The following is a 115,343-nucleotide window of genomic DNA, read 5'->3' as shown; positions in this document are numbered from 1 at the left end:
GTCGTCGCCCGCGCCAATGCGACAGAATACGGCCTGGTTGCCTATGTCGTGACTGAGAATGGCGGTAGGCAATTGCGCATCGGCCGCGCACTCGACTATGGCATGGTCGCCATCAACCGCGTCAAGATCACCGGCGCGCCGGTCCCGTTCGGCGGCGTCAAGCAGTCCGGCATCGGCCGGGAGGGCTCGCGTCACGGGCTCGAAGCCTTTACCGATCTCAAATATCTCTGCCTCGACGTAGCGTGAGCCGCGCCGACACATTTTCCTCAGGAGTAGAAAAATGCTCGACCAGTCAAACGAACTCGCCGCCTGGGATCGCGATCACTTCTTCCATCCCTCGACCCATATGGGCACCCACGCGCGTGGCGAGAGCCCGACGCGTGTGATCGCCGGTGGCGAAGGCGTCACCATCTGGGACAACAACGGGCGCAAGAGCATCGATGCCTTCGCCGGGCTCTATTGCGTCAATGTCGGCTATGGACGCCAGAAGATCGCCGACGCGATCGCCGCACAGGCCAAGAACCTCGCCTATTATCATGCCTATGTCGGGCACGGCACCGAGGCGTCGATCACGCTTTCCAAGATGATCATCGACCGCGCGCCGCAAGGCATGTCGAGGGTCTATTTCGGCCTCTCCGGTTCCGACGCCAACGAAACCAACATCAAGCTGATCTGGTACTACAACAACGTGCTCGGCCGGCCGGAGAAGAAGAAGATCATCTCGCGCTGGCGCGGCTATCACGGCTCCGGCATCATGACCGGATCGCTGACCGGCCTCGACCTGTTCCACAACGCCTTCGACCTGCCGCGTGCGCCGGTCCTGCACACCGAGGCGCCCTACTATTTCCGCCGCGCCGACCGCTCGCTGAGCGAGGAGCAGTTTTCGCAATACTGCGCCGACAAGCTCGAGGAGATGATCCTCGCCGAAGGGCCGGAAACGGTCGCCGCTTTCATCGGCGAGCCGATCCTCGGCACCGGCGGCATCGTGCCGCCGCCGGCCGGCTACTGGGAGAAGATCCAGGCGGTGCTGAAGAAGTACGACGTGCTTTTGATCGCCGATGAAGTGGTCACCGGCTTCGGCCGATTGGGTACCATGTTCGGCTCCGACCACTACGGCATCAAGCCCGACCTGATCACCATCGCCAAGGGCTTGACCTCGGCCTATGCGCCGCTCTCCGGCGTCATCGTCTCAGACAAGGTCTGGCAGGTGCTGGTGCAGGGTTCCGACAAGCTCGGCTCGCTCGGCCATGGCTGGACCTATTCGGCGCATCCGATCTGCGTGGCCGCCGGCGTCGCCAACCTGGAACTGATCGACGAGATGGACCTGGTGCGGAACGCTGGCGAGACCGGCGCCTATTTCCGCGCCGAGCTGACGAAAGCCGTCGGTGGCCACAAAAACGTCGGCGAGGTACGCGGCGACGGCATGCTGGCGGCAATCGAGTTCGTCGCCGACCGGGACGACCGCGTCTTCTTCGACGCGTCGCAAAAGATCGGACCGCAGATCGCGACCGCGCTTGCGGCAAGCGGCGTCATCGGCCGCGCCATGCCGCAGGGCGACATTCTCGGTTTCGCGCCGCCGCTCTGCCTGACGCGGGAAGAGGCCGACATCGTCGTCTCCAAGACGGCCGATGCGGTGAAGAGCGTGTTTGCCAACATCTGAAGAACCGACATGAATGCCATGACCAAGACCATCCCCGCCACCATGGCCGCCGTGCAGTTGATCGGTCACGGCGGACCGGAAAAGCTCGTCTACCGCACCGACGTCAAAGTACCTTCGCCCGCTCTGGGCGAGGTGCTGGTCAAGGTCACCGCTTGCGGCATGAACAACACCGATGTCTGGGTGCGCCAGGGCGCCTATGGCACTGAGGAGGATGCCGCGGCCGTGTCGACCTGGCGCCGCCAAGGCAACACGCTGACCTTCCCGCGCATCCAGGGCACCGACACGGTCGGCAACATCGTTGCCGTCGGCGACGGCGTGTCGCCGGCCCGCATCGGCGAGCGGGTGATGGTCGATTTCTCCATCTATAATCGTGACGACGATTCATTGGCCGACATCGACTATATGGGCCATGGCCGCGACGGCGGCTATGCCGAATACCAGACAGTGCCTGCCGAGAACGCCCGTATCGTCGACACCGACCTGACCGACGTCGAACTTGCCACATTCTGCTGCGCCTATCTCACCGGCGAGCAGATGTTGGAACGCGCCGCATTGAAGGCCGGCGAGCGCGTGCTGGTCACCGGCGCGTCGGGCGGCGTCGGCTCCGGCATCGTGCAGTTGGCGCGGGCGCGCGGAGCCATCCCCTATGCCGTCGTCGGCAAGGGCAAGGAACAGGCGGTGCTCGACGTCGGCGCCGAAGCGGTTATCACCCGTGGCGTGGCTGACCTGCCGGCTGCGGTAAACGAGGCGACTGGCGGCCAGCCGATCGACGTGGTTGCCGACCTCGTCGGCGGCGCGATCTTCAATGACCTCTTGCGCATCCTCAGGCCCGAAGGCCGCTACACCACCGCCGGCGCGATTGCCGGGCCGGTCGTGCAGCTCGATCTGCGCACCATGTATCTGAAGCAGCTGCAATTGCATGGCTCCAGCCAGGGCACGCGACACGATTTCCGCCGCATCGTCCGCTACATCGAGGAGAAGAAGATCCGGCCGCTGGTCGGCGGCGTCTACAAGCTATCCGATTTCCACCGCGCCCAGGCGGATTTCATCGCCAAGGATTTCGTCGGCAAGCTGGTGGTCGTGCCGGATGCGGTCGGCGTCGCTAAATAGCGCGATCAGCTCTGCGATCGGACCTGCTTGGCGGCAGCCTCGAGCGACCGTTCAAACGCGTCGATCACCTGGTCGACCTGCGGCTCGGTGATGATCAGCGGCGGGCAGAAAGCCAGCGCATCGCCCATATTGCGCGAGATGACGCCGTTCTGTTGCATGAAGCCGTTGACGAGCCCGCCCAAGGCACCAACCGTGCCCCACGGCGCCCTGTTCGCCTTGTCGCCGACCAGCTCGACCGCTGCGATCAGGCCGATGCCGCGCACCTCGCCGACAAGCGGATGCGAAGCGAGCGTGCGCAGCCGCTTCTGCATATGCGCGCCGACCGCACGCGCATTGCCGACAAGGTCGCGCTCCTCGATCAGCTTCAGGTTCTCGATCGCGACCGCAGCTGCAACGGGATGGCCGCCGCCGGTGAAGCCGTGGCCGAACGTGCCGATACGATTGCTTTCGTCGGCGATCGGCGCGAATACCTTGTCGTTGATCAGCAAGGCCGAGATCGGCAAATAGGACGAAGAGATCTGTTTCGACAGCACCATGATGTCGGGCCTGATGCCGAAGATCTGCGAGCCGAACATCTCGCCTGTTCTGCCGAAGCCGCAGATCACCTCGTCGGCGACGAGCAGGATGTCGTATCTCGACAGCACCGCCTGTATCTTCTCCCAGTAGCCGGCCGGCGGAACGATGACGCCGCCGGCACCCATGATCGGTTCGCCGAAGAAGGCGGCGATCGTTTCCGGTCCTTCGGCGAGGATCAGCTTTTCCAGCTCGTCGGCGAGCCGTGTCGAAAACTGCTCTTCGTGTTCACCCGGCAGCGCCTCGCGCCAATGGTGTGGCGTCGAGGTGTGCAGTACATTGGCGATCGGCAGATCGAACGAAATGTGGTTGTTGGGCAGTCCGGTCAGGCTCGCCGAGGCGATGGTGACGCCGTGATAACCCTTCTTGCGGCTGATGATCTTCTTGCGTGCCGGCTGGCCGAGCGCATTCGATCGGTACCAGATCATCTTCATGGCCGTATCGTTGGCCTCGGAGCCGGAATTGGTGAAATACGCCTTGCTCATCGGCACCGGCGCCATCTGCACCAGTCTCTCGGCGAGATCGATCAGCGGCGAATGCGATTTGGAGCCGAAATCGTGATAGTAAGGCAGCTTCGACATTTGCCGTACCGCCGCATCGACCAGCCGCTTCTCCGAAAAACCGACCGCGACGCTCCAAAGCCCGGCCATCGCCTCGATATAGCGGTTGCCGGCAAGGTCCTCGACATAGATGCCGTCGCCCTTCTCGATGACGAGCGGCCCCGACTCCTGATGCTTGCGCGCATTCGTATAGCCATGCATGTGAAAGCTTATGTCGCGGGCTTCGGGAGAATTCGGTCGTGCGTCCATGATGGCTCCTGTGCTGCACGCGGAAACAGTCCTGCCGCCGGTCCGGCTCGGCAGGTCCCCGCGCATTATGCCGTTTGATGCATCTTTCTCGAACGGTATAGTGTCAAGCGCTTTCGACAGGGCCAGCGGATGGATGGACGCATGCAGAACTTCGGCTTGACCTGACCGTGGACCATGTCGACTGCATTGTCGCCGGCGCCGGCGTTGTTGGCCTGGCGATCGCGCGAGAGATGGCGCAGCGCGGCATCGATACGCTGGTCCTGGAAGCCGAGAGCGCTATCGGCACCGGGACAAGTTCGCGCAATTCCGAGGTCATCCATGCCGGCCTCCACTATCCGGTTGGATCGGTGAAGGCCCGGCTCTGCGTGGCGGGCCGGGAAAGACTCTATCGCTATTGCGAGGAGCGGGCGATCCCACACGCGCGCTGCGGCAAGCTCATCGTCGCCACGAATGCCGAACAGGAGCCGGTGCTCGCCTCAATCCGGGCCAATGCACGCGCTTGCGGCGCCGGCGACCTGGTGCCCTTGAGCGAAGCCGAGGCGCATGCGCTGGAGCCCGGCCTTAAGTGTACGGCGGCGTTGCTGTCGCCCGCCACCGGTATCATCGACAGCCATGCCCTGATGCTTGCCTTGCTGGCTGATGCCGAGGCGCACGGGGCGGCACTCAGCCTCAACACCCGCGTCGCTTCCGGCCGCATCGAAGCGGGCCGCGTCGTGCTCGAGACGGTGGACGCTACCGGCGGCGAGCGCTTCGAGATCGCCACTCCGCGCTTCGTCAATGCCGCCGGGCTTGGCGCCGCAGCGCTTGCCGGTTCGCTTGAAGGGCTCGATCAGCAATTCGTGCCAAAGCTCCATTATGCCAAGGGCAACTATTTTTCGGTGGCCGGCCGGGCGCCCTTCTCGCGATTGGTCTATCCAGTGCCCGAACCCGGCGGGCTCGGTGTTCATCTGACGCTCGATCTCGACGGCGTCACCCGCTTCGGGCCGGACGTCGAATGGACCGATCAACTCGACTATCGCGTCGACCCAGCTCGTGGCGAGCGCTTCTACAGCGAGATCCGCAAATACTGGCCGGACCTGGCCGATGGCAGCCTGCAACCCGCTTACAGCGGCATCCGGCCAAAACTGTCCGGTCCCGGTGAGGCCAATGCCGACTTCGTCATCCAGGACGTGGCGGTGCACTGCGTGGATAGCCTGGTCAACCTGTTCGGCATCGAAAGCCCCGGCCTGACCTCCTGCCTGGCGATTGCCGACCATGTCGCGCAGCGCCTCGCTCAGAAGTTGTAGTGTGCGGCGCCCCGCGCTCGATGTGCACTGTATCAGGGCGCATTGCGAGAACTTTCAGACGCAAGTCGCTCATGAGGCACATCGCGCACTTGCAGCCCGCTTCGCGCTCTGATTCCCTGCGTGGTGGGCTGTCCTGATTCGCACTGCCCGGTTCAAAGTTTTCGCAGTGCGCCCGGGACAAGCTTCCAGCGACCACTCGGCGTATCCAGGGAGAACGGCAATGAACACCGCGACGAGGCCGGTAATCTCGGAGATGAGGCCCAAGATCACCGTCGTCGGGGTCGGCGGCGGCGGCGGCAACGCCGTCAACAACATGATCGCCGAAGGCCTGCAGGGCGCGGAATTCATCGTCGCCAACACCGACGCCCAGGCCCTTGCCATGTCGAAGGCAACGAGGCTGATCCAGTTGGGCGCTCATATCACCGAAGGTCTCGGCGCCGGGTCCCTGCCCGAGGTCGGCCGTGCCGCGGCCGTGGAATCCATCGACGAGATCATGGATCACCTTGCCGGAACGCATATGTGCTTCGTGACCGCCGGTATGGGAGGCGGAACCGGCACCGGTGCCGCGCCTGTTATAGCGCAGGCAGCGCGGGCAGCCGGAATACTGACCGTCGCCGTCGTTACCAAGCCATTTGTCTTCGAAGGCAGGCGCCGCATGTACGCTGCCGATGAGGGCATCGAGCGCCTGCGCGAAAGCGCCGATACCGTCATCGTCATCCCCAACCAGAACCTGTTCAGGATCGCCGACGCCAGAACCACGTTCGCCGACGCGTTCGCCATGGCCGACCGGGTTCTCTATGCGGGCGTCGGCTGCATCACCGATCTGATCGTCAAGGAAGGCCTGATCAATCTCGACTTCGCCGATGTAAAGTCGGTGATGCGCGACATGGGCCGCGCCATGATGGGTACAGGCGAGGCTGCCGGAGAAGGCCGCGCCAAGAAGGCGGCGGAAGCGGCAATCGCCAACCCGCTGCTCGACGAAGCTTCGATGATGGGCGCCAAGGGCGTCCTTGTCTCGATATCGGGCGGCATGGACATGACGCTGTTCGAGGTCGATGAAGCGGCTACCCGCATCCGCGAGGAGGTCGACAACGATGCCGACATCATCGTCGGCGCCATCTTCGACAAGGCACTCGCCGGAAAATTCAGGGTATCGGTCGTGGCGACCGGCCTGCGGCGTGGCCTGGACATTCCACTGCTGGCCGAACCGGAAGTTCGCATGAACTGAACGCGTATCGCGTGCGGCTCGCTCAACTGATTGCCAGCCTCGCGTCACCAGGGCCGCGCGCCGTCGATGACTTCCATGGCGCGTGCAGCAAAACGGCCGGCCAGCGGTGCCACATCCGCCGCATCGGCCGCAACCGCGCTGCCGGCCAGCACGCGGTCGGCGATGCCGACGAAGATCACTGCAAAGCGGAACATGGCAAACACCAGATGGAACCGCCGCAGCGGCGCCGTCGGCATGGCGTGGGCGAAGTAATGGTCGAGGAATTCGCGTTGTGTCGGAATCCCGAGGGCTGCCTGATCGAAGCCGAGGATGCCGCCATATTCGTCTGATGAGGAATGCCAGGGCATCGAGCAAAAGCCGAGATCGGCAAGCGGATGGCCGAGCGTCGATAACTCCCAGTCGAGTATGCCGATCACCTCGGGCCGCTCAGGATGGAAGATGAGATTGCCGAGACGGAAGTCGCCATGCGCGATCGAGACGCGGCCGTCGTCTGGCGGAAGATGTCGCGGCAGCCATTCGGCTACGGCTTCGAGCGCGGCGATGCGGTCGCTCGGCGATTCCCGCAACTGTCTGGTCCAGCGCGCAATCTGTCGTTCGAAGTAATTTCCTGGCCGGCCGTAGTCGCCGAGCCCGATCTCTTCCGGCCGGACGGCGTGCAGCTTCGCCAGCGCCTCGGCCATGCCGAAATAGACGCCGCGCCGCTCGTCCCGCGCCAGTCCCGGCAACGCGCCATCGTGGAACACCCGGCCGTCGAGCCGCTGCATCAGATAGAACGGCGTGCCGAGCGGCTCGTCGCCGTCGTGAAAGAGCAGCGGCCGCGGCACCGGCACGTTTGTCGACGCTAGCGCCGCGATCACCCGGTACTCGCGATCGACGGCATGAGCGCCGCGCAGGATCGGTCCCGGGGGTTTCTTGCGCAGCACCATGCGGCGGCCGCCATAGTCGACGAAATAGGTCGGATTGGATTGGCCGCCGACGATCCGCTCAAGCGACATTTGGCCATCGCCAAAACGCGCTCTCAGAAAATCCTCCAGGCGTGCTGGATCGAAATCCATCCTCATTGCCGGCTCAGCGGTTCCCGCCGCGACGTGTTTCGTCTTGCATGCCGGTTTCGACATGCCAGTGCCAGAAGCCTGTACCTTCCTCGTTGAGGAAGCGATTGAGCACCATCTTGTGGACCTCGTCGGCGCCGTCGACCAGGCGAGCCTGGCGGGCATAGCGGTAGATCCATTCGAGCACAGTGTCTTTCGAATAGCCGCGGGCGCCGTTGATCTGGATCGCCACGTCGGCGGCGTCATGCAGCACATTGGCGACCTGGATCTTGGCCATGGAAACCTCCTTGCGGGCAAAGCCACCGCGATCGAGCTCCCAGGCCGCCTTCATCACCAGCAGCCGCCCGATCTCGATGCGCATGGCAAGGTCGCCGAGCATCAGCTGGATACTCTCGCGGTCGGCCAAAAGCTGCCCGAAACCGCTACGCTCGGCGGCATAGGCGCGTGCGATTTCAATGCAGCGCTTGGCAAGGCCAAGCCAGCGCATGCAATGGGTGAGCCGCGCCGGACCGAGCCGGACCTGGGTAACCATGAGGCCGCGGCCTTCGCCGGCAAGCACATCCTCGACCGGGACTTCAAGTCCGTCGAATTCCAGCTCGCAATGGCCCCCATGCTCTTCCGGTCCCATGATCTCGATGCGCCGCAGGATCCGCCAGCCCGGCTGGTCCTTGTGGAACAGCAAGGCCGAAAGGCCGTGACGCGGATCGTTCGACGTGCGCGCTATGAGAATGAAGTGGCTCGCCTCTTGCGCCCCGGTGATGAACCATTTGCGGCCTTTGACGACATATCTGTCGCCACGCCGTTCGGCTCTGGTCATGATCATCGACGGGTCGGAGCCGCCGCCCGGATGCGGTTCCGTCATTGCGAAAGCCGAACGCACCTTGCCCTCGACGATCGGTTTCAGCCATCTTTGCTTCTGCTCCGGCGTCCCCAGCCGTTCCAGCACCATCATGTTGCCGTCGTCGGGGGCCGCGGAATTGAACACGACTGGACCGAAGATCGAGCGGTTCATCTCTTCATAGCAGACGGCCATATCCACCTTCGAGAGGCCGGCCCCGCCGGTCTCGGGTTTCAGCTGCAGGCACCACAGGCCGGCTGCTTTCGCCTTGCCCCGCAGCGTTTCGAGCAGCGGCAGTGCGATATTGCCATGGCCGTCATAGGAAGCCTTGTCTGCCTCGAGCGACAGGATTTCGCGCTCGACGAAGTCGGCGATCCGGCTGCGGAAGGCCTCGGTGTGGACGGAAATGTCGAAATTCATGGCGCTCACAAGGATGAAACGAGATGCCGCCATCGGCTCCGATGGTCGCGCCGGTAGTGTAACTGCCGTCGTTGACTGGGAGCAACAGCAGTGCGCCGGCCGTTCCTTGCGCACGTCAAAGCGCCGGTTCGATATGGATCGATGCCGGCGTGCTGCCGATGCCGGTCGAATTCCAGGATCAAAGAGTACTCAGGTTTCGTATGGCTAACGTCCGCGACAATGCTCAGATCAATTCGATGACAGCGCAGCCATAGCCGTCCAGCGTCAATACTCCGGAGACAGGCACTTCGCTATCGAGCAGGTTGCTGCCGGAGGGAATGCCGGTTACCGCAACGGGCGTGTCTTTGATGTTTTGCACGAACAACAGCCGGCGTTCGTCATTCTCGCGCATCGTGACCTCGACGCCGTCCGGCAGATCCGGAACCAGAGGCTCCACATTCGCATCCACGAAAGTGCGCGTAGCGAGTTGAGCTGTCAGCTCCGGGGTTAGATAAGTGCCGACATAGAGCACACGGCCCTTGCCGACGGCGCGGGAGGTAATTGCAGGCGTTCCTGCCGCGTAGCGGTTCGACCAAACCCCTACAATTTCGACTTCCGGTTCGACTGCGAGGCTCTCATAGAAATAACCGGCATCGAACTCGTGGTTTCCGACGGTGAAACGACGGATACGGCGGCTGGATTCGGCCGGTCTGTCGGGAGGAATGACGAGCCCGCCGGAGCGCGACATGGTATTGAACAGGCCATTGGCCCCAGGTGCCGCCAGCCGCCCGAAATCCTCGACGCGAACGCCGGTCAACTTCGACAGCGACCGGCCCGGCGCTGTCTCGCGGATGACGTGGTTGTTTTCGTCGCGGGTTCCCGTGCGCGCGCCGATGATGACGGTACCGCCATTTTCGGCAAAGACTTGCAGCCGCTCGGTCCAGCTGTCCTTCCAGATCACCCAATGCGGCACGTAGAACACCTTGAGCTTCGACAGATCGTCTTCCGGATGGATGAAGCCGCAGGCGATGCCGCGGTCATAGCAATACTGATGCAGCAAGGTTGCGTCGTCCTGCGGACTTGGCAGGCCGATGGGGAAGGTCTTGTGGGCTTCCTGATTGTCGAAGTCCGAGCCGGCGATGCCGACATCCATCCGCACATAGGTGCCGAGGATCTTGTCTTTCAGTGCCGTCATCTCGGTGGCGAACTGCCTGGCTTCGTCATAGCGGCGGCGAGCGACATCATCGTGGTCGATGATGCCCATCCAGTATATCTCCGCACCGAAATGCGCGGGGCGCCAGCGGAAGAACATGATACCATCGGCGCCACGTGCAACCGACGACATCGCCATGCGTCGCATTTCGCCCGGCTCCGGCGTCAGCGTGCAGAAGCCCGGCTGGGCGCCAAAGCCCGACTGTTGTTCCGGCACTATGTAGTTGCCGGAAAATCCCCTGCAGATGTCGAGATGCAGCGCCTGGATCTTGGCGTGGTTGCCTAGGCGAAAGAACTCGTCATAGAGGAACGGATAGATGTCGTAGCCGACGAAGTCGAGATCGGTGGAGAATTGGCCGCGAAAGTCGATGTCACGCAATCCGCCGAGATTGTGGAAGATGAACCAACTGGCGTTCGCTTCTCTCAGGATCTCGACCTGGTCGTGCTGGAACCGTGCTGTCGAAAAGGCGAGAAAGCGGTGGTAGTCCTGGAGGTGACCGGGACCGGGAAAGGACGGGGAAAAATCCAGCGGGAAGACAATTTCGCTGAAATCGCTGTAAGCCGTCGCCCAGAAGTCGCCACCCCAGGCGAAATTCAGCCTATCTATCGTCTGGTAGGTTTCCTGGAGATAAGCCTGGAATTCCTTCAATGCCGACGGCGAATAGGATTCCGGCATGCTGGTGTTGAGCTCGTTGTCGGTCTGCCAGCCAATGACATTTGCGTTGTCGCGGTAGTGGTCCGCCATCGCCTTGGTGATCTTGCGGCTATAGTCGCGAAACACCGGGCTGCTTGTGTCGGCATACTGGCGTGAGCCGTGGCTCATCGACCGGCCATTTCCATCACGCCGCAGGATTTCCGGATGTTTTGCCGTCAGCCAGCGCGGCGGGGTGGCGGTCGGCGTGCACAAGATCGTGTTGACGCCGTGACGCGCGAGGCCCTCGATTGCCCGGTCGAACAGATCGAAATCGAAGGTGCCTTCACGCGGTTCGAAAATGTGCCAGGCGAATTCGCCGAGGCGGGCGACGTTGAAGCCGGCCTCAGCCATGCGCCGGGCGTCGTTGTCCCAGTAACTCTCGTCCACATGTTCGGGGTAGTGCGGCGCGCCGACCAGAAAGCGGTCGGTCTGGATCGTGCGCCAGACCGACAGGGCGCGGCCTTTTGAAGTCTTGTTCACGAAGGATACTCCTGCAGATCAGTCGGTGATGGTGGATTTGCGGGCACTGATCGTCCGCTCATCGACAGAGGAAAAGAGATAGACGTCACGCGGCTCGACCTTGAAGCCGACGGTCGCATCCGCAGCGACGGCACTTGCATGGCCGATCTGGACGGTGACGTTGCCGCTGCCGCTTTCGGAACTGACGCATTGCAGCGGGCCGGCGTCGGCATAGAGGATGGTCTCGCGGCCGAGATGCTCGACCAGCCGTGCCCGTCCGGCAAAACTCGCCGTCTCTTCCGCGGCCAAGCTGATGCTCTCCGGCCGGATCCCCATCGTCACCCTATCCCCGACCTGCACGGATGCAGCTTCCGTCAATTCGACAGTCAAGGGAGAAAGACCGGCGGTCGACAGCGTGGCGGCGCCGCCGGAGACAGCGGCGACCGTCACTTCTAAAAATTTCATCCGGGGTGCGCCGAGGAAGCCGGCGACGAAGAGATTGGCCGGATTACGATAGAGTTCGAGCGGAGCGCCCACCTGCTCGACCGAGCCGCGATTGAGCACGACGATACGGGTTGCCATTGTCATCGCCTCGGTCTGGTCGTGCGTGACATAGACCATGGTGGCGCCGAGCCTGGCATGCAGATCGGAAAGCTCGACGCGCATCTGCGTGCGCAAAGCTGCGTCGAGGTTGGACAATGGTTCGTCGAACAGGAACACGTCGGGCGAGCGGGTTATCGCACGGCCGATGGCCACACGCTGACGCTGGCCGCCGGAAAGCTGTTTCGGCCGCTTGTCGAGCTGGTCGGCAATGCGAAGGATCTTGGCGGCTCGCAGCACGGCGGCGTCGATCTCGGCCTTGGGGCGATGCGCCATGCGCAGGCCGAAACCCATGTTCTCGGCGACCGTCATATGCGGGTAAAGCGCATAGGACTGGAAGACCATGGCAATGCCGCGCTCACCCGGCTCGGTGGTGGTGACATCACGGCCGTTGATGAGAATCTTACCGGTCGAGACGGTTTCAAGCCCGGCGATGATCTTCAACAGCGTTGACTTGCCACAGCCGGACGGCCCGACGGTGACAATGAACTCGCCCTGTTCGACGCTGAGATCGATGCCGCGCAGCGCATGGTAGCTGCCATAATTCTTTTGTATCTGCCGGAGTTCAAGACTGGTCATGGAGCCCTGCTTGCGAAATCAGTTTCGGATCGGGTGGGCGACGCCTTGAAGCCATGGTCGCTCATCCCTTGACCGCTCCCATGGTGAGGCCGGTGATGAAGTGCTTCTGCATTAGGAAGAACATGGCAACCGGCGGCAAAGCCACGACGATGGTGCCAGCCGAGATCAGGTTCCAGGCCGAGACCCATTCGCCGCGCAGATTGGCGAGGCCGGCGGTGACCGGTTTGACAGTATCGCTGATGGTGAGCACGACCGCCCAGAAATAATCGTTCCAGATAAAGGTGAAGAGCAGGATGGCCAGCGCCGCGAGAGCCGGCCGCACCAATGGGACCACGACATGTACCAATGTCTGAAACGGCGTCGCGCCCTCGGCCCTGGCGGCCTGAAACAGTTCTCCCGGCAAGGCGGCGATGAAGTTGCGCATGAACAGTGTCGCAAACCCGGTCTGGAAGGCGACGTGGAAGATGATCAGGGCCGCCATCGTGTCGTAGAGGTTGAGCCGCACCATGAGATCGCGCACCGGGATCATCATGATCTGGTGCGGCAGGAAGTTTCCGCCGACGAACAGGGCGAAGACGAGCATGTTGCCGCGAAACCGATAACGGGCGAGCACGAACCCGGCGAGCGTGCTCAAGATGAGAACGCCCATCACCGAGGGGATGGTGATGGTCAGGCTGTTGAGGAAGTAGCGGGCCATTGGCGTCTGGGTGAAGACCGCCGTGTAGTTGTCGACCAGGCCGAATTGCGTCGGCCAGCCCCACAGATTGCCGCCCATGACATCCTGCGTAGAGCGGAACGAGGTGAGAATGATGGCAAAGAGCGGTGCCAGCCAGACAATCAGGATGCCGGTCACCAGCACGACATAGAGGCGACGCCGCCAAATAGCCGTTTCGGGAAACGGGCGAGGAAACATCAGCCGCCCCTTTCATCGGCGCGGATCATCCGCGTCAGGTACCAGGCGATGAAGACCGCCATGATCACGAACAGCACCGAAGCAATGGCCGCGCCATAGCCGAAGCGGTAGGAAAAGATGGACTGCTCGAACATCTGATAGGCAAGCACCTCGGACGAACCGAAGGGGCCGCCGCTGGTCATCACCGAGACCATGTCGAAGGAACGCAGTGCGCCGACGACGGTGACGGCGATGGCGATAAAGGTGACCTGTGTCAGCTGCGGCAATACGATGTGGCGCAGCATGTTCCAGCCGCTGGCGCCGTCGACCCGCCCGGCGCCGATCAGGTCCTCGCTGAGATTGTTGAGGCCGGCGAGATAGAGCACCATGCAGAAGGCGATCTGCGGCCACAAAGCTGCGATCACGACGGCGAAAGTGACGAAGTTTTCATCCGACAGCACTGCCGGGGCGGTCGCGCCGAAGGTGCGGAAGACCAGGGCGAGAAGCCCGAATTCCGGCGTATAGACCCAGGTGAAGACAACGCCGACGGCAACCGAAGCCAGCACCAGCGGAATGAAGAACAGCGATTTGAGCAGGCGCATGCCGCGGATTTTCTGGTTGACGAGCAGCGCGATGACGAGGCCGAGCGGCGGCGCCAGCATGAACATCACCAGCCAGATCAGATTGTTCTTCAGCGAAACATAGAACTGCGGATCGGCAAACAATTCGCGGTAGTTGCCAAGGCCGATCCAGACCATCGGGCTGAAGCCGTCCCATTCGTGCAGGCTGATCCATAGGCTCTCGACCGCAGAGGCCAGAATGACGTCGGAAAACAGCAAAGCGGCGGGCAGGATCAGAAGTGTCGGTGTCAGCCACCAGCGATGGCGGCGCCAAAGCTTCGTCATTTTGGGAGACCTCATTCACCGGAACGCATCGGGGAGCGGGCAAGACCCCGCTCCCCTCCGCTGGGAGGCGCTAGACCTTGAAGATCCGGCGACGGGTTCCCTCGAGACGCTGAAGAATGGCATCCCGGCGCTCCGGCTTGGCCATGAATTCCTGGAAGCCGACCAGACCCGCCTGGGCCATGTCGGGATCGGTGTCACGGTCGTAATATTGCGACGTGCCGGCCACCGTCTTGAGGCTTTCCACAGCTGCGTTGACCAGCGGGTCCTTGCTGGCCGGAAGGTCGTTGCGCGGCGGAACGTTGCCGCCAGGTTCCAGATAAGGGCCGAAATTTTCCGGCTGATAGAAGAAGGCGAGGAACTCGCGGGCACCCGCCTTGTTCTTGGCGTTGGCCGGGATGTGGACCGAATTGACCGAGAATTCTTCGTAGCGGTCGAGGGCGCCGTCAATCTTCGGGAAAGGCGCGAATGTCAGCTGCTCGAGATCCTGCTCAGGGAAAGTAGCCTTCACGAAGGCGCCGAGGTTCATCATGCCGGCCTTCTTCTGGGCGAGGAAGGCGCCGGCCTCCTGCCAGCCGAACGACGTCTGATCCGGCGTGAAGAAACCCTGCTTGATCAGGTCTTCCCAGTGGTCGAAAACAGCCTTCAGCGCCGGGTCGGTATAAGCCATCTTGCCGTTCATCAAGGCAAAGTGCTTGTCGAGACCGTTGATCCGCAGGTTCATCTGGTCGAACCATCCGGCCGCCGGCCAGAGTTCCTTGGTGCCGATGCTGACCGGAATAACGCCGGCAGCCTTGGATTTCTGGCCGTAAGCCAGGAATTCGTCCCAGGTCGCCGGTACCGTCAGTCCGTGCTCGGCAAAGAGGTCCTTGCGATAGAACATGCCCCACATCGTGCCGCCGGTCGGCAGGCCATACTGCTTGCCGTCGACCGTGACCGCACCGGTCGTGGCACCCAGCACGTCCTTATATTTCTGCTTCTCGAACAGATCCGAAATGTCGTCGAACAGGCCGCGGGTGACGAAAGCGCGCATGCGGTTTCCGGAGAACCAGAAGCAGATATCCGGCGCGCCGGCCACAAGGTAGTTGCGGATCGCGGTCTTGTGGGCCTCGTGATCCATGTTGTTGATTACAACTTTGGTGCCTGACTGCTTCTCGAAATCGGCCGCGATGCGCCGCAAAATCTGCAGGGCATCTGCATTGTTTTCGTCTGAAATGATGGTGACTTCGCTCGACTGGCTGAGTGCCGGCATCGGGAAGCCCGCGAGCGCTGCGGCGGAAATGCCGCCCGCTCCCTTCAGGAAATTGCGCCGCGTAGACGGCTTTCCAATCCACTTGAACGTCATTGTTACTCCTCCCGTGTTGTCAATTCTCTACTGGCACTCCGGCCGGCGCGGTTGTTCTTCTTCAACGGCGCGGATCGGCAGCTCACCTCCCGGGCAAGAGAATATGCTTGCCCGCCCCTTCAGAGCGCGGTGACATTGCTAACCGGATTAATTTCGCTGACCCCGGTTCGGGTGTTGAACAGTCGGACAAACTTATGCATATGTTTTCTCCAGAGGCAATAATTAATTTACAAAATTAAGAAAGCGGATCCGTGAAACTCAAGGGTGACCCGAGTACGACTCGGGCGATGAACCGCAGACTGATCCTCAATCTCTTGCGGCAGGAAGGAGCGCGCAGCCGGGCCGACATAGCGTCAGTTACCGGCCTCAGTCCGGCAGCGGTCACCTTCGTCGTGGCCGGCCTCATCGAGGAGGGCCTGCTGATCGAAGGCAAGACAGTCGTGGGCTCGGCTGGGCGCCGCCCTATCCCGGTGGATATCAACTATGCCAACGGCCTTGCCATAGGTTTCAAGCTGATGGTCGGATCGGTCGAATGCGTGGTCACCGATCTTGCGACCAATCCGCTGGGCTCTCTGCGCGTCAAGCTCTCGGACAGCGATCCCGACCATATCATAGCGACCTTGGCCAAGGCGGTACCGGAGCTGATTTCGATTGTCGATCGGCCCGCTGCCAAGCTTGCCGGGATCGGCGTTTCAATGCCTGGCGTCATAGACAACCAGAAGGCTGTGTGTATCCGCAGCAATCGCTATAACTGGGACAACGTTCCCCTTGGCCCGATGCTGGCCGAACTGGTAGACGTCCCCGTGTGGCTTGAGGACGACACCAATGCCTATGCCATTGCCCAGCAACTCTTCGGCCTGGGACGCCAGCACCGCAATATGGCTGTGCTGGCGATCGGCGTCGGAATCGGCTGCGCGCTCGTCTTCGATGGCAAACTCTATCGCGGCGCGAACGGTGCCGCCGGCAAGTTCGGCCACAGCTCTTATGAGGAGAACGGCCGCCTTTGCGAGTGCGGAAAACGCGGCTGCTTGATGGCCTATTATGCCGAGCCGGCGATCCTGCGCACCTGGCGCGAAGCCACCGGGCACGACGAAGCGGATAGCAAAGTCAGCCTTATGGCAGCCTTGGCAGACCGCGAACCGCGAGCCGTCGCCATTCTCGAAGAAGCCGGACATGGCATCGGCCGGCATCTCGCCAATCTTGTCAACATCACCGACCCGGAGGTCATTGTCGTCGGCGGTGAAGCCGTGTCGTTTGGCGATGCGCTGTTTGGCCCAATGCGGCTGACCCTTGGGAAAAATACCTTTCGCGCGGCACCACCAATGCTGCTGGACTGGGAGGACAATTCCTGGGCAAGGGGAGCGGCTGCTCTCGTAACGCAGAAGCTCTTTGATTTCGAAACATCTGCCGGCAACGCCGCTCCGCTTTCAAAGCCGGCCCTATGGTCGGCATAGGCGAGTGAAATAGACAGCCCTGCGCCTCAGGCCGCCCGAACGCTGCGCGCTCCGCGCGCCCAGGCCGGCAGCCAATCGCCATGCGCAACCAGCAAATCATCGACCAGCGACCATATCTGGTCGAGGTCGAGCTCGGCCGCCGTATGCGGGTCCATCATCGCTGCGTGATAGATGTGCTCGCGGTTCTCGGTCATCAGCGCCTGGACCGTCAGTTCCTGCACGTTGATATTGGTGCGGATCAACGCGGTAAGCTGCACAGGCAGCTCACCGATGAAGGTGGGTTGAATGCCCGAGGCGTCGACGAGGCATGGCACCTCGGCGGCGCAATTATATGGCAATGACGTGATGCAGCCATTGTTGCGGACGTTGCCGTAGATCACCGACGGCTCGCCGGTCCAGACCGAGTTCATGATCGAGGACGCATATTCCTTCGACTGCTCCACTTCGATCTTGTCAGCCGAGCGATAGGCTTCCGCTTGCCCCTTCCAGCGTTCGATCTGCTCGATGCAGCGCTTCGGGTATTCGTCGAGCGGGATACCGAATTTCTCGATCAGATCTTCGCGCCCGTCCTTGATGAAATAGGGCGTGTATTCCGCGAAATGTTCGGAGCTCTCGGTGACGAAGTAACCGAGGCGCTTCAGCATCTCGTAGCGCACTCTGTTCGGGCAGCGCGGGTTCCACCCCGGCTTCGGCGCCCGCCCTTCGCTGTAGGCGCGCAGCAGATCCGGATAGAGGTTGCGGTAGGAGCCGTCCGGCTGGCGATGCTCGAACTTCAGGTAGAAGGCCATGTGATTGATGCCGGCCGAGCGGTAGCGAATTTCCTCGTAGGGAATGTCGAGGTCATGCGCCAGCTCCATCGCCGTGCCTTGCACCGAATGGCAAAGGCCGACCTGCTTGATGTCCGGGTATTTTTCCGCGATCGCCCAGGTGTTGATCGCCATCGGGTTGACATATTGCAGCATGATCGCCTGCGGGCAGATGGCGCGCATGTCCTCGCAGATCTTCCAGAGATGCGGCACGGTTCTCAAGCCTCGCATGATGCCGCCGACACCGAGCGTATCGGCGATGGTCTGGCGCAGCCCGTATTTCTTCGGAACTTCGAAATCAGTTACCGTGCAGGGCTCGTAGCCGCCGATCTGGAAGGCGACGACGACGAAATCGGCGCCCGCCAGCGCCTTGCGCTGGTCCGAGTAGGTTTCGGCTTTGGCCTTTACGCCAAGCGTCGAGATCAGCTTGCCGACGACGATTGCGCTTTCCTCGAGCCGTTGCGGATTGATGTCCATCAGCGCGATCGTCGCGCCGGATAAAGCCGGACGCTGCAATATGTCGCCGACGATGTTCCTCATGAACACCGTCGAGCCAGCTCCGATGAAAGCGACCTTGGGATTTCTTGCCACAACGACCTCCGGCATAAGCAATCAGGCTACCTCGAAAGCGGCTTTGACCAGCCGTTCGGTGTAAGCGGTTTTGGGATGGGACAGGACTTCGTCGACCGGCCCCTCTTCGACGATCCGGCCGTGCTGCATGACGATGACGCGATGGCACAGCGCCCGCACGACCTTGAGGTCGTGCGAGATGAAGATGTAGCTCAGGCCCCGTTCGCGCTGCAGCTTGCGCAGCAGTTCGATGATCTGCGCCTGGACCGAGAGATCCAGCGCCGATGTCGGCTCGTCGAGCACGATGAATTCGGGTTCGAGCGCGACGGCGCGGGCAATCGCAATACGCTGGCGCTGGCCGCCGGAAAACTCGTGCGGGAAGCGCGACAGGATATCGCCGGGCATGCCGGCGCTGATCAGCGCCTCGCGCACCCGCTCGATCCGATCGTTCCTGGTGGTGCCGATGCGGTTGACGACCAGCCCTTCCTCGATGATCTGGCCGATCGTCATGCGCGGGTTGAGCGACGAGAACGGATCCTGGAAGACGACCTGCATGCGCGACCGCAACGGCCGCATCTGCCCCCGCGAACAGCCATGGATCGGCTGGCCATCGAAATAGATCTCGCCGCTGTCCGTGGTGTTGAGCCTGAGCAACGCCTCGCCGAAGGTGGTTTTGCCCGATCCGGATTCGCCGACGAGACCCAGCGTCTCGTGCCGCCGAAGTGTCAGGCTGAGGCTGTCGACGGCGACGAGTTCGCGCAGGTCCGGCCTCATGAACGTGCCATGCCGCAGCATGAAGGAGACGCGCACATCCTTGGCTTCAAGAATGACGTCGGCGCCTTCCGGCAACGGATTTGCCTGGCCGCGCGGCTCGGAGGCAAGCAGGTGACAGGTGTAGGGATGCTGCGGATTGGCAAACAGCTTCTCCGTCACATTGTGCTCGCGCATCTCCCCATGCTGCATGACGTAGACATAGTCGGAGAACTGCCGCACCACCGTCAGGTCGTGCGTGATCAGGATCACCGCCATGCGCAGTTTCTTCTGCAGGTTTCGGATGAGATTGAGGATCTGCGCCTGAACCGTGACGTCGAGCGCCGTCGTCGGCTCATCGGCGATCAGCACATCCGGATCGTTGGCCAGTGCCATGGCGATCATCACACGCTGGCGTTGGCCGCCGGAAAGCTGGTGCGGGTATTGCTTCAGCCGCGCCTGGGGTTCAGGAATCTGCACCTGCTGCAGCAGCTCGAGCGCTCTTGCTTCGGCCTGCCTGCGGCTCATCTTGCGATGCACCCGTATCGCCTCGACGATCTGGCTGCCGATCGTGTAGATCGGGTTGAGCGAACTCATCGGCTCCTGGAAGATCATCGAGATGCGGTCGCCGCGCAGTTTGCGCCGGGCACGCTCGGAAAATTTCAGGATGTTCGCGCCGTTGTATTCGACGGTCGATTTCGGCGACACCACCGCGCGCTTCGACAACAGCCCCATGACGGTGCGCGCCGTCACCGACTTGCCCGATCCGGACTCGCCGACAATGGCGATCGTCTCGCCGCGATAGAGCTGGAACGAGATGTCCTTGACGGCTTCGACCATGCCGTGTTCGACCTTGAAATCGACGGCGATGTTGCGGGCATCGATGACCGGGTTTTCCGAACGGCCGTCATGGTCGAGCCGGACAGGCGGTGCGAAGGATTTGACGAGCGCGTGTTGCATCATGTCACGTCAATACGGATCGACCGCATCGCGCAGTCCATCGCCAAGCGCGTTGAACGCGAAGACGGTGACAAGCACGAAGCCGACCGGCGAGAGGATCCAGGGATAAGTGCCGATGACCGAATAGGTCGCGGTGTCTTGCAGCATCAGGCCCCAGGAGATCAGCGGCGGCTTCACCGCGAAGCCGAGAAAACCAAGGAAGGATTCGAGCAGGACCACGCTGGGGATTGCCAACGTGACCGCAACGATGACGTGGCTCATCACGTTTGGAAAAATATGTTGCATGATGATGCGGCCGTCCGTGGCGCCGACCGCCATCGCCGCACGAACGTAGTCGATCCGCGCCAGTGCCAGGGTCTTGCCGCGCACCTCGCGCGACATCTGCGCCCAGCCGAGTGCCGACATGACAACGATCACGAAGGCCAGAAAGACATTCGTCGGCGCCGTCACCGGAACGAGTGACGTCAGCGCCAGATAAAGCGGCAATTGCGGAAATGCGAGCACCAGTTCGACGAAGCGCTGGACCCAGACATCGAATGTGCCGCCGAAATAGCCCGACACCATGCCGACCGTCGTGCCGATCACGGTGACGATGAAGACCACGGTCAATGCGATCATCAACGAGATGCGCGAACCATAGATCGCACGAGCCAGCACATCGCGGCCGAATTTGTCGGTGCCAAGGAAATGCACCGGCTGGCCGTCGGTCGAGCCGAAGAAGTGCCGGTTCGCGGGAAGCAGGCCGAGCAGTCTGTACTCCGCTCCCTTGACGAAGAAGCCGAGCAGCCGCGGATGGTCGTAGTCCGGCCCGACGACGGGTTGGAAGGTAACCGGGTCGAGGTCTTCCGAATCCGCCAGGGCATAGACGCGTGGCTGGAAGACGAAGTTGCCGTCTCTGTCATGGAAGCTCATCATCTGCGGCGGGGCAAAGCCGACATCGGTCACCTTGGGATCCATCGGTGCGAAGAAGTCGGCAAACACCGCCAGCAGCACCAGAAACGCGACCAGGATGAGCCCGGCCATGCCGGTCCAGGACCGTTTCAGGCGGCGCCAGACGAGCGCGATGTAGCTCTCATTGCCGCGCGGCTTGACCTTGGCCGGTTGCTCGGCAAGTGGCGGCAGCGAGGGCTCGAAAGCAAGCATCTCAGGACCCTGCATATTGGCGCACACGCGGGTCGAGCATAACGAGCAGCATGTCGGCGATGATGTTGCCGACGATCAGCGTCGCCGACAGCACCATCATGAAGGTCGCCGTGACATAGACGTCACCGACCGCCATCGAACCAACGATCGCCGGGCCGACGGTCGGCAGGGCAAAGATGATCGCCGTCTCGATCTCGCCGGTCAGCATATAGGGCAGCACCACGCCCTGATACATGACCAGCGGATGCAGCGCATTGGGCACCGCATGGCGCATGACGACCGCACCGCCGCTAAGGCCCTTGGCGCGAGCGGTTTCGACATATTGCGCATTCAGCGTGTCGAGCAGATTGCCGCGCATCACCCGCATGTTGTAGGCGAGCCCGCCGAAGGTGGCGATGGCGACAACCGGCCAGACATGCCGGACCAGATCGACGAACTTCGCCCAGGACCACGGCGCCCCGCCAAATTGCGGCGAAAAGAAGCTGCCGATCTCGGAGACGTTGAACTGGAAGACCAGCAGATAGACGATGATCAGCGCCATCAGGAAGCGCGGTACCGTCATTCCGAGGAAGGAAATCGCTGACAGCGTACTGTCGATCCAGCTGTACTGCCTGGTCGCCGCCCAGATACCAAAGCCGATGCCCAGCACCGAAGCCAAGAGGTGGCAGACAAGCGCAAGCAGCAGCGTGCGCGGCAGCCGCTCGCCTACCACGTCGGCGACGGGCTTGTTGTAATACAGGCTGTGGCCGAAATCGCCCCGGGTGACGATGCCGGCGATCCAGTTCAGGTATTGGAGCGGAACCGGCTTATCGAGGCCATGCTCCACGCTGTAAGCCTTCGCCTGGGCATCGGCCTCGGCAAAGGAGGCTCCACCCTGGTTGATGAGCTGCAAGCGAATGTAATCGGCATAGTTACCCGGCGGTGCCTGGATGATCGCGAAGGTAACCACGCTCAAAATGGCGAGAACCGGTATTGCGGATGCTATGCGCATAAGCAGAAATCGCAGCATCGACCGTTTTTCTCCTCGCTCAGGTTCTCAGTTATCCCTCACCGCTGGCTTTGTCCCGGCCGCGCCAGCAGCGCGGCCGGGAATTTTCAAGTCAGGGGAGGAAACTCAGTTCGTCGGACCCTTGTCCCCGGGCTTTCCGGGAAGCTGCTCGGGAAACAGTTCATATTTCTGCTGCTTGTCGGCGGCCACCCAGACCCGCTCGCGGACGATCGAATCCTCGGCCCAGTTGAACATGAAGATCGGCGTTCCCTGCGGGATATTGGAGAAACGTTTGTTGATGATCAGCGCGCCGGGATATTCGGTGAGCCCGACGGTATAGACGTGTTCCGTCGAGATCTTCTGGAACTGCTTCATCAGGCTGGCGCGCTGGTCATTGTCCTGCGCCGAGACGAACTTGTTGACGATGTCGACAAGGTCCTTCTCGAACGGCATCAGATCAACCTGGCCGTTTTCCGGAGCGCGGTGGTTCCAGCTGGTGCGTGGACCGACCGGCGCCAGTTGCTCGGTGTTCTGCACTACCGAGGTGAGCTCCGTTTCGTTGCGCCTTACCAGCCAGTCGAAGCGACCGGAGTAATTAGCCTGATCGCGCTGGGTACCGTTCAACCCGTTCAGGACAACGCGAAGACCTAGCTTCTCCATCTGGCCGACGATGCCCTCCGCGAGGCTCTTGTCGGTGGTGTAATCGTTGTTGACGAGCATCACGATCTCGACATTCTTGCCGCCGGCGGTGCCGGCAGGAAAATTGACGAACCCGTCGCCGTCGGTGTCCTTCAGGCCTGCCTTGGCGAGTTCCGCCTTGGCGCCTTCGAGATCGAAGGGGTAGTAGACCGTCGACTTCCGGTCGTAGAAGCTCGTACCCGAGGAGAAGCCGCCCGGATAGATGGCAGTGAACGGACCCTTGACCAGCGAGTCGCCGAGCGCCTTGCGGTCGAGCGCCATGGTGACGCCCTTGCGGAAATCCTCGTTGCGGTTCAGCTCGCGTACCGCCTGTCCGCGCTCGTCGGGGTTGCCCCAGCCATTGGCTGAGAAATTCATGCGCAGATTATAGCCGATCAGCCGCGGGCCGAAGGCAAGCCGTGCCGGCGCGTCCTTTTGCGCCGCTCGCTTCAGCGAGGCGACGAAGTTCTCCGGCTGCTCCAGATTGGAGAAGTCGCCCGCCCCCGACACCGCCTGAACGTCGCGGTCGGCCCAGGTCGACAGCTTGTAATGCAGCTCGTTGAGATACGGCAGCTGGTTGCCCTTCTCGTCGACCTTCCAATAGTACGGATTGCGGCGCATGACGATGATGTCGTCGGGGCGGTATGCCACCGGCACCCAGGCACCCATCACCGGCATGTTCATATATTCCGGCGGGAAGGCGTTCTTGAACTGCTCGTAGGTGTTCTTCGAATATTTCGGATGCTGCGGCTTGAGGATATGCGACGGGCCCGGACAGAAGGTGCCGTAAGCCATGGCGTAGAGATATTGCTTCGGAAAGGCGTCCTTGAAGGTCCACTCGACGGTATAGTCGTCGATTTTCTTCAACGTCGTGCCGACGCCGAAGGTCTCCTGCGTCGCGCCGTTCAGCGGCGACACATTAGGGTCGATCACCTCGTCGTCCCAGTAGAACATCACATCGTCGGCGTTGAACGGAACGCCGTCCGACCATTTCGCGCCCGCGACCAGATGCATCGTCAGCGTGTGGCCGTCCTTCGACCAGTCCCAACTCCTGGCGAGGTTAGGCAGCGGCTCCGTGTCCTTGGCCTCGACCTGGAAAAGCGGTGCGGTGCGCGTCAGGCATTCGGAAAGGCCGATGTCGATGCCGCCCCAGCCCTGCGTCTGGCCGGCGCCATAGTTCCAGCCCTCCGGCCGGCCGCCGATGACATGGCGCATGGTGTCACCGTAGACACCGACGCCGTCCGGCATATTGCCGGTCTTGAAGACCAGCGGCTCCTTAGGCAGCCGGTCCTTGACCGGCGGCAGCTTGCCTGCCTTGACGTATTTGTCGGTGACCCAATCGGGTTCGTGGTATTCTGGAAGTGCCTTGAACTCCAGGATCGAGTCGCGCGCGACGTGTTTGATCTTTCCCTCGGCGGGAAATTGCGCGGGCACCGGCGGCACCGTCGGCTCGGATGCATATGCGCTCAGCGCCGAGGCCGAGACGCTAAGCGCCAGCCCGGCGAGAATGCCAATGTTTCGAAAGTTCCTCATCGTCTCTCCTCCCTGTTGTTCAGGAGCGCGTTGACGCCGCTCCATTTCTCCTCGAACGATATGCAGACGGTGCGGCGCCGAAAATCCCTCCGAAACTTTACCGCAATCCGTCCTGATGAAATTCAGACGGCCTGCTTGAGAGCCGATTTTTCCGCACGCAATTCCTCGATCGAACGGACGTCGCGTCGCGCCGCACCGGCCCATTCGCGGGTCTTGACCCTGGATTTCGAAAGCCGCTCCTTCGCGGCCGGCACCGCATCGGCATATTGCGGCAGCCAGCGGGACTGGGCGACGACCATCTCGTCCACCATTTGCCAAACCTCTTCCGGCGTCGAAACCGCGCCGACCAGCGGGTCGTGCAGGACCGCGAGCTTCAGCAGGTCGATATCGCCGGAGATTGCCGCATGAACCGACATGCGCTGGACGTTGATCGAGGAAATGCAAGTGGCAGCGCAGGCCTCCGGCAGCGTGATGCCTGCCGCCATGTTGATACCGAAGCGGTCGACGAAGCCGGGCGACTCGACAATCGCGTCCTGCGGCAGGGTGGTGATGATGCCGTTGTTCTTGACGTTGAAGTGGCCGCGATAAACGCGGTTCGTCTCCAGCGCTTCGAGAATGTGGCTGGCATGCTCGTTGGAGCGTTTGGCGGGGTCTATCGGCCTGGCGGCGGATTCGAGAAATTGTGGGAATTCGGTTTCGAACCAGTTGCGCGTTTCGGTCGAATAACGAAGGTAGCCGCCGGTCTCGCCGTGGATCCAGTCGGACATGTCGATCCAGCGGGTGATTTCGTCCGGCCGCTTGCGATACCATGGCAGGTATTCGGAAAGATGGCCGTTGCTTTCGGTCGAATAGACGCCGAAGCGCTTCAGGACGTCGATGCGCAGCTTTTCCTGCTGCGAATAGACCGGATGCGCCTCGAAGGCGGCAACCAGCTCGTCCTTGCCGATCTTGCGGCCGTTGAGACGCAGGTCGATGAACCAGGTCTGGTGATTGATGCCGGAGCAGATGTAGTCGAGCTCGGTGCGCGACTTGGCGCCGAGCACTTCGGCGATCTGGTCGGCGCCATGCTGGACGCCGTGGCAGAGGCCGACAGTATCGACCTTGCCATATTCGATCGCCGCCCAGGTGTTCATGGCCATTGGGTTGGCGTAGTTCAGGAATTTCGCCCCAGGCTCGGCGACTTCGAGGATGTCCTTGCAGAAATCGAGGATTACCGGAATGTTGCGCTGGCCGTAGAGGATGCCGCCGGCGCAGATCGTGTCGCCGACGCATTGGTCGATGCCATACTTCAGCGGAATGCGGATGTCGTCGGCATAGGCTTCGAGACCGCCGACGCGAACGCAGCTGATGACGTAGCGGGCACCCTCGAGGGCAGCACGGCGGTCGGTCGTTGCCGTAACCTTGGTCGGCAGCCTGTTGAATTCGACGACCCTGTCGAGGATCGACTTGATCATCTGAAGGTTGCGCTCGCTGAGATCGGTCAGCGCGAATTCGACATCCCTGAATTCAGGAACGCACAAAATGTCGGTAAAGAGCTTCTTGGTGAAGCCGACGCTTCCGGCACCGATGATAGCGATCTTGAAACTCATCAGTCTCACCTCGACCTGATCGAATGCTAGGGCAAAGGCGGCGAAAAGAGGCCCGGCCCGCCTGCCGTGGCATGCAGGCTGGAATCCGGCACTTCCTCCCGTCCGCTCTTTGACCGCGGTTTCTTTTGCTTTTCTCGAGGGATTATGCGCCTAATTCAGCACGCGACCAGAGAAGGATTATGCTTTTAGGGGTAATTTTGTGCTGCGGAACTTGATCGACGCCGGGCCGGCGGGCAGGACGGTATCGCTGCCGCGCGGCCGCCAGCGCCTGCACACCATGCCGACAAGCACCGGCTATGAAGTTCGCGAGAACGAGGTCTACGACTGGGATGGGCGCAGGCGCGGCCAGACGCCGTTTACCGTGCTCCAGCACACGATCAGCGGCACCGGCCGATTGCGCTACGAGAACCGGAACTACCGCCTGCAAAAGGGCGATACGTTGCTGGTTCTCGTGCCGCACAACCACCGTTACTGGCTGGCCAGGGGCGAACGCTGGGAATTCTTCTGGATATCGATGAACGGCGAGGAGGCACTGCGCATCCACAAGTCGATCCTTGCCGCCGTCGGTCCCGTGCTACGGCTGAAGCCCTCGACGATCGATCATCTGGCCGATTGCAGCGTGCGCCTGATCACGGGCGCGGTCTCGCCCGGAGCCGCCTCGGCCGTCGCCTATGAAGCAGCCATGGCGCTCTACGACGATGTCTTCGGCTCGCATGCCGTCACCGACGACAAGAGCGCCATGCAGCCGGTCATCGATCACATCAAGGCCAACCTCGACAGGCCGCTCCGCGTTGCCGATCTCGCCGAGATCAGCGGCCTGAGCCGTGCGCATTTCTCGCGCTGCTTCGCCGAGAGCGAGGGACTTCCACCCGCCGAATTCGTACTGCAGCAGCGACTGCAGCGCGCGGCGAAGTTGCTGACGAAGGCCGATTTCCTGCCGGTCAAGGAGGTCGCCATCATGTGCGGCTTCGAGGATGCCAATTATTTTTCGAAGGTCTTCCGCCGCCTCTACGGCGTCAACCCGACGCAATTCCGCACCAACGGAATGTATGCCAGCCTGGGAACCGCCCGATAGGTTGGCATCGCTTGGCATCGGATGTGGGAACGCTTTTGCTTCCCCTTGGTTTAGGACAGGAGAGCCTGCTCGCCGCTGCCGCAACCCGCTCTTGGCGGAGATCAGGCCACAGATGTCACGGGAGTGATCGATGAACAATCCCGATCCGAACAACCCGAATCCACTGCCGGACAATCCCAATCCGGAGCCGGCCCGGCCGCCTGCCCCGCCGGAGACTCCGCCGGCAGAACCTCCAGGCGTACCCCCGCCCTCGCCGGATCCAATTCCAACGCCGGACCAGGAGCCAATCGGAATTCCTCCTGGCACGCCTTCCGAAATTCCTTCGGAACCGACCTTTCCCGGGCCGACCGCCTGAAGGGCGGTCGGTATGGAGGATGGCAAGGGTGATTTTGGCGAAGCGCTCGAAACGGGTCTTGCCATGGAACGTTTTGCGCTGGCGCTCATTCACCCTTCCATCATGGAAACCGGCGGCGGGCCCTGCAACCAATGGAGGTTAAAATGAAAGTCGGCAACTGCATGACAAAGGACGTCGAGATCGCCAGTCCGCAGCAAACCCTGCGCGATGCGGCAGAAATGATGGGTCGCCTCGATGCCGGCGCAATGCCGGTGGGCGAGAACGACCGGCTTTTCGGCATGGTAACCGATCGCGACATCGCAATCCGCGGCGTCGCCCAAGGCAAGACACCTGACGCCAAGGTACGGGAAGTGATGAGCACCGAGGTCAGGTATTGCTTCGAAGACGAAGACGCGGAGGATGTTCTGCGCAACATGGCTGACCTGAAAGTGCGCCGGTTGCCGGTGCTAAACCGCGACAAGCGCCTGGTCGGCATCGTTTCGCTGGGCGACCTCGCCACCAACAGCGAGACGGCGACAGCAGGTGAAGCGCTAAGCGGCATCTCGCAACCCGGCGGCGAGCATTCGCAAACGATACACTGACCCCGCACGACCGGCCGGCCTTTGCTACGACCGAACCGCCGGGTGGATAGACGCCGGCCTGCCGGCGAAACTGTTCAGAGGCGAACTGGACTGCAACCCGATGAGGAGCAAGCCATGATTACTATGAAGGCCGTCCGTATCCACGATTTTGGTGGACCGGAGGTTCTTTCGCTGGACGACGTTCCCTTGCCTCAACCGCGCGACGATGAGGTCACGCTCAAGGTCTGCGCGGCAAGCGTCAATCCAGTCGACTACAAGGTTCGCGAAGGCTCGTCAGGCGCAGATCTGCCCGTCACGCTCGGCCGCGACGTATCCGGCGTGGTGGAACTGTGCGGCACGCGGGCCCATACGCTGAAGAAGGGCGATCCGCTATATGCCATGCTCGGCAACGACCGCGGCGGCAACGCCGAATATGTCGTCGTCAAGGCAACGGAGGCGGCGGCGAAGCCGCAACGCTTAAGCCACGCCGAAGCCGCCGCCGTGCCACTTGCGGGCCTTACCGCGTGGCAAGGCCTTTTCGATCACGGCGGTCTCAAATCCGGGCAGCGGGTCCTCATCCATGGTGGCGCCGGCGGCGTCGGTCATCTGGCGGTGCAGTTTGCAAAGGCTGCGGGCGCCTTCGTCGCGACGACCGTTTCCGCGCAGGATTTCAATTTCGTCCGCGCGCTTGGCGCCGACCAGGCGGTCGATTACAAGAACCAGCGCTTCGAGGAGGTTGTCGAGGACGTCGACCTCGTCTTCGACCTGGTAGCGGGTGAAACACAGGACCGCTCGTGGGACGTGCTCAAGCCCGGCGGGACGCTCGTCTCAACGCTTTCCGAACCGTCGGCGGAAAAGGCCCGCCAGCATCGGGCTCGCGGCGTTTCCTATTTGACCAAGCCGAACGCGGCACAGCTTGCCGAGATCAGCCGCCTCATCGACGCCGGGAAGGTCAGGCCATTCGTGCAGGCAATCTATCCTCTTGAGGAAGTCGCCAAGGCAGAGGAACAGCTCGAGAAGCAGCACACGCGCGGCAAGATTGTGCTTCAGGTAGCCGCCTGAGCACTCGCCGAACAACAGGCCGCAGGCCCGTTTGCGGAGTGCTCGGACACAGGCCGTTTTCTGCTGTCCAGAAGCCCGGCGGCCGAGAGTTTGACACAGGACGGCGCGCCGGGCCTGGCCGGCTTAGACAGGTGCCGGCTGAAGCAGCATGCGCCGGGTTTGCCGGGATGCGCAAATCAAACAAATCAAGGAGATGCAACGGATTGTGAGGCACGTCGCGACGACACCGTCGCACGGGCCGCCGTCAGTTAACTGCGAAGCGAAGGGCACAGCGTTTACCGACAGGCGGGCTAGGTTCCTACCGGCCGCAAGCCGCAAAAAACCGCTTCAAACTGTCGAACACCGGCGATAGGTTCGAAGCATGTATCAATCCGTCAATCCGACCTCCATTGCCCGTCGCGATCAGATGTTTCCAGCGCTGACTGAGGCGGACCTGGACCGCATGGGCCGTTTCGGCGAAGCCGTGTCCTATGCCACAGGCGAACAGATCGTCAAAGCCGGCGAGCTGGCGCCCGGTCTGATCGTGGTCCTGTCCGGCAAGGTGGATATCATCCAGGGCGGCAGCTTCGGCCGGCGCGAAACAATCGTCACGCACGGTGCAGGCAATTTCGTCGGCGAGTTGGCGCAGCTTTCAGCCCGACCCTCACTGGTGGATGTGGAGGCGGTCGAGCCGGTCGAGGCGCTCGTCATCCCCTCGCAAAGGCTGCGGGACCTGATGGTGCAGGAAGCAAACCTCGGCGAGCGCATCATGCGGGCGCTGATCCTGCGTCGTGTCGGCCTGCTCGAGAGCGGCACAGCCGGACCGATCATTGTCGGACCGGTCGACAGCGGCGACGTGTTGCGGCTGCAAGGTTTTCTGGCCCGCAGCGGTCAGCCGCATCGGGTTCTCGATTCGGCTACCGATTCTTGCGCCAAGACGCTGATCGAACGCTTCCATGTCGATATCCACCATTTGCCGATCGTGCTCTGTCCGAACGGCAAGCTGCTGCTCAATCCCGGAGAGAACGAGCTTGCCCGCTGCATCGGCCTGGTGAGGCCGATCGACGCCGGCAAGCTGTACGACGTGGCCATTGTCGGCGCCGGACCGGCCGGCCTCGCGGCGGCCGTCTACGCGGCTTCCGAAGGGTTGTCGACGATCGTGCTCGATTGCCGTGCCTTTGGTGGACAGGCGGGCGCCTCCTCGCGCATCGAGAACTATCTCGGTTTCCCGACCGGCATTTCGGGGATGGCTCTGATGGCGCGCGCCTACAATCAGGCGCAGAAATTCGGCGTCGAGATGGTGATACCGGACGAGGCGAAGCGGCTGGGCAGTGCAAGCGACACGTCCGGCGCCCACTACACGCTCGCTGTCGGCAGCGGGGAGACCGTGCGGGCACGGTCGGTGGTGATCGCCAGCGGAGCGCGCTATAGCCGCCTCGACATGGCAAACCTGGCGCAATTCGAGGGAACCTCCGTGCATTACTGGGCTTCGCCAATCGAAGCGCGGCTTTGTGCCGGGCAAGAGGTAGCCCTGGTCGGCGCCGGCAATTCGGCTGGTCAGGCTGCTGTCTATCTGGCGGCGCATGTGAAGAAGGTATGGCTGCTGGCGCGCGGCAGCAGCCTCGATGCGAGCATGTCGCGCTATCTGGTGGAGCGGGTCAGGGCACAGCCGAACATCAAAGTGCTGGCTGAGACGCAGATTGCGGCCCTGGAAGGCGACGACGGCAATCTTGGCAAAGTGCGCTGGCGCAACCGCGACACCGAGACAGCACGTCCGATCCGCCACCTCTTCCTGTTCATCGGCGCCGATCCGAACACCGACTGGCTGGCGCAATGCGGCGTGGCGTTGGACGCGAAGGGCTTCGTTCGCACCGGGCCTGACATTGGCCAGGAACGTGGTGCACTGGAGACGAACCGCGGCGGGGTGTTCGCCATCGGCGACGTGCGCTCCGGCTCGATCAAGCGCGTCGCCGCTGCCGTCGGCGAAGGCGCCCAGGTGGTTGCAGCGCTGCATGCATATCTCGCGCGAAACGGCAGTCTCGCCGTGGCGCCACAACTGGTCAGGAGCGTATGATGGCAGACGAATGCAGGCACGCCGGGGATATTCGCGACGTGACGCCGAGCGCGCTCGGTTGCGAGGAATGCCTGAAGAGCGGTTCGCAGTGGGTGCATCTGCGGCTCTGCCGCACATGCGGCCATGTCGGCTGCTGCGACGACTCGCCCAACCGTCATGCGACCAAGCATTTTCGGGCAACCGGCCATCCTGTCATCGAAGGCTACGATCCGCCGGAAGGTTGGGGATGGTGCTACATCGACGAAATCTTCCTCGACCTCGGCGACCGCACCACGCCGCAAAACGGTCCGATACCGCGCTTCATTTGAGCTTTTTGCGAGCGGCCCGCTACAGCAACTCCAGGAAAAGTGTGAACGGTTTTCGTCCGGAATTGCGTCAAAACAGAAGATAGAGCTGTTCGGCGTTTCCGTGAAACGAAGCGTTCTAATGCACGTCGCGCAAAAGTGTGCAGCGGTTTAGCGATAACGACATGGATAAAAACAAGAATCTAAAGCGCGTCGCATGAGGCCGATCGAACGCGACGCGCTTTAGTCCAGGGCTGCTTCGGCTTGAGCGGGCGTATCGCGTCCCTCTGGTGGTGCCGATGAACGCTCGCGCATATGCCTGACGGTCTGAAGGACACGATCGGCAAGAGATGCAAGCGCACCCTGTGCCGTGCGCGTCCCGATGACGGATTCCAGCGTAACCGCCTGCGTTGAGAATTTGTGTTTGAACGACTCTGCGCCACAGAGGAAATCGACCGTGCTCAAGCCGTGATCGATCGACCACTGTACATAGTCCATCAACAGGATCACACCTGGCGACGCCCGGCCGAAATCCGGATCGAACGTCGTCACGAAGGCCATCATCACGTCGTGCTGGACGAAGTTGATCGACACCGCGACCATCACGCCATTGCATTCGAGGACGAAGATATGCAGCACGCCGGCGCGCGCCAGCGCATCGACGAGCGCGGCGAGTACCGGCACGCCCTCTTCGAAGAGGTCTGACTCACGCATGCGCTCGGTCAGCCATTTCCGCTTCAAGGCCGCGAGGCGCTCCAGTACCGGTTGCAGCGGCTCGTCGGGCGCAAGCAGGCGAAATCTCACCTCTCCGGCTTCTTCCAGCGCTTTGATGCCGCGCCGATAGTTCTGGCGCGTCTTTTTCGACTGGTCCGCAAACCATGCCGCTCCGCTTTCCCATTGTCCGGCAACGCGATAGCTGACTTCCGTTCGGTGAAAGTGACGAAGCCTGATGCCGCCGGAAGCTCCCGGCGTGAAAATTTTGCGGGCCGCCGCATCCGGCGAGAGACGACTGATCAAGGCAAGATCGAAGCCACCTGCATCGCAGAGTTGGGTCCATAGCTCCTGCAGCGCCGACAACGAGCATTCCGGAGCGACGAGAATATCCCCATAGTCGGTATAGCTGCCGGCCGCCCATTCGAGAAACCGCAGCCTCCTGCGCCTGCCGATCGCCAGCGGAACGACAGCAACGAGTCTCTCGCCCTTCCACACCAGGCCGATCCGCAACGCGCACTGGTCGCGGCGTTGTACGGTACTCCACCATGCCGAAATCCAGGCATGGCTTTGAAAGATCAGCCCGTCGGTGCGATGCCAAAGCTCCATCCAAGCGGCTTCGACCGCAGCCAGGCGATCCGCCGAACGGACGATTTCCAGGCGCTCCGCGCCTAGGACGTCGATGGAAACGGCGGTGTTCATGAAGGAGAACTGTCCTGTGGCTGCGCGACCACATTGGGCCGTCTGTGAAACAGTCGCATGACATGCCTTGCCATCTTCTTGAGCGGCAGGATGTAGAGCCCAAAGAGCGACTGGTAATCGCGCACATCGCGATCGACCAGGCCAAATTTCAGGTCTTCATCCGGCTCCGGGACAAATTGCGTTCCGAACAGACGATCCCAGAACGAAAAAAGCAGGCCGAAATTCTTATCATAGTGACGCGGGTCGATGCTGTGATGCACCTGGTGCCAGTGCGGACACAGGATGATGTTGTTCAACGGGCCGAACGATATCTTGAGATGCGTATGGCGAACAAAGTCCATCATCAGGATGTTGCGGATGACGTAGACGTTGATGCCGAAGATAGCGACCTCTACCGGATCGAGTGCGATCAGGCTCCAGATACCGAAGCAGATGCCCGGGATGACGCCATCCCACATACGGTTCATCAGATCGTCCAGCGGATGAACCCGGTCCTTGGTGATCCCCACCATCACCTCGGCCGAATGATGCACCTTGTGCAATTCCCACAGGAACGGGAAGCGGTGCTGGGCGACGTGGTACAGGTAGTATGAAATGTCATAGGCGACCAGCATGGTTGCGGTGAAGATGACGATCGTCACCGGTCCCGCCGGGCCGGCGAGAAGCGGCGCGTGGATGTTAAAGAGCCAGCCGATTGCCTCGCGTGTGCCATAGCCCACCGCGACGACGAAGGTGACGCCGGCAGGAATGAGCAGGAAAGGCATCATCGCCCGTTTCGTAATCCAGAACAGGGCGTCGGCTCGCGCCGACGGGTGCAGGATGACTTCCGGCGGGAAGGCGAAGTCGAAAAAGTCCCTGAGGGATTTATGTTCGACAGTTCGCCAGTAGGCGATCACCGCGCTGCCCAGTGCGGTGAGGAGAAGCAGGCCGAGCGTGGTCAGATTGACGTTCGAAAGCTTTTCCACAATCGCTCTGGCAAATTCGGAAAACATCGTTGCAGCGGCTCCTGGTCGTAAGAAGGCAGTCTGGGGTCGTAAGAAGGCGATCTGGCGAATAGCAAAGCACAAAATTCCCGCCAAACTCGCTACGCCGCCTGCAACCAGTGGCTGTTGCGGGCACGGCGGGCAAAGCAGGCTGGATGGTGCGAGACTAGCAGATCAACGGTAACGAAACCGCTAAATGTCCAAACGTAATTAATGTCGAATACGGCTGGAACTCGCCCGGCAACTCTACGTTGGCGCCGGTTTTTTCCGTTGCGGCGGGTGAATTGGGGCAAGATGGATATCGATCCCGGTTTCGCCCACTTCGCCGTGCCAAGCGAGCCGTTCGGCTTGCTGCCTGGTGCCAAAACGCAGTGAAACCCAACCGCCTCGGCCCGGCATGTCACCGCCGGCGCCGATATCGAGCGCAGCATCAGGAAAGCGGATGGCCAACAGCGCCTCGTCGCCGCGCAACACCGTGACCGTGTTTTCGTGCCGGTCGGCATGGAGACCGGCCGCCAGCTGGAAGACGATCTCGGACTGGCGCCTGCCGCCGAGCAGTTGGTCGGTGATGAGGATGCCATCGGCCTGGCGCGCCAAAGTGCGCTGATGCACGACGCCGAAGCGGCTTCTATAGCCGTCATGCCGGGCGCTCAGCCTCCAGTGCGTTCCCGGCTCGCTCTCCACCAGCGCTGCGACTGCCTTGTGCGACCAGTTGAAATTTCCAGCGATGGTGCTTTGGCTTTTACCCTCGATGTTCAGCGTGTTGTGCGCCGGTGTGGAGCGGAACCAGTCGCGCCATGCGCCTCCCGAACCGTAGAGCCAGGTGCCGGGATCGACCAGCACCGGCTCACCGTCGATGCACAGGGTAAGCGACAGCGCGTCGGCATGGCCGTGCGCCGCTATCGAGAGATAGCCAAGCGGTCCATGATCGAACGTCAGTTCGACATTGCGGCCATTCATTGCTCCGCGCCAGACTGAGAGCCCGCCTTGCGCGAATGTCTGCAAGCCATGCACCGCGGGCGCCGGGCCCGACGGCGCACCAAAGAAAAGCGAACGAAAATCGTCAGGCTCCGGCGTGTTGCCCGGCGTCCCCAGTAAGCCGTGGATGGCGGCCGCGACGGATCGGATATAGTTCGGCTCGTCGCCCAGCTTCAGCACATGGCCCTCATCGTCGTCGCCGAAGCGGGCGGCTTTCTGTGGCAGCCAGCCGACGAAATTGGCGAAGGCGCCCAGACGCGCTTCGACAGCCGAGGGAAACGGCGTTCCCGCCTGGCGTGCCGCGGCGGCGCACAGCAAGATGAGTTCGGCGCTGAAGGCTGCATAGGTCGGCGTTTGCTCGGCACCGGCGCCGTCGGCAAGAATCTGCTTGTGCGTCTCATTCAGGAGGGCGCTGCGGGCAATTTCGGTTTCGGCTCCGAGCGCCAGGCCGACCAGATATTCGCCAGCCAATTCCGCGACGAGATGGTTGTTGGCGGAGGAATATCGCGATGGAAACCGCGGCAGCCAATAGGCGCTTGCCGCGAGTATTTCACCGGCTTTCCGCAGTGTCGCCGGGTCAAGCCGGTCGCGGACGAGGTCCAGGGTGACGATCAGGCTGATGGCTCGCAGCGCTACTTCGATGCCGGAAGCCCAGCCAATGCCTCGGAACGGCGGATTGGCGGAATACCAACTGCCGATCGCCAACTCAATGGCACTCCGGGACCGATTATCCTCGCTGAGGAGCAGGTGTGCAGCCAGTGGCGGCAATTGCTGCAGCCGGTTGATCTCCCAGACATATTTTATATCGCCAAGGTCGCCGCCATGGCGAAAATCGATGTCGAAAGTATGAGCCTCGGGGCCAGGCCAAAGCCTGCCGGTCACCGGATCAAGACGCCAAAGCTCAGCAGGAAACAAAAGATCGGGCTCACGCTTTGGCCATGTCCGCCCGAGTGCCGAAAAACGGCCCTGAAGCATCTCTTGCGCGGCCGCCGCTAGGGCTTGCCGTTGAGCGTCGGTCGCTGCCAGCGCAGCATGACGAAATCCGGGCAGCACCGGGTGCAACTGCGGCGATGGATAGCGCTCCCACCCATCATCGCGGCGGCGCGACGCGATCCTTCGACGTTGCTCCACCAGCCGGTGCAACACCTCGGCCGGTCCCATGCTGCGCAATCGGTTGATGTACCAGCCGATTCTCATGCACGCCCCGTCAACGTTTCGGTCCTTGTATACCATGCCGTCGAAAAGCTGCGGGCCGGCAATCTTCTTTCCCGTTCGTTGCGGTTAATATCTCCCGCGAGCATGCGGAGGTAGCGATGGGAAAAGCCGTGTATGTTGTTGCCTGGGTGCTCGCCTTGCTTGTGGCGGCCGACGCAGCGCCCATCCCTCTCAAGCGCGGCGTTGGCGTGCATCAGTGGCTCAACTGGTCGCCGGTGGAGAAAGACGGAACCTACGTTTGGCCGCCCTATCGCAGCGAAAAGGAGTGGCTTGCGGAAAGCAGGCCGCCCACCGACTGGCCGTCCGGGGAGGTGTTTGCCCACATCCGATCGATGGGCTTCGACTTCGTCCGGCTGAGCGTCGATCCCGGCCCGCTGCTTGCCAGCGAGGGCGCCAAGCGGCAGCAGGCGCTGGACATACTTGCCGCCGCCGTCGAGCGGATCACGTCGACCGGCCTCAAGGTGGTTTTCGACCTGCATGGCGTCACTCAGGTTCCCGACTACAGCATGGAGATGATCTATGGCGGCGCCGACAGCGAGGGCGTTGCCCGCTATCGTCAAATGGTTGTGGCGGTCGCCGCCATGCTGGTCAAGATAGGCACCGACAGAGTCGCCCTCGAACCTTACAACGAACCCGCATACTACCCATGCGATGCGAGCGGCAGCGATGACTGGCAGCGGATCATGGCAGGGACCGTCCACGACATTCGAGCGGTCAGCAGCGAACTTACCATCGTTGCAACCGGCGCCTGCGGCGGCAGCATTGCCGGATTGGTCAACCTCAGCCCCGGCTTTGATGACCCAAACCTCTATTACAGCTTCCATATGTATGAGCCGCACAGCTTCACCCACCAGCGGCCCGATGACACAATCAGCTTTGCTTCGGGACTTCCCTGGCCGGCCGACAGCAGTACACCCGAAGTGGTGACCGAAACCCTTAGAGCGCGGATGGAAGCTGCCGGCTTGAGCAGGGTCGAGCAGATGATGAACATGGCCACCGCGCGCCAAGCAATCGCGAAATATTTCGAGCAGAACTGGGGCCAGAGCCAACTGGAGGCGAGCTTTCGCCAGGCTGTCGACTGGGCTGAAGGCCATGGCATTCCCAGCCGGCGGCTCTTCATGGGCGAATTCGGCGCTATCCTCATGTCAGCGGACGGCCGCATGGGCGCCTTTGAGGCCGACCGTTCGCGCTATCTCAAGGTAGTGCGCCGAGAGGCCGAACGCTTTGCGATCCCATGGTCTGTCTGGGAGTTCTCCAATCCCTATGGGATGAGCCTCATCCGGCCCGATGGCCCCCCGGTACCCGACCCGGAGATGCTGCAGGCATTGGGCCTGCCATAGGTGCCGTCACTCCCCCTCACCAGCGAACAACCGGTGGCAACCCCTGACCGCCAGGCTTGATCGAGGAACGGCCCGTAGCAGCTTTTCTCCCGGTTGGGTTGTATTGGCACGAAGTGTTTAACACATTTGTTGTACTGAAGTGAGGAATGCGCGCGCCTAGGGGGGACAATGTGTGGAATTGCCGGATGGATCGGTCGAAGGGCCGAAAATCCACAAGAGCGGGCCGCCAGAATGTCAAATGCATTGCGGCATCGCGGTCCCGATGCCGAAGGCACCGAGATATTGGACCTGAACACCGGCGAGGAACAATTGGCATTGGTCCATCGCCGCCTGGCGATCATTGACTTGGCGCCCGAGTCGAATCAGCCGATGCAGATTGAGAACGGCCGTCTCAAAATAATTTTCAACGGTGAGATATATAACTACATCGAGCTGCGCCAGGAACTGATCGGCCTTGGCCATCATTTTCGAACGCGCTCCGACACCGAGGTGCTGCTCCGAGCCTACGATCAGTGGCACTTGTCCATGTTCGACCGGCTGAGCGGCATGTTCGCCTTTGCCCTCTGGGATGCTCAGAGGCAGGAATTGATCCTCGGCCGGGATCCCTTCGGGGAAAAGCCGCTTTACCTCATGCAAAGCGAAAAATTGCTGCTGTTTGCCTCGGAGATCAACGCATTATTGTCGTCGCAGCAAGATGCGCAGCAACTCGATCTGGATGCCGTGCACGAGTATCTGAACTGGCGTTATGTGCCGGGACCACGCACGCTTTTTAAACAGATCCGCAAGCTCAATCCCGGCAGCTATGCTGTCTGGTCGCAAGGGGTAGTCAAGGAAACGCGCTACTATACGCCTCCGGACCAGGCGACCCTGACCGAGCGGATCGACGGAAAAGCCGCCAAGCGGCGATTTCTGGAACTGCTCGACCATTCCGTCGAGATCAGGATGCGCAGCGATGCACCTTTTGGGGCCTTTCTCTCCGGAGGACTCGACTCCTCGGCTATCGTCGCGCTGATGGCCAGGCATAGCGCCACGCCCATTCGCACGTTTTCTGTCGGGTTCGACGACGCAGCCTATAGCGAACTTGCATTCGCCCGGCGCGTTGCCGATCATTTCAGGACCGATCATTGCGAACTTGTCATCCAGCCAGGCGATCTGATGGATCACCTGCCAGCGATGGTTCGCCAACGCGGGGCACCTGTTTCGCAAAGCAGCGATATTCCAATTTACCTGATGTCGGAGCGAGCCTCCCAGGACGTCAAGATGGTGCTCACCGGAGAAGGAGCCGACGAGATTCTCGGCGGCTACCCCAAGCATCGCGCGGAATCACTGGCCGGTATCTACCAGTCGCTTGTTCCAGCCTCGCTGCACGATAACGTCCTTTCCCCTTTGGTACGCGCCATGCCGGGCGCGTCGGCCAAGGTCGATACGTTTGCCCGCACCGCGGGCGAAAGGGACTTTGCCGCTCGGATGGTCTCCTGGTTTGGAGCCGTTTCGGCGCGGCAGCGCGCTTGCCTGATCGGTGAGTCCGTAAATCGCCGTTATGAGCGCAACGACTTTCCGTTCTCGTCAAGCGCTGCGGCCTCCCATCTTCGCCGCGTGCTGTTTTTCGATCAGACATCGTGGCTGCCCGACAATCTCCTGGAACGAGGCGACCACATGATGATGGCCGGTTCAATCGAAGGAAGAATGCCGTTCCTCGATCGCGATCTGGTTTCGTTCGTCAGCAAATTGCCCGATCGCTACAGGCTGGGTTGGTTGCACAGCAAGCAGATCCTGCGCGACATCATGGCCAATATCCTTCCCGAGGAAATTCTCAGCCGCCGCAAGGTCGGGTTCAAGGTACCGGTCGCCGAATGGTTTCGCGGATCGATGAGGAACTACGTGCATGACCATCTTTGCTCGCCTCACTCCGTTATTCGCAGCTATCTGAGTCCGAAACAGCTCGATCAAATCGTCTCGGAACACACCACGCGTGCCGCCGACCACGAAAAACTGATATGGGCGCTGTTGAATTTGGAGATATTCCACCGCGAATTCAGGCTCGAAGCGCCGCCGCGATCGTCGGCCTCAGCGCTTGACCGGTTGACGGCTTGACGCGGCCGACCGCCAGACATCGCAGATTGCGCCGACAAATGGGGCGAGCTCAAGCCGTTCCCGATGCACGGCCATGGCACCGGCACCAAGCCTTGCCCTTAGTGCTGGGTTCTCCACGAGGCGGCTCAACGCGTCGGTCAACGCTGTAATATCGCCTGGCGGCACCAGCAGCCCGGATTGCCCGTCGGTGATTATGTCTTCGACCGCGCCAACCGGGGTCGCCACCACCGCCAAACCGGCTGCCATGCCTTCGATAACCGACATCGGCAGATTTTCGGCGAACGAGGGAAGAACCAGAATATCGGCCGAAGAGATCAGCGATGCGACATCGTCAGGTCCCACCCAGCCCGGAAAGGCGATCCGGTCTGCAATCCCCAGCGCGGCTGACTTTGTCCGTGCCGCCTCGACTTCGCCATCGCCGGCAATCGTCGCGCGCCAATTCTTGACAGGGCTCATGCGGTGCAGCGCCTCCAGCAATTGCGGTACGCCCTTGCGGTCGCCGATGCGACCGAGGAACAGGATATGCACATGGTCGCCGCCGCCGACATGCGCCAGCAACGGGACTTCGGTCGCATTGGGCACGATCACGATATTGCCGGCAGCGCCCGGCGCCCGGTCGGCGACGAAATCGCGCCAAAGCCTGCCCAAAACGATCACCCGATCGGCATGCTCGAACAGAGCTTTGATACGGCGGCTTATGAAACCACGGTCGGCTTTCCAGAATGTCTGATACTGCGCCCCGTGCAAATGCAGGACATAGGGTATCGACAGCAGCCGTGCGCAGGCGGCGATCACCATCTTGCGGTAGGTGCTACCGGAAACTGAGATGTTGATATGAATGACATCGGCGCGTCCAGCCAGACGCGCTTTAAGCATCCGTAAGCAAAAGCCGAGCATATAGAAGACCGAAAGTCCGACATGGCCCGGGCCACGGCTGGCAAGGAAGCACACATCGATGTCCGCAATTTCTTGCCGTTCGAACTCTTGTTTCAGCGCCCCCATGATGCGGTCGATGCCGCCCTGCCCCGAAACGCCCGACGGCGTCGCGACCAGGACATGTATTTTTCGATCGGATATGAGGCGCTGCAACATGATGGTACTCTAAATAACACAGACCGGGTAACTGCAAAGCAAACGTTCCCGATAAGGTTTACGGCAAATCTTTTAGTTCAAACTGAATCTGTTCACCCTTCGCCGTCATCGCGCTGGATTTTCCGCCAGTCGGCGGCTAGTCGGAGGTGAGTTTTCCAGGGACACGCCCTTGCTGCTCCGTTCCACCCTCATTTATGCTCCGGCGATCCTGCTGACGCGAATTTCGGCGCTGCTCCTGCTGGTCGTAGTGACGCGTTTGATCGACCAGACCGAGTATGGCCTGCTCACCCTAGTGGTGACCGTCGGTGAAATGACCGACATTGCCGTGACCAACTGGCTGCGCATCGCCTTGCTCAGGCTGGGCGGCAAGGGCGAGGTCAGCCGCGGCAGCCTGATGCTGGCAGGGCAGGTGTTGCTTGCGACCACGACCCTGGCGCTGGTCATATCGGTAGGCGCGTCGGCAGTGGTCGTGCCGGAACGCTGGGTCGAGTTCGCGATCGCGGTCTGCGGCTATCTGGTCGCCGGATCCATCAGCCGCTTCGCGTTGACGGTGCTGCAGATGCAGCAGCGCCATTCGGTCTATTCGATCCTAGAAGCCCTGCGTGCCCTGCTGCAACTCGCGCTGCCGATCGGCGCCATTCTTGTCTTCCAGGATAGCTTTCTGACGGTTTCGCTCGGCTCGAGCCTCGGCGCCTTGATTGCCGGCATCGTGGCGGGGATCATGGCATACCGACGGGTCGTTGCCGGTCCGCCGCGCTTCACCCACAGGGACTTCTTTGCGCTCGGTGTGCCGCTGGTCATCATGGCGCTGGTGGGCTTCGGGCTCAACAGCGCGGAGCGTCTGTTCCTCAAGATCTATTACGATGCCAGCGCTGTAGCGATCTTCGCCGCAGCCTATGCCCTGGCCCGCCAGCCGATCGACATGGTCGCCAACGCCATCAACATGGGCGCCTTTCCCGAGGTGGTCAGCCGGTTCGACGAGGATGGGCCCGCGGCGTCGGGCCGGCTGCTGTCGCAACTGATGGCGCTGATGATGCGGCTTTGCCTGCCGATTGCAGCGATGCTGGTCGCGCTCAGCAGCGATATCACCGAGCTCATGCTGCCCTCGCAATATCACGGCCGCTTCGGCCTGCTGTTTCCGATCATTGCCTTTAGCGTGCTGTGTGCCAACCTCACCAGCTTCGTTTATGGCGTCGTGGTGCACGCGCACAAGCGGCCGTGGCTGCTGATCATCGCCAATCTCTTCGGCTCGGTGGCAACAATCACATTGTCCCTGCTGTTGATCCCCCCGATGGCCGAGATCGGCGCCGCTTTGGCGCTAGCGGGCGGCTCGGTGGTGGGCTCCATAACCTGCATTATCATCAGCGAGCGGCTCACGCCGGTGCCGGTGCCGTGGCGCGACATCGGTGTTTCGGTGATCATCTCGCTCAGCACGGGGGTGGCCGCCAAGCTTGCCAGCATGGTGGCCGGCGACGTGCCTGCGATCTTCTCGCTTGTCGCTGGCGGCACCGCCGGCGCTGCGGTTTTCTTCGGGCTGACCTCGTTGTTCCACCCTGTGGAAGCGACGCAATTCGTCGCCCAGCTGCGGGCGCGGCTACGGATCGCGTAAAGCGAAGTCCAGGCCAACGCCTCTATTGTTGGGAAAACGCGAACCTATAAACCGGCGTTTCGGCGCCAGCGACGCTCCCAGAACTCCCGGCACAGCAGCCCGGCGTAGGCAGTGTTGGTGTCGTAGTAGCGGCGCCACAAGCGTTGCGGCTCCTGGACCACGCGGAACAGCCACTCCAGGCCCGCCGCTTGTATCAGCTTCGGCGCACGGGCAACCTTGCCGCCATAGACGTCGAAACTGCCGCCCACGCCCATCACGAAGCTTGAGGCGAGTTCATCGCGGTAGCGTTTGAGAAAGCGTTCCTTGCGCGGTGTCGGCATGGCCACCAGCAGGCAGTCGGCGTCCGAGGCGTTGATCGCCGCGACGATCCCGGCCTCGTCCTCCGGCTTGAAATAACCGTTGCGCATTCCCGCTATGCTGAGGCTCGGATGGTCTTTGGCAAGTCTCGCTGCAACCGCGTCGAGAACGTGCTGTTCGGCCCCCAGCAGATACGGCCTGAACCCACGCTTCGCGCAGAGGCTCAGCAGATTGATCATGATGTCGACGCCCGCCACCCGCTCGGGCAGCGCGACGCCGCACAGACGTGCGCCCCAAAGCACGCCGATGCCGTCGACGTTGACCACGTCCGCCCCTGCCACGTCCTCGCGCAGTTCGGCATTCTGGCGCATGGTCACCAGCTTGGCGACGTTCACGACCACATGATGCAGCGGCCGCCGCAGGGTCATCGCCTCGTCGGCGATGGCCAGCGTCTCTGCCATGGTCAGCGCATGGATAGGTGCGCCAAGGAACTCCCGGCGCCGTGACGCCAACAGGGAATGCTGCGCCCATGCCGGGGCGTGCGCGTTCATGCGGCCTGCTCCCTTGCAAGCGTCACTTGTGCGACCTCTGGTTTCTTGCCTTCGATGCGGGCGTCCGGCTTGCGTGCCTTGCGCCAGGTCCACAGCCCCCTCGTATCGACGAGCTTCTTGTCCTTGAGCGCTTCGGGGTCGACCAGATTGAATTGTCGATGGTCGACCAGGAGGACGACGATGTCGGATTTGTCGATGGCCGAAAGCGCGTCGGTGAACACGATGCCCCTGCCCTCGAGCTCATGCGGCAGCGAATTTGTGTTGGGTTCAGCCGCAATGATCTTCACATTGGGGATATCGGACAGGAGTTTCACCACCTCGACGGCCGGGCTCTCACGCAAATCGTCGATGTTGGCTTTGAAGCTGAGGCCAAGACAGGCGATCGTCTGTTTGCGGGAGGGGTCGAGCAAGGCCTCGATATCCCTGACCACCGACATGGGCCGCTCGGAATTGATCCGGCGTGCCGAAGCCATCAGCCGCGTGCTGTTGGGTGCGGCGTCGATGATAAAATATGGATCGACCGCAATGCAGTGACCGCCAACGCCCGGGCTCGGCTGGAGGATGTTCACGCGAGGGTGTCGATTGGCGAGATCGATCACTTCCCATACATTGAGCGACAGGTCCTGACACACTGCGGCAAGCTCGTTGGCAAAGGCGATGTTGACGTCGCGGAACGCGTTCTCGGTCAGTTTCACCAACTCAGCACTTTCGGCCGTTGTCATGAACAGGTCGCCGGTGACGAAGGTCGAATAGAGTGCCGCGGTCCGCTCCGACGATTTGCGGGACAATCCGCCGATCGAGCGATCGTTGTTGATCAGCTCGGTCAGCACCTTTCCCGGCAGCACGCGCTCGGGCGAATAGGCAACCAGCACATCGGCGTCTTCGCCATGCTGGACCGGAAATTTGAGATCGGGCCGCAGCTCGGCAAGCAGCCCGGTCATGATACGCGTGGTTCCGACCGGCGATGTCGATTCCAACACCACAAGGTCTCCCCGCTTCAGCACTGGGGCGATGCTTCGTGCCGCCGCGAGCACGTAGGTCACGTCCGGCTTATGGTCGTGGGTCATCGGGGTCGGCACGGCGATGATATAGGCGTCCGCCGGCTGCGGCGTGCTGTAGGCCATGAGCTTGCCGTTAGCCACGACCTTCTGGATCAGGCCGTCAAGGTCCGGCTCGACGATGTGGATTTCGCCGCGGTTGACCTTCTCGACCACCGCTCCGTTGACATCGACGCCAATGACGTTGAGCCCGCGGCTGGCGAAAATGGCGCAGGTCGGCAGGCCGATATAGCCCATACCGATTACAGAAACGGTTTTGATTTCAGCCATGATGCAGCAGTTCCTCAACAATCCGGTTACTGGCCCGGCCATCGCCATATGGGTTGTGTCGTTCCGCCATGCCGCGATAGGCAGCCTGATCGTCGAGCAGGCGATTGGCGTTGAACAGGATTTTCTCGACATCGGTCCCGACAAGACGGGCGGTGCCGGCCACGATCCCCTCGGGTCGCTCGGTATTTTCGCGCATCACCAGCACCGGCTTGCCGAGCGAAGGCGCTTCTTCCTGCACGCCGCCGCTATCGGTAAGCACCAGATAGCTCTGCTTCTGCAGGTACAGAAACGGCAGATAATCCTGCGGCTCGACCAGATGGATGTTCGGCACGCCTTCCAGCTCTGCGTTGACCACCGAGCTCACATTGGGGTTTGGATGGACAGGGTAGACGATCTGCACGTCTCCGCGCGCCGCCAATCCCGTCAACGCCGTACAGATGCGCTGGATGCCGCCATCGAAATTCTCGCGGCGATGGCCGGTGACGAGGATCATTTTCTTGGAAGGGTCGAGGAAGGGGAAGCGGGCAGCGAGCTTCGCGTTCATCAGCCTGTCGGCATCGATCGCGCTTGAAAAATGCAACAGCGTGTCGATCACCGTGTTGCCGGTCACGAAGATGGTGCTTTCGGCCTTTCCTTCGGCGATGAGATTGTCGCGCGCCTGAACGGTCGGCGCAAAATGCCAGGTGGCGATGTTGCCGGCAATCTTGCGGTTCAGTTCTTCAGGAAACGGCGAGTTGATGTTGTGGCTGCGCAATCCTGCTTCGACATGAGCGACCGGGATACGCTTGTAGAAGGCAGCCAGAGCCGCGGCCATCGCCGTGGTGGTGTCGCCCTGTACCATGACGATATCGGGCTTCGCCTTGTCCAGCACCTCGGCCATGCCCAGGAGCACGCGCGAGGTCACGTCGAACAGCGACTGGCCGGGTTGCATGATGTTGAGATCGTGATGCACAGGCAGGCCGGTCAGCTCGACAACCTGGTCGACCATTTCACGATGCTGGGCGGTAATGCATATTTCGGTGATGAAGCCTGGATGAGCAAGGGCGGCACGCGCCACTGGAAAGCATTTGAGTGCCTCCGGCCTCGTGCCGAACACGATCAGCAGTTTCTGCCTGGACGGCAGTTTTGGACGTGAAAGGACGTTCATCGCTGATCCTGGTCGCCTGCAGCCCTCGGGACATGCCGACTATTGCCCGCAAGAGCCATAATAGCGCCGGACAGCGCCTTCGTGATCTCAATTCTTAATATATGATTAACAACCAAGGCTGCGTTCTCCCGGATTAACTCTTATGAAAGGTTGGGCTGACAAGTAGTCTATGGTAATAGTCTTGAAAAAGAATATATTGGATTGACTAATATTTTAATCATCGGCCACGCCAACGCATCCCGGCGCTGGGAAAATGAGCTTCTGGCGCGGTTGAGTGCGGCTGGACATGCGGTTTCGAGTAGGCGCGCGCCGACGCCTGAACCCAATTCGCGCGGGATGGATAATGTGCTGGCGCTCGAGGGCCGGCGCTTCGGCCCCTCACTGGCAAGCCGTTCCGGGCCGTTGCCGTCCGGCGATACCAGCCCAGTCGATCTTATAGTCGATCTCACCGCTACCGCCGCACGACGGGGTACGCCTGTCCTGACGCTCGAATTTTGCGGCCACAGCAGCTTTGCCGCGGGCATGACCGAGATGCTGGCGAGCAGGCGGTTGCCTGAACTCACCGCGCGCCTCGACGGCGTTGCCGTCGCCAGGGCACGGCCGATGATCAGCGACCGGTTGTGGCTGTCCCGCGGCAGCAACGACCTGCTCGCCGGCGCCATCTCCCTGATTGCCCAATGTGTCGCCCGCTTCTCCACGGGCAAACTTGCGCCGATTGCCGAGAGCCCGGCGCCGCCCCTGCAGAAAGGCGGATTTATCAGGCATTATCTGCCCTTTTTCGGCAGGGGATTGCTCGACCGCGCCGCGCAAAAACTGCGACGTGGTCGGCGTCCCTTCTATTGGCAGGTTGCTTACCGGCTGATCGACGGTCCAGGCGTCGCCGAAACCGGACAGCTGGATGGCAAGCCGTTCACCGTGCTTGCCGATGACGGGCAGCGATTCTACGCCGATCCGTTCGTTCTCGAGCGCGACGGCCGCCACTTTCTTTTTGTCGAGGAGTTCCCCTACGCCATCGGCCGCGGCGTGATTTCTGTCGCCGAACTTGGCACCGACGGCACTTTCGGCGTGCCGAAAATGGTGCTGGAGGAAGCGCATCACCTGTCATATCCGCAGGTGTTCGCTCACTCCGGCGAGATTTTCATGATCCCTGAAAGCGCTACGGCGCGAGAACTGGTGCTCTACCGTGCCGTGCAGTTTCCGGATCGCTGGGTACGCGATACGGTGCTGATGACGGACAGGGATTTCAACGACGCCACGCTGCTCGAATCCGACGGCCGCTTCTGGCTGTTGGGGACTGAGCGGTTCGGTCACGGCAGCGCATCCGACACGATGGCCGTCTATTCCGCTCCGGCGCTGCGTGGGCCCTGGGCTGCGCACGCGCTCAATCCGGTCGCCGTCGATCACTCGGCCACTCGGCCCGGCGGCGCCTTTATCCGCCAGGACGGCTCGCTGCTGCTGCCGGTGCAAAACGGCTCGAGAGCCTATGGCGGCGGCCTGGGCTTGATGCGACTGGATCGGCTTGATGATTTCGACGTCCGTTTCGAACTGCCCCACCCAATCGATCCCGGGACGGCATGGGCTCGGGCGGGCATTCACACGCTCAACCGCGCGGGACGTGTCGAGGTCGTGGACAGCGCCAGCTGACCGGATTTGAGGCCCGTGCTTAACGGATCTCAGCCGGCTTCAGGTTGGAATGCAGCGAGCGAAGACATGCTCTCCGGCTGGTTTCTGTAGGGCTGGTTCCTGTAGGCAAGCAGCAACACCACGATGATCGTCATATCCGGCGTTTTTGACGAAAGCGCGTTATTTGACAGCGCGGCAAGCAAGAACGTTAAAGTGCCGATCCATGCCGGCAGCGGCGCCCCGCGCAGCAGCCGGAAGACGAACCAGAAGATCAGCGCTGTAAACAGCAGGGCTATGGGCAGGCCGAAGAGCAAGATAATTACCACCGGCGCGCTTTCGATGTAGGGCAGATGCAGCTTCTGCCGGACGATCGCCAGCAGGTCGTCAACGTTCATGCCGAACAGGATGTCGTTCCAGCTGACCAGTCCGAATACCTGGTAAATCGTCACCCGGGCCATGAAGTTTTCGTCGAAGATGGTGTTGCTGAACCGATTCAGCAGACCACCCGCAAACAGTACTGCCACGAGCACCGCGCCACCCGTGACGGTGAACATCAGTACGACAGATTTGGCCTGCCGCTCGTATTTGAGCGATAGGCCCGGCCAGGGCACGAACAGCAGCAGAATGACGATTTCCGCCGTGGCGAGCATCAGCGCAGCGCGAGCGCCTGACGCAGCGCAACCGATGAACAACAGGAAGATCGCCATGACCCGCACCCAGATGCGCCAGTGCGTCAGCGGCACGAATCCGATGGTTGTGGCGCAGAGCGCGCCCAGTGCCAGCGGATGGGCCGACAGGCCAGTTGGCCTGAATTGCAGTTCGTTCAAGCCATAGGGCAACAACCGATGTTGAGTCACCGCCTCGATGGTGCCGATGACAGCGCTCAGGATCGCCATTCCAAGCACGACGTCTCCCAACGCCCGCCGCACCTCTGCATTCAATGCCAGCATCAACAGGCCTGTGGCGCCGGCTACCAGATAGGTATCGATGATGAAGCCGGAGGAGCCCGCACGGCCGGTAACGAACAGATAGGGCACCAGCACGAACATCAGCACCGAATAGCGGATCAACGCCTTGAATATTCCAATTTCGTCGCCGTGCAGCAGAAACGGCCGGCTGAAAAGAACGATAGGAAGCAGCAGGATGATCGCATAGGTGCCGAAATGCAGCTTTTCGTAGAACGAGCCTCCCTGGGCCGTATAGTCGACGACCATGTTCATCACCTGCGGCGACACCGTAAAGCGAAGCAGGAGCGCGAACGCCGCGCATAGGAAAAACAGCAGCGAAAGCGCGTTCTGACGGCGCGCTCGGCTGGACGATAATCGTTCCGAAGCGGCAGCGGGATAGCTCATGGCCCATCCAAATGGCGATATTCGAACGGCATTCTGGGCAACGAAATCCCTTCAACGTCCGCCGGACGGACCGGGTGTATGAACAGTAAAATGGGCCAACTTGGAAAATAAGATGTTAACGATGTTTCTGTAGAGCAGGCCAAGCGTAATGATTTAACAAGGGTTGTCACCATGTCTGCCGGTTCCGGCACACCCCCTATCTCCGCGACGGCCTCCAACAACAGTGCATTCGAGCGTATCGCCAGTGCACGGCGCAGGGCATTGCTGCAACAGCATGGCCCAGTCGCGGCGCTAAGCTCCGCGCCGGTGGCGCCGCAACCTCCAGAGCCTGTCGCAACGGTGACCCTGGACAAGATCGGCGATTTCCTCGAGCTCGATTTTCGACGCCTGTTCGTCTGGCTACGGGCCGGCCTCGCCCTGGCGTTCATGCTGGCGGTAATCGGCGGCATTGTCGGCGGCGCCTATGCATTGCTGAGCAAGCAGCGTTACACCGTCACGACGGAGGTCCTCATCAACCCATCCAATTTGCAGGTTGTAGAGAACGACCTCTACTCACAACCGGGCCAGGTCGATAGCCAGCTGCTCAGCACGCGCAGCAAGCAGCGCATCCTGACCTCGGGCAACGTGCTTTCCCGTGTGGTGGACGAACTGAATCTGACTCACGATCCGGAATTTTTCGATCCGGACCGGGGCACATCCTCGTCGGGCGCTGTGGCGAAGCCCGACCCGAGGCTTATCGCCTTGAAGAACCTGGCGGACCGGGTAGACGCCATCGCGGACCCGACCTCGTTTGTCACAACCCTCTCGGTATCTGCGGAAACCACCGCTAAGGCGATCCTGATCTCGCAGGCCATAGTCAAAGACTTCCAGGAAGAACTGGCCAAGGCCGAAGCTGCCGGCGCCAGCCGTGCCGCGGCTGCCCTTGACAGCCGGCTTGGCCAACTCAAGAGCGACGTGCAGACTGCCGAAGAGAAGGTCGAGAGCTACAAGCGCAGCCACGATCTGTCGTCCAGTAATGGCCAGCTCGTCAGTTCGCAGACGCTGACACAGCTCAATGGCGAAATCGTCGATGCGCAATCGCGCGTGATCGCCGCACAGGCAAGCTACGACGCCCTGGTTGCCTCCGGCATCAATGGAGCCAATCCCGACCCCACGGTTTCGGAAGCGCTCGCGGCGCTGCGCGACAGATCCAACAGCCTGCGGCAGCAGATCGATTCACAGTCGATGACCTTCGGCCCGCGTCATCCGACGATTGTCAGGCTCAGGACGGAGCTCGAGACCGTCAACTCGCAACTCCGGGCCGAGTTCTCTCGCACCGTCGGCACGGCAAAGGCCAGCCTGGACAAGGCCAGGGCCTCGCTGGCCTCTCTCAACGCCAGGATGAACGATCTGAAGAGCAACGTTTTCACCGACAGCGAGTCCGAAGTCGCCCTGCGTGAACTTGAACGCGATGCCGCCTCGAAGAGAGCCGTCTATGAGAGCTTCCTGTCACGTGCGCGCCAAATCAGCGAGCGCGAGCAGATCGACACCACAAACGTACAGGTGATTTCGACCGCGGTGCCGCCGCCAGGGCGCTCATGGCCACCGCGCCCTGCCCTGGTGGCAGGCGCCGGAGCGTTCGGAGGCTTTGCCCTGGGCATGCTACTGGCCATCGGCATGGGCATCATCCGCGACATGCGCCGGCCGCCGAACCGATCAGGCCTTGCCGCCAGCCGAGCCTGAAGCAAGGCATGGTGAAGCGCATCGTTTTTCACATTGCCAGCCTGAGGGGCGGCGGCGCCGAGCGTGTCTTCGTCCTGATGGCAAATGAACTGGCGTCGCGTGGCCACGAGGTCACGCTTTTTACCTGGAACGCGGAAGGCCCTAACGCCGCGCTGCGCTCCGCTGCCGTCCATCTGGTCGACTTCGGCCTTCTCTTGCGCGGCGAGGGTTACGCCAAGTCAGCGACGCTGAAAGGCATCGTGCGAAGCGCAAATTTGTTCCGCCGCCTTGATCCTGATGCGGTCTATAGCGCCCCGGAATTCGCCAATCTGGTGATCGCGCTGTCACTCATGTTGGCCAGAAGCCGGGCAAAATTCTTTCCAAGCTTCCACGCCGCCGCCTCGCTGCCTGCCAGCGGCCTCGGCGCGAGGCTGGCGATCTGGCTTTACGCGCTGGTTGCAGCGCGTGCAACCAAAGCCATCGCCGTTTCGGCGGGTGTCGGCCGTGACATCATCGCGCGCGGCTTCCCCGAATCCAAGGTCGTCGTCATCAACAACCCGCTGCCGCCGGCTGAAGCACCGCAGGGGACTTCCTATGCCTGGCAGGCAGCGTTGGCGGCGATGGGCGATGGCCCGGTCATTGCCACCGCCGGGCGCCTGGTGCCGGTCAAGGACCACCGGACTTTGCTGCGGGCCTTCGCTGCCCTGCGCGCCGGCCGCCCTGCCCGGCTTGTCATCTTCGGCGAAGGTCCGCTGGCTGCCGAATTGCACGCCTATGCCGAGCAGATCGGCATTGGCCAGGACGTACTCTTTGCCGGCTACGTCAACGATCCCGCAGCCTGTTATGCCGCAGCCGATCTGTTCGTCCTTACATCCACCAGCGAAGGCTTTGGCAACGTCTTGGTCGAGGCCATGGCTGCTAGTGTCCCCGTAATCTCCACCGATGCTCCGCATGGCCCGCGCGAGATACTCGGTGACGGCCGTTTCGGCACCTTGGTGCCGGTCGGTGACGCCGCAGCCCTGACGGAGGCGATGGCCGAGATGCTGGACCACCCCACCCCTGCTGCCGTGCTGAAAAGCAGGGCGGCGGATTTCACAGTCGACAAGATTGGCGATCAGTACGAAACCTTGCTCTAGTTGTCGCGCGCGGCAGCAGGGTCGCGGTTGGATGCGATCGACGTGGTCGGGCTTTGATTGCCGTAATCTCTTCACGGGCTGGGGCGCAACGATTCATCGTGAGGCGTTCCGTCGTTCCTTGAGTTGTTGGGCGAGGAAATCCTTGACCGAATCGAGAACCGCGTCCCGTTCATGAGATACGCCTGGCAGCAAATCGAAGCGCACGCGCGCACCCGCTGCCTCGAACGATCGACACAATGCCATGAGGCGTTCCGGCCGTGTTCGCCCCGCATCGTTAGCACCCGGCATCCAATGGGCGCTGCCTTGGACATGAGTGATTTCCCAAGTCTCCAGGTCGGCGTCGCCGACGATCATCTGGAAAGGCACTTTTGCCAGCGCTGTGGCATCGAAGGTGATGCCGAACTTCTCCGGCAGATCACGAATGCCCACCCACCAGTCACGCGTCGGATCGAGCAAGGTCACCGAGCCTGGCGCGCCGATTGAGGCCGCCCAGAGCCTGTCGGGATGCAGGATAGCAAAACGATGCGTGAAATGCCCGCCGCCGGAAAATCCGAACATGGCAAAGCGGCTCCAATCCTGACTGTATTTGGCGCTGACCTCCTCAACCATGGCGAGCAGCACCTGATCGTAGCGTATGTTGCCCTCGAGCATATATTTGTACCCGCTGCGGGCATCATCCCCGAGAACGCCGATTGGAAACAGCGGACACAAAACGGCGCAGCCGTTCCAGCGTCCGAACTCGGAAAACGCGTCGCGGAATCCAAGAAAAGAGGTGCGGCCGGTGCCATGGATGGCGACCATCAGATCGACTTTGGCCCCTTCCCCAACCGCGGGAGGCACATACAGGCAGTAGTGAAAGCGCGGGTCTAATTTGGAAGCAAAGATGGCCGTCCCGCCAAGATCATAGGTAGCACGACCGCGATCCGCGACCGACTTCTTGGCAATGGTAGTCAATTCGACGACTCCTTAGTAGGCTCGGCGTTCATGGCAATCGTATACCGGTCGGCCGACCTAGTGAACTGGAGACGCCTCCAGGCAGCCACGAGGAGAACCTCGTCGTGCATCGGAAGCAAGGCGCCGGCGGGGCGATCGGAGGCAAAAAGAATGCCTCCCCCAACGCCTCGGGAAGCCGCCATTAACTTTTCGTTAACCATGCCGGGCTAGCCTTAACCAATCAGTAAGGACTCGCCTCTGTGACCTGCGTCGCTCCCATCCAAAACAAGTCCATACGCTTTCGAGCGCGCTCGTTTGTAGCCTTCACCCTCACCCCTGAGGCCCCTTTAGGGGAATGGCTGCAAAGCCTCGATCACTGGACCGAAAACTCTCCCGGCTTCTTTGCCGGCCGTCCGGTCGTGCTCGATCTGACTATGCTCAAGCCCGAGGTGGGCGAGATGCGGGATCTGGTCTCCCAGCTCGCAGAGCGCGGGATTCGCATCTACGCGATCGAGGCCGATGGCAACGTTGCTCTCGACGCCGATCTGCCGCCGCTCCTCGTTGGCGCCAAGGAGGCCATCGCTGACGCGCTTTACGTGCAGCCGGACCCGAAGGCCGCCACTGAGGCCAAGACGGAAGAGCCGCAGGCGCCGAACTCATTGATGATCAAGGCACCGATCCGCTCCGGCCAGTCGATCTTTCATCCCGATGGCGATGTGGTCATTGTCGGCTCCGTCAGTTCCGGATCCGAGATCATCGCCGGAGGATCGATTCACGTCTACGGCACGCTGCGTGGACGTGCGTTCGCCGGCGCCACGGGAAATTCCGCGGCTCGCATCTTTTGCCGGAAAAACGAAGCCGAACTTCTGGCGGTGGACGGCTGGTACCGCACCGCCGAGGAGATGGACGCCTCCTCGCGAGGAAGGCCGGTACAGGCCTTTCTCGAGGACGGCGCACTTTGCGTCGCACCGCTCAACTAACAACATTGGAGGCACAAATATGGGCAAGGTAGTGGTTGTCACATCCGGCAAAGGGGGTGTCGGCAAGACGACCTCGACGGCCGCTCTCGGCGCCGCGGTCGCGAAAACCGGCAAGCGGGTGGCCCTCGTCGATTTCGACGTCGGCCTGCGCAACCTCGATCTGATCATGGGCGCCGAGCGGCGCGTTGTTTTCGATATCGTCAACGTCATTCAGGGAACCGCCAAGCTCTCGCAGGCGCTGATCCGTGACAAGCGACTCGAAACGCTGTTCTTGCTGCCGGCCTCGCAAACGCGCGACAAGGACGCTCTCACCGAGGAAGGCGTCGCCGATGTCATCGACAAGCTGCGCTCGGTTTTCGACTACGTCTTCTGCGACAGCCCCGCCGGCATAGAGCGGGGCGCGCAACTTGCCATGCGCTTTGCCGACGAGGCGGTAATCGTCACCAATCCGGAAGTGAGCTCGGTCCGCGATTCCGATCGCATCATCGGCCTGCTCGACTCCAGGACGATGAAAGCCGAGCAAGGTGAATCGATTGCCAAACACGTGCTCGTCACGCGCTACGATGCTGCGCGCGCCGCCCGCGGCGAGATGCTCAGCATCGATGACGTGCTCGAGATCCTGTCGACGCCCTTGCTGGGAATAATTCCCGAGAGCCAGGACGTGCTGCGCGCATCCAATGTGGGCGCGCCGGTTACGCTCAGCGAAAACACCAACCCCGCCGCACGCGCCTATATCGACGCGGCAAGAAGACTCGAGGGCGAGGACCTGCCGGTCATTCTGCCTTTCGAGCGGAGGGGCCTCCTCGACCGGCTGTTGGGAAGGAGGGCAGCATGAACCTGCTCGATATCTTCAAGCGCCGCGGCAGCGCGCCCGTGGCGCGCGAGCGCTTGCAACTGCTGTTGGCTTACGAGCGTCGAAGCCGCAACCAGCCCGATCTCGTCTCCGTGCTGCGCGAGGAGATCATGGCGGTGATCGCCCGGCATGTTCAGGTCGATCAGGATTTCCTGCAGGTGAGCATGGATCACGGCGAAACGACTTCGAGATTGGAGATCGACATCCAGATCCCCAACAAGGTCGCAATGCCCATGGCCGCGGCGTTCTAGCGGAATCCTTCAGTCAGGGCTTGCGTCGGCTGCTGCCGAGGTTGCGGCATGGTGGTTGGCGTGTTTGACCGGTCGCCACCGCCAAGTCGCGCAACTCGAGGATAATAACCACTGCCTCACCAAAACCCCGCGGCCGTTTCCAGCCGCGGGGCGCCTTGGGAGGGCCTTTCGAAACCCGTGGTCAGATGTTGGCGAGCAATTCGTTGACGCGACTTTCCATGTCGGCAAGGGCGGTGTCGACGTCCTTCTGGCCGCTGATTGCTGCACTCATCTCTTCGCCGATGATGTCCTGGATCGCAAACTGACGCTGTACGGCGGACGGCAGCGGCTTGCCGAGGTCGGCGACCGCAGAGATCGTGTTGCGATGCGGCAGGGCCTTGAAGGCGTCCGAGGTGATGACGGCCTTATAGGCCGGCAGGTGACCGGTGCGCGACCACTCAAAGTCGTTGTCGGCGAAGAACTTCAGGAATTTGCCGATCGCCGCGATCTGTTCAGGCGTGCGGTCTTTCTGCGAAACGGCCCAGGTGTGGCCGTCGGCATATTGCGCGTGGGCGCCGCCAAACAGCTGCGGATACGGATAGACCGCATAGCCGCCCTTATTGAGCGCCGTACCCTTGGTCTCGGACTGGGCGTTGTAATCGCCGACCACCCAGGTGCCGTTAAGGTGGACACCACCCTCGCCGGCAAGGAAGGCGTTGATCGAGCCGCCATAATCGAGATCCTTGGTGGTGTAGCCCTTCTCGAAGATCGCCTTGTACATCTCGACGACCTTCTTGGCTTCCGGCGTATTCAACTTCACATGCTTCGGATCCGCAAAGAAATCGGAATCCTGCTGGAAAAGATAAGTGTAGAGGTTGCGTGTGTAGAGTGCGGTCTCATTGGCCAGGTTCTGGACGAAATAAGGCTTGCCCGTCTTCTGCTTGAACTGTTCGGCCTGGGCGAGCAGTTCCTCGGGCGACTTTGGAAAAATCGGCGTGCCATCGGCATTGACGAGGCCGGCTTGTTTGAAAAGATCCATGTTGACGTGATAGAGCATCGTCCAGCTGTCGATCGGCAGGCCATAGATCTTGCTGTCTTTGGTGGCGCCATTGCGCGCCGCGTCGGTGAAGGCGTCGGGTGTCAGGCCGACTGACTTCAAGAGATCGTCGAGCGGCATCAACAGGCCCTTCGACTGATAATCCGACAGTACGGATTCATGGATCGTGACGATGTCCGGAGCGTCGCCTGAAGCGAACTGCGCGGTCAGCTGATCATAGCCGGGCCATTCCACGGTGGTGACGTTGACATGGACATCGGGATTGTCGGCGTTGAACTTGTTGATCAGCGAGGTGATGATGCCGCATTCGCCAACGGCCTTGGTGGGATCGGTGTTGGTGCCGAAATCGGCATCGCAGGCGCCGAAAAAGCGCTGCACGCTCAGTTCCGTGGCCGCGAAGCTTGGAGCTGCGAGCATCATTGCGCCCGCAGAGACTGCGGCAAACAGGATTTTCTTCAGTTTCATATCAGTTCCTCCTACTGAGTTTCCGCCGCTCCACCCTGGATTGGCTTTCGTGCTTCAATTGCTGCGCATTCCCCCCGGCCGTCAGGCAATCTTCGTTATCTCACCGCAGCGCCGGAGACCGCCGTGACGATGTATTTCTGGAAGAACAGGTAGACGATCAGGATCGGTGCACCGGCAAACACCGCCTGCGCCATCAGGAAGCCGATGCCTTCGGACTGGGCGAAGTTGGTCTGGGTCGAGGCCATGCCGACCGTCAGCGTGAACATGTCCTTCCTCGTCGCCGAAATCAGGGGCCAGAAATAATCGTTCCATGCGCCGAGAAAGGTAAAGATGCCGAGCGTTGCCTGCGCAGGCAGCGTGAGCGGCAGAAGCACCTTCCAGAAAATCCTGAGCCGGCTGGCGTTATCGAGCATGGCGGCTTCGTCCAGCTCCTTCGGGATGGCTTTGAAATACTGGGTCATCAGGAAGACGCCGAACGGAGCCGAAAGGCCCGGCAGAATGAGCCCTTGATAGGTGTTGTGGAACTTCAGCATGCTGAAGATCTGATGACGGGCGACGAGCACGGCCTGTTCCGGGACCGCCAGGCCGAAGAGCACAATCACGAACAGCACGTCTCGGCCGGGGAAATTCAGCCGTGCAAAGCCGTAGCCGGCGAGCGACGACAGGATCAACGTGCCGAGCGTCAATCCGCCCGAGACGATGATGCTGTTGCGCACCCAGATGAACACCGACGAGGTGCCGACGGTGTTGATGTAGTTCTTCAGCGTATAGGGCGCGTGAAACACCGAATTCGGATCGGCCATCAGCTCCGTATTGTCCTTGAGCGACAGGCCGATCACCCACAGAACCGGCGCGATCATGACGATCGAAAGCAGGATGACGAGGGCTAATAGCACATGGTCGCCAAATGCCCGTCCCTTGATGGAAGTGGCTGGAGCGCTCATGCTTGGTCTCCCCTGCTGCGTGTCACCAGGTACTGGGCCATGGCCGCGATCAGGATGAGGATGAACAGGATTTCCGATGCCGCGGCACCCAGGCCGAGATCCCAGCGACGGAATGCGGTATCGTAGATGTAGAGCACGATCGGCTTGGTCAGGTTGTTCGGACCGCCGCGCGTCATCAGCCAGGCTTGGCCGAACAGCTGGAATTGCAGCACGATCTGGATGATGATCACCAGGATGAAGGTCCGCTTGATCGACGGCAGCGTGATCGAGCGTAGCGTCTGCCAGCGATTGGCATTGTCCAGGGCTGCCGCCTCGTAAATATCCTGCGGAATCTGCTGGAGCGCCGAGAGAAAGAGCATCATCGGCAGGCCGATGCACCACCAGATGGTGGCAATGGCGATGCCGATCATGGCCAGGCTGGGATCGGAAATGAAGGCCGGGGCCGTTGCGCCGAACCATCCGTAGATCGTCGACAACAGGCCGACATTCGGAATGAAGACGATGCGCCAGATCAGCGTGACGATGGTGACCGACAGCACCGAGGAGGAAAAGAACAGCGTCCGCAAAACCGCGGCAGTGCGCGTGCGGCGGTTGAGGCAAAGCGCCAGGAAAAGGCCGATCAGCGCCAGCGTCGGCACCGTCAGAAGCACGAAGTAGAAGGTGTTCCAGATCGATTGCAGGAAGACCTTGTCGTGATACAGCCTGGCGTAATTGCCGAGACCGACAAAATTTCCGGACGAGAACGTGTCGGCCTTGTGGAAACTCAGCCACATCCCCCAGAGCAGCGGGAAGAGCAGCAGCGTGGTGAAGAAGAACAAGAATGGCGCAACGAAAATGAAATTTCGCCATTGCGGCGCATAGATGTCGGCGGTAGGGGCTCTGACGCCGACAGCAAGCGTCGCGGTCGGGGACATCGCCAGCCGGTCAGCCATCTCAGGCCTCCCTCGCATGCCAGGCGCGGCCGGTCTCGTTGAACAGATGCGATTTCTGGCCGTCGAAGGCGAGCCCGATTCTGTCGCCGACGGCGACGCGGCTGTTGCCGGAATCCGAGCCGACGATCTGCTGGCCATCGCCCAGCCGCGCGTAGATCAGGGTGCGTTCGCCGAGCCGCTCGAGCACATCGACGACGCCGTCGGCATTGCCCTGTCCGGCCGCAACGATGCGCACGTCTTCTGAACGGATGCCGAAAGTGTAGTTGCCGTCGGTCAGTTGGCTGGAGGCGATCTCGGTCTGCACCGAGACGCCGTCCGCAAACCTGGCCGTGGCGTTCTCGCCGGATTTGTCGAGCGTCGCATCGACGAAGTTCATCGCCGGCGCGCCGACGAAACCCGCGACGAATTTGGTCGCCGGGCGCTCGTAGATCTCCATCGGGGTACCGATCTGGTCGATCTTGCGATTGTTCATGACGACGATGCGGTCGGCCAGCGTCATTGCCTCGACCTGGTCGTGGGTGACGAAGATCATCGTCGATTGCAGCCGCTGGTGAAGCTGGGCAAGCTCGATGCGGGTACGGGTGCGCAACGCCGCATCGAGATTGGAGAGCGGCTCGTCGAACAGAAAGGCCTTCGGCTCCTTGACGATCGCACGGCCGATGGCGACGCGCTGGCGCTGACCGCCGGAGAGCTGGCCCGGCTTGCGATCGAGCAGATGCGGCATTTCCAGGATGCGGGCGGCTTCGTTGATGCGCGCCTCGATGACCTTGCCTGGTACGCCGATATTCGCAAGCCCGAAGGCCATGTTGTCGCGCACCGTCATATGCGGATAAAGCGCATAGGACTGGAACACCATCGCAATGCCGCGCTTGCCCGGCGGCAAATGATCGATGCGCTCGTTGTTGATGGCAATCTCGCCGCTATCGACAGCTTCGAGCCCGGCGATCATTCGAAGAAGCGTCGATTTTCCGCAACCGGACGGCCCTAGGAACACGATGAATTCGCGTGCCCTTATGGAGAGCGACAGATGCTCCAGCACCGTCATGGCACCGAACTGCTTGCTCACGTTCCTGATCTCGATATCGGCCGTCACGTCGACGCTCCTCCTCAGCGTTTGCGCTTTCTCGATGATCCGCCTGAACTCAGAGCCTCAGGCGTATGACCTGGTAGGAATAGGCCGGCAGCGACAGGCTCAGCTTGCCGCCGACGAGCGAGGCGCCCTCACCCTTCCTGGGGCCGACATTGCCAGGGTTTTCGGCCGAATTGACGGCTTTCAGATCGGCGTGTGCCATCACCTGGTGATCGACGATCTCCGCCGCGCCGAAGCCGGTGAGGTCGACCACTGTTTCGATTGCCTCGCTCGAATGGCGGTTGACGGCAAAGAAGGTGACGTGGCCGGTTTGCCTGTCGTGCACGCCGGCAACATCGACATAGGCGACGTCGCCCGCAACGGCGGATTTGTAGGTCGGGCTTTCCACCTTGAGATCCAGCGCATTGCCGCGGCCATAGCTAGAAGCAAACAGATAGGGATAAAAAATCGTCTGCCGCCATGCCGGGCCATTCGGAACGGTCATGATCGGCGCGATGACATTGACCAGTTGTGCCAGGCAGGCGATCTTGACGACATCGGAACGGCGGATGAAGGTGTTGAGGATCAGGCCGACCTGCAGCACATCCTCGAAATTATAGATGTCTTCGAGCAACGGCGGGGCGAACGGCCAACCGTCGCTGCCGCCGAGTATTTTCTTGTCCTGCTCCTTGGAATGGTACCAGACGTTCCATTCGTCGAACGAGATGTAGACCTGCTTGTTGGAGCGCTTCTTGGCCTTGATATAGTCGATGACGCCGGCGACCGAGACAATGTAGCCGTCGAGCTTTTCGCTCATGGCGAGATAGTTCGGAGCGTCGTTGGCTTCGTTGTCGAAATACATGTGCAGCGAGATGTAGTCGACCTCGTTGTAGGTATGGTCGAGAACCGTCGCTTCCCATTCAGGGTAGGTCGGCATCTTGGCATTCGAGGAGCCGCAGACCACCAGCTCGAGTGACTTGGAGAAGGCGCGCATGGCCTTGGCCGTCTCATGCGCCAGGCGGCCATACTCGTCCGCGGTCTTGTGGCCGATCTGCCAGGGGCCATCCATTTCATTGCCGAGGCACCAGAGCTTGACGTCGAACGGCTCCTTGCGGCCGTTGGCGATGCGCTTGTCGCTCCATTTACTGCCGCCGGGATGGTTGGCGTACTCCAGAAGGTTGCGGGCTTCGTCGAGGCCGCGCGAACCGAGATTGACGGCAAGCATCATCTCGGTGTTGGCGCAGGTGCACCAATCGGCAAATTCATGCAGGCCGACTTCGTTGCTTTCCGATGTGTGCCAGGCAAGGTCGAGGCGGACTGGGCGCTGTTCCTTGGGGCCAATGCCGTCTTCCCAATTGTAGGCCGAGACGAAATTGCCGCCGGGATAGCGGACGATCGGAACATTGAGTTCCCTGACGAGATCGATGACGTCCTGACGCATGCCGTTGGCGTCCGCTGTCGGATGGCCGGGCTCATAGATGCCGGTGTAAACTGCCCGCCCCAGATGCTCGATGAAGGATCCGTAGAGCCTCGGATCGATTTCCGAGACAACATAATGCGGATGAGCCGTAACGGCTGCCTTCATGCATTCCTCCCATCGATATCACAAACGATGATTTAAATCATCTTGCCCGATATCAAAGCGGGATTGGCAGCCCTTCGTCAAGCCAAAATACCCAAATGTAGGACAATTAGACGAACGCTTTGGCACAGCAGAAAGCTAGCTAATTGAAATTGCTAAGTTATCTTCAGAACCCGGTTTCATGATATCAACCAGTTTTGATCCTGAGCAGGATGTCCTGATCGTAATTTCCAAAGCCCTTGCCGAAAATGTTGATCCCGCCGGGGCGCTTGGCGTCGTCCTTGACGCCGATACGGACGCGGATTGAATGATGGCTCTTCAGATCGAGTGCGGCGAGGCCGGTTTCGGAAATCCTGAGGCCGTCGACATAGGTGCCGTCATTGGCAATTCGCCAGTTCTTCAACTTGCCGTATTGCGAGCCCTTGAGCTTCCACCAGGAGGGCGTGAAGACGCCGCGCTTGTCGCCGAAATCCCCCGGCGACGTCCAGGTGCCGACATCGACACCATTGATTGTCAGCGTAATGTCCGAGGGCCAATCGGCGCTGGTGCCCGGCACTTCCGAGGACAGCTCTATCGCCACTTCGAGTCCGGTGATCTCGGCATTGGCGAGCTTGGCATTGTTGGGGAACTGGTATTCGACAAAACCGCGCGTGAACCATAGCAGACCGGCTTTCATGCGGTCCGGATCGAGGAAAGTGTTGGGAACATCGAGCAGACCGATGATGCCGTCCGGCGAGCAAAGGCCGCAGGGCGCGGTAACCTCGAAGCCGGTGTAAAGCCCGATCGGCATCGACACTTCGATCGCGTCGTTCTTGACCGCACGATATTCGCTCTTGAACACGACGAGCACTTCTTCGGCCGTCGGATAACAGATTTTCTGACTGCCTTTCTTCGCTTTCAGATTCTCGGTGCGGATCAGCCCCGCATCCTCCAGCACCTGGATGTTTGTCGAGACGGTCGACTGCGGCAGCGACAGCACGGCGGCGATTTCGTTGACATTCATCGGCCCCTTCTCATGCAGCAGTTTCAGCATCGAGATACGCGCCGAGGAGGCAAGCCCCTTGAGCACGGCAATGCCTTCCTCAGGTTCAATCACCAGAAAATTGCGACTCATGAAATTGCCCGGCCCATGTAAAATCTATATCCGAAATTAGCCTGTATATCGGGAAATCTGATTTAATCAATGTGCAGGCGGAACGCCGGGCAATTTGTTGAATCCGGCAGGGCGAGGGTCGCGCGGTGGCCCTGCACAGAATTTGTGCAGGAGCCATATGCAGAGTGGACACCTGAACGCCGATCGCCCAATCTAGTCCGGAGCCGAGCCCGGTGATGGCGGCTTGCACATAAAGCGGTTGGACGGGTCGTGACCAAAGGGTGGAAATTATACGATCAGCGACTGGCCTGGGTCCTCGTCGCGCCTGTGCTTTTACTGCTTACCCTGCTCCTGCTGCTGCCGATCGCGATGATGACGGTCTACACGTTTTTCACCTTCGTCACCGCGGGGGTGGAGTCGGCGGTGCTGACCTTCGACAACTGGAAGGAATTCCTCACCGACAGTTACTATCACGGTTTTCTTTGGAAGACCGTTCGCGTCGGCGCCATCACCGCTGTGATCTGCGCGATCCTTGGTTATTTCCCCGCCTATTTCATCTGGGCCACGACCTTCAGGCACAAATGGCTGCTGTTGCTGCTGCTCATCGTGCCGTTCTGGATCAGCTTCACCATCCGGACGTTCTCGTGGATCCACATCCTCGGCGAACAGGGGCTGATCAACGTCCTGCTCATCAGGCTGGGCGTCATCAACGAGCCGTTGCCGATGCTCTACACCGAGGGCGCCGTCATCATGGGGCTGCTGCATTTTCTGCTGCCCTATATGATCCTGAACGTCTATGTCAGCCTGGAAAGCATCGACCGCACGCTGATCGCCGCCGCCCGCTCGATGGGCTGCACCAGCGCGCAGGCGTTCCGCGAAGTGACCCTGCCGCTGTCGATGCCGGGGCTGGGCGCCGGGCTGCTGCTCTGCTTCGTGCTGGCGGCCGGCTCCTATGTGACGCCGCAGCTGCTCGGCGGAAGCCGCGACGCGCTGTTCGGCAACTTGATCTACGACACCATCATGGGGCAGCTCAACTGGCCGATGGGCGCAACGCTTTCCATCGTCCTGTTCGTCCTGCTCGGCGCGGCCGCGGCCGCTTACAGCCGCTATATGGGCCTGTCGCAGATCATGAAGGGTCTCAGTGCATGAGAGCGGATCATCCCGATCGCGAAGGCAAATGGGCGTGGCGGCTGACCGGCGCGATCACGGTGTGCGTCTATGTCTTCATGTTCGCGCCGATCATCGCCACGGTCGTGCTTTCCTTCAACGCCTCGATGTTCGGCGGCTTTCCCCTCACCGGCTTCAGCCTGCGATGGTATGAGAAGCTGCTCACCAACGAGCCGGTTCTCGACGCCTTCCGGACATCGATGTGGATTGCCCTGGTGACGGCGACGGTGACGACGCTGCTCGGCATCATGGCGGCATTGGCGCTGGTGCGCTTCGAGTTCCGTGGCAAGCAGGCGATCAACACGCTTGTCATTCTTCCCGCGCTGGTCCCCGAAACGATACTCGGCGTCGGCCTGCTGGTCATGATCAAAGCCGTCGACCAGCCGCGCAGTATGACGCTTCTGGTGCTCGGCCACATTCTGCTCACGCTCCCCTACGTGGTGCTGATCGTCCAGGCGCGCATGGTCGGCATTAAACGTTCCTATGAGGAGGCGGCACTGTCGCTCGGAGCGCCGCGTGTGTCGACATTCCGCGAAATCACGCTGCCGCTGCTCATTCCCGCAGTGCTTGCCAGTGTTCTGCTCGCTTTCACCATTTCGTTCGACAACACCTCGGCCAGCCTGTTCTGGCGGCCGGCGGGCGTCGAGACCATGCCGACGCAAATCCTTTCGATGCTGAAGATCTCGATCAGCCCCGAGGTGAACGCGCTCGGAACCGTCATGATCCTTTTGACGGTCGGCATTCCCTTGGCTGGCGGGCTCATCCTGCAAAGCCTGACCTGGTTCAAGGCAGGCAAGTGAAAATGAAAATGGGAGAATGGAAATGAAACTGACAACCACCAAACGACTGGAGAGGCTCAACGAACGCTATGCCAATGGCGACATCAGCCGGCGATCATTCCTGACGCTGACGGCCGCCGCTGCCGCCGCCACCGGGCTTTCCCTGCCCTGGATGGGACGGGCGCTGGCCGCGGTTTCGGAAGTGCGCTTCGACGGATGGGGCGGCGTGGTGCAGGAGGCGATCGACAAGTACGCGTTCCAGCCTTACACCGCCAAGTCCAAGGTCAAGGTCGTCCAGGGCACCTTTGGCGACGAGAACGAGATCATCACCAAAATCAAGACCTCGAAACCAGGCGACTTCCAGATCGTCCATTCTTCCGGCGTCAACTACTACATCAAATACGTCAATGGCGGTTTCAATTCGGAGATCAACGAGGCGAACATTCCAAACATGGCGAATGTGCTGACCGCCATGATCGAGCCGTTCCGCAAGATCACGCCGAAGCTGTCGGCAGTGCCATATGATTACGGCACCACCGGCATCGCCTACAACAACAAGGTCATCTCGCCGGAGGAAGCCAAAGAAAAGGGCGCCAACCTGCTTACCGACACGAAATATGCCGGCAAGATCGGCGGCTACGCCGATATGACGACGCGCGTCTGGTATGCGGCGCTGCAGACGAAACAGGACCCCAACAACATCCAGGATATGGATGCGGTCTGGGCCAGGGTTCGCGAGACCCGCGACCTGGCCAAGAAATTCTGGAGTTCCGGCGCGGAACTCATGGACCTCCTGTCGCGCAACGAGATCGTCGTCACCGACGCCTGGTCAGGACGTGTCGCCGCCCTGCAGCAGCAGGGCCAGCCGATCGGCTATCTCGACCCTGCCGGCTCATACGCATGGATGGAGGACATGCTGGTGCTCAAGGGATCGCCCATGGCCGAATGCGAGGAGTTGATCAACTTCATGCTGGATCCGGCCACGTCGATCGCCGTCGCCGAGGGCCAGAACTATCCGCCGTCCCTTGACCCCACCAAGGTGAAGCTGACCGATAAGATCGCCGCGCTTCCGGCCTTCGACCCGACCGGATCGATGAAGTCGCTGACCTTCGCCGATCCGCTCTACTGGGCGAAGAACGAAGACGCCTGGACCAAGCAGTGGGACAGGGTGTCGAAAGGTGCATGACGACAACAGCCACGACCATCAGCCCCGGCCGGCTTCGGCCGGGGCTGCTGGCGACCCGCTCGCCCAGAGCGAGCGGCAGCCGATAGGAAAGCCTGCGGTCGAGTTTCGCGACATTGATATTTTCTACGGCAAGTTCGCCGCTGTGCGCGATTTTTCACTGGCGATCCGCAAAGGTAGTTTCGTCACCTTGCTGGGGCCGTCCGGGTGCGGCAAGACGACGATCCTGCGATCGATCGCGGGCCTGGTCGACATCTCCAGTGGCCAGATCTCGATCGGCGGAAAGCGGGTCGACGACATCCCGATCTACAAGCGCAACATTGGTCTGGTGTTCCAGAACTACGCGCTCTTTCCGCACAAGAACGTCTTCGACAACGTCGCATTCGGCCTGAAATACCGAAACGTGCCGAAACCGGAAATCGTGCGCCGGGTCAAGAAGGCGCTGGATATGGTGCGGCTGCCCGGCAGTGAGACAAAGCTGCCCTCACAGCTTTCGGGCGGCCAGCAGCAACGCATCGCACTGGCCCGCGCCATCGTCTTCGAGCCGGAAGTACTGCTGCTGGACGAGCCCTTGTCGGCGCTCGACGCCAATATGCGCGAGGACATGCGCGTCGAGATCAAGAAAATCCAGAGGGAGACGGGCATCACCGCTATCTTCGTGACGCACGACCAGGAAGAAGCCTTGTCGATGTCCGACCACATCGTCGTGATGAACGCCGGCCTGATCGAGCAGATCGGCTCCCCCGCGCAGGTCTATGACCGGCCGGCCACCGCATTCGTCGCCAATTTCCTTGGCAAGGCCAACATGCTGCCCGGCAGCGTGACGGTGATGGACGGCAAGATGGCGATGATCGCGCTGGCCAGCGGCCATGTCGTAAAGGTGGCCGCGCCGAAGGCGCTCGCGACCGGCAGCGCGGTCACCGTCGTCGTTCGCCCGCAGAAGCTTACCGTCGGTACCGCCGGTGCTGCCAACAGGCTGGCGGGACGGATCGTCTCGACCTCCTATCTCGGCGGCAATGCGGTCTACGAGATCGACATCGGCGCCGGCACGCAGGTGCGCGCCAACACGTTGATCGACGGCCAGCCGCTGCGTGAAGGCGAAACGGTCGATGTCTGCTTCGACCCGCTGGGCTGCGTGCTTCTCGACGCGCAAGGCTTACGCATCGCCTAGCGAGGCGGAACTGAGCCGTTCAGTCTTTCGCGTCACCCTTTGGCCCGAGAAACCGCGCATAGACCTCACCGACAATACCGCGCCGGAAAACCAGCACGCAGACCATGAAGGTCAGGCCGGTGGCGATGGTCACCGGAAAACTCGAGGTGGCGAGCGTGTTTTCCAGGCCGACGACCAGACTGGCGCCGATGATCGGCCCGACCATAGTGCCGATGCCGCCGAGGAGCGTCATCAGAATCACCTCGCCCGACATCTGCCAGGTGACGTCGGTGAGCGTGGCAAACTGAAAAACGATCGCCTTGAGCGCGCCGGCCAGCCCGGCCAATGTCGCCGACATGACGAATGCCGCCAGCTTGTAATTGGCAACGGAATAGCCGAGCGAAATGGCCCGGCTCTCGTTTTCCCGGATGGAACGCAGGATCATGCCGAAAGGCGAGTTGATGATGCGCCAGATGGCGAACACGCCGATCAGGAAGACTGCCAGCACGAAATAATAGATGTTGATCGATACGTTCAGGTCGAGCATTCCAAGCAGCTTGCCACGCGGCACGCCCTGGATGCCGTCCTCACCTCCGGTGAACGGCGCCTGCACGCAGAAGAAGAAGAACATCTGCGACAGCGCCAGCGTGATCATGGCGAAATAGATGCCTTGCCGGCGGATGGCAAAGAAGCCCATCACAAGGCCGAGCAGCGCGGCTCCCAGGACACCGAGCAGGATGCCCGCTTCCGGCGGCCAGCCCCAGACCTTGACCGCGTATGCGGTGAGATAGGCCGCCCCGCCGAAGAATGTCGCATGGCCGAAGGACAACAGCCCGGTGTAGCCGAGCAGAAGGTTGAACGCGCAGGCAAACAGCGCAAAGCACAGCATCTTCATCAGGAAGATCGGATAGACGAAGAAAGGCGCCACCAGCAGCGCCAGGATGCCGAGCCCCACCAGCGTCCATGCAAGCCATACCGAACTTTTGACGCGCGTCTCGCGAAGTGAGAGTTCGGCCATCTCAGGCATCCCTTCCGAACAGGCCGGCTGGCCGGACCAGAAGCACGATCGCCATGATGACGAAGACCACCAGATTGGAGGCTTCGGGATAGAAAACCTTGGTCAGGCCTTCGGCGAGGCCAAGCATGTAACCGGTGACGATCGCCCCGAGGATCGATCCCATGCCGCCGACCACGACGACGGCGAAGACGACGATGATGAGGTCAGATCCCATCAGCGGGCTCACCTGATAGATCGGCGCGGCGAGAACCCCCGCAAGCCCGGCAAGAGCGGCGCCGAGGCCGTAGGTGAGAGTCAGCAGCAACGGCACGTTGACGCCGAAAGCCTGCACCAGGCCGGGGTTCTCCGTTGCCGCGCGCAGATAGGAGCCCAGTCTGGTCTTCTCGATCAGCGCCCAGGTGACGAAACAGACGATCATCGAGGCGACCACCACCCAGCCGCGGTAATTAGGCAGGAACATGAAGCCGAGATTGGTTCCCCCGGAGAGCAGCGGCGGCACGGAATAAGGACTTCCCGATACGCCATAGTAGTAACGGAACACCCCTTCGAGCACGAGCGCGAGGCCAAAGGTGAAAAGCAGCCCGTAGAGCGGGTCGATGTCGTAAAGCCTCGAAAGCGCCAGGCGCTCGACCACGACGCCGAAGCAGCCGACGATCAGCGGCGACAGGATCAGAGCCGGCCAGTAGCCGATGCCGAACCGGGTGAGAAGCAGGTACCCGATGAAGGCGCCGAGCATATAGAGCGCGCCGTGGGCGAAATTGATGACGCGCAACAGGCCGAATATGACAGCCAGGCCCAGGCTCAACATTGCGTAGAACGAGCCGTTGATGAGGCCGACCAGCAACTGGCCGAGGAAAGCCTGAACGGGTATTCCGAAGATCATCGTCATGGCGCCATCATACACCCAGCACTTCATGCAGCAGCGTCATACGATCCGGCAGTTCGCCGACGGGAAAACCCGCCACGACCTTGCCGTGCTCCATCAGGTAGAAACGGTCGGTGACGCGGCTGGCAAAGCGGAAATTCTGCTCGACCAGCAGGATCGTCATGCCGCGCTTTTTCATCGTCGCCAGCACGTCGCCGATGCGCTGCACGATGACGGGAGCCAGTCCCTCGGTCGGCTCATCGAGAAGCAGCATTTTCACGCCGGTCCGCAGCATGCGCGCGATCGCCAGCATCTGCTGTTCGCCGCCCGACAGCCTGGTGCCGGGGCTGTTGCGTCGCTCCTTCAGATTGGGGAAGAGATCGAATATTTCCTCCACGCTCATGCCGCCCTCAGCGACGATCGGCGGCAAGACCAAATTCTCGTCCACGGTCAATGTTGCGAAGATGCCGCGTTCCTCCGGCACCAGGCCAATGCCTTGATGCGCGGTCCGGTGCAACGGCAGGCGCATCAGATCCTTGTCGTCGAAAAAAATCTGGCCGGTTCGCTGGCGGATCAGCCCGATAATGGCGCGCAATGTCGTGGTCTTGCCGACGCCGTTGCGCCCCAGCAACGTCACCGTTTCACCTGGAAAGACGTCCAGGTCGACGCCGTGCAGCGCATGGCTCTCGCCATACCAGGCGTTGAGGCCGCGGACTGCGAGAAGCGGCGCGGCGTCACTCATCGGCGGTGCCCATATAGGCGATCCTCACCCGCTCGTCGCGGCTGACCGTGGCGTAGTCGCCGGCGGCAAGGATTTCGCCGCGCTGCATGACGGTTATCCAGTCGCAAAGATCGGCTACAACAGTCAAATTGTGCTCGACCATCAGCACCGAGCGCTCCTTGGCGACCGAGCGGATGATGTCGGAAACCGTGCGCACATCCTCATGCCCCATGCCGGCCATCGGCTCGTCGAGCAGCAGCACTTTCGGGTCGAGCGCCAGCGTCGTGGCGATCTCGAGCACGCGTTTCCTGCCATAGGAGAGATCGGCGGCGGGCCTGTTCTTGGCATCGTCGAGGCCGACCGACCGCAAAAGCTCCTCGGCGCGCGGCGTCAATCGATCGAGCGCAGACAGCGAGCGCCAGAACTGAACGCTGAGCCCGCCCGGCCGCTGCAGCGCAACGCGCACATGTCGAGCACGCTGAGATGTGGAAACACCGCCGAGATCTGGAACGAGCGCACCAGGCCCATCCGCGCGACCTTGGCTGGCGAGGTGCGGGTGATGTCGTGGCCGAGCAGTTCGATCCTGCCGCTGGTCGGCGGCAGGAACTTGGTGAGCAGGTTGAAGACGGTGGTCTTGCCGGCGCCGTTGGGCCCGATCAGCGCGTGGATGTTGCCGTGGTAGAGGTCGAGATCGACATTCCTGACCGCAACGAAACCGGCGAAGTCGCGCCGCAGGCCTCGGGCGGAAAGCACCACCCGCGGCTCACTCGGTTCGGGCGGTTCCATCGGTCCGCCAATCACTCGCCGGCGGTGGGACAGCCGCTCTCCTTGGGGCTCAGAAACGCCTCGTTACCGGGGATCGTGGCGAGCGGTTTGTAATAGTCCCACTCCTTGGTGCTCTCGCTCGGCGACTTGACCTGATAAAGATACATGTCGTGAACCATGTTGCCGTCGGCCTGCACTTTGCCGTTTGCCGTAAAGACGTCGTTCACTGGCATCGCATGCAATTCCTTGGCGACCGCCTCGGTTCCGTCGGTGCCGGCTTTGTCGATCGCCTTTAAATACTGGGTCACCGCCGAATAGGTGGCGGCCTGGATCATATTCGGCATGCGGTTGGTGCGCTTGAAGAACCGCTGGGCGAACTCGCGGCTCTTGTCGTCGCGATCCCAGTAGAAACCTTCGGTCAGCACCACGCCTTGCGCCGCCTCGAGGCCGAGCCCATGCACCTCGGCCAGCGTGAACAGAAGTGCTGCAAGCCGCTGACCGCCCTGCACGATACCGAATTCGGCCGCTTGCTTGGTCGAGTTGGAGGTGTCGAGGCCAGCATTCGCCAGGCCGATGACCTTGGCGCCCGACGATTGCGCCTGCAGCAGGAAGGATGAATAGTCGGTCGAGCCGAGCGGGTAACGCACCTCGCCAACCACCTTGCCGCCATGGCTCTCGACGAACTTTGCGGTCTGCTCCTTCAGCGAATAGCCGAATGCATAATCGACTGTGACGAAGAACCAGCTGTCGCCGCCTTGCTGGACGAGAGCGCCACCGGTCCCCACTGCCTGCGAATGCGTGTCGTAGGCCCAGTGGAAGCCATAGGGCGAGCACTGTTTGCCGGTAAGCTCGGTGGTCGCGGCGCCGGTGACGATGTCGATTTTCTTCTTTTCCTTGGAAATCCCTTGGACGGCGAGCGCCACCGAGGACGTTGTTAGTTCCATGATGGAATCGACCTGTTCGGTGTCATACCACTGCCGCGCAATGTTGGAGGCGATGTCCGGCTTGTTCTGGTGGTCGGCGCTGACGATCTCGACCGGCGCACCTTGCACCTTGCCGCCGAAATCCTCGACCGCCATCTTGGCGGCCTCGACCGACCACTTGCCGCCGAAATCTGCATAGACGCCCGACTGGTCGTTGAGAATGCCGATCTTGACCTTGCCGTCGGAAACCTCGGCGGCTGCGGCAGGCATCGCAGTCGCTGCAAGAAGCGCGGCCGAGACCAGGTACGATATCTTCATTGGTGACTTCCTCCCTTATGATCGACAACCGAGCAACATATCGGCGGCTGCCTGCTGCGGCACGAAAGAGTGGCCTCCCACTTTCCATCCTCTCCGGCGCAAAATCACGCAGCGCTCTACGGCCGCTTATGCCCGTCCCTCAAATCGTAGCATCGCTCGGCAACGCGAGAACAGTTACTTTAGTATTAGGCATTTGCGATGCCGGCCGCGCACCGCCGAAGCGCAACATAGCGTCGGATCGTGCGGCGTCCAGATCGGCCTCTATTCTCGCCGAAGCAACGATTACGGCTGAACGGTCCTGATCCGATATCGCTGACCGAGAATTCCCATCGTCAACCCTCGGCTGGATGATGGCACGCAACCAGGCGGCCCTCGCCAATGCTTTGGAGAAGCGGACGCTCGCTGCGGCAGATCGGGGTGGCAGCTGGGCAACGGGTGTGGAACCGGCACCCGGAGGGTGGGCTCATCGGGCTGGGCAGGTCACCCTTGAGCACCAGCCGGCCGCGCCGCGCCCGGTCGATGCTGGGTACCGGCACGGCGGAACGCAGCGCTGCGGTGTAATGATGTCTGGGCGCCGCAAAGACCTCGTCGGTCGGCCCGCTCTCCACGATCGATCCCAGATACATGACCGCCACACGGCTCGAGATCTGGCGCACGACAGAAAGGTCGTGAGCGATGAACACATAGGTCAGGTTGAACTCCTCGCGCAAGTCGGCGAGCAGATTGACGATCTGCGCCTGGATCGACACGTCGAGCGCCGAGACCGGCTCGTCGGCCACGATCAGCCGTGGCCGCAGCGCCAGCGCGCGGGCGATGCCGATACGCTGACGCTGGCCGCCGGAGAATTCGTGCGGATAGCGCGATGCGTGCTGGGGCGACAAGTCGACCCGGCGCAGAAGGTCGGCCACGCGGTCCGCCATTTCCGATGTCGAGAGGCGTTCATGGATGCGGAATGGATCGGCCAGCAGATCGCCGACCCGCCGGCGCGGATTGAGCGAAGCGCTGGGATCCTGAAAGACCATCTGCATTTGCCGCCGCAGCGGACGGAGCTGGCCCTGGGATGCGTCGCTGATATCGCGGCCCTCGAATTCCAGCGACCCCGAGCTGATTTCGGTCAGGCGCACCAGACACCGGCCAAGCGTGGACTTGCCGCAACCGGACTCACCGACGATGCCGAGCGTTTCCCCGGGCCAGATGTCGAGCGACACCGTATCGACCGCATGCACCGTCCGGCGCTGCGCCGGAAAGATCGAGCGGCCGACGCTGTAACGTTTCGACAGATCGCCGGCGCGAAGCAGCGGGCGCGGCACGGCATTCATCGTTGCATCTCCACGCCGCCAGCCCTCTGGGCAGCGAGCTGTCTGCGCGTAGGCTCCGGCAACAGGCAGGCGGCGCGATGGCTCTCGCCTTGCATGATCGGCAGTTGAACCAGACAGGCGTCGTGGCGAAAGGCGCAGCGGGGGCTGAAGGCGCAGCCTTTCGGCAGGTCGGAGAGCGACGGCGGAATCCCCGGGATGGCGGCGAGCCGGGCTGGACGTGGTCCCTCCATCGGCGGGATCGAGCCGAACAAGCCCCATGTGTAGGGATGCAGCGGCGCCCGGAACACGCTGCTCTTGCCGCCCTCCTCGACAAAGCGTCCGCCATACATCACCAGCACCCGGTCCGCGACTTCGGCGACGACGCCAAGATCATGCGTGACCAGGATCACGGCGGAGCCGAACTGGTCGCGCAGTCGTCCGATCAGTTCGAGGATCTGCGCCTGCACCGTAACATCGAGGGCTGTAGTCGGTTCATCCGCGACGAGCAGCGCCGGGTTGCAGGAGAGCGCCATGGCAATCACCGCACGCTGGCGCATGCCGCCGGAAAGCTGGTGCGGGTAGCTGTGGACGACCCGATCCGGATATGCGATGCCGACCGCATCCAGCAACTGCACCGCCCTCGCCCGCGCCGCTTTCGCCGACACCTTTTCATGCGCGCGCACCTGCTCGCCGATCTGATTGCCGATCGTATGCACTGGGGTGAGCGCCGACATCGGATCCTGGAAGATCATCGCGATCTGGCGGCCGCGAATGACATCGAGCGCACGCCGCTTGAGCCCGATCAGCTCCTGTCCCATGAAACGGATGGAACCGGAGACGATAGCGTTGGGGCTGTCGATCAGCCCCATAATGGCGAGCAAGGTCTGGCTTTTGCCCGAACCGGACTCGCCAACCACACCGACGATTTCGCGCTGCTCGACGGAGAACGAAACACCTCCCACCGCGCGCACCAGGCCCTCGTCGCTGCGGAAGGAGACGGTGAGGTCCTTGACCACCAAAAGAGGAGCATCAGCCGACATTGCGCGCTCTCGGGTCGACGATGACGAAGACGACGTCGACGACGAAGTTTGCCATCACCACGAAGAAGGCGGCGTAAATCACCGTGGCCAGGATCATCGGCAGATCGAGGGTCTGCAGCGCCTCATAGGTCAGTTTTCCGACGCCCTGCAGTCCGAAGACCACTTCGGTCAGCAGCGCGCCGCCACCGACCAGGGCACCAAAATCGAGGCCGAACATGGTAACAAATGCGACCAGCGAGGTCCTGAGGCCATGATGCAGCAGCACCCGGCGTTCGCCGATCCCCTTGGCCCGGGCGGTGCGGATGAAATCCTCCTGCATCATCTCGATCAGGCTTGCCCGCAGCACCCGGCCATAGAGGCCGACATAAAGGGTTGCCAGCGTGAACCACGGAATGACGAGCGCCTTGAACCAGCCCCAGGGGTTCTCGGTCAGGGGGATGTAGCCGAGCGGAGGAACCCAGGAAAACAGCCAGCTGTCGTGCCAGCGGCTTTGTGTCAGCAGGTTGGCGACCTCGCCCAGCCAGAAGACCGGGATCGACACGCCTATCAAGCTCAGGATCATCAGCGCCCGATCCACGAATGTACCGCGCGTTGCGCCTGCGATCACCCCGACGATCAATCCGCCGAGCACCCACAGCACTGCCGCGCCACCGACCAGCGACAGCGTTACGGGAATGGCGCTTATCACGGTCGGAATGACGCGTTGCCCGCGATTGACGAAGGAGGTGAGATCGCGGCTAACGAAAAGCCGGTTCATCATCAGCCCATATTGCACCGGCAATGGCCGGTCGAGACCGAAATCGTGGCGCACCTGGATCAACGTCTCTTGCGAAGCATTGCGGCCGGCAATGCGCGCCGATGGATCAGCGCCAGGCGTCGCAAAGAAGATCAGGAAAGCGACGACGCTGATGCCGAACATGACTAGCACCATCTGGCCAAGCCGGAAGCCGAGCGCGGCAACCACTAGACGCCCCTCGGCGAGGATTTCGGATCGAGCGCGTCGCGCACGCCATCGCCCAGAATGTTGAAGGCCAGCACCGTGATGACAATGGCTAGCCCCGGCGCCAGTGCCACGACCGGCCGCGAATAGAGCAGGCCCTGGCCGTCCTGGATGATCGTGCCCCAGCTGGCATCCGGCGGCTGCACGCCGATCGACAGGAACGACAGCGAGGATTCCGTCATCATGTTGAGCGCCAGAATCAACGGCACGAAAACGATGATGCGGGTCACCACATTGGGCATGATGTCGCGCAAAAGGATGCGCCAGGGCGACGCGCCTAGGCCGATCGCAGCGGTGACGAATTCGGCATGCATCAAGGTCAGGACATGGCCGCGGATCGGTCGCGCCACATAGGGCACATAGACGATGCCGATGATGAAGACCGGTAGCCACAGGCTGCCGGAGCGGATTTCGAATGGACCGATCTGGATGCTCTGCGCAATCAGCACGATCGACAACGAAATCGCCAACAGGAAAATCGGAAAGGCCCAGAGCACGTCGAGAATGCGCGACAGGCCGATGTCGACGATGCCGCCGAAGAAGCCGGAAACGACCCCCAGAAACGTCGCGAGGACAAGGCACAGCACGGCTGCAGCACCGGAGATCAACAGCGAATCCCGTCCGCCGTAAAACAGCCGCGCCGCGACGTCACGGCCCTGGTTGTCGGCACCGAGCATATAGGGGCCGATGCGCCAGGTCGGCCCGATCGGCGTCATGCCGAGGCCAAGGCCTTCGGTGGAGGGCTGCAGCACCGGCTGGGTCACCCCATCGACAACGATCTCGCCATTGAGATTGGTCACAAATGGATCGGTGCCGGAGACGTATCGCGCATAAAGCGGCGCCGCGAGCGAGGCGATCACGATGACGACGAGCACGGCGAAGGCAGATATTGCCGAACGATCGCCTTTCAGCTTGCGCCAAGCGGTGCGCCACGGGCCATCGGTGGCCCGGCGAACCGGGATGGCGGGCTGGTCCGCAATGACATTGACCATGAACAGGATTGCCTAGGAAAAATCGCGGCCTGGAAGATGCGCTGATCCGCCGGAAAAGGAAATGCGACGGAGAGCCAGCGGCACTCCGTCGCATTGGCTCCGGTCGGCTATTCCACCCAGGACTGGCTGACGATCCAGTAGAATTGCGGGCTGAAGGTGAAGTTCTTCAGCCTGGAAGAGATGACATCGACGCGCTTTGGCGTGAACAGGACAGCGACCGGAGCCTTGTCCGTCACGGCCTTGTCGATGGCGGTCCAGAGTGTCGCGCCCTTGGCCGGATCGGCGATGGTGGCTGCCTCTGCCTCGTCCATCGATGCGTCGATCGACTTGTCGCAGAACCCCGAAATATTGACCGAGGCGTCGGAGCCCGGCGTAAACGAGGCACAGCTGAACAAGACCTGCAGGAAATTCGACGGCGCCGGGTAATCCTGGAACCATTGCGAAATCGAAATCTGCACCTTGTTATTGGTGTTCTGGATGTAGGTGAACTGTATGTTCTGCGAGATCGGCTTGACCGACGTCTTGTAGCCAAGCTGGTTGAGCACGTCCTGCAGGTACACGCCGATCGCCTTGGAGACGGTGGTGTCCTCGGTGATGATCGTCACCTCCTGACCTGCGGTTCCCGATTCAGCGACCAATTGCTTGGCCTTGTCCATATCCGGCGCGGACCACTTCTCACCTGGATTGGCGGTGAACGGGCAATAGGCTGCGAATGACGGGAAGCCCGGCGGCAGGATCTGACAGGCCGGCTGCGCCAGATTGCTGCCGCCGAACAGCTTGACGATCGCGGCGCGGTCGATCGCGAAGTTCACGGCTTGGCGAACGCGTATGTCGTTGAACGGCGCCAGATTGGTGTTCATCGGCGCGTACCACATCGCCGTCAGCGGGTGAACCGTGACCTGCTTGGCATATTTGGTGCCGAGTTCGGCGAGACGGTCGGACGGCGGCGGATCGAACATCCAGTCCGCCTGGCCATTCTCGACCGCCGTCACCGCCGCCTCGTCGGTAAGGCCGAATTCATAGTCGATCTCGTCCGGATATCCGGCCGGCTGCGCTTCCTTGCTCCATTCCTTGAAATGAGGGTTGCGCACAATCTTCATCAGCTTGTTGGGGTCGTAGCTGGCGATCATATAGGGTCCGGTGCCCGGAATCGGATCGGTGCCGGCGTCCTTGAGCGGCGCGCTCGCCGGCAGGATCGACGCGTGTGGAACGGCCAGCTTCTGCAGGAACTCGGCATCCGGCTGGACGAGTTTGAAGGTAATGGTTCCGGCCGCATCGTCAACCGACAGGCCGCCGTCGAGGGTGCATGTCGCGGGCGCCTTCAAGCACGCATCCGCACCAACGATGCCTTTGTAGAAGGTCCCGGCCGTCGGCCCGCTGATCTTGAAGATGCGCTGGAACGAAGCCACCACGTCCTTCGTGGTGACATCCGAGCCATCCGCGAATTTGATGCCCTTGCGCAGCTTGAAGACATAGGTCTTGCCGCCGTTCTCGACCTGCGGGAGGCTTTCCGCCAGATCCGCGACGACCTGGAAGCCCGTCTTGTCCCCGGCCTTCTTGTAGGTCACCAGGCCATCGTAGAGGACATAATTGATCTGGAAATACTGCAGCGTGTAGTTGATGTGCGGATCGGCGGTGCCTGCCGCGGCATTGGCCAGCAGTCGGAGCGTGCCGCCTGGCTTGCCCTCGGCGGCCAAGGCACTGCTTGCCGGCGACATCATCGTCACGCCGAGCAAAGCCAGCCCGGGAATCAACGCTGTAAATGCTTTTTGGAGTCGCATATTTGTTCCCTCATGGAGGCGTGTCGGCTTTTGCCGCGCTGAACCCGGTGGATCGACCATCGCGCGGCTGAAAACAGTCTGGGTTTGCGAACGGCGTCCGCTACTTCGCCCAATCGCAAAAGACTACGGCGAGCGAAGCCGGACGGGATAGCTATTAAGATAGATAGGGTCGGACAGGCTTATCCCGCCTATTTGTTGAGCAGCCGGCCGACATGGCTATTTGACAAGCAATCATCAGCGGGTAAGCTTGCCGGATGCAAAGCCTTCCAGGCGATCTAGAGAGCCGGTTCCGAACTGGAATGAGCATCGACGCTGCCATGGTGGTGGCGACGGAGGTGCTGGAGCCGATCGGTTTCACTGCATTCATCTACGACTATACGCCCGTGCCGGTCAGTCACAAGGGCGAGCTTATCACGCCCTCGCTGATGGCTCTGCGCAACGTGCCGCGCGACATGCAGGATCTCTGGTGCAAGGGCGGATATTATCAGCTTGACCCGGTGCAGGAGGCCGCGCTCACCGTATCGAGACCGTTTCTCTGGTCGCACAGCGGCGTTCAGAGCACCGTCATGCAGCGCGTGCTCCAGTCCAAGCACGATCCTGTGGTCAGCTATTTGCTTGACACCAGGATGACCTGCGGCGTCACCGTACCCATTCGCCTTGCCGGCGGCGATCTCGCCACCTTCACCGCGATCCGTGCCGATCCGGAGGCCGGGTTCGAGCTCGAAGCCAGACCCTTCATCGCCGAGATCGGCGATCTGGGTCATCTGCTGCATGACTCCGTCTACGCCGGTTTCGACGCCGGAATCCGCACCTGCCAACATGTCCATCTGACGTCGCGCGAACGCCAGTGCCTGCGCCTGGCCGCTGCCGGACTGACGGCCAAGCAGGTCGCGCGTGAGATTGGCCGCGCGGTGCCTACCGCAACGCTGCACCTCAACGCGGCGACGCGAAAGCTTGGCGCGCGCAACCGCTTCCATGCCATCGCGCTCGCCGCCCATTACCGGCTGCTCGAACCGGAGCATTGAGGCTCGCGACCTGCGGGCGATCGGCCTCCTCCCGGGCAAACCCATAACCGGCAAACCTATAAATAGTGCTAGCTGTAAATGCGCCGGGCCGCTTAGTACCGTCGGCCGCAAAACAAGGCTTGGGAGGGCCCACAGTGGCTCCTGCTGCGCCATGATGCGGAGCTTGGATTGTGACGGCACATGCGATCACTGAAGGATTTAGCTACTACAACGGTTATCGCACCTGGTACCGCGTGACCGGAGACCTCGGTTCGGGCAAGCTGCCCCTGGTCGTCGCTCATGGTGGACCGGGCTGCACGCACGACTATGTGGACTCATTCAAGGAGCTTGCCGGAACCGGGCGAGCCGTCATCCACTACGATCAGATCGGTAATGGCAAATCGACCCATCTGCCGGACAAGGGCGGCGACTTCTGGACCGTCGATTTCTTCCTGGGCGAACTCGATGCGCTGCTCACCCATCTCGGCATCGACAGCCGCCACGCCCTGCTCGGCCAGTCCTGGGGCGGCATACTCTCGGCCGAGCACGCCGTGCGCCGCCCTGAGGGGCTCAGGGCATTGATCCTGGCCAATTCACTGGCCTCGATGGCGCTGTGGGTGGACGGGGCCCGGCAATTGCGCGCCGAGTTGCCAGCCGATGTTCAGAGTGCGCTCAACCGGCATGAAGCGGCGGGAACCACCGATCACCCCGAATATGTTGCGGCGACGAAGGCTTTCTACGACCGTCATGTCTGTCGCGTCGTTCCAATGCCGCCAGAGGTCGCCCGGACATTTGCTGCAATCGAGGAAGATCCGACCGTCTATCACACCATGAATGGTCCCAATGAGTTCCACGTCATCGGCACGATGCGGAACTGGACCATCGTCGACCGCCTGCATCGGATCGAGGCGCCGACCCTGGTTTTCCGCGGCTTCTACGACGAAGCGACCGAGGCCTGCGTCCAGCCCTTTCTGGATCTTATCCCGTACGTCGAAGGCCTGGTCTTCCCGAATTCCAGCCACATGCCGCATGTCGAGGAAAAGCACGACTGCCTCACCGCCGTCGGGCGCTTCCTGGCCAAATACGATTGACGTTCCAGCAACACGCCCTTCAGCCTGCGGTGGCCGAAGACGAGTGACAGTCCGCTCTCGGCAAGGTCGGCGAGCAACTCCTCGTTGCCGCCGCCGGTGCCATGACGATGCCGTCGATGCGGCGCTCCAGCACCCGGTCGATCTCGCGCGCTTCGCGTGCCGTGTTTCTCGTCGGTGTTGAACAGCAGAATATTATAGCGCTCGGCGCGCTGGTGGGCCGCGTCCTCCACTCCGCATACGAACTCGGCGAAAAAGGGGGTGGTGACGTCCGAAATCGGCGCGGCGATGGTGCCGGTCTGGGCGGCGCGCAGGCTGCGCGCTGTGCCATCCGGCCGATATCTCAGCGCGCTGAGCTGTCTTGAGCTTCTTTTGGTCTCGACGCTCAGGGCGCGCGAACCGTTGACGACAGGGGAGACCAGCGCGGTCGACGCCGAGTGCGAAGGAATTCGGTGCCTGCGGGTATGGAACGTGTGCACCCCAAATTTCGCCAAGCACGTTGCAACCGAAACCATTAGCGGCCGTTAAAGGTCGGGTGGTTTAGCGGGAGGCTTTCATGCAGACGTATCTCGTCGAGCGTATGGACGGCGACGATCTCGGTGGGCGTCGTCAACGCGCCGAGTCCGTTCAGAGCTGCGGCCATGGTGACCGATGGACATATTACCTTCCGAAAATGGGAAAAGGACTGGATCCGTGTGACTGACGAAAATCGGGGACAGATCTATGCATATTGTTTCGTCCCCGGCAGCTATTCCGACACCGAAGCATCGCCGGTATCGCCCGGGAGAAACACAGAATAGGCAATATGCCTGAATGGCGGCAAATTCCGTCTCGATCCCACCTTGGTCTTCGATCCCGCCTTGGCATGTGTGCAACAGGTGTTGCCAACTTGGCACAAACGCCAGTGCTCGCTGCGTCATGCGCACCACAGCACCCAGCGAGCCCGGAATGATTGGCTCGGCCGGCGGTTTGCGAAACAGGCGAAGTGACTAACCAAGCGTCCTTGAGGGAAGATCAGGGCATCATCAGAATGATCGATGAAAAGATTGGGGCGGGGGGCGATAAGTGACCCTAATCTTAGCGTGGGCAACTCATGTCTTCGGCATATTTGGGATCAGAAATCGCGGATCAGGATCTAGCGGTGGATTGTCAGACAGCGACCTCCGATAATTGGTCAAGTGTCTCACAATACGCACTGGATCAGGGTGGTCCCGTACTGCGCCCATTTCAAAGATTGGGCGCCGATTTTACCAACATTGCCGCCTTCGAGCACCTGAGAAGTATCGTCCGCCAGTACCCCGACAAGCTTGCAATCAGCGACGGCGCCAATCGTCTGACCTATTCCCAGCTTCTCCGGTCAGTTGAGACGCTGTCCTACCAGATCGCGGCGGCCGTCCCAGACGGACAGGCGATAGGTATTCTTCAGGCCAACTCGGCCTGGTATCCCATCGCCATGCTCGCAAGCATGACGGCTGGACGGCCTTCGGTGCCACTGAACGCGCGAGATCCTAGCTCGCGGATTCTTGAAATCGTGGCCGGGGCGCGGCTCTCAGCTGTCCTGGGCGAGGGCAATGTCCGACCCGACGGTTTGCCTCACCGGGTCAGTTGGATCGATGTGTCGACCAGTGCGGCCTCGCAGGCTGGGCAAGTGCCTCAGTCTTATTCCGTATCTGTCGATGCGCCCGCCATCGTGCTTTATACGTCAGGAAGCACGGGCCGGCCCAAAGGCATCGTTAACAGCCAGCGCAGCTTGCTGTGCCGGGTCCAGCAATATGTCGATGCATGCCACATCAACTCGGATGATGTTTTCCTGCCATTGACCGGACCCGCCACAATCGCGGGGTGCCGGGAAATTCTTGCAGCCCTTCTCACCGGCGCCACCTTGCATCTGGTCGAAGTCGAAGCGATCGGCTTGCGCGCCGTTCAACGCCTGGTGCGTTCCGAAGGCGTGACAATCACCTATCTGGTGCCGGCGCTGCTTCGCGCTCTCATGGCAGACGGACCTGCTGAAGCGTTCCATTCACTTAGAGTCGCCCGGATCGGTGGCGAGAAGGTGCCCTGGACCGACATCGCCCTGCTGCGCAAGGCCGTCTCCGATACGTGCCTCATCCAGATCGGTTACTCGTCAACCGAGACCACCGGCGCGCAATGGTTCCTGCCGCGAGACTGGCCGGAGCATGGAGATTCGGTTCCAGTTGGCTGGCTGCTGCCTGGAATCACCTTCGCAATTGTCGACGAAACGGGCCGCTGCGTTCAACCGGGCCGCAGAGGAGAGCTTCTGATCAGGAGCCCGTATGTCTTGCTTGGCCATTGGGAGGACGGGGCGGTTTTCCCGGCGACATCAGACCCGGACGATCCAGGCCTTCGGATTTTCGCGACAGGTGACCTCGTTCGACTTGATAATCAAGGCCTACTGCACATCGTCGGTCGCAAGGGGCGCCAGGTAAAGATCAATGGTCGACGCGTCGAGCCAGCCGAACTCGAACGGGTGCTGCGTTGCGCACCCTCTGTTGCGGATGCTGTGGCAATCGTGGCTGCGGCGAATGAGCTTGTCGCCTTTGTTGTTCCTCGGGGCTCGGCCGAAGTGACCTTTTCGGACGAGCTTCGCCAGCTTGTCAGGACCAATCTGCCGCCGCCGCTGCGTCCCTTGCGGTTGCACACGATCGCCGAGATTCCGCGTCTGCCGAGCGGCAAAGTCGACATCACGACACTTGCAGAGATGGATCTTTCAGCCAGAGAGACAGCAGCGAGCGCGCGACCGCTCGAGCCGCGGGGCAAGCTGACGGCGCAGCAGGTCGTCCAGCGGGCATGGACCAGCATTCTCAATACGCGCGTGGCGGCAGGGCGCTGGGATGACGCCGGAGGAGATTCGCTGAAGCTGCTGCACTGCGTCATGGAAATCGAAAGCGCCATCGGGCAGGAACTCGGTCTTGAGGCCTTCACCGTCGGGATGAGCCTGGACGAAATGGTCAAGGCGGTCGTATCTGCCCAGGCAGGCGATCAAAGCGCGCGCGCCGAGAAGCACAACCCTCCCATTCTTTTTCTGTTCCCGGGATCCGTCGGCTATGGCCCGAGCCTTGCTGCCTTTGCAGCAGCGATGGGCAAGGTCACCCGCGTTGCCCCGATCAGGTATCCGGCTCTGGCTCTAATACTGCGCGGACAAAACAGCCTCGCCGACATGGCCGATGCCGCCGTCGAGCAGATCCGCCGCGCTCAACCGTCGGGTCATGTACGACTTCTCGGCCATTCGCTCGGTGGCGCTGTCGCTTTCGAAGTTGCGGCGCGGCTGCTGGCCGCCGGGCGAACCGTAAAGTTCCTCGGCATCCTCGACACCAGCCTCGTCGGCGAGCGAAGCGCCTACTTGGAGACGTTTACGCGCACATTCAATCGAATCCGGACCAACCGCGTATCTGCTTACCGGATGGCTTGCCGCGCCCTCGCGAAAGTCGCCGTGAAAATGCGGCGAGAGGCGCAACTGGTCCAGCTTCTCGATCGCTACGCTCAGGGACAGTTCAATGCGACGAGCTTTAGAACCAAACTGGAACTGCAGGAGGTTTTGCGGGCACGGGCCTTCTTCCAATGGCTGACAGAGCCGAAGCCGGCGCTGCCGATCACCGGCACCCTGTTTCGCTGTGCTCGACCCGGAATGACTCTGGCCATCGGCTGGGATCGCGTTTTCGCCCATCTGGACGTGATTCCGATCGTCGGCACCCACATCGATCTGGTCATAGAGCCTCACCTCGCCACCAACCGTCCCCTTATCGAGAAAGCGGTGGCGCAGACCTATTCGCCAACCGAGTCTCGCAAACTGGAGTACAAGTCATCGACCTGACCTCAACATTCGGCAAGGACGCGCTGGTGCTCGACGCTGGCGCTGAAGTCGATCGCATCGTCCAGATCTTGCGCCAGCAGGTCTTTGGCACGCTGCGACGTCGAGGGGTGGTTGTCGGCCTCTCAGGCGGCATCGACAGCTCAGTCGTCGCGGCGTTGTGTGTTCGCACCTTTGGGAAAGACAAGGTCCTCGGGATATTCATGCCGGAGCGCCATTCCTCCGGCGACTCGCTAAGGCTCGGCCGCACTGTTGCCGCACAGCTTGGTATCGATACGATCCTGGAGGATATAACGCCGGCCCTTGAAGCAATCGGCGCCTATAGACGGCAGATCGAAGCAATCCAGACTGTCGTTCCCGAATATGGGGACGGCTGGAAATGCAAGCTGGTGCTCGCCTCGGTTCTCGAGAGCAACGGTCTCAACATCACGCGCCTCACGGTTCAGGACCCTGAAGGCAAGACCGACACGGTGCGTCTGCCGTCGGCCGCCTACCTGCAGATCGTCGGTGCAACCAATTACAAGCAGCGCCTGCGCAAGATGACCGAATACTACCATGCCGACCGCCTCAACTACGCGGTAGCGGGCACGCCGAACCGCCTGGAGTACGACCAGGGCTTCTTCGTCAAGCAGGGCGACGGAATTGCCGACCTGATGCCAATCGTTCACCTCTACAAGACCCAGGTCTACCAGTTGGCCGAATATCTTGGGGTGGAGGAAGAGGTCCGGCGCAGACCGCCCACCACGGACACCTTCTCGCTGGCGCAGAGTCAGGAGGAGTTCTACTTCGCGCTTCCTTATTATCTGATGGATCTGTGCCTCTACGGCTTGAACCACGGGATTGCCAACGAAGACGTCGCTGAGGCCACCGGCCTCACCGTGGTGCAGGTTCAGAAGGTTTTCAAGGATATCGACAGCAAGCGGCGCGCCGCACGTTATCTTCACGCGCGGCCGTTGGTGTCCTCTTCAATGGGCGAGGGCTAGGCGATGTGCGGCATCGCCGGAATTGTGTCGCTGAGCACCGCCGCGGCGCCCCCGTCCCGGGATGCGCTGATGCGCATGGTGGGCGCGCTGGCGCATCGCGGCCCGGACGAGCGCGGCCTTTACCGGGACAGACGTGCCGGATTGGCGCATGCCCGCCTGTCCGTCATCGATCTCGCGAGCGGCCAGCAGCCACTCGCCGGCGCGGGCGACACAATGTGGATCGTCTTCAACGGCGAAATCTTCAATTACGTCGAGCTGCGACAAGACTTGGTCGCGCTCGGCTATCGCTTCCGCACACGCAGCGACACCGAGGTCATCGTCCATGCCTATCATGCCTGGGGCGAGGCCGCCTTCGAACGAATGAATGGGCAGTGGGCAGTCGCCATCTGGGACTCCGTGGCGGGTCGTCTCGTCTTGTCGCGGGATCGGTTCGGCATCTGCCCGCTGCACTTTTGCGAGCATGGCGGGCGGCTTTACTTCGCCAGCGAGGTGAAGGCCATTTTCGCGGCCGATGCGGACATACCCCGCGCCTTCGATCCAGCCGGCATCGATCAGACTTTTACACTTTGGACTGTCGCGCCGCCACAAGGCGTGTTTGGAGGAGTAAGCGAACTCACGCCGGGGCATGTCCGCATTTATGACAGCGGCGTCGTTCGCGAGCGGGCTTTTTGGAAGCCTGGCTATCCAGAGGTTGGCGCACCCGGCGATGATGAATTCAGCGGCTCGCTTGATGACGCGGTGGAGGAAGTGCGCAGCGCCCTGGAGGCCGCGACGGCGCTCAGGATAGTACGCGCCGACGTGCCGGTCGGCTGCTATTTGTCCGGCGGGCTCGACAGCTCACTGGTCACCACGCTGGGGAGACGCTTCGCGGGCGAGCGCTTCCAGACCTTCTCGCTGCGTTTTGCCGACGCCGAGTATGATGAGACGCATTTCCAGCGCCTGGTTGCCGGCGTGGCCGGCAGTGACCACCATGAGGTGGTTGTTTCGCGCAGCGATATCGCTGGCATCTTCCCTGAGGTGATCTACCACACCGAGCGGCCAATCCTTAGGACCGCGCCGGCGCCACTGTTCCTGCTCTCGAGACTGGTGCGCGAGCATGGCATCAAGGTCGTGCTGACCGGCGAAGGGGCCGACGAAATGTTCGCGGGCTACGATTTGTTCCGCGAGGGCAAGGTCCGCCGCTTCTGGGGACGCCAGCCCGCCTCGACGCGACGCTCCCGTTTGCTGGAGCGCCTCTATCCCTATCTCAGCCGCTCGCCGGTGCAGCAGCAGGCGATGGCACGCCAGTTCTTCGGGCGCGACATCCACGCCTGTGACGCGCCTGGTTTTGCGCATGGCACGCGCTGGCGTACCACAAGCGCCATCAAGCGGCTGTTTTCGGCAGACATGCGCTCCCAAACGGAGCGCCGCAACGCCGTGTCCGAGCTGCTTGCCCGCCTGCCACCGGAGTTTTCGCGATGGGGCTCTCTTGCGCAGGACCAGTATATCGAGATCCAGACGCTGATGTCGGGATACCTGCTTTCCTCACAAGGGGACAGGATGCTGATGGCTCATTCCGTCGAGGGGCGCTTCCCGTTCCTCGATCATGAACTCGTGAGGCTCGCGAATTCGCTTCCGGCCGCCTACAAGCTGCGCGTGCTCGATGAAAAGCATGTGCTGAAGCGCGTGGCGCAACCGATCGTGCCGTCGGAAATCGTCACCCGCAAGAAGCAGCCTTACCGGGCCCCCAACGCGCTTTGCTTCGTCGCAGATGGCGCTCCGGCCTATATTCGCGAGGCACTTTCGGAGCCGGCGCTGCGCGAAGCGAACGTCTTCGATCCTAAGTCGGTTACCCGGCTCCTGAGCAAGTGCCAGGCCAGCGCCGGCGGCGGCGACCTGTCCAACTCCGACAATATGGCGCTGGTCGGGGTGCTATCGACGCAGCTTCTCCATCAGCAATTTATCGCGAGCCGTCCAAGTGGGGCTCGCACGCTCAAGCTCAGCATCGATATCGACCGCGTGCATCGCGAAGAGGTGCTCGCGTGATGCATGGCGCCGTACCGCTCCTGCACGACTATCTCACCCACTCTGCCAGCCGGCTCGGCGGCAAGGTGGCCCTGGTGTGCGGCAACCAACGTGTCACCTATGGCGATCTCGATATGCGCTCGAACGCCATAGCGCATAATTTGACCGAGGCTGGAATCACACGTGGCGATCGGGTGGTGATTTTCGCCGACAACACTGTCGAGGCTGTCGTTGCGTTCTGGGCGGTGCTCAAGGCCAACGCCGTGGTGTGCATCGTCAATCCGCTCACCAAAAGCGACAAGCTTGATTATCTGCTCAACGATTGCCGCCCGACGGCATTGATCACCGACAAACACCTGCACTCGATTTTCAGGGAGCCGGCGCGGAATTGCCCATCGTTGCGCCGCATGATCGTCTCCGGACCGATCGAACGCAACGACCTGCAAGAACTGCCGCATGCTGTGCGCTGGGATACTGCGGTCGCGCCAGCCCGCAGCACGCCGCCCGCGCGCCGCTGCATCGATATCGATCTCGCTGCGATCATTTATACGTCCGGCTCGACGGGCGAACCCAAGGGCGTGATGCTGACGCACCGAAACATGATTGCCGCGTGCGCCTCGATTTCCTCATACCTGGCGCTTGCCGAAGACGAGGTGATCCTCAATGTCCTGCCGCTCGCCTTCGACTACGGTCTTTACCAGATGATCATGGCATTCGGCGCCGGCGCCCGGCTGGTGCTTGAACGCTCGTTCGCCTTCCCGGCGCAGATCCTTGGGCTGATCAAGCAAGAGAGGGTGACGGGTTTTCCCGGCGTACCGACCATCTTTGCCACACTCGGGGAGCTCAAGTCTCTCAGGGATCAGGATTTTTCGAGCATTCGCTACGTCACCAACACTGCGGCCGCCCTGCCGCTCAAGCACATTCTCCTGCTTCAGGAGCTGTTTTCTGGCGCCCGTATCTATTCGATGTACGGCCTTACCGAATGCAAGCGCTGCACTTACCTGCCACCGGACGATCTGGAGCGAAAGCCGTTGAGCGTCGGGATCGCCATCCCCAACACGGAAATGTGGATTGTCGACGAGCATGACAGGCGGGTCGGCCCCGGCGTCGTTGGTCAGCTCGTCATCCGCGGAGCGACGGTGATGAAGGGCTATTGGGGCAAGCCGGAGGCGACAGCCAGGAAGCTCAAGCCCGGCCCGCTGCCGGGTGAGCAGGTCCTGTACACGGGCGACTACTGCCGGATGGACGCCGAGGGCTACCTCTACTTTGTCGGTCGCGGCGACGAGATCATAAAATCGCGCGGAGAGAAGATAGCGCCGAAGGAGGTGGAAAACGTGCTGATGAACATTGCGGGCGTGCGGGAAGCCGCGGTCATCGGCGTTCCGGACGAGCTGCTCGGGCAAGCAGTGAAGGCGTTTGTCGTGATGGAGCAGGGAAGCATGATCGGTGAAAAGCAGTTGCAGAAAGAGTGCCAGAGACGGCTGGAAAACTTCATGGTTCCGAAGTCCATCGTCATCGTACCCAGTCTGCCGATGACCGACACGGGCAAACTCAAAAAAACGGCCCTGTCATGAGTCGGTACCAGGGCGAAGTTGATCAGCATTCATCTTTTGTACCGGAGGCGAAATCAATGTTATCTACCAAGGATAGAACCGATACCTGCAGCGAACAAATTCGCGCTTTCCTGGCCTCGAATTTCTATATAGCCGATCCGGAGAGCCTGGAGAGCGACACCTCGCTTCTCGACCAGGGCATCGTGGACTCGACGGGGGTGCTCGAGGTTATCGGCTTCATCGAGGAGACCTTCGGCATCACGGTCGAAGACAGCGAGTTGCTGCCCGAGAACCTCGATTCCATCCAGGGAATTGCGCAATACGTCATGCGCAAGAGAAACTGATTCCCGAAACCTTGCAGCTCTGTTTCAAGTCCCCGGCCGTTAAGCCGCGACAGCGTGTCTGAAGCCTGCCGCGACTGCAGTGCTTATGCCTGCGCTTTTGTGTGTCCCACAACCACCCTGCCCTCGCCCGCTGGATTGGTAACTGCCCGGATACTCTCATAAGCCTTGGAACGCTCGAGCAAACTCATGACCTGTCGGTCCTGGCCAAGCCCGACCTCGAAAAGCAGGATGCCTCCGCGCCGCAAATATCGCGGCGCCTCCTTGAGCACCCGCATATGGATGCTCAGGCCGTAGGGGCCGGCTGCGAACGCTTCACGCGGCTCGAGTTCGACCAGATGCGAACGGTCGCCCTCGAGCCGTTTTTCGGAAATGTAGGGCGGGTTGCAAACGATCACGTCGATCGTGCCGTCAAGCTCCAGGCCGGAGAAGGCGCTGAATAAGTCGCCCTGAAGCACCGTTACCCGCTCCTCCATATCAAGATGGATGACGTTGCGGCGCGCGACCTCCACGCATCCGTCGGTAAGATCGCTTGCCCACACGCGCGCGGTGGGAGCGTGGTGTGCGATGGCGCACGCCAGATTACCCGCGCCACAGCACATGTCGACAACGCGAGGTACCGGCAAGTTCAGTTGGCTCAGAACATCGAGAGCGGCCTTGCCGAGCAGTTCCGTTTCCGGCCGAGGAACAAGCGCACCGGGCGAGACCAGCAATTGCAATCCCATGAAGGTGCTGCGGCCCCTGCCATAGGCATCGGCGACATTGATCTCTTCGCTCACGACACTCGCCTTCCCGTTTTAGCCGGCGTTGGTGGCCGACAATGGCGTACCGATGAAGTGTATCTCAAAATCGTTTAACTCTCGATCGACAAAATCAAAACCCATCGCTCCCCAGACGCTTTGAAGCCTTGATGCTACGAAGATGACCATAAGCTTCTGCGCCGTGTCATGATTAGGAATATCTCCTTACTCGACCCGGTTATCCCCAGCCTGGCGAGCCAGTTGCCGAATTCTCAGCCTGGCGTCACGATTTTGCTACATTTTAATCAAAGAAGGCACGTATGTAAGCAATTCGTAATGTTCCAGCAGCGGGGCGGAGCTGCTGCTTCCCGGAAGGTTAAAGTTTGTCCCTCATCGAAAGAACCGACGAGATTGCGCGGCAATTTCGCGTCAACGAGCGCACATCATGAAGTCAACCAAAGGGCGCTCGCTCGATCTACGCTCCGCAATGTTCGGCTGTGTGCATGGCCTCGTTGGCGTAGGCGTTTTCTCCGGATTGATAAATATCCTCGCCTTGACCGGCTCCGTCTACATGCTCCAGGTCTACGACCGCGTGCTGCCTTCGCAGAGCGTGCCGACTCTTATCGGATTTACAGTCGGGATGCTGGGACTTTACGCGGCCTATGGGCTCCTCGATTTCGTGAGGCTTCGCCTGTTAGTCCGCATCGGCAGCCGCCTGCATAAAAATCTTCAGCAAAAGGCGTTCGCAGCCTCGCTTTCCCTGCCCCTCGTCGCCGGGCCGGATGCGAACCGGGTACACCCGCTTCGTGATCTGGACCAGCTACGTGGCTTTCTTTCCGGACTGGGGCCGACCGTCTTATTCGATGCTCCCTGGATACCATTTTATATGGTGGTCATCTATCTGCTGCACCCGGCGCTTGGTGTGCTGGCAACGCTCGGCGCATGCGCCGTTGTGTTTTTGACGGTGGTTGCCGAGATCATCGGCCGCAAACCCGCGGCTCGTGCATCTGAAACACTCGTAGCACAGCGGCTTCTGGCCGATTCCGGCCGCCGCAACGCAGAGGTTGTTCAGGCGATGGGCCTGTCCGCTCCGCTTAGCCGGCGCTGGAACGAGGTCAGTCATCTTTATCTGAAGAACCAGGAACGGCTTTCCGACGTCGTCGGCGCAGCGAGCTCACTGTCGAAGACGCTTCGAATGGCCTTGCAATCATGTGTGCTGGGGCTTGGTGCCTACCTTGTGATCGGGGGCGAAGCCTCGCCGGGCGTGATCATCGCATCGTCCATTTTGCTGGGCCGCTCACTGGCGCCGGTCGATGTGGCCATCGCAAACTGGAGGGGGTTTCTGGCAACCCGCAAAAGCTATTCCGAGCTGGCGGCAGCACTGGATGCTTTTGCTGGCCAGCAAGAGACAATGGAGCTGCCGCGCCCAAAGGCGGAGCTAGCGGTCGAAGAATTGACCGTCGCGCCACCAAGTCTGCAGAAGCCAACCATCTTCAATGTAAGCTTTCGCTTGGCGAGAGGCGCAGGGTTGGCGGTCGTCGGCCCGAGCGGCTCCGGCAAGACCACGCTCGTGCGCGCTTTGGTCGGGGCATGGAAGCCGCTTCGTGGCACGGTAAGATTGGACGGCGCCTCGCTCGATCAGTGGAATTCAGAACTGCTCGGCATTCATATTGGCTACCTGCCACAGGACGTTGAGCTGTTCGACGGGACGATCGCCGACAATATTTCGAGGTTCGGTGGCAAAAGCGACGCAAAAGGCGTGCTGGCAGCTGCCAAGGCTGCGGGCGTGGACAAGATGATAATGCGTCTTCCGCAGGGTTTTCAAACACGCATCGGAGAAGGCGGCGCGGCCCTTTCGGCTGGGCAGAGGCAGCTCGTCGGGCTTGCCAGGGCACTTTACGGCGATCCATTCCTCGTCGTTCTTGACGAACCAAATTCCAATCTGGATGCAGACGGCGATGCTGCTTTGGCCGGCGCAATCCTGGCAGTGCGTCAGCGCGGCGGTATCGTGATCGTCGTTGCGCATCGCCCCTCCGCTCTCGTCAACATCGATCAGGTACTCGTCCTGTCGAACGGGATGCTCCATTCGTTCGGCTCGCGTGAAGACGTTCTGGCAAATGTGATCCGGCCCTTCCCGCGTCCGGACAAGCCAAACATTGTCGTTCCGCTGCAGCACGGTGCAAGCGGGCATGCGTGAGGTATTGCTTAGTGTCTAACGTGACCATGTCGTCGTATGCTGCGGTTGGCGGCGAAGTCCAGCCGACCGGGGCGAAGCCGGAGTCGGATGGCATTCGAGCCAATCTACCCTGGGGTAATCTGGTCCGGAGCCTGGCAGCGAATTGTCGTTCCGCCGCACAAAGGTGCAGCCGGGCATATGTGAAGTATCGCTCTACTGTTACCGTGTCGTCATACGTCGCCGCCGGTGGCGAGAGCCGTTCGTTGGAGACGAAGCCAGATCCGGATGGAATCCGGGCCAATCTGCTCTTGGGCCTGGCAACCAGCTTGCTGTTGATCTTTGGCGGAGGGCTCTGGTTGGGATTGACCAAGATTGCCGGCGCGGTGATTGCGCCTGCGACTGTGGTCGTCGAAAGCAACATAAAAAAAGTCCAGCATCAAACCGGCGGCACCATCGGCGGAATCTTCGCGCAGGACGGCGATCATGTGAAGGCCGGCGACGTGTTGGTCAGGCTGGACAACACCTTGACCCGAGCAAACCTGCAGATAATCACCGAGGATCTCAATCGCGCCACCATTCGTCTGGCCCGACTGGAGGCCGAGCGCCAGGGTCTGCCGGAAATGCAGATCCCGCCCGACCTTCGGGCTCAAATGGGTGACCCGCAAGTGGCGGCACTTGTCAGTGGCGAGCGTGCCTTGTTTGAAAGTCGTGCTGCGGCGCTGGCTGGCCAGAAGGCACAATTGCAAAGCCGCGCGAAGCAGCTGGAACGTCAGATCGATGGCCTCAAATCGCAGCAGTCTGCGACGGACGAGTCTCTGGATCTGCTGACCAAGAACCTTGCAGATGTTGAATCTCTCTACGCAAAGAAGTTGGTGTCCAAGGAGAGGTTGAGCAATGTCAGCCTGGAGAAGACCCGGACTCGCGGCGAATCGGGACGCCTTGTCGCAGCGATAGCGGAGGTACAAGCTCACATCAGTGAAACGGACCTGCAGGTGCTTCAGCTCGACGAACAAATGCGGAGCGACGTGACCAACGAACTTCGCGAAACGGAAGCCAAGCAGACCGAGCTCAGCGAGCGCAAGGTGGTGGCCGAAGACGAACTCGGCAGGACAGACATTCGTGCCCCGCAATCGGGCACGGTACAAGAATCCTCGGTCCACACCGTCGGCGGCGTGATTGGCGCTGGAGAGGTGCTCATGATGATTGTGCCCGATTCCGACAACCTTGTCGTCGACGCTTCGATTCCTCCGTCGCGTATCGATGAGATTCATCCCGGACAGCAGGTGTCGATCCGCTTTCCGGCGTTCGACGCCGGCACCACACCTGCTTGCGAAGGCTCAGTCAACCGCGTCTCAGCAGATCTGATCAAGGATCAGCAACGCCAGCTTTCCTATTTTTCGGCGCGCATCGACGTCGAGAATGAAGCGACCTGCCTGACAGGAGACAAAATACTCAAACCCGGCATGCCCGCCGAAGTCCACATAAGAACCGACGAGCGCAGTGTCTGGTCCTACTTGATGAAGCCTTTTACCGATCAGTTTTCCAGAGCCTTCAGGCAGTAAAGGGGTTGCCAAACTCAACCGGCAGTGCGGCGGCCAATTGGATCGGAGCCCGGCCGATCGCTATCGGGTCGCCGCGTTTTCGAGAGCGCTGCTGAACCTGACCTCGATCGTGTCTCCCGGCATGACCTCGGTGTCTTCTTGGGCCGGCTGTTTCCGCCATTCTTCGTCGACTTTGCGAATGATCGTGACCTCGGCCTGGATCCTTTCGCCGGCAACCGGCAACGGCAGGGCGGCAGCTCCCGTAGGCTGCAACTTCTGGCTCGCGGCGCGAAGCCTTGCGCTGACGTCGGCAAGACGCACATTGGTATCCTTCAGCTCGGTCAGCAGACCGATCCTTCTTTGGTTGTCATTGCGTTCGTGCTGTCTGGCAAAATCGTCCTGCTGACGTCGTGCTCTCATTAGTTCAACCGAGGTTTCGAGTGCCCGGCTGGAAGAGAGCACCAAAGCGCGCCGGACATCGGCGAGCCGGGTATTGGTTAGATTTCCCGACTCAAACGCTTTTCTTACGCGCGCCAGCTCGTCTTCGTCCGCCTTCACCCCATCCGCTTCGGCCTGCTCGCGCTCGAGCAAGGTCTCGGTTTGTGCAGCAGCATCCTTGCCACTTTTATCGAGAAAGCTCTGCTCTTTCTGGAAATTGTCCAACGAGAGCTTCAGACCTTCTGCTTCGGCCTGCGCGATCGCCGACGCAAAACTTGCCGGCAAAGGCGACCCTTGTGGTGGCTGCATGTCGAAAGTCGACTTACCCTGAAGTTCGGCGCGGATACGAGCGCTGTGAAAATAGTCTCTCGTGTATTCCCCCCAAAGCGACTCATAATCGCGCCGCAGATCCACCGGATCGGGGCCAACCTGGTTTGCCCGGGACCGCAAAAGGCTGAAACCACCTGACACGGCGATCGCCTGCCGCACGGTCATCAGCGGGCGGTAGGCCTGCTGTCCGGGAGTGAGCACGTCGCCGGTCACATAGATCGGCCTGTACTCTGCAACCACGGCGGTCACGTCTGTCGGCTTGATGACGATCATTTGCTCCCGCCCGTCAGGCAGCCGCTGGTGGAATATCTTGGTTGGCAAGATCGTCTGCATGCGTGTCTGCAATTCGGCCGGAGTCAGGCCGCCCACCGAAACCATCCCGACTTCGGGAAGCGCGATCGTGCCGTCCATCTGGACCACCGCACGTTGCGTTCGCTCAGAGATGGAGGCAATTCCTATCTCGACGGTATCGCCCGCGGAAAGTCGATAAGCAACCCGCGCTTCCGCTGCAGCGGCCGTTTCCACGGTAGCCAGCATACCGAGCACGACAAGAAGGATTCGATTAACGAGGACCATTGGCGGCAATCTCCTTCTGGTTCGACCGCGGCTCTTCCGGCCAATCGAGACGGGTGATGAATTCGTAGACCGGCCCGCCAGGCACACCCCAGTTGCTCGACCAGATTACCTGAGAGCCGTCGGGTGACGGCGAGGCATGGGTTTCGCTCCAATAGTCGGACGGGACGTTGTGGGTTTGCGTGACCCGTCGAACCTCACCGCTGCCATCGAGGCGCAGCGCGATCACCTCTCGCGCATATGGCGCCCAGTCGGGATTGGCAGAGATCTCATCGGGATTGCCGCCATAGCTCACGAACACCCAGCCGCTCCTGTCCAGTGCCCGCACGGACGCATGCTCGGCTTCGCCAAACTTCATAAGCGAGGTGACCTTCCCGTCGACCAGTCTCCTTTTGATGACGTGATATTTGTCAGGGTCGGATTTGCTGATGCCCACGAAAACTTCGCTGCCGTCTTCATCGACCGTCATATCGCCATGGCCGGGCCGATGATGGTCCGTCCATCTCTGCCGCAACGTCCCGTCGACGGAGAAAACAGCTCGCTGTTCTGTGTCTTCCTTCACGTTCTGAAAGCACAGGATGTTCGCTCCGAGCGGGGAGATCGAGCAGGCGCTGACGGTTCCGGCAAGCTGGGCAAGATCGATGTCCGGAAATTTCCGGCGCTGCTTGAGATCATAGGCAAAGGCAACCATCGCACCATCGCCACGGATTGCGCGCACTGCTATGCGATCGCCGTTACGGCTGGGATTGCCTTTGGACGGCCCGAACTGAAGATCATGGTAATTCGGCGACACGAACAGCACGTCTTCGCGATTGGTCCGCGGCGCCCAGGTCGAAATTTTCCGGTCCTGAACGCAAATCATCAGATCGGCATTTTGCGGATGCCATTCGCATTCAGCCGATCGAGCGCGACGGAAAAGCGGGACATAGGTCTGCCCGTCGAAAAAGCACATGCCATTGCAGCCGTTGGTGATGACGAGGAGACTCTGGTCTGAATTCCACGCCTGGGAGCTGGAATAACGGTGGCTGCAAAATTTTTTCTCGCATACGACGCCATTGCCAAGAGCGCCAGGCTTGGTAATGCGCATGAAAATTGTCCCGAAGGCTGGATCCGTCGCGGGTTGGAGATAATCGGGCAGATCCATCATCACTGGCGCGACAAACTGTGTAGGCGCGCTGTCTTGCCGGCCGCCGGCCGTGGACAAATCCAACGACAAGGCAGCCGCAATCAACAGTGGAGCCAACCCACGCGGGCGAAAGGTCATGTCATGTAGCCCATTTCGTGTCGCACTCGGCCTTCGCTGAGGCGCCCTTGCCACCATCCGATGGTCCGCTCCAAGCCTTCGCGCAGGCTGGTCTGGGCGCGCCATCCAGTCTTGCTTTCGAGGAGCGAAGAATCGGCCAGCAAGGCACGCACCTCGGAATTCTGCGGCCGAAGGCGGCGCTCGTCGCGGTGAATCGGTTTCTTGCAGCCACTCAACTCGATCACCAGATCCAATACGTCCGAGATCGTCACAGCGCGCTGGCTTCCGGCATTGTAGGCATGGCCAAATTCGAGCTCGGCCGAACCTGCGGTCAAAAACGCCGCCGCAGTGTCTTCCACGAAAGTAAGATCGCGGATCGGGCTTGTGTCTCCCACCATGATCGCCGGGCATTTTTTGTCGAGAGCCTGACGTATGATGGTCGGCACGATGGCCCGCTCACTTTGGCGTGGGCCGTACGTATTGAAGGGCCGCATGATAACCACGGGGATGTCAAACGATCGGGCGTAGGACTCCGCCATCATGTCCGCACCGATCTTGGATGCCGAATATGGTGATTGTCCCTGCAACGGGTGGGATTCGCTGATAGGCATTGTCAGCGCGGTGCCATAAACCTCGCTTGTCGAGGTGTGCACCACACGCTCAGTCTCCCATTGACGCGCCGCTTCGAGGACGTTGACCGTGCCCAGGATGTTGGTTTCCACATAGGACTGGGCGGCCGCATACGAATACGGGATAGCGATCAGTGCGGCGAGATGAAACACGACCGCCTGGCCACGCACGATCCGATTAAGGAACGCGCTGTCGCGAACATCGCCGCGGATGAGGTTCAGCTGGCTTCGTATGGTGTCCGGTAAATCGTCCAGCCAGCCGTGGCTGTCGAACGAATTATAGAGAGCCACCGCCGTGACGTCGGCACCGCTACGGACGAGTGCTTCGGTGAGATGCGAACCGATGAACCCATCGGCACCCGTAACCAGAACTTTCCTGCCCTTGTATGCCATGACCCAAGCGTTCCCCCTATGACGTGAGGCACTGACTTTGCAAATCCACGAGAGCGCGGATGTCCCGCCTGCTCTCAAGTTCCGATCGGCGGCGGCGAAACGACGCCAAGCACCGCCAGCAGCCCGCGCACCATCCACACGACATCGGAGACGATTGTGCGCTGCGGATAATAGGAAAGGTCGAGCCTGGCTTTCGCAGGAAACAGAACCTCGCGGTAGAACAGTAGCGGGTCCACGGATCCCGGATAAAAATGCGCTTCATTCCGGAAGAGGACCTGGGCTGGACCCAGCAAGCCTGGCTTGTATTGTAAAATACCCTCGAAGCTCCCGCGAAAACAATCGGCGAAGACAAGGCTCTCCGGGCGGGGCCCGACGATTGCCATCTCGCCTCTGAAGACGTTCCAAAGCTGCGGCAGCTCGTCGAACTTGGTGGCGGCGAGGAACCGTCCTACCGGCGTCATGCGGCTGTCATAGGCCATGGTCAGCGCCAAGCCACCGGGATCGCATTGCACGCTGAACTTGCGGAACTTGTACATGCGGAATGGGCGAGCACCGGCCCCGACGCGGGTCTGCGTAAAGAAGATGGGCCGACCACCTTCCAGCAGCAGCGCCACGGCAATCAGCAGCATCAGCGGAGCGAAGACGATCGCCGCGGCCGCAGCAACGACGAGATCAATTGCTCGTCTCACAGACCCATGGGCGGCGCTCGAGACGTTAGGCCGGTGAATGGCTAGGTCCAGGGCATTCATGCGGCTGTTCCTGTCTGGGCGCAACTGTTAACCGCTGCGGCAAGAGCGACAACCACCGTTTCGACCAAAGGTGCTGTGACCTGCGGATGCAGCGGTACCGTCAGCTCGCGCTGCGCGAAATCTTCAGTGCGCGGTAAATGAGTACCGGGAATAAGCTCACGATAGAGCGTCATCTGGTGCACCGGCGGGTAGTGGATAGTGGTTTGTATCCCTTGCGCGCGCAGTGCGTCGATGACGTCTTGCCTGTCGGCGTAACGTGGCAAAAGGATAGGCATGATGTGGTAGGCCGACGTCCGCGGCTCGTGGAACGGGATGGTCACGGCCGGGCAATGCTTGGCTATGAGACGGCGATACAGCATGACCAGGATACGCCTGATCTCATTCCACTCCTGCAAATTTTGCAGCTGGACCAGTCCGATCGCAGCCCGCAATTCATCCATGCGATAGTTGAATCCGAGCATGGTGACATCATACTGAGGGGTGCGGCTGTTCAGCCTTTGACGTGTCCCGGTGGTCATCCCATGTCCACGCGCCTGGCGGATTGTCTCGAGCAGACCGGCATCCCTGGCGATCACAGCCCCGCCTTCCGCCGTGGTCATGTTCTTGTTGCCGTAGAAGCTGAAGGCGGCCGCGGCACCAAATGTCCCCACCTCCTTCAAGCCCGGCGCATGCGCCGCGTCCTCGATGATATGCAGCCCCCGGGCACGGGCGAACCTCTGCCATTGTTCCCGATCGGCGAGGTAGCCGGCGAAATGGACGAGAATGATTGCCTTGGTGCGGGTCGTGCATTTCGCTTCGGCTTCCACGATCGACATCAGCGGCACGTCGGCTGACTCGATGTCGACGAAGACCGGCGTCGCACCGACATAGAGGACCGCATTCGCGGTCGCCACGAAAGTCAAGGATGGCACCAGCACCTCGTCGCCCGGTCCGATACCAAGTGCGTGCAAAATGAGATGAAGTGCTGCGGTACAAGAGCTGACCGCGACGCAATCCTCCGCGCCATGCACGTCGGCAAAAGCTTGTTCGAAGGCTCGTACCTGCTCCCCCATGGTCAGCCAGCCGCTGTCGATGACCTTGGTCAAAGCAGTCTTCTCCGGCACACCCAAGATCGGGGCACTGACCAAGAGCATCACAACCTCCTAGACTGATAACTGTGGGACCGAGCTCGTGATTTCGTCATGCAGCCGTCGCAGTGACCTCGATCGACGCCGACTGGTCTTCCCAGGAAATGGTCTGTGCGTTCTGAAAGTCGTCGACGCGCCCGATATCGAGCCAGAGACCCTCATGCTTGTACACGTGCACGGTCGTGCCGTTCTGCATCATCTGCAGCATCAGGTCGTCGAACCCAAAGGGTATGCCGGATGGGATAAACTGCAGAACGTCCGGGTTCATGCAGTAAATTCCCATGCTGACCAAATGCGAGAGCGTCGGCTTTTCGCGAAAGACCTGCACGGTATTGTCGACTTCGTCGATGACGCCGAAATCCATCTTGATCAGGCGACAGGCTGTTGCGATCGTCACTGGATCGGTGTGCTTACGGTGCGCTGCTACAAATCGACTGAGGCTTAGATCCGTGAGGACATCGCCATTGAGAACGATGAATGGCTCCGTCAGTTCATCCCTGATCAAAGACAGCGGCCCGATGGTGCCAAGCGGCTCCATCTCCTGCGTATATCGAATTTTCAGGTTCCACTGCGAGCCATCTCCACACACGGTGCGGATCAAGTGGCCGAGATACCCGGTTGTAATATAGACTTCCTGAATACCGTTGCGTCGCAACCATTTCAGAAGCATCTCGAGAACCGGCCGTGCGCCGATCGGCATGAGCGGCTTCGGCAAGACCGAAGTGAAGGGGCGGAGGCGTGTTCCCATTCCTCCACATTGAATAACCGCTTTCATCCTGGTCCTCCCTTGTTCATTCGGCCTGAACGCTGTCGTCACGGGCCGGCTATCCTGCCCTGGTCAGCACCCGGGAAACGCGTTCTTGTCCCCTCAGAAGAACCGGTGAGATTTCCCGTAGAAGACCGGTGAGATTTCCCCACTGTCCCCTGATCCGGACATTGCATCTGGATGGTATGTGGCCGTCAGGGTGGATGTCGTCGTGCATTCGAATGGTAACAATTCAGCCGTTTTGCTGTTCTATGTCTTTAGACCTATAGCAGTGCTGAACGACCGACCGGTCTGTCAGCTGTCCAAAAGGTCAGAACGTATGTTCGATGACGTTCGGCGGGTTTCGCTCATAAGGGGCAAAAAAAAGAGGAGCGTTTCCCGTCATTTAAGATTATATTAGAAATCTGGCGTTTGCGGTGTTCGGGGTGCCGCAGCGTCGGCTGGATGAATCGACGAGTGGATGGCCACGACTTTCAGGCCATCACCGTTCAATCCATTCAGATAGGCGTTGGGGTAGTTCAATGTATCGAATCGTCATCGCCGACGATCACGGCTTGTATCGTCGCGGCTTGCGATTGGCACTGACCGCAGGCATTCCAGGTGTGGAGATATTTGAAGCGTCTTGTTTCGACGCGGTGCTCAGTTTGCTGGCCGAGCAATCGTTCGTGGACCTTGCGATCCTGGACCTGAATATGCCGGGCCTGTTCAATCAAGAAGTGCTCGGCGGGATTCTGTCTGCCTATCCGGACACGCGATTTGCGATCGTTTCGGGAAACGATTCGCGCTCGGAAATACTCACGGCTCTGTCGATCGGGCTTCACGGCTACATCGTAAAGTCCCAGACGGACGAAGAGGTTGTTTTGGCCGTCAACGAAATCCTCTCCGGCCGCATCTATGTTCCTGCACTTCTGTCACGCTCGGGTGCAACGCAAACAACCCACGCGCATACCCATTCCGACGACAAAAGCCCACAGAGGCGTACCGCTGGCGTCAACCTTGGCAGGCTGACCTCGAGGCAAAAGGAAGTCCTCAAGCTGATGGCGGAAGGCTATTCGAACAAGGAAATTGCGCGCGATCTGGAAATCGCGGAGGCGACCACGAAAATCCACGCTGCTGCGGTTCTGCGTGAGTTGGGGGTACGCAATCGGACCGAGGCTGCCGTTATGCTGAAGACTTGGCTTTCGAGACATGCCAGCTAGAACGCCGCGCGTCCTTTTGGACGTGCAAACGGCGTCCCAAGACTCCTCATGCATATTACTGCATATCCCAATGCCGCGGCGCAGCTTTGGGCCAACGACATTCTTGGAAGGAACCCTGCGCATCTCAAAGGCCGCTCAGCGACCCGCCTTTTGATATCTGCTTTCCGATTGGAGCACTGCACTACGAACCGATTTCCTTGCGTGACAGCCGCAGCGAATACCGCAACCCTTGGTCCGATATCTCCAGCTTGGGAGAGTGACCGACAAGCGGCGATCCATCCACTCCGATTATCATGGAACCGAAGCCATGACGGACTACGCTTGAGGTCCGCCGCCGCCCTGATTCCACCCACTCGAACACAATATCACTGCCTGTGTCTTCAGGTGCGAACGTCCAGCTTACGTCGATTCGGCCTTTTGGATCGCCAAGCGCTCCATATTTCATGGAATTGGTGGCAAGCTCGTGAACGATCATTGCAAAACTCTCGGCGGCGCCTCCCGACATCGCCACGGAAGGACCGCTGACCGATATGGCGCGTGTTCCCATATAAGGGTGCAACTCTTGCGCAACGAGATCGTTTATCGCCCCCGATACGCTGCCGTTGCGTGAAAGGAGCAGATGGGTTGCCTCGAGCGCGCGTATCCGGTCGATCAGCATTTCCTTGTATTTGGCGACGTTGTTTCCGGGAACATCGACCATCTTCACGAGCGCCGTGATCACCGCGAAAACATTGCCGAATCTATGACGCTGTTCGAGCATGATCCGCTCCCGCTTCTTTGCCGCGGCGCGCAGCAGCATGGTTTGTCGTCTCTCGCTCAGGTCGGCAGCCACTCCAAGCCGCTGTCCACCATCGTCATGTCTTTCCTCCCTTCCGCGCAGGGCAACCCAGCGGATATGTCCGTCCGGTCGGCGGACGCGTATCTCAACATCGTAATCCGTGACCGATGGTGCGGACTTTCTCGATGCCGCCAGCTTTGGCCAGTCCGCCGGATGAACGACAGCTGATAGTTCCTCTAAACGGCGGCGATTGGCGTGGGCCAGGCCGAGAATGTCCCAGAACGTGTCGGAGCCCGTGACTGTCCCGTCTTTAAGGTCGATCCGCCACGTGGCCAAGCGTCCAGCAGACAGGGCGAGGTCGAGCCATTCCTTCTGAGCCCGAAGCGCTTCGTGAGCAGCTCGTCGGTCCGAAATATCATCGACCACCACGAAGATACTCTCCGAAAGAACCCCCTCGGGCACGGACGAAGAAAGCGTTAGACGAGCCCAGAATGCCGTACCGTCCTTTCGTGACAGACGCACCTCCGAAACGAACGAAGAAATGTCATTGCCCAGCCTCGCCAGCAATTGCGCCAAGGTGTGCCGGTCGTTCGGATGGGCGAGCGTATCGAGCTGCAATTGGGCAAGCTCCTCCTCCTTGTACCCGGTCATCTCACAAAGGCGTTTGTTGGACTGCAGCAACTCGCCTTTCTCGTTGGTGTTCGCGAATCCCATGGCAGCACGTTCGAAGGCCCAACGATAGCGGCTTTCGGTCGCTTCGACGGCAGCGAGCCTGGCCTCGGCGACTTCCAGCAACTCACGCAAGTCCTGCCGAAGGCGATGGAACGTCATGGCAATCACCCCGCCCGAAACCAGAAGCAGGATTGCGCGTGCCCAATCTCCATTTGAGATCTGATCGTGTCCTCGTGCCCACAGGCCGACAGCCACCATCAGAATGGTCGCAGCGAGCGCAGGTACGCGATCTTCGAGATAGGCGATAATAATAATAGCCGGAACAAATTCCAGAAAACTGGCGCCTTGCCCAATATAGCCCGACGATTTTATTTCAAATATCAGTGTGGCAGCTAATACCGATGCAGAGGCAATATGAGTTAGCAATCTGCCTGACGGGTTCGAATTCGACCTGCGCGACTGCGAGCTCATGGACACAGACTACAACCTTCTGACTAGCCCGTCGAGACTAGAGCAAAAAACGTACAGCTTAGTACCACTGCCGGATTGCCATACCGCTATCATAGCGCGCATTTTATCGGATGCAGCGGGGCCTAAGAGCTGCCTTAGAACTGTCAGATCATACTAAGTTTTCAAGGTGGTGATGCACATATCATCCGTCAGCGCATAGAAGACTAGAATCCAGCTAAACATAGAAGACTGTCTGAATCCCGATTACTTATTTCGGGCGTGTGAAACTTTTGGGTTAGGGGTAGAAAATGAATCTGATCGATAGACAGGTCGATGCTTCTTCGAGCAATCGGTACATTGCTACGAGGACCAAGTATGATTTTGAGGCGCGGAATACGCGACCCTCTTCTGGTCACCTTCCCGATCGTGCATCGGATCCATTGGACGCAAGGCTCGGGGAACCAAAAGGCCGCAGTCTGGAATCCATAACCGGCGTGCTTGATCGCATTGGCTGTGGCTATCTCGTGCTGAATCGCGAAAGAAAAGTAGTCGAGTGGAACGCAGCCGCCCAAACCACGCTTGAGCGCCAGGGCGAAGCGGCCGACACGGCGAGCGGACTTACGGCCGCCCTGAGGCGGCTGATCGCGAATGTTCCGGGCCAATTCCTGCCGGGCTCGTTGTCCTGGGTCGTGATCCGCAGCAGGGGCGACCGGCCGGTGATACTGAACGAGAACGGCGTTATCGCTCCCGACGGAACGAGCATTGTGGCGTTGCTGGATCGGGACAACAGATCTGGGCCAAATCCTCGCACGTTGCAAAGAATGTTTGGCTTGACGAGCGCAGAAACGCACCTCGCCTTGCGCTTGGCTCAGGGCGACGCACCTTTGGAGATCGCTCGCAGCTGGCGTCTCAGCCGCACCACGATCCGTTCCCAGCTTGCCTCGCTGTTCGCCAAGACCGAAACAAAACGCCAGGCGGAACTGGTGGCCCTTCTTGGGCGTATTTCGGTCCTGCCATAAGGGCCGGTCACTTGGACACAATCGCCGGACGTCGGCATCCGCCCGGGATTTGGTTGGCGCAAGTTGGAGTGTCATGACTTGGCAGGTCGTGCACCGCATTGCGCACTCCACCAGGTTCGATGCGCCGGCGTAAATATCGGAAGCCGCAATCCCGGACCGGCAAGTCGGTACTGTCGAACGGATTCGAAAGGCGACAAGTTGGACAACGATCTATGCAGCGAGTCTGTTCTTGCCGCAGCGGAGAAGGTGGAAATCGCTCGATCGCGTTCGGACCGCGCGGTGAAGAGACTTGCACGGACCGGACCGATCGTCGTCACCGGCGCGGCAGGCTTCATTGGTTTCCACGTCGCCTTGCGGCTTTTGCGTCTGGGTGTCGAAGTCATCGGCGTCGACAATTTCACCCCCTACTACGATCCACGACTCAAGGAAGCGCGCTTTGCGCGCCTCTGTGCCGAGTCCGGCTTCACTCCGATGCGAATTGATCTGGCGGATGCGGCGCGCGTCCAGTTGCTGTTTTCAGAAGTTCGACCTTCAAACTTTGTGCATCTCGCGGCTCAGGCCGGCGTGCGACATTCACTAGTTGACCCGCATGCCTATGTGCAATCGAACATAGTGGCGTTTCTCAACGTCCTTGAGAGCTGCCGGCACTTCGGTGTTAGTCACCTCGTCTACGCCTCCTCGAGCTCCGTCTACGGCTCAAATCGAACCATACCGTTTTCCGAGCATCACGGCGCCGATCATCCTGTCAGTCTGTACGCCGCAACCAAGCGTTCAAACGAATTCATGGCGCATTCATACAGTCACTTGTTCGGCTTGCCCGTGACCGGACTGCGCTTCTTCACCGTTTATGGCCCCTGGGGCAGGCCCGACATGGCGGTCTACATGTTCACGCGTGCGATTATCGAGGGGAACCCAATCGAAGTAGCCAATGCCGGCCGCGTGTGGCGAGACTTCACCTATATCGACGATATCGCTGAGGGCGTGGTTCGAGCGCTTGCTGCACCGCCGCGGCCCGATCCGCATTGGGACCCTTGCACCGCCGACCCTGCTACAAGTTCCGCGCCGTATCGCGTCTACAATATCGGCAACGACCGGCCCGAGGAGATCAACCGGCTGATTTCGATCATCGAGACCGCCCTTGGCAGCCGGGCGCTTCGCGTGGATGTGCCGTTGCCGCCTGGCGACGTTCTGGAGACACGCGCCGACGTCAGCGATCTTCGCAAGGCCGTCGGCTTCGCCCCGACGACACGGCTTGAGGACGGAGTGCAATGCTTTGTCGAATGGTACCGGGACTTTCATGGAACAGATGCCGCGGCCAGCATATGGCAACAAACGTTGATGCATGTAGAGGCCACCGTGTAATCCGCGCCTTATCGGAGCGACGGATCCACGCGTCCGCTATCCTGGTCGCGGCTGCTAGTCTGGTCAAAAGATCAAGCTGATGCCGCATAGCGTAACGACGACATTTCCGGTCATCGATGCCCGCGCGATCCTCGCAGAATCAGCTCATCGCGGCAATTCCAATGAGCGATCTCAATTCAGAGACTGCAGTTGTACTTGGCACGGAGCACAAAGAATTCGCCGCATCCGCGTTCTGCCGAACAATGTCATTCAGATGGATGATGGTGACGTTCGGGCCCCATCGTAAGCTCTGCTCAACCGCATTTTGCCTCCTCGGAATCGCGAGCTCATGTCCCAAAGCTACTTTCTGAGATCCAGGACGGTTCCTACGGTCGAGAAAATAATCACCCGTGTTCCTCCAAGCCCGATCGGCGGCATTCTTCGCGCGGCAGGAGGCGTTTCGGCCATGGCGATTGCCGGCCAGCTGACCCTCGTCGCCGCTATTCCCGTTTTGGCCCGGCTCTATTCCCCGGCAGATTTCGGGATCTTCACGATTTACCTGTCGATCGTAAACATCCTCGGTGCGATCGCAGCACTGCGTTTCGAGGCCTCCCTTTATGGGGTCAAGGACAGTGCGCAGGCATACGTGACTGTTAAGCTCATTCTCCTGGCTGTCTCGGTGACGAGTGTCCTGGCCTTTGCGGCAGGACTGCTGTGGGCGAGCATCGCTCCAGCGCGGGTTGGCCACCTCGCCTGGCTTGTTCCACTTGGGATGGGGGGCGCCGGTCTCGTCGAAGCAATGAATTGCTGGAGTCTGCGCGTAGGCCTGCTACGCGACTTTGCCCTCGGCCGCCTGATTTTGCCGGTGACCATGGCCCTGCTGCAACTAACTTTTGGGCTCGCCCATTTCGGAGGTGAGGCGATGGTGCATGCTCATATCCTGAGCCAATTCGTCTTTATCGGGATCCTCGGCTCTCGGATTCTGAGCAGGAAGGACATAGGCGGCATCGCCCGAGCGCCGTGGCGGACCGTCTTTGCCGTCGCCAGGCGAGAATACAAGTTTCCGTTGTTCGACATTCCCTCGGCCCTAGCGAGTTTTGCCATCATCAATCTTCCCGCAATACTCGTTGGTTCGCTGTTTGGCGCCGCTTTTGCCGGTTACCTGGGAGTTGCGTCGCGGCTGGTGACTGCACCCGTCACGCTGATCGCCAACCCGCTTAGCAATGTTTTTGTATCTGAGGCGAACAAAACCAGCAGTCGCGCCCATTTGCTCGGCACCGCGCACGGCCTCTTGATGCTTTCAGCCGGCGTCACTGCATTGCCAATATTAGCGCTTGGCCTAGCCGCGCCATATATCGTCGTTCCCCTCCTGGGCGCGCCCTGGGTCCCCGCCGCAGACATTATGACCGCGCTGGCGTTCATGGGTGCTACGCAGGCGTTGTCGACACCGCTTCAAGATGTCCCAGCTCTTCTGCGGCGGCAAGAGGTACGACTTCTCGTCGACGGCGCGCGGACGGCGCTTGTATTTGGCCCGCTACTCGCCGGTGCTGAGGCAGGTTGGGAACCACTCAAAGTCATTTATCTGATGGCGGCCGGGGGCGCCGTCGGGTTTGCACTGAAAACGGCGGCCTCTCTGTATCTTCTCCGCCACGACGTCGAACCAGTGGGAGCCGCCATACCAAAGCAGAGTCATCATCTCGAGGGAAAAACACCATGAAGCAATCGCAGCTTGATCAGCTTCTGACGACCGATGTGGTTGACCAACATCATCGCGCTGATGCTTCGCGACTGCGCCCTTTCATTTCAGTTGCCATCCCAACCTTTCGCCGACCGGACACGATCCGCCGGGCGATGGATAGCATTCTGAGTCAAGATTTTGCCAGTTGGGAGCTGGTCGTCAGCGACGACGAGGGCCGAGAGGGAGCGACCTGGGCAATCGTGGCCGAGTATGCACGGACCGAGCCTCGCATCCGAATTGTCGAGAACGGCCGTGGCCGGGGTCAGGTCGAGAATACCAACAACGCCATGCTCGCTTGCGTCGGAAAATGGATCAAGCTGCTCCATGACGATGACTGGCTGGCCCCAGGCGCACTCAAGACCTTTGCCGAGGTTTCAACCAAGCATCCCTCGGCTGCATTCATGACCTGTGCCGCGAACATAATCGAGGACGATCGGATGAAATTCCGATTGCCACCGCAAGGGCGACAACGGATCTCCGTCTACTCGAGCCAGCAATGCCTGACGGACCTCTATCTGGTCCGTACGACGCGGAGCCTTGGGATCATCCCGTCGACGCTGTTGATCAACCGCGACGTCATTCACGCGGGTTGCCTGATGCGCGCGCACAATTCAATCCCGGCCGGAGTCGACCAGCTGTTCTTTGTTGACCTGGCATGCCACGGAGACATGGTCGCGATAAATGACGGCTTGATCTTCTACGACGCGACGAATCACCCGAGCATCACTACAACCAAGAGCTTCGATGAAGTTGATCAAGTAACCCTTGCTGTCAAAGAGCTTAACTGGAATCTAATTCAGGATCGTAAACACCTCCCTCGCCCCGAGACTTTGTTACGGGCGCTACGGGTTGCTCGTATTCCTAGCAGATTCCACCAGCAGTCCTGGCGAGCGACGATCCAAGATGCCATGCAAATTCTTCGTCCATCAGTTATGAAAATTGCGAGCCAGCACATTCTTACTTACGTGTTCGCGATCCGCCCGAGACTGGGCCGGTTGCGTAGCCGGAGACGAATTTAGCGTGGCGGCATCGTCGAGGGCCTGCCTTGGGCCGGCTGCTACGCATTCTATACCGTCGAAGGCGGCTTTCCTTCGTCCAGGCTTCAGGGATAGCGAGATGACCATTTGTCCGGCGTGTGGCAGTGTATCAACCGCAAAATTGTTCGAAGTGACAGCAGACGAGGCCTCTCGACATTTCATCAATCCGCGTCAGGACCCCGATCGCTCTCGAAAGTTAACAAGCCACCTGTCGGATCTCTGGGGCAGTAACACTTGCGACATTCGCAAATGCGCAGATTGCGGATTCGGTTTCGCAGATCCGTTCGTCGCCGGCGGCTTTGAGTTTTATAACTTAGCCTGGGCGTACCCTTCTTATCCAACTATGAAATGGGAATATGCAAGGACAATCGAAGAGCTCGCGGGCCTGAATACTGGCGGAAAGACTGCTCTCGAGGTGGGATCGGGGTTCGGGTATTTTCTCGACCGCATCAACAACAAATTCTTCCATACTTCGGATATTTCTGCGGTCGACTACAACGAAACGGCGCGATCAGTTTTGGCGTCAAAAGGCTTCAAGACCTTTGCGAGCGATTTTCGGGAGGACAGCTTCGATTCTATGAAAGAGGCCTTCGATTTTATTTTCATGTTTCAGGTCTTCGAGCATATGGACCAAGTGGATGAGGTTTTTGCTCGCTTAAAATATCTTCTGAAGGCGCAAGGATCTGCCTTCATTGCCGTGCCAAATGAAAACAGAACGTACTATATGGAGTCTCACGGCTCGCTCGTAGACATGCCACCAAACCACATTGGCCGATGGACGAAAGAAGCCTTCGATGCCATATGTCGGCGGCACGGCTTGCAATTGAGCAAATGCGAGCGCGAGCCGTTCAATCTCGCCAAATTCCTGAAGCAAGACATCGTCCACAGCTTTTTGCGAAAGGGACAAAAACCAGGTAGTGTGAGTGAGTTCGTGCGGGCCCTGCCGCGAAGCAAAGCGCAACGAATGGCGCAAGGTTTGACTGCCCTTGCGATTTCACCGTCACGCTTGCCGGCATGGGCATACGCCATCAGGAACGCATCTACGATGGGCGGGAGCGCACTCTGGGCGAAAATCGACAAAGTCTCGTCACCTGCGCTACGGATTCATCGCCAAGCCAAGCAGTAATGAGCGGTGCGCCATGCCGCTTGCAGCGGGAAGGTGATTTTGACACCACCAGGCTGCGGGACCTGCCAAGCAGACGAAGGACGGCGTCAGGGGCGTCGCCTCAGGTGTGGGTTCCGGAATTCATGAATGCCCGTCCGGCGGCACTTCGGACCCACGCTCCGGATGGACCTCTCCGCGACAACCCCAGCTACTGGCGGATGGCCCGCGCCCAGCAGCCGATCGGCGTAGCGCCTAAAGCGGTGATTTTCAACCAGGCGGTGGCGGGAAGTACGCAACAATAAAAGCCGCGCTCGTCATGCCCTCTCCAGCAAGAGATCAGCGCTGTCCCCGAACCGGTAACCCGCGTGCTTCCTGAGATTAACCTTCGTGAGAACGCTGGCGACGGGAACCGAAGCTGGCGTATCGCCCGCAAGCAGGTCTAGAACGCCTCGCGCGATGCTGCGTCGCGTTTTCGCCCAGCGAACGGCGAAAAGAACCACGTCACCCCAGCCTGTCAGGAGTCTGGCCTCTGGTCCCTCAAGCCCCAGCGGTCCATTTATGATGACCACCCGATAGACCGAGTGCAGTTCATCTTTGAAAGGGGAGCCATCGACACTGGACAGCAAGGGCAGCAGATCCTCCGACGGTGCGAGCGCCATGAAATCGATTCCGATTGCCGACATTCCAGCTATCGCATCGTGCAGCGCACAACGGTCACTGATATAGTCTCCGAAAAAATTGTGCGGCTTACGTGCGCTGAATTCCTTCACAAACTCGCCTGTAAGGCGGCGGTCCGTGCGGTCCAGATCAATAAAGAGTACTCGCCCTCCAAGTCTGGTGGCCGCCAAGGCCATGCTCCATGCGAGCTCGGTCTTGCCATCATCCTCACCGCAGGATGTTATCAAGATTATGTTCGAGCAATCTCTCGCCCGTTGGGGCGCCGCGGCGACAAGCAGGGCCGTCACGGCGCGGCTGTATCTGGACTCCTGCTGGCCTGAAACCAGCTGCTGCAGTCGCTTCGCGTGCGTTGTGGCAGCCTGGGGTATTAGCCCGAGGCACGGAACCTTGAGCGCTGCTTCAGCTTCGGCCTCTCCGCGCAAGGTGCTATCGAAGCGTTGGCGGACAAGTATGAATATCCCCCCAATCAGGCCAAACACGACCATGCCGGGCGGAATAAGAAATATCGGCGAAAGAGTCGTTGGATTGGTAGGGGGCCACGCCGCTGAGAGAAGCCTGACTCCGGGGGATGGACTTGCAATACGCCGCGTCAAGTCTTGTTGCCGGGTCAAAAGGTCGTTGTAGCGCTGCGTCAGGATGCTGACCTGCGGCTCGAGAGCGCGCAATCCGGAAAGCCGGCCGGCTGTGTCGGCTACGACCGCATCCAGGACATCCTTGCGCTTTTGCAGCGCCGCAATCTGAGAGCGATAGATGTTGGCCTCGGCAGCGGCGCTGGCGATTTCTTGGTCAATCTGACGGTCGATCGCATCTGTGACGTCCTCATCTGTCGTGTCGTTGGCCTGGCGTGCCAAGAGATCGGCCAGCACCGGTGATCCGACGGCTTCGGCGATCGAGGCAACCGACGCGCCCCGCTTTCGCAAGTCCTGAATGTGTTGGAGTCGAGATTCCGATGCGGAGAGATCCGCTTTCGACAAGGAGATTTGCTGGGTAAGTTCGACTATCTCTTTGGCGGCATTGTCCGCTGCACCTTGGTCGACCGCGCCATGGCTCAGCCGATACCTCTCAAGACGATCGGTCGCTTCTGCGAGACTGTTTTGTGTAGCTGGAAGTCCGGCAACTATCGATTCGAGTTCCAGTCTGTCCGATGCTTGGCTTTTCCTTGCCAGATCGCCAATATACACTTGGGCGAACGTGTTGGCGATCAAGGCGGCCCGCGCCGGATCGTGATCGGTGAAGCCGACACTGATGACCCTCGATCGCAGCTCCTGGCCGATCCTTATACCCTTGCGCAGTATCTTGAGCTCAGCCGCATCTGGCTCCGCCGGAGTGCTTCGCGGCCAAATTTTGGCTAGCAGATCGGCTGTACCCGAGCGCTTCGGCGGCTCAAGGCCCGCAGGGTTAGCAGCAGAATTTTCGGTGCCAGCATCAACCTTTGTAGTCCTGTTGAGAGCGTCCGTTTTGCGCAACGCTGCCACCACGCTTCGCAGATGGCTTTGCGACGAGAGCATGGTTATATGGTCGTCAATGCTGGAATCCAGCGCATCCTGAGCAGAGACCAAGCCGCCGGCAGGTCCCGCTCTGCTGGGTGCGTCGACGATCACCTGTGTGGTGGCTTCATACAGGGCAGGCCGTGCAAGACCGGCAAGCGCGGCTAATACGCCGCCGCTGACGACCATGGTCATCAGGAACCATTTTTTTCTTGCCAGGGTAACGAGGAGCTGATGGAACGGGGTTTGCGTGTCCATCTGTTCGCGTAGCTGACGTTTCATGCGCGGAGCGATTTCGCGCGCAGGCACGTGCATTTCGTTAACGTGCGGAAGGTGGATGCGGCTAACTATGGACCCTTCCATCTTAATCTCCTGTAAGTTCGGGCACGCGAGAACCCGTTGCGGGCGGCGATGGCCGCCTTGCCTCGTTGTGCCAGGCCTGGAACATCAAAGCGGGCCACAATTTGCGAGAATGGTCGTGCCTGCCATCAACGTGATCGCGCCAGCACGCATCGAGCTCCGCAAGGTCGAAAATCCCGTCTCCGGACAAGCGCATATCGGCGACAAGATCGTTTGCCCAACTGAGCAGCGGGCCTCTCAGCCAGACTGCTATTGGAACATCAAAACCCTGCTTCGGCCGCTCGATCAGCCGCTGCGGAACGTACCGGCGCAACAACTGACGAAGGATCCACTTGCCTTTGCCATTACGAACCTTCGTATTCGTCGGCAGGCGCCAGGCAAATTCGACAACACGATGATCGAGCAGCGGGCACCGCCCCTCGAGGCTATTGGCCATGCTGGCGCGGTCCAGCTTCACCAATATATCCCCGGGCAGGTATCCGGCCATATCGTCATACAAAAGCCGGGACAGCAGCCCATCAAGCCGGTGCTCGACGTGAATTGATGAGGATGGCTGGTGGAGGCTCAGGTTCTCGGTCGATGATCCCGTAAGTCGCCGATACAACTCGTCCTCATTGGCTGCAGCGAGCAGCTGAGCGAGGCGATTCAGCCGATCCCCCCGAAGCGCATGCCGTGCACCCTCCGAAAGCGGCAGCTTGCCGACGAGATCGTGACGGGCTGCACGGGCCAGTAACCCAGTGCCTGCCGCGAGCGCCCGACGCAGTGCTGACGGCAGAGTATGCTGTCGTCGCAGACGGGCCGCCATGAAGTGGCGGGCGTAGCCGGCGAAGCATTCATCGCCACCGTCGCCCGACAGAGCCACCGTAACGTGCCGGCGGGCGAGCCGCGCCACCAGCAGAGTTGGTATCTGCGATTCGTCAGCGAAAGGCTCATCCCAGATCTGCGGCAGTTCTGGAATGACGTCGCGCGCTACGGCAGCCGAAAGGTGGAGTTCGGTATGGTCGGTGCCCAGATGCCGCGCGACTTCCGCGGCGTGCGGAGCCTCATCGAACCCGCCCTCTCCGAAAGCGATCGTGAACGTGCGCACGGGCTTTTCCGATTGAGCCTGCATCAGGGCCACAACCGTCGAGCTGTCTATTCCGCCCGACAGGAAGGCCCCAAGCGGGACGTCAGCGATCATGCGCTCCCGAACGGCAAGCCGAAGCAGGCCGTCCAGTTCATCGGTGAGTTCCTCGTCGCTGCCGGCGACCTGCTCCGTCCGCCCTTTCGTGGCGGCTTCGGCCAGCGACCACCAGTGTCGAATGCGATGCGACAGGGAGGCGACACTGCGTTCCCCGGAGAACTCAGCGGCCGTTACCGACAGGACCGAACCCGGCGGCAGCTTGAATACGCCTCGCCAAATGCAGCTGTCATCCGGTACCCATCCCTTCGAAAGCATTGCCGCGGCCGCATCGATATCGAGCTCCTGGCAAAACCCTGGAAAACGGTTGATCGCCTTCAACTCGGAAGCAAAAACAAGTGCATCGCGTGTTGAGGCGACATAAAGCGGCTTTTTGCCCATTCGGTCGCGGGCGAGATGGAGCGTCCTTGTCTTAAGGTCCCATAATCCTAAAGCGAACATGCCGGCGAAACGCGTGAGTGCTTTTTCGAGGCCCCAACTCTCAACTGCGGCGAGCATGACTTCGGTATCGCTGGCGCTCCGAAAATGATGGCCTGTACTCTCCAGCTCACGGCGCAAATCACGGAAATTGTATATTTCGCCGTTGAATGTGATGACATATCGGCCGCTTTCGGAATGCATCGGCTGACAGCCAGCCTCCGACAAGTCAACGATTGCCAGCCGCCTGTGACCGAAGGCGACACCCGATTCACAGTTTACCCAGAATGCCTCGCCATCCGGCCCGCGGTGGCGAAGTGCGGCCGTCATCTGCCCTATTGCCCTGAGCGGCCTCGTGTCCGCTGAATCGGATGCAAGAAGAATTCCGGCAATACCACACATACCATTACCCCGGATTGTTGGAGATTGCAGAAACTGCTTTCGGCGTACCGGCGACAAGGCAGATGGTCAGCGCAAACCACACGATCGGGTGGCGGATGATCAGGTGCGGCATCCCGAAGATGATGATTGACACCACGAGCGCTAACAGCGCGTCGAGCTTCGCACGCCAAACCGACATGATGGCGGCGCCGACGATCCAGACCAGCGCCAGAACCGCAATGAGACCACCTTGAGTGTACAGGTCCAGGATCGTGTTGTGAGCCTCGAAGGGTCGTTCCAGAAATTGCGAGTCGAACACTGATGGGCGCTCGAGATGCGGACCTGGACCAAGGCCAAGCGATCCGGACTCGGCGCCCTTCTCCAACGCTTCGTCCCAGAGATGCACGCGGAGCGCGGCGGTTTCCGCAGTAGCCTCGCCGCCCTTGTCCTTGGTCAGGCCCTTGGCGAAGTTTTCGAGGACGCTCGCCTCCGTTACGGCATAGGGGGTTATCGCCATCGCCAACGGAAGGATACCGACAAGCAACAGGAGGACGGCTTGCCGTGAAAAGCTGATCCCGTTGCCACCGGTCTTGAGCCATGTCCTGATCCGCAGCCCGAGGAATGTCAGGCAGGTCAGGATGCTGGTGTACAAATAGGTATCGCTCTTTGTCAGCCTCCCGACATAGAAGGTCAGGAACAAGCTGGCGATCCCAAGAAACCTGCCCCATCGGTTGCTGGTGGTGGTCGCAAGATGCAAGGCTAGCGGGCCAAAGATTGCGCAGTAGAGCGCGAGCTGGTTTGGATTATGCGACCAGCCACGAAAGCGGTCCCAGTACCAGGGATCGACGCCAGCTCGGGGGATCCAGCCCCAGCCCTGTCCCAGCTGAATGGCAAGGGCCATATTCGCGATGCCCACAACCCACCAGCCAGTACGACGCAGACGGCGATCAGCCTCGGGTTCTGCAGCGGCAAGGCACGTGACGCTGACCAACAGCAGGTAGGCCATCGTATCGTGCATCAGGCCCGTCAGGTACAGAATTGTGGTCAGATAGCCGACAACGGTGCCGACCCCGAGAGCAAGCGCCATGATCGTCCAGTAGCTTGCAAGGAGTGTCAGCGCCGGCCTGGTCTCCAGGCGACCGCCGGCCAGCACGCGCGCAATCGAGAGCATGATCCAAAGCACAAGGAGTAGTTCGCCAATCCCCAAGGGCGATCCAGGAATGTCGAGTTGCACCGCATAGGTCATTGCGAGGCCGCAGGCCAGGATCGCGTCCCGGATCATCGGCGCACATCCAATCTGCTTCTCGCAGCACCCTCTCCAAACAAGATCGGAGACGCCGGTCGGGCGAGATCGCTGTGGGATTTGGCGCCAAGGATATTTTTGTACAGATCGCAATATTGGGCCACCACCCGCGGCAGCGCGAACTGCTCCCGGACAAGTTCGACAGAACGACCGCCCATGACTTTTCCGCGACTGCGGTCGGACAGGATGTCAACTATTCGAGATGCAAGGCCATCGGCGTCGTGCGGTTGGACAAGGTAGCCGTTCCATCCATCCTCGACCACTTCATTGCAGCCGGGCATCTTTGAGGCGACGATGGGCAATCCCGCCAGCCCTGCCTCGAGCAGGACGCGCGGGATTCCTTCTCGATATTGTGTGGGGAAGGCGAACACGTCGGCCATACCAAGAAGGGCTGGAACATCGCGTCGTGGGCCAAGCGCGATGACATGAGGAGCGTGTCGATCGATTTCCAACTTGTCGACTGCAAATGGACCTTCGGACTCCCAAGGGCCGACAAGCACGAAACGAGCATTAGGCCTTTTAGAAAGGACGCGGGGGACTGCTTGAAGCAGTACCGGGATGCCCTTCTGGCGGGTCAACCGGCCAACAAAAATTACGATCTCTGCTGACTGGAGCCCGAGTTCCTGGCGCATTTTCGTTGCCGGCGGAGCAAGATGCCTCGCCATGGCGAACGCATCGACGTCGATGCCAGAACTGCGGATGACTCTTCCGCTGCCGGGTTCAATCAATCGAAAGCGCTTGAAGAAAGCCTCATCGTCCCGATTCTGAAACACCGTCGCTGCCGTCCAGAAGGAGGCAAGCCATTGCAATCCGCAAAAGATTGGACGCAACGCCAGAGCCCGCGGTTCCAGCGAGGAGAATGTCCAGCCCAGGCCGTTGATCGTGCGCACGACCGGCACCGTTCCGCGCACCGAAAACGGTGCCAGCAGGTTGGGCTTGGTGTCGAAACTTTGGACGATGTCAGGCCGGAGTTCCGCAACCAATTTCCGAATCGCTCTTACGGCGGTCCACTCGCCACTGCCGCTGGCAAATCGGTCGAAACCGTAGCGGCGATGCGGAATGCCATGCCGCAAAAACGCAGCCTCATCGCCGGTCGAAACTGCAGTGACCCGGAAGCCGCTTTCGCGCAGCGACATTAGGAACGGAATTCTCAGGGCGTGATCTTCGCCTCCCACACAAACGAGATGCGGATTCATCCCGAAGCTCCCGTCCGTGCGCCGTGTTTCGGCCGCGTGAAGTAACTGCCTTTCGCATCTGCTTTCATGGTTTTGCTTCGTTACTTCTGTGCGCGTGAAAGGGTACGGTAGGAGGAGGCTTGCCTACTGTCCTCGTCTGTTTGAATGAGGTAAACCGCATTGGGATCACGGCCTTACGCATATCGCGAAGCACCTCGACAGCATCTTGTGGGTACGCGGATGAATTGCGCCTCGAACTCTAGGGAGTTGTGCCAAGCCGGACTCGCCACTGATAAGACAACCGAAGAAAGCGCTTCCGACAGTCGTGCGCTGTACGGCTGCTCTACGCTGGGATTCCTAAGCTCCCTGTCCGGGTCCGCGTGCTACCAGGCATGATGATCAGCCCCTCAGCCACAACCCCTGACGCGACTTGCCTCCTTGCGACCAGCGGATAAGCCGATTCGACCCCCTCCGATGTCGGAAACCTGATCTGCCGACCGATATCCGGCGACGAGCGCGCAGACGCCTACAACTTGTCCACAACTAATTGGTTGCGGCAATGAGACTGTGGAGGGGCTTGGCTCTCAGATTAAACGTTTGTCTGATCTCTAAATTGGCAGATGAACAGTCGAATAGAAATTTATTTCACAATTGCATTCCGCAACACGCAAGCTATTTTTTTAGACCATGAAACTACCGATCTCCAATTAAATCAGATAATCTGGATAGATATACGGACGTAAAGCGATGATATTCTTGATATCTATTGAATATCTCTATTTAGATTTCTCCTTCCGTGCGAGCGTTCCTATTGGCGATCAACCATTCTATCAGAGCCTGCAGGTATGTGATTTGGCGCTAATATACACCCTCTAGTAGGCAAGCCCCGGGGCGCTATCGAATGAGACAAAGGAATATTGGATGGCAACTCTGCACTACGCATCGGGTGGATCCGCCACCGAAATCGCAACCGCCGGCTTCAATCTGGCTGACGTTCAGTATGTTTCGCTGGTCAACGCAT

The 115,343-nt window shown here is 60.8% G+C and carries 91 protein-coding genes and 1 pseudogene (1 of these 92 running past the window's edge); 41 read left to right on the top strand and 51 right to left on the bottom strand.

What is annotated here, in order from left to right; translation table 11 throughout:
* The 3 genes in view from NKH23_RS11875 to NKH23_RS11865 are tightly spaced (at most 34 nt apart) and all read left to right on the top strand, a layout consistent with a single transcriptional unit that may run on beyond the window.
* On the top strand, positions 1 to 246 hold the end of the coding sequence (locus tag NKH23_RS11875) for an NAD-dependent succinate-semialdehyde dehydrogenase (protein WP_352977361.1). The gene continues 1,248 nt to the left of window position 1, outside the view; the window shows 246 of its 1,494 coding nt (coding positions 1,249-1,494); its start codon lies beyond the left edge, outside the window; it ends in the stop codon at positions 244 to 246.
* A gap of 34 nt (positions 247 to 280) precedes the next feature.
* Positions 281 to 1,660 carry an aspartate aminotransferase family protein gene (locus NKH23_RS11870; RefSeq protein ID WP_353025187.1) on the top strand — a complete coding sequence of 460 codons (1,380 nt, stop codon included), beginning with the start codon at positions 281 to 283 and terminating at the stop codon, positions 1,658 to 1,660.
* Between the two features lie 9 nt (positions 1,661 to 1,669).
* Positions 1,670 to 2,770, top strand: a complete 1,101-nt coding sequence (locus NKH23_RS11865; RefSeq protein WP_352913818.1) for an alcohol dehydrogenase family protein — start codon at positions 1,670 to 1,672, stop codon at positions 2,768 to 2,770.
* A 5-nt stretch (positions 2,771 to 2,775) separates the two neighbouring features.
* Here the strand turns inward: NKH23_RS11865 and NKH23_RS11860 are convergent, their stop codons facing one another.
* Positions 2,776 to 4,152: an aspartate aminotransferase family protein gene (locus NKH23_RS11860; RefSeq protein WP_352913816.1), complete on the bottom strand. Its 1,377-nt coding sequence runs from the start codon at positions 4,150 to 4,152 to the stop codon at positions 2,776 to 2,778.
* Positions 4,153 to 4,319: 167 nt separating this feature from the next.
* On the opposite strand from NKH23_RS11860, the gene NKH23_RS11855 reads away from it, so the two are divergent.
* Positions 4,320 to 5,438, top strand: a complete 1,119-nt coding sequence (locus tag NKH23_RS11855) for an NAD(P)/FAD-dependent oxidoreductase (RefSeq protein WP_352977309.1) — start codon at positions 4,320 to 4,322, stop codon at positions 5,436 to 5,438.
* A gap of 220 nt (positions 5,439 to 5,658) precedes the next feature.
* Positions 5,659 to 6,666, top strand: coding sequence for a cell division protein FtsZ (gene ftsZ / locus NKH23_RS11850; RefSeq protein WP_352977308.1), 1,008 nt, complete (start codon positions 5,659 to 5,661; stop codon positions 6,664 to 6,666).
* Between the two features lie 44 nt (positions 6,667 to 6,710).
* Here the strand turns inward: ftsZ and NKH23_RS11845 are convergent, their stop codons facing one another.
* The 7 genes from NKH23_RS11845 to NKH23_RS11815 all read right to left on the bottom strand — a co-directional run bounded on the left by NKH23_RS11845 (position 6,711) and on the right by NKH23_RS11815 (position 15,638).
* A complete protein-coding gene (locus NKH23_RS11845; protein ID WP_352977307.1) occupies positions 6,711 to 7,727 on the bottom strand; it encodes a phosphotransferase family protein in 1,017 nt (338 codons plus the stop codon).
* A gap of 7 nt (positions 7,728 to 7,734) precedes the next feature.
* Positions 7,735 to 8,976: an acyl-CoA dehydrogenase family protein gene (locus tag NKH23_RS11840; RefSeq protein WP_352977360.1), complete on the bottom strand. Its 1,242-nt coding sequence runs from the start codon at positions 8,974 to 8,976 to the stop codon at positions 7,735 to 7,737.
* A gap of 223 nt (positions 8,977 to 9,199) precedes the next feature.
* Positions 9,200 to 11,341 (bottom strand): beta-galactosidase, encoded by a 2,142-nt coding sequence (locus NKH23_RS11835; protein WP_352977306.1) that lies wholly within the window; start codon positions 11,339 to 11,341, stop codon positions 9,200 to 9,202.
* Positions 11,342 to 11,359: 18 nt separating this feature from the next.
* Positions 11,360 to 12,499: an ABC transporter ATP-binding protein gene (locus NKH23_RS11830; protein WP_352977305.1), complete on the bottom strand. Its 1,140-nt coding sequence runs from the start codon at positions 12,497 to 12,499 to the stop codon at positions 11,360 to 11,362.
* A 61-nt stretch (positions 12,500 to 12,560) separates the two neighbouring features.
* Positions 12,561 to 13,412: a carbohydrate ABC transporter permease gene (locus NKH23_RS11825; protein WP_352913810.1), complete on the bottom strand. Its 852-nt coding sequence runs from the start codon at positions 13,410 to 13,412 to the stop codon at positions 12,561 to 12,563.
* Positions 13,412 to 14,296 (bottom strand): carbohydrate ABC transporter permease, encoded by an 885-nt coding sequence (locus NKH23_RS11820; RefSeq protein WP_352977304.1) that lies wholly within the window; start codon positions 14,294 to 14,296, stop codon positions 13,412 to 13,414. The genes NKH23_RS11825 and NKH23_RS11820 overlap by 1 nt, the downstream gene beginning before the upstream one ends.
* Positions 14,297 to 14,366: 70 nt before the next feature.
* On the bottom strand, positions 14,367 to 15,638 hold the full coding sequence (locus NKH23_RS11815; RefSeq protein ID WP_353025185.1) for an ABC transporter substrate-binding protein: 1,272 nt from the start codon (positions 15,636 to 15,638) through the stop codon (positions 14,367 to 14,369).
* Between the two features lie 251 nt (positions 15,639 to 15,889).
* Here NKH23_RS11815 and NKH23_RS11810 point away from each other — a divergent pair, with 251 nt between their 5' ends.
* Complete coding sequence (locus tag NKH23_RS11810; protein WP_352977302.1) at positions 15,890 to 17,092, top strand: ROK family transcriptional regulator; 1,203 nt, start codon at positions 15,890 to 15,892, stop codon at positions 17,090 to 17,092.
* Between the two features lie 26 nt (positions 17,093 to 17,118).
* Here NKH23_RS11810 and NKH23_RS11805 read toward each other — a convergent pair whose 3' ends face one another.
* The 6 genes from NKH23_RS11805 to NKH23_RS11780 all read right to left on the bottom strand — a co-directional run bounded on the left by NKH23_RS11805 (position 17,119) and on the right by NKH23_RS11780 (position 26,109).
* The gene (locus tag NKH23_RS11805; protein ID WP_352977301.1) at positions 17,119 to 18,489 is read right to left on the bottom strand and encodes an alpha-glucosidase/alpha-galactosidase; all 1,371 of its coding nucleotides are present in this window, start codon (positions 18,487 to 18,489) and stop codon (positions 17,119 to 17,121) included.
* 21 nt (positions 18,490 to 18,510) lie between these two features.
* Positions 18,511 to 20,178, bottom strand: a complete 1,668-nt coding sequence (locus NKH23_RS11800; protein WP_352977359.1) for an ABC transporter ATP-binding protein — start codon at positions 20,176 to 20,178, stop codon at positions 18,511 to 18,513.
* Positions 20,179 to 20,187: 9 nt separating this feature from the next.
* Entirely contained in the window at positions 20,188 to 21,321 is a 1,134-nt protein-coding gene (locus tag NKH23_RS11795) for an ABC transporter permease (RefSeq protein WP_352718088.1), read from the bottom strand.
* 1 nt (position 21,322) lies between these two features.
* Complete coding sequence (locus NKH23_RS11790) at positions 21,323 to 22,330, bottom strand: ABC transporter permease (RefSeq protein WP_352661884.1); 1,008 nt, start codon at positions 22,328 to 22,330, stop codon at positions 21,323 to 21,325.
* Positions 22,331 to 22,435: 105 nt separating this feature from the next.
* The gene (locus NKH23_RS11785) at positions 22,436 to 24,520 is read right to left on the bottom strand and encodes an ABC transporter substrate-binding protein (RefSeq protein ID WP_352913801.1); all 2,085 of its coding nucleotides are present in this window, start codon (positions 24,518 to 24,520) and stop codon (positions 22,436 to 22,438) included.
* 122 nt (positions 24,521 to 24,642) lie between these two features.
* Positions 24,643 to 26,109, bottom strand: coding sequence for an alpha-glucosidase/alpha-galactosidase (locus NKH23_RS11780; RefSeq protein ID WP_352718085.1), 1,467 nt, complete (start codon positions 26,107 to 26,109; stop codon positions 24,643 to 24,645).
* Positions 26,110 to 26,386: 277 nt separating this feature from the next.
* Here NKH23_RS11780 and NKH23_RS11775 point away from each other — a divergent pair, with 277 nt between their 5' ends.
* The 6 genes from NKH23_RS11775 to NKH23_RS11750 all read left to right on the top strand — a co-directional run bounded on the left by NKH23_RS11775 (position 26,387) and on the right by NKH23_RS11750 (position 31,522).
* Positions 26,387 to 27,184, top strand: a complete 798-nt coding sequence (locus tag NKH23_RS11775; protein ID WP_352718279.1) for an AraC family transcriptional regulator — start codon at positions 26,387 to 26,389, stop codon at positions 27,182 to 27,184.
* Between the two features lie 367 nt (positions 27,185 to 27,551).
* Positions 27,552 to 27,686 (top strand): hypothetical protein, encoded by a 135-nt coding sequence (locus NKH23_RS11770; protein WP_352718083.1) that lies wholly within the window; start codon positions 27,552 to 27,554, stop codon positions 27,684 to 27,686.
* A complete protein-coding gene (locus NKH23_RS11765) occupies positions 27,683 to 28,120 on the top strand; it encodes a CBS domain-containing protein (RefSeq protein ID WP_353034685.1) in 438 nt (145 codons plus the stop codon). Before NKH23_RS11770 ends, NKH23_RS11765 begins: the two co-directional genes overlap by 4 nt.
* 114 nt (positions 28,121 to 28,234) lie before the next feature.
* On the top strand, positions 28,235 to 29,161 hold the full coding sequence (locus NKH23_RS11760; RefSeq protein ID WP_352977300.1) for an NADP-dependent oxidoreductase: 927 nt from the start codon (positions 28,235 to 28,237) through the stop codon (positions 29,159 to 29,161).
* 361 nt (positions 29,162 to 29,522) lie between these two features.
* Entirely contained in the window at positions 29,523 to 31,214 is a 1,692-nt protein-coding gene (locus tag NKH23_RS11755; RefSeq protein ID WP_353034683.1) for an FAD-dependent oxidoreductase, read from the top strand.
* On the top strand, positions 31,211 to 31,522 hold the full coding sequence (locus NKH23_RS11750; protein WP_036238601.1) for a UBP-type zinc finger domain-containing protein: 312 nt from the start codon (positions 31,211 to 31,213) through the stop codon (positions 31,520 to 31,522). Before NKH23_RS11755 ends, NKH23_RS11750 begins: the two co-directional genes overlap by 4 nt.
* A 219-nt stretch (positions 31,523 to 31,741) precedes the next feature.
* Here the strand turns inward: NKH23_RS11750 and NKH23_RS11745 are convergent, their stop codons facing one another.
* From NKH23_RS11745 to NKH23_RS11735, 3 genes are all read right to left on the bottom strand, one after another.
* Entirely contained in the window at positions 31,742 to 32,575 is an 834-nt protein-coding gene (locus NKH23_RS11745; protein WP_353025180.1) for a GNAT family N-acetyltransferase, read from the bottom strand.
* Between the two features lie 332 nt (positions 32,576 to 32,907).
* Positions 32,908 to 33,903 carry a sterol desaturase family protein gene (locus NKH23_RS11740; protein ID WP_353025178.1) on the bottom strand — a complete coding sequence of 332 codons (996 nt, stop codon included), beginning with the start codon at positions 33,901 to 33,903 and terminating at the stop codon, positions 32,908 to 32,910.
* A 237-nt stretch (positions 33,904 to 34,140) separates the two neighbouring features.
* Positions 34,141 to 36,069 (bottom strand): heparinase II/III family protein, encoded by a 1,929-nt coding sequence (locus tag NKH23_RS11735; protein WP_352718075.1) that lies wholly within the window; start codon positions 36,067 to 36,069, stop codon positions 34,141 to 34,143.
* Positions 36,070 to 36,185: 116 nt separating this feature from the next.
* Between NKH23_RS11735 and NKH23_RS11730 the strand changes: the two genes are divergently transcribed.
* Both NKH23_RS11730 and asnB (NKH23_RS11725) read left to right on the top strand, forming a co-directional pair.
* Positions 36,186 to 37,427 (top strand): glycoside hydrolase family 5 protein, encoded by a 1,242-nt coding sequence (locus NKH23_RS11730; RefSeq protein ID WP_352977296.1) that lies wholly within the window; start codon positions 36,186 to 36,188, stop codon positions 37,425 to 37,427.
* Positions 37,428 to 37,595: 168 nt separating this feature from the next.
* Positions 37,596 to 39,521, top strand: coding sequence for an asparagine synthase (glutamine-hydrolyzing) (asnB, locus tag NKH23_RS11725; RefSeq protein WP_352977295.1), 1,926 nt, complete (start codon positions 37,596 to 37,598; stop codon positions 39,519 to 39,521).
* Here the strand turns inward: asnB (NKH23_RS11725) and NKH23_RS11720 are convergent.
* Positions 39,495 to 40,613 carry a glycosyltransferase family 4 protein gene (locus NKH23_RS11720; protein ID WP_352913784.1) on the bottom strand — a complete coding sequence of 373 codons (1,119 nt, stop codon included), beginning with the start codon at positions 40,611 to 40,613 and terminating at the stop codon, positions 39,495 to 39,497. The genes asnB (NKH23_RS11725) and NKH23_RS11720 overlap by 27 nt on opposite strands.
* A gap of 169 nt (positions 40,614 to 40,782) precedes the next feature.
* On the opposite strand from NKH23_RS11720, the gene NKH23_RS11715 reads away from it, so the two are divergent.
* Positions 40,783 to 42,222: a lipopolysaccharide biosynthesis protein gene (locus tag NKH23_RS11715; protein WP_352913781.1), complete on the top strand. Its 1,440-nt coding sequence runs from the start codon at positions 40,783 to 40,785 to the stop codon at positions 42,220 to 42,222.
* Positions 42,223 to 42,266: 44 nt separating this feature from the next.
* Here NKH23_RS11715 and NKH23_RS11710 read toward each other — a convergent pair whose 3' ends face one another.
* From NKH23_RS11710 to wecB, 3 genes are read right to left on the bottom strand one after another with little or no spacing between them, the layout of a single operon-like run.
* Positions 42,267 to 43,070 (bottom strand): WecB/TagA/CpsF family glycosyltransferase, encoded by an 804-nt coding sequence (locus NKH23_RS11710; RefSeq protein ID WP_352913778.1) that lies wholly within the window; start codon positions 43,068 to 43,070, stop codon positions 42,267 to 42,269.
* The gene (gene wecC / locus NKH23_RS11705; protein WP_292653783.1) at positions 43,067 to 44,398 is read right to left on the bottom strand and encodes a UDP-N-acetyl-D-mannosamine dehydrogenase; all 1,332 of its coding nucleotides are present in this window, start codon (positions 44,396 to 44,398) and stop codon (positions 43,067 to 43,069) included. The genes NKH23_RS11710 and wecC overlap by 4 nt, the downstream gene beginning before the upstream one ends.
* Positions 44,391 to 45,545, bottom strand: coding sequence for a non-hydrolyzing UDP-N-acetylglucosamine 2-epimerase (gene wecB / locus NKH23_RS11700; RefSeq protein ID WP_352467134.1), 1,155 nt, complete (start codon positions 45,543 to 45,545; stop codon positions 44,391 to 44,393). The genes wecC and wecB overlap by 8 nt, the downstream gene beginning before the upstream one ends.
* A 345-nt stretch (positions 45,546 to 45,890) precedes the next feature.
* Between wecB and NKH23_RS11695 the strand changes: the two genes are divergently transcribed.
* Positions 45,891 to 47,189, top strand: coding sequence for a glucosamine inositolphosphorylceramide transferase family protein (locus tag NKH23_RS11695; protein WP_502912341.1), 1,299 nt, complete (start codon positions 45,891 to 45,893; stop codon positions 47,187 to 47,189).
* Between the two features lie 29 nt (positions 47,190 to 47,218).
* On the opposite strand, the gene NKH23_RS11690 is transcribed toward NKH23_RS11695, so the two are convergent.
* Positions 47,219 to 48,448, bottom strand: coding sequence for a VpsF family polysaccharide biosynthesis protein (locus NKH23_RS11690; RefSeq protein ID WP_352913968.1), 1,230 nt, complete (start codon positions 48,446 to 48,448; stop codon positions 47,219 to 47,221).
* Between the two features lie 243 nt (positions 48,449 to 48,691).
* Between NKH23_RS11690 and NKH23_RS11685 the strand changes: the two genes are divergently transcribed.
* Together NKH23_RS11685 and NKH23_RS11680 are read left to right on the top strand one after the other, a co-directional pair.
* Complete coding sequence (locus NKH23_RS11685; RefSeq protein ID WP_353034680.1) at positions 48,692 to 50,242, top strand: GumC family protein; 1,551 nt, start codon at positions 48,692 to 48,694, stop codon at positions 50,240 to 50,242.
* Between the two features lie 8 nt (positions 50,243 to 50,250).
* A complete protein-coding gene (locus NKH23_RS11680; protein WP_352913773.1) occupies positions 50,251 to 51,357 on the top strand; it encodes a glycosyltransferase in 1,107 nt (368 codons plus the stop codon).
* 93 nt (positions 51,358 to 51,450) lie between these two features.
* Here the strand turns inward: NKH23_RS11680 and NKH23_RS11675 are convergent, their stop codons facing one another.
* On the bottom strand, positions 51,451 to 52,311 hold the full coding sequence (locus NKH23_RS11675; RefSeq protein ID WP_352913771.1) for an alpha/beta hydrolase: 861 nt from the start codon (positions 52,309 to 52,311) through the stop codon (positions 51,451 to 51,453).
* A gap of 239 nt (positions 52,312 to 52,550) precedes the next feature.
* Here NKH23_RS11675 and minC point away from each other — a divergent pair, with 239 nt between their 5' ends.
* The 3 genes from minC to minE are packed head-to-tail and all read left to right on the top strand — an operon-like array spanning position 52,551 to position 54,374.
* Entirely contained in the window at positions 52,551 to 53,270 is a 720-nt protein-coding gene (gene minC / locus NKH23_RS11670) for a septum site-determining protein MinC (protein ID WP_353034678.1), read from the top strand.
* A gap of 19 nt (positions 53,271 to 53,289) precedes the next feature.
* On the top strand, positions 53,290 to 54,105 hold the full coding sequence (gene minD / locus NKH23_RS11665; protein WP_254819515.1) for a septum site-determining protein MinD: 816 nt from the start codon (positions 53,290 to 53,292) through the stop codon (positions 54,103 to 54,105).
* Positions 54,102 to 54,374 (top strand): cell division topological specificity factor MinE, encoded by a 273-nt coding sequence (minE, locus tag NKH23_RS11660; RefSeq protein WP_023677151.1) that lies wholly within the window; start codon positions 54,102 to 54,104, stop codon positions 54,372 to 54,374. The genes minD and minE overlap by 4 nt, the downstream gene beginning before the upstream one ends.
* A gap of 181 nt (positions 54,375 to 54,555) precedes the next feature.
* Here minE and NKH23_RS11655 read toward each other — a convergent pair whose 3' ends face one another.
* The 6 genes from NKH23_RS11655 to NKH23_RS11630 all read right to left on the bottom strand — a co-directional run bounded on the left by NKH23_RS11655 (position 54,556) and on the right by NKH23_RS11630 (position 61,516).
* A complete protein-coding gene (locus NKH23_RS11655) occupies positions 54,556 to 55,875 on the bottom strand; it encodes an ABC transporter substrate-binding protein (RefSeq protein WP_352913769.1) in 1,320 nt (439 codons plus the stop codon).
* Positions 55,876 to 55,970: 95 nt separating this feature from the next.
* Positions 55,971 to 56,819: a carbohydrate ABC transporter permease gene (locus NKH23_RS11650; protein WP_352467126.1), complete on the bottom strand. Its 849-nt coding sequence runs from the start codon at positions 56,817 to 56,819 to the stop codon at positions 55,971 to 55,973.
* Positions 56,816 to 57,733: a carbohydrate ABC transporter permease gene (locus NKH23_RS11645; protein WP_502908344.1), complete on the bottom strand. Its 918-nt coding sequence runs from the start codon at positions 57,731 to 57,733 to the stop codon at positions 56,816 to 56,818. Before NKH23_RS11645 ends, NKH23_RS11650 begins: the two co-directional genes overlap by 4 nt.
* A gap of 19 nt (positions 57,734 to 57,752) precedes the next feature.
* On the bottom strand, positions 57,753 to 58,844 hold the full coding sequence (locus NKH23_RS11640) for an ABC transporter ATP-binding protein (protein WP_352913764.1): 1,092 nt from the start codon (positions 58,842 to 58,844) through the stop codon (positions 57,753 to 57,755).
* A gap of 49 nt (positions 58,845 to 58,893) precedes the next feature.
* Complete coding sequence (gene arfA, locus NKH23_RS11635) at positions 58,894 to 60,405, bottom strand: arabinosylfuranosidase ArfA (RefSeq protein WP_352913761.1); 1,512 nt, start codon at positions 60,403 to 60,405, stop codon at positions 58,894 to 58,896.
* A gap of 184 nt (positions 60,406 to 60,589) precedes the next feature.
* The gene (locus NKH23_RS11630; protein WP_352455343.1) at positions 60,590 to 61,516 is read right to left on the bottom strand and encodes an ArsR/SmtB family transcription factor; all 927 of its coding nucleotides are present in this window, start codon (positions 61,514 to 61,516) and stop codon (positions 60,590 to 60,592) included.
* 249 nt (positions 61,517 to 61,765) lie between these two features.
* On the opposite strand from NKH23_RS11630, the gene NKH23_RS11625 reads away from it, so the two are divergent.
* Genes NKH23_RS11625 through NKH23_RS11610 form a run of 4 tightly spaced genes read left to right on the top strand, consistent with a single transcriptional unit; the run spans position 61,766 to position 65,795 of the window.
* Complete coding sequence (locus tag NKH23_RS11625) at positions 61,766 to 62,644, top strand: ABC transporter permease (protein ID WP_352913756.1); 879 nt, start codon at positions 61,766 to 61,768, stop codon at positions 62,642 to 62,644.
* On the top strand, positions 62,641 to 63,462 hold the full coding sequence (locus tag NKH23_RS11620) for an ABC transporter permease (protein WP_352913754.1): 822 nt from the start codon (positions 62,641 to 62,643) through the stop codon (positions 63,460 to 63,462). Before NKH23_RS11625 ends, NKH23_RS11620 begins: the two co-directional genes overlap by 4 nt.
* 22 nt (positions 63,463 to 63,484) lie before the next feature.
* A complete protein-coding gene (locus tag NKH23_RS11615) occupies positions 63,485 to 64,627 on the top strand; it encodes an extracellular solute-binding protein (protein ID WP_352718041.1) in 1,143 nt (380 codons plus the stop codon).
* Positions 64,620 to 65,795 carry an ABC transporter ATP-binding protein gene (locus tag NKH23_RS11610; protein WP_352718039.1) on the top strand — a complete coding sequence of 392 codons (1,176 nt, stop codon included), beginning with the start codon at positions 64,620 to 64,622 and terminating at the stop codon, positions 65,793 to 65,795. The genes NKH23_RS11615 and NKH23_RS11610 overlap by 8 nt, the downstream gene beginning before the upstream one ends.
* Positions 65,796 to 65,814: 19 nt before the next feature.
* Here the strand turns inward: NKH23_RS11610 and NKH23_RS11605 are convergent, their stop codons facing one another.
* From NKH23_RS11605 to NKH23_RS11560, 10 genes and pseudogenes are all read right to left on the bottom strand, one after another.
* Complete coding sequence (locus tag NKH23_RS11605; protein WP_353034675.1) at positions 65,815 to 66,792, bottom strand: branched-chain amino acid ABC transporter permease; 978 nt, start codon at positions 66,790 to 66,792, stop codon at positions 65,815 to 65,817.
* A gap of 1 nt (position 66,793) precedes the next feature.
* The gene (locus NKH23_RS11600) at positions 66,794 to 67,681 is read right to left on the bottom strand and encodes a branched-chain amino acid ABC transporter permease (protein ID WP_352718036.1); all 888 of its coding nucleotides are present in this window, start codon (positions 67,679 to 67,681) and stop codon (positions 66,794 to 66,796) included.
* Between the two features lie 7 nt (positions 67,682 to 67,688).
* Entirely contained in the window at positions 67,689 to 68,399 is a 711-nt protein-coding gene (locus NKH23_RS11595; protein ID WP_352718035.1) for an ABC transporter ATP-binding protein, read from the bottom strand.
* Positions 68,392 to 69,164: pseudogene (locus NKH23_RS11590) on the bottom strand (ABC transporter ATP-binding protein). Before NKH23_RS11590 ends, NKH23_RS11595 begins: the two are co-directional and overlap by 8 nt.
* A gap of 11 nt (positions 69,165 to 69,175) precedes the next feature.
* On the bottom strand, positions 69,176 to 70,384 hold the full coding sequence (locus NKH23_RS11585; protein WP_352913749.1) for an ABC transporter substrate-binding protein: 1,209 nt from the start codon (positions 70,382 to 70,384) through the stop codon (positions 69,176 to 69,178).
* 332 nt (positions 70,385 to 70,716) lie between these two features.
* On the bottom strand, positions 70,717 to 71,703 hold the full coding sequence (locus NKH23_RS11580; RefSeq protein ID WP_352913746.1) for an ABC transporter ATP-binding protein: 987 nt from the start codon (positions 71,701 to 71,703) through the stop codon (positions 70,717 to 70,719).
* Positions 71,700 to 72,722, bottom strand: a complete 1,023-nt coding sequence (locus NKH23_RS11575; RefSeq protein WP_353034673.1) for an ABC transporter ATP-binding protein — start codon at positions 72,720 to 72,722, stop codon at positions 71,700 to 71,702. Before NKH23_RS11575 ends, NKH23_RS11580 begins: the two co-directional genes overlap by 4 nt.
* On the bottom strand, positions 72,712 to 73,686 hold the full coding sequence (locus NKH23_RS11570) for an ABC transporter permease (protein WP_352913740.1): 975 nt from the start codon (positions 73,684 to 73,686) through the stop codon (positions 72,712 to 72,714). Before NKH23_RS11570 ends, NKH23_RS11575 begins: the two co-directional genes overlap by 11 nt.
* Positions 73,686 to 74,714: an ABC transporter permease gene (locus tag NKH23_RS11565; protein WP_352913737.1), complete on the bottom strand. Its 1,029-nt coding sequence runs from the start codon at positions 74,712 to 74,714 to the stop codon at positions 73,686 to 73,688. Before NKH23_RS11565 ends, NKH23_RS11570 begins: the two co-directional genes overlap by 1 nt.
* 107 nt (positions 74,715 to 74,821) lie before the next feature.
* Positions 74,822 to 76,495 (bottom strand): ABC transporter substrate-binding protein, encoded by a 1,674-nt coding sequence (locus NKH23_RS11560; protein ID WP_352913734.1) that lies wholly within the window; start codon positions 76,493 to 76,495, stop codon positions 74,822 to 74,824.
* Between the two features lie 299 nt (positions 76,496 to 76,794).
* On the opposite strand from NKH23_RS11560, the gene NKH23_RS11555 reads away from it, so the two are divergent.
* The 8 genes from NKH23_RS11555 (at position 76,795) to NKH23_RS11520 (ending at position 87,300) form a co-directional block, all read left to right on the top strand.
* The gene (locus NKH23_RS11555; protein WP_352913731.1) at positions 76,795 to 77,520 is read left to right on the top strand and encodes a helix-turn-helix transcriptional regulator; all 726 of its coding nucleotides are present in this window, start codon (positions 76,795 to 76,797) and stop codon (positions 77,518 to 77,520) included.
* A 170-nt stretch (positions 77,521 to 77,690) separates the two neighbouring features.
* Positions 77,691 to 78,590, top strand: a complete 900-nt coding sequence (locus NKH23_RS11550; protein WP_352913728.1) for a proline iminopeptidase-family hydrolase — start codon at positions 77,691 to 77,693, stop codon at positions 78,588 to 78,590.
* A gap of 101 nt (positions 78,591 to 78,691) precedes the next feature.
* The gene (locus NKH23_RS11545) at positions 78,692 to 78,952 is read left to right on the top strand and encodes a hypothetical protein (protein WP_352913726.1); all 261 of its coding nucleotides are present in this window, start codon (positions 78,692 to 78,694) and stop codon (positions 78,950 to 78,952) included.
* 728 nt (positions 78,953 to 79,680) lie between these two features.
* Positions 79,681 to 82,419: an AMP-binding protein gene (locus NKH23_RS11540; protein ID WP_502908337.1), complete on the top strand. Its 2,739-nt coding sequence runs from the start codon at positions 79,681 to 79,683 to the stop codon at positions 82,417 to 82,419.
* Positions 82,416 to 83,399, top strand: a complete 984-nt coding sequence (nadE, locus tag NKH23_RS11535; RefSeq protein ID WP_352913966.1) for an NAD(+) synthase — start codon at positions 82,416 to 82,418, stop codon at positions 83,397 to 83,399. Before NKH23_RS11540 ends, nadE begins: the two co-directional genes overlap by 4 nt.
* 3 nt (positions 83,400 to 83,402) lie before the next feature.
* A complete protein-coding gene (gene asnB / locus NKH23_RS11530; RefSeq protein ID WP_352718019.1) occupies positions 83,403 to 85,424 on the top strand; it encodes an asparagine synthase (glutamine-hydrolyzing) in 2,022 nt (673 codons plus the stop codon).
* Entirely contained in the window at positions 85,424 to 86,977 is a 1,554-nt protein-coding gene (locus NKH23_RS11525; protein WP_352718274.1) for a class I adenylate-forming enzyme family protein, read from the top strand. Before asnB (NKH23_RS11530) ends, NKH23_RS11525 begins: the two co-directional genes overlap by 1 nt.
* Positions 86,978 to 87,033: 56 nt before the next feature.
* Complete coding sequence (locus NKH23_RS11520) at positions 87,034 to 87,300, top strand: acyl carrier protein (protein WP_292653750.1); 267 nt, start codon at positions 87,034 to 87,036, stop codon at positions 87,298 to 87,300.
* A gap of 83 nt (positions 87,301 to 87,383) precedes the next feature.
* Here NKH23_RS11520 and NKH23_RS11515 read toward each other — a convergent pair whose 3' ends face one another.
* Positions 87,384 to 88,076, bottom strand: a complete 693-nt coding sequence (locus NKH23_RS11515; protein WP_292653749.1) for a N5-glutamine methyltransferase family protein — start codon at positions 88,074 to 88,076, stop codon at positions 87,384 to 87,386.
* Between the two features lie 406 nt (positions 88,077 to 88,482).
* Here NKH23_RS11515 and NKH23_RS11510 point away from each other — a divergent pair, with 406 nt between their 5' ends.
* Together NKH23_RS11510 and NKH23_RS11505 are read left to right on the top strand one after the other, a co-directional pair.
* Positions 88,483 to 90,234, top strand: a complete 1,752-nt coding sequence (locus NKH23_RS11510) for a type I secretion system permease/ATPase (protein WP_352718016.1) — start codon at positions 88,483 to 88,485, stop codon at positions 90,232 to 90,234.
* 242 nt (positions 90,235 to 90,476) lie between these two features.
* On the top strand, positions 90,477 to 91,775 hold the full coding sequence (locus NKH23_RS11505; protein ID WP_353034670.1) for an HlyD family type I secretion periplasmic adaptor subunit: 1,299 nt from the start codon (positions 90,477 to 90,479) through the stop codon (positions 91,773 to 91,775).
* Between the two features lie 60 nt (positions 91,776 to 91,835).
* On the opposite strand, the gene NKH23_RS11500 is transcribed toward NKH23_RS11505, so the two are convergent.
* From NKH23_RS11500 to NKH23_RS11475, 6 genes are all read right to left on the bottom strand, one after another.
* Positions 91,836 to 93,098 carry a polysaccharide biosynthesis/export family protein gene (locus tag NKH23_RS11500; protein WP_352718013.1) on the bottom strand — a complete coding sequence of 421 codons (1,263 nt, stop codon included), beginning with the start codon at positions 93,096 to 93,098 and terminating at the stop codon, positions 91,836 to 91,838.
* Positions 93,085 to 94,359: a hypothetical protein gene (locus NKH23_RS11495; RefSeq protein ID WP_352718012.1), complete on the bottom strand. Its 1,275-nt coding sequence runs from the start codon at positions 94,357 to 94,359 to the stop codon at positions 93,085 to 93,087. Before NKH23_RS11495 ends, NKH23_RS11500 begins: the two co-directional genes overlap by 14 nt.
* On the bottom strand, positions 94,356 to 95,360 hold the full coding sequence (locus NKH23_RS11490) for an SDR family NAD(P)-dependent oxidoreductase (RefSeq protein WP_352718011.1): 1,005 nt from the start codon (positions 95,358 to 95,360) through the stop codon (positions 94,356 to 94,358). The genes NKH23_RS11495 and NKH23_RS11490 overlap by 4 nt, the downstream gene beginning before the upstream one ends.
* Before the next feature lie 74 nt (positions 95,361 to 95,434).
* On the bottom strand, positions 95,435 to 96,109 hold the full coding sequence (locus NKH23_RS11485) for a sugar transferase (protein ID WP_352467096.1): 675 nt from the start codon (positions 96,107 to 96,109) through the stop codon (positions 95,435 to 95,437).
* A complete protein-coding gene (locus tag NKH23_RS11480; protein ID WP_353034728.1) occupies positions 96,106 to 97,242 on the bottom strand; it encodes a DegT/DnrJ/EryC1/StrS family aminotransferase in 1,137 nt (378 codons plus the stop codon). Before NKH23_RS11480 ends, NKH23_RS11485 begins: the two co-directional genes overlap by 4 nt.
* A 46-nt stretch (positions 97,243 to 97,288) precedes the next feature.
* Positions 97,289 to 98,011 carry a nucleotidyltransferase family protein gene (locus NKH23_RS11475; protein WP_023675619.1) on the bottom strand — a complete coding sequence of 241 codons (723 nt, stop codon included), beginning with the start codon at positions 98,009 to 98,011 and terminating at the stop codon, positions 97,289 to 97,291.
* A gap of 512 nt (positions 98,012 to 98,523) precedes the next feature.
* Here NKH23_RS11475 and NKH23_RS11470 point away from each other — a divergent pair.
* Complete coding sequence (locus tag NKH23_RS11470) at positions 98,524 to 99,201, top strand: LuxR C-terminal-related transcriptional regulator (RefSeq protein WP_352467094.1); 678 nt, start codon at positions 98,524 to 98,526, stop codon at positions 99,199 to 99,201.
* A 181-nt stretch (positions 99,202 to 99,382) separates the two neighbouring features.
* Here NKH23_RS11470 and NKH23_RS11465 read toward each other — a convergent pair whose 3' ends face one another.
* Positions 99,383 to 101,122, bottom strand: coding sequence for a sensor histidine kinase (locus NKH23_RS11465; protein ID WP_352467093.1), 1,740 nt, complete (start codon positions 101,120 to 101,122; stop codon positions 99,383 to 99,385).
* A 287-nt stretch (positions 101,123 to 101,409) separates the two neighbouring features.
* Between NKH23_RS11465 and NKH23_RS11460 the strand changes: the two genes are divergently transcribed.
* The 5 genes from NKH23_RS11460 to NKH23_RS11440 all read left to right on the top strand — a co-directional run bounded on the left by NKH23_RS11460 (position 101,410) and on the right by NKH23_RS11440 (position 107,362).
* Positions 101,410 to 102,120, top strand: a complete 711-nt coding sequence (locus tag NKH23_RS11460; RefSeq protein ID WP_352467092.1) for a helix-turn-helix transcriptional regulator — start codon at positions 101,410 to 101,412, stop codon at positions 102,118 to 102,120.
* A 279-nt stretch (positions 102,121 to 102,399) separates the two neighbouring features.
* A complete protein-coding gene (locus NKH23_RS11455; RefSeq protein WP_353034726.1) occupies positions 102,400 to 103,482 on the top strand; it encodes an NAD-dependent epimerase/dehydratase family protein in 1,083 nt (360 codons plus the stop codon).
* A 445-nt stretch (positions 103,483 to 103,927) separates the two neighbouring features.
* Positions 103,928 to 105,178 carry a lipopolysaccharide biosynthesis protein gene (locus NKH23_RS11450; RefSeq protein WP_352913709.1) on the top strand — a complete coding sequence of 417 codons (1,251 nt, stop codon included), beginning with the start codon at positions 103,928 to 103,930 and terminating at the stop codon, positions 105,176 to 105,178.
* Positions 105,175 to 106,218 carry a glycosyltransferase family 2 protein gene (locus NKH23_RS11445; protein ID WP_352913706.1) on the top strand — a complete coding sequence of 348 codons (1,044 nt, stop codon included), beginning with the start codon at positions 105,175 to 105,177 and terminating at the stop codon, positions 106,216 to 106,218. Before NKH23_RS11450 ends, NKH23_RS11445 begins: the two co-directional genes overlap by 4 nt.
* A gap of 97 nt (positions 106,219 to 106,315) precedes the next feature.
* Complete coding sequence (locus NKH23_RS11440; protein ID WP_352718007.1) at positions 106,316 to 107,362, top strand: class I SAM-dependent methyltransferase; 1,047 nt, start codon at positions 106,316 to 106,318, stop codon at positions 107,360 to 107,362.
* A 293-nt stretch (positions 107,363 to 107,655) separates the two neighbouring features.
* Here NKH23_RS11440 and NKH23_RS11435 read toward each other — a convergent pair whose 3' ends face one another.
* Genes NKH23_RS11435 through NKH23_RS11420 form a run of 4 tightly spaced genes read right to left on the bottom strand, consistent with a single transcriptional unit; the run spans position 107,656 to position 114,343 of the window.
* Positions 107,656 to 109,869 (bottom strand): GumC family protein, encoded by a 2,214-nt coding sequence (locus NKH23_RS11435; RefSeq protein WP_353034668.1) that lies wholly within the window; start codon positions 109,867 to 109,869, stop codon positions 107,656 to 107,658.
* A 1-nt stretch (position 109,870) separates the two neighbouring features.
* Positions 109,871 to 111,865, bottom strand: coding sequence for an asparagine synthase (glutamine-hydrolyzing) (gene asnB, locus NKH23_RS11430; RefSeq protein ID WP_352718269.1), 1,995 nt, complete (start codon positions 111,863 to 111,865; stop codon positions 109,871 to 109,873).
* A 4-nt stretch (positions 111,866 to 111,869) separates the two neighbouring features.
* Positions 111,870 to 113,126, bottom strand: coding sequence for an O-antigen ligase family protein (locus NKH23_RS11425; RefSeq protein WP_352718005.1), 1,257 nt, complete (start codon positions 113,124 to 113,126; stop codon positions 111,870 to 111,872).
* A complete protein-coding gene (locus NKH23_RS11420; RefSeq protein WP_352913700.1) occupies positions 113,123 to 114,343 on the bottom strand; it encodes a glycosyltransferase in 1,221 nt (406 codons plus the stop codon). The genes NKH23_RS11425 and NKH23_RS11420 overlap by 4 nt, the downstream gene beginning before the upstream one ends.
* Between the last annotated feature and the right edge of the window lie 1,000 nt (positions 114,344 to 115,343).

This window comes from Mesorhizobium sp. M1328 (assembly GCF_040318075.1).
Taxonomy (GTDB): Bacteria; Pseudomonadota; Alphaproteobacteria; order Rhizobiales; family Rhizobiaceae; genus Mesorhizobium.
This window is presented reverse-complemented; position numbering and strand designations above follow the sequence as displayed.

What these genes read in the sequence shown, in the direction of transcription:
- NKH23_RS11870 (WP_353025187.1), top strand. Translation starts at nt 281, where the DNA reads ATGCTCGACCAGTCAAACGAACTCGCCGCCTGGGATCGCGATCACTTC.
- NKH23_RS11865 (WP_352913818.1), top strand. Translation starts at nt 1,670, where the DNA reads ATGAATGCCATGACCAAGACCATCCCCGCCACCATGGCCGCCGTGCAG.
- NKH23_RS11860 (WP_352913816.1), bottom strand. Translation starts at nt 4,152, where the DNA reads ATGGACGCACGACCGAATTCTCCCGAAGCCCGCGACATAAGCTTTCAC.
- ftsZ (WP_352977308.1), top strand. Translation starts at nt 5,659, where the DNA reads ATGAACACCGCGACGAGGCCGGTAATCTCGGAGATGAGGCCCAAGATC.
- NKH23_RS11845 (WP_352977307.1), bottom strand. Translation starts at nt 7,727, where the DNA reads ATGAGGATGGATTTCGATCCAGCACGCCTGGAGGATTTTCTGAGAGCG.
- NKH23_RS11840 (WP_352977360.1), bottom strand. Translation starts at nt 8,976, where the DNA reads ATGAATTTCGACATTTCCGTCCACACCGAGGCCTTCCGCAGCCGGATC.
- NKH23_RS11830 (WP_352977305.1), bottom strand. Translation starts at nt 12,499, where the DNA reads ATGACCAGTCTTGAACTCCGGCAGATACAAAAGAATTATGGCAGCTAC.
- NKH23_RS11825 (WP_352913810.1), bottom strand. Translation starts at nt 13,412, where the DNA reads ATGTTTCCTCGCCCGTTTCCCGAAACGGCTATTTGGCGGCGTCGCCTC.
- NKH23_RS11820 (WP_352977304.1), bottom strand. Translation starts at nt 14,296, where the DNA reads ATGACGAAGCTTTGGCGCCGCCATCGCTGGTGGCTGACACCGACACTT.
- NKH23_RS11815 (WP_353025185.1), bottom strand. Translation starts at nt 15,638, where the DNA reads ATGACGTTCAAGTGGATTGGAAAGCCGTCTACGCGGCGCAATTTCCTG.
- NKH23_RS11800 (WP_352977359.1), bottom strand. Translation starts at nt 20,178, where the DNA reads ATGCAACACGCGCTCGTCAAATCCTTCGCACCGCCTGTCCGGCTCGAC.
- NKH23_RS11795 (WP_352718088.1), bottom strand. Translation starts at nt 21,321, where the DNA reads ATGCTTGCTTTCGAGCCCTCGCTGCCGCCACTTGCCGAGCAACCGGCC.
- NKH23_RS11790 (WP_352661884.1), bottom strand. Translation starts at nt 22,330, where the DNA reads ATGCTGCGATTTCTGCTTATGCGCATAGCATCCGCAATACCGGTTCTC.
- NKH23_RS11785 (WP_352913801.1), bottom strand. Translation starts at nt 24,520, where the DNA reads ATGAGGAACTTTCGAAACATTGGCATTCTCGCCGGGCTGGCGCTTAGC.
- NKH23_RS11780 (WP_352718085.1), bottom strand. Translation starts at nt 26,109, where the DNA reads ATGAGTTTCAAGATCGCTATCATCGGTGCCGGAAGCGTCGGCTTCACC.
- NKH23_RS11775 (WP_352718279.1), top strand. Translation starts at nt 26,387, where the DNA reads ATGCCGACAAGCACCGGCTATGAAGTTCGCGAGAACGAGGTCTACGAC.
- NKH23_RS11770 (WP_352718083.1), top strand. Translation starts at nt 27,552, where the DNA reads ATGGAGGATGGCAAGGGTGATTTTGGCGAAGCGCTCGAAACGGGTCTT.
- NKH23_RS11765 (WP_353034685.1), top strand. Translation starts at nt 27,683, where the DNA reads ATGAAAGTCGGCAACTGCATGACAAAGGACGTCGAGATCGCCAGTCCG.
- NKH23_RS11760 (WP_352977300.1), top strand. Translation starts at nt 28,235, where the DNA reads ATGATTACTATGAAGGCCGTCCGTATCCACGATTTTGGTGGACCGGAG.
- NKH23_RS11755 (WP_353034683.1), top strand. Translation starts at nt 29,523, where the DNA reads ATGTATCAATCCGTCAATCCGACCTCCATTGCCCGTCGCGATCAGATG.
- NKH23_RS11750 (WP_036238601.1), top strand. Translation starts at nt 31,211, where the DNA reads ATGATGGCAGACGAATGCAGGCACGCCGGGGATATTCGCGACGTGACG.
- NKH23_RS11740 (WP_353025178.1), bottom strand. Translation starts at nt 33,903, where the DNA reads ATGTTTTCCGAATTTGCCAGAGCGATTGTGGAAAAGCTTTCGAACGTC.
- NKH23_RS11735 (WP_352718075.1), bottom strand. Translation starts at nt 36,069, where the DNA reads ATGAGAATCGGCTGGTACATCAACCGATTGCGCAGCATGGGACCGGCC.
- NKH23_RS11730 (WP_352977296.1), top strand. Translation starts at nt 36,186, where the DNA reads ATGGGAAAAGCCGTGTATGTTGTTGCCTGGGTGCTCGCCTTGCTTGTG.
- asnB (WP_352977295.1), top strand. Translation starts at nt 37,596, where the DNA reads ATGTGTGGAATTGCCGGATGGATCGGTCGAAGGGCCGAAAATCCACAA.
- NKH23_RS11720 (WP_352913784.1), bottom strand. Translation starts at nt 40,613, where the DNA reads ATGTTGCAGCGCCTCATATCCGATCGAAAAATACATGTCCTGGTCGCG.
- NKH23_RS11710 (WP_352913778.1), bottom strand. Translation starts at nt 43,070, where the DNA reads ATGAACGCGCACGCCCCGGCATGGGCGCAGCATTCCCTGTTGGCGTCA.
- wecC (WP_292653783.1), bottom strand. Translation starts at nt 44,398, where the DNA reads ATGGCTGAAATCAAAACCGTTTCTGTAATCGGTATGGGCTATATCGGC.
- wecB (WP_352467134.1), bottom strand. Translation starts at nt 45,545, where the DNA reads ATGAACGTCCTTTCACGTCCAAAACTGCCGTCCAGGCAGAAACTGCTG.
- NKH23_RS11685 (WP_353034680.1), top strand. Translation starts at nt 48,692, where the DNA reads ATGTCTGCCGGTTCCGGCACACCCCCTATCTCCGCGACGGCCTCCAAC.
- NKH23_RS11680 (WP_352913773.1), top strand. Translation starts at nt 50,251, where the DNA reads ATGGTGAAGCGCATCGTTTTTCACATTGCCAGCCTGAGGGGCGGCGGC.
- minD (WP_254819515.1), top strand. Translation starts at nt 53,290, where the DNA reads ATGGGCAAGGTAGTGGTTGTCACATCCGGCAAAGGGGGTGTCGGCAAG.
- minE (WP_023677151.1), top strand. Translation starts at nt 54,102, where the DNA reads ATGAACCTGCTCGATATCTTCAAGCGCCGCGGCAGCGCGCCCGTGGCG.
- NKH23_RS11655 (WP_352913769.1), bottom strand. Translation starts at nt 55,875, where the DNA reads ATGAAACTGAAGAAAATCCTGTTTGCCGCAGTCTCTGCGGGCGCAATG.
- NKH23_RS11650 (WP_352467126.1), bottom strand. Translation starts at nt 56,819, where the DNA reads ATGAGCGCTCCAGCCACTTCCATCAAGGGACGGGCATTTGGCGACCAT.
- NKH23_RS11645 (WP_502908344.1), bottom strand. Translation starts at nt 57,733, where the DNA reads ATGTCCCCGACCGCGACGCTTGCTGTCGGCGTCAGAGCCCCTACCGCC.
- arfA (WP_352913761.1), bottom strand. Translation starts at nt 60,405, where the DNA reads ATGAAGGCAGCCGTTACGGCTCATCCGCATTATGTTGTCTCGGAAATC.
- NKH23_RS11630 (WP_352455343.1), bottom strand. Translation starts at nt 61,516, where the DNA reads ATGAGTCGCAATTTTCTGGTGATTGAACCTGAGGAAGGCATTGCCGTG.
- NKH23_RS11620 (WP_352913754.1), top strand. Translation starts at nt 62,641, where the DNA reads ATGAGAGCGGATCATCCCGATCGCGAAGGCAAATGGGCGTGGCGGCTG.
- NKH23_RS11615 (WP_352718041.1), top strand. Translation starts at nt 63,485, where the DNA reads ATGAAACTGACAACCACCAAACGACTGGAGAGGCTCAACGAACGCTAT.
- NKH23_RS11605 (WP_353034675.1), bottom strand. Translation starts at nt 66,792, where the DNA reads ATGGCCGAACTCTCACTTCGCGAGACGCGCGTCAAAAGTTCGGTATGG.
- NKH23_RS11600 (WP_352718036.1), bottom strand. Translation starts at nt 67,681, where the DNA reads ATGACGATGATCTTCGGAATACCCGTTCAGGCTTTCCTCGGCCAGTTG.
- NKH23_RS11595 (WP_352718035.1), bottom strand. Translation starts at nt 68,399, where the DNA reads ATGAGTGACGCCGCGCCGCTTCTCGCAGTCCGCGGCCTCAACGCCTGG.
- NKH23_RS11585 (WP_352913749.1), bottom strand. Translation starts at nt 70,384, where the DNA reads ATGAAGATATCGTACCTGGTCTCGGCCGCGCTTCTTGCAGCGACTGCG.
- NKH23_RS11580 (WP_352913746.1), bottom strand. Translation starts at nt 71,703, where the DNA reads ATGAATGCCGTGCCGCGCCCGCTGCTTCGCGCCGGCGATCTGTCGAAA.
- NKH23_RS11575 (WP_353034673.1), bottom strand. Translation starts at nt 72,722, where the DNA reads ATGTCGGCTGATGCTCCTCTTTTGGTGGTCAAGGACCTCACCGTCTCC.
- NKH23_RS11565 (WP_352913737.1), bottom strand. Translation starts at nt 74,714, where the DNA reads ATGGTCAATGTCATTGCGGACCAGCCCGCCATCCCGGTTCGCCGGGCC.
- NKH23_RS11560 (WP_352913734.1), bottom strand. Translation starts at nt 76,495, where the DNA reads ATGCGACTCCAAAAAGCATTTACAGCGTTGATTCCCGGGCTGGCTTTG.
- NKH23_RS11555 (WP_352913731.1), top strand. Translation starts at nt 76,795, where the DNA reads ATGAGCATCGACGCTGCCATGGTGGTGGCGACGGAGGTGCTGGAGCCG.
- NKH23_RS11545 (WP_352913726.1), top strand. Translation starts at nt 78,692, where the DNA reads ATGACGATGCCGTCGATGCGGCGCTCCAGCACCCGGTCGATCTCGCGC.
- NKH23_RS11540 (WP_502908337.1), top strand. Translation starts at nt 79,681, where the DNA reads ATGTCTTCGGCATATTTGGGATCAGAAATCGCGGATCAGGATCTAGCG.
- asnB (WP_352718019.1), top strand. Translation starts at nt 83,403, where the DNA reads ATGTGCGGCATCGCCGGAATTGTGTCGCTGAGCACCGCCGCGGCGCCC.
- NKH23_RS11525 (WP_352718274.1), top strand. Translation starts at nt 85,424, where the DNA reads ATGCATGGCGCCGTACCGCTCCTGCACGACTATCTCACCCACTCTGCC.
- NKH23_RS11520 (WP_292653750.1), top strand. Translation starts at nt 87,034, where the DNA reads ATGTTATCTACCAAGGATAGAACCGATACCTGCAGCGAACAAATTCGC.
- NKH23_RS11510 (WP_352718016.1), top strand. Translation starts at nt 88,483, where the DNA reads ATGAAGTCAACCAAAGGGCGCTCGCTCGATCTACGCTCCGCAATGTTC.
- NKH23_RS11500 (WP_352718013.1), bottom strand. Translation starts at nt 93,098, where the DNA reads ATGGTCCTCGTTAATCGAATCCTTCTTGTCGTGCTCGGTATGCTGGCT.
- NKH23_RS11495 (WP_352718012.1), bottom strand. Translation starts at nt 94,359, where the DNA reads ATGACCTTTCGCCCGCGTGGGTTGGCTCCACTGTTGATTGCGGCTGCC.
- NKH23_RS11490 (WP_352718011.1), bottom strand. Translation starts at nt 95,360, where the DNA reads ATGGCATACAAGGGCAGGAAAGTTCTGGTTACGGGTGCCGATGGGTTC.
- NKH23_RS11485 (WP_352467096.1), bottom strand. Translation starts at nt 96,109, where the DNA reads ATGAATGCCCTGGACCTAGCCATTCACCGGCCTAACGTCTCGAGCGCC.
- NKH23_RS11480 (WP_353034728.1), bottom strand. Translation starts at nt 97,242, where the DNA reads ATGCTCTTGGTCAGTGCCCCGATCTTGGGTGTGCCGGAGAAGACTGCT.
- NKH23_RS11475 (WP_023675619.1), bottom strand. Translation starts at nt 98,011, where the DNA reads ATGAAAGCGGTTATTCAATGTGGAGGAATGGGAACACGCCTCCGCCCC.
- NKH23_RS11470 (WP_352467094.1), top strand. Translation starts at nt 98,524, where the DNA reads ATGTATCGAATCGTCATCGCCGACGATCACGGCTTGTATCGTCGCGGC.
- NKH23_RS11465 (WP_352467093.1), bottom strand. Translation starts at nt 101,122, where the DNA reads ATGAGCTCGCAGTCGCGCAGGTCGAATTCGAACCCGTCAGGCAGATTG.
- NKH23_RS11460 (WP_352467092.1), top strand. Translation starts at nt 101,410, where the DNA reads ATGAATCTGATCGATAGACAGGTCGATGCTTCTTCGAGCAATCGGTAC.
- NKH23_RS11450 (WP_352913709.1), top strand. Translation starts at nt 103,928, where the DNA reads ATGGCGATTGCCGGCCAGCTGACCCTCGTCGCCGCTATTCCCGTTTTG.
- NKH23_RS11445 (WP_352913706.1), top strand. Translation starts at nt 105,175, where the DNA reads ATGAAGCAATCGCAGCTTGATCAGCTTCTGACGACCGATGTGGTTGAC.
- NKH23_RS11440 (WP_352718007.1), top strand. Translation starts at nt 106,316, where the DNA reads ATGACCATTTGTCCGGCGTGTGGCAGTGTATCAACCGCAAAATTGTTC.
- NKH23_RS11435 (WP_353034668.1), bottom strand. Translation starts at nt 109,869, where the DNA reads ATGGAAGGGTCCATAGTTAGCCGCATCCACCTTCCGCACGTTAACGAA.
- asnB (WP_352718269.1), bottom strand. Translation starts at nt 111,865, where the DNA reads ATGTGTGGTATTGCCGGAATTCTTCTTGCATCCGATTCAGCGGACACG.
- NKH23_RS11425 (WP_352718005.1), bottom strand. Translation starts at nt 113,126, where the DNA reads ATGATCCGGGACGCGATCCTGGCCTGCGGCCTCGCAATGACCTATGCG.
- NKH23_RS11420 (WP_352913700.1), bottom strand. Translation starts at nt 114,343, where the DNA reads ATGAATCCGCATCTCGTTTGTGTGGGAGGCGAAGATCACGCCCTGAGA.